The following is a 112,026-nucleotide window of genomic DNA, read 5'->3' on the forward strand; positions in this document are numbered from 1 at the left end:
ATCAGTTCGGCGGCGGCGACGCGCGGCGCGCGGTTGGTGGTGGAGGCGAGGCCGGCGGCGGCGCTGCCCTCCGCGAGGCGACCGGCGGCGATCAGCAGCAGCGCGCGGTGCTCGGCGACCAAGGGTTTAGCGACCGGATCAATCGTCGATCGGTCGAGGATGGCAATGCCGGCGTTGCCGCCCGCCGCCCACGCTTCGATGATCGGGGCGAGGATACGCAAACGATCAGTGGCGAGTGACCGCGTCGCCTGCTTCAGGGCGGCGGCATCGCCGGCGCGGGCGGCGTCGGCGATCGGAAACAGCGCGGCGTCGGCGGGAGCGATGCCGGCGTTGCGCAGGACGGCACCGGTTCTGCGGACCAGCGCCGCGTCGCCGCTGGCGATGCCAGCGCGAAAGGCGCGGATCGCGACGACGGGATCACGTGGCGCGGCGGCGACGGCGGCGGCGTAGGCGGTCGACGCGGCGGGGCCGTCACCGTCCGCTTCCGCCGCGCGCGCGGTCAGATACGCCGTCCGCCCCGAGTCCGCAGCGGCCGGAGTCACGGCGAGCACCGCGAGCGCGATCAGGCTACATATTGGGATAGTTCGGGCCACCGCCGCCTTCCGGGACGACCCAGTTGATGTTCTGGGTCGGGTCCTTGATGTCGCAGGTTTTGCAGTGGACGCAATTCTGCGCGTTGATGACGAACTTTGGATCGCCGCTATCCTGTCCGACGATCTCGTACACGCCGGCCGGGCAGTAACGCTGCGCCGGCTCGTCGTACATCGGCAGGTCGTATTCGACGGGTACGTTCGGGTCGCGCAGCGTCAGGTGGACCGGCTGGTCCTCCTCGTGATTGGTGTTCGACAGGAACACCGACGACAGGCGATCGAAGGTCAGGACGCCGTCGGGCTTGGGATAGACCGGCGGCTTCACGAGGTCCTTGCGCCACAGGCTCTCATGGTCCGGGTGATGCTTCATCGTGAAGGGCATCTTCAGGCCGAAATGCTCCAGCCACATGGTGATGCCCGACAGGCCGGAACCGAGGAAATCGCCGAACTTCTTGACGAGCGGCACGACGTTGCGGACGACCGACAGCTCCTTCTTCAGCCACGACGCCTCGAACGCCTCCGGATAGGCGGTCAGTTCGTCATGCTCGCGGCCCTGCTGGATCGCGGCGAAGGCGGCTTCGGCGGCCATCATCGCCGACTTCTGCGCGCCGTGCGTACCCTTGATGCGGGGGACGTTGAGGAAGCCCGCCGAACAGCCGATCAGCGCGCCGCCGGGGAAGACCAGCTTCGGGATCGACTGCAACCCGCCGTCGTTGATCGCGCGCGCGCCGTAGGACACGCGCTTGCCGCCCGCTAGCAGCTCCGCGACCGCCGGGTGCGTCTTCCACTTCTGCATCTCCTGGAACGGGGAAATGTAGGGGTTGGTGTAGCTTAGCCATGTTACGAAGCCGATCGACACCTGACCGTTGGCCTGATGATAGATCCAGCCGCCGCCGTTCGCGTCGTCGCCGAGCGGGAACCCTTGCGTATGCACGACGCGGCCGGGGTGGTGCTTTTCCGGGGCGATGTCCCAGAGCTCCTTGACGCCGAGGCCGTAAACCTGCGGATCGCTGTTCGCGGCGAGGTCGAAGGTGCGGATGACCTCCTTGGTCAGGTGGCCGCGCACGCCCTCCGCGAAGAAGGTGTATTTGGCGTGGATTTCGAGGCCGGGCGTGTAGTCGCCCTTGTGCGTGCCGTCGCGGGCGACGCCCATGTCGCCGGTCGCGACTCCCTTCACGCGGCCGTCGTCGTCGAACAGGATCTCCGCCGCGGCGAAGCCGGGGAAAATCTCTACGCCCAGCTCCTCGGCGCGGCCCGCGAGCCAGCGGCAGAGATTGCCGAGCGAGCAGGTGTAGGTGCCCTTGTTGTGCAGGAACGGCGGGGTCCACAGATGCGGCAGGTTGAACTTGCCCTTCGTGGTCAGCACCCAGTGGATGTTCTCCGTCACCGCCGTCTCCGCCAGCGGGCAGTCGGTGTCGCGCCATTCGGGGATCAGCTCGTCCATCGCGCGCGGATCGATCACCGCGCCCGACAGGATGTGCGCGCCGACCTCCGACCCCTTTTCGAGGACGCAGACGGCCAGTTCCGCACCCGCTTCGTTCGCCAGCTGTTTCAGACGGATGGCCGCCGACAGCCCGGCAGGGCCGGCACCGACGATCACCACGTCGTAGGGCATCGACTCGCGTTCGCTCATGGCCTCTTCTCTCCAGCGGCCCCGCCGGCGATCCGCCGGGCGTGATGCCGCACCATCCTGTCCAATAAGCCGTTCCGCTACATTGACCGCCACGTCAACCGTGGAGCATGACGCCCGGCGATGGGGGCATACCGGAATATCGACACGGCACAGGCCGAACCCGCCGACCGCGCGATGATCGCGAATGCGATCGCCTGGTGGGCGGACGCGGGTGTCGACGTGCTGGTCGAGGACGCGCCACGCGACTGGCTGGTGGCCCCTGCCCCCGCTCCCGTGGTGGAGGCGGCACCGGCGGCGGACTCGCTGCCCGCGACGCTGGAGGCTTTTCTCGGCTGGCGGACTGGGGCGAGCGCGCCCGAGGCGGCGTGGAGCGGCGTGTCCCTTGCCGCTACGGGTCCCGCCGATGCGAAGGTCATGGTGCTGATCGATTGCCCCGACCGCGACGATGGCAATGCCGGCGCGCTGCTGGCGGGGGAGCCCGGCAAATTGTTCGACCGGATGCTCGCCGCGATCGGCCTGTCGCGCGACACCGTGCACATCGCCGCGGTCTGCGCGCGTCGGCCCGCCGCGGGCCGGATGCCGCGCGATATCGAGGCGAAGCTGGGCGAGATCGCGCGCCACCATATCGAACTGGTCGCGCCGGAACGGTTGCTGCTGCTCGGTGATGCGACGAGCCGTGCCGTGCTGGCGATGGAGCGAATCGATGCGCGCGGTTCTTTGCAGGCGTTTAACCATAAAAGCGGACATACGAAGGTCGTAGCCTCCGCCCATCCGCGGATGCTGATCGAGCGTCCGGCGATGAAGGCCGAAAGCTGGCGCGACCTGCAATTGCTGATGGGGGCAGATCAATGAGCTGCAACATGCGTTTGAGAGCAGCGATGACGGTGGCGTTGGCCACCCTACCCCTCCCCGCAATGGCGGCGGAATCGGGCGGCGACCCGTCCGGCGAGGCTCGCTCGGCGCAGGCGGCGCGCATCCCGACGCAGCTGGATGACGCGCAGCGGGCGGCATACGCGCAGGTGTTCGCCGCGATCCGCGCGCAACGCTGGCAGGATGCGCAGCTCGGGCTGGACGCGATGAAGCCGGGGCCGCTGCATGCGATCGCGCGCGCCGAACTCTACACCGCCAAGGGATCGCCGCGCGTCGAGCTGGAGCCGCTGGTCACGCTGCTGAACGAAGCGCCCGAACTTCCGCAGGCCGAGGCGCTGCGGCGGCTGGCATCGTCGCGGGGCGCAACCGACCTGCCGCCGCTGCCGGTGGCGCAGCGGCTGATCTGGCAGGACGGCGCACCTCGCCGCGTCCGCGCGAAGGCGACGAAGAGCGACATGGTCGCGGCCGATCTCGCGCAGAGGATGCAGCCTTATGTGAAGGTTGACGACGGCGCGTCGGCGGAAGCGCTGTTGACGCAGACCGTCGGCCTGAGCCCGGAGGCGACGACCGAGTGGCAGGCCAAGGTCGCGTGGATGTATTTCCTGCGCGGCGAGGACGCGAAGGTGCGCGAACTCGGCGCGCTGGCGGCGGCGGGCAGCGGTGACTGGGCGGTGCAGGGTCGCTGGATGACGGCGCTGGCGGCGTGGCGACAGGGTGACTGCGCGGCGGCGGAGACGGGGTTCGAGGGCGTGGCGGCGCGCGCCGGCGATGTCGATCTGCGCGCGGCCGGGCTGTACTGGGCGTCGCGCGCGGACATGGTGTGCGCGCGGCCAGACCGGATCGAAGGCCGGCTGAAGGCGGCGGCGCAGTTCGGCGAAAGCTTCTACGGGCAACTCGCGCGACAGGCGCTGGGGATGCGTGGCGGCATCGGCGCGAAGGGCGGGATGCGCGACGCCGACTGGACGCTGCTCGACAAGCGCCCGAACGTGCGCGTCGCGGCGGCGCTGATCGAGGTCGGCGAGGCCGATCTGGCGGACGACGTGATCCGTCAGCAGGCGAAGATCGGCAATCCGGCGGAGTTCGGCAGCCTCGTCAAGCTGGCCGAGACGCTCGATTTGCCGGCGACGACGATCTGGCTGGCGCATAATTGTCCGCAGGGCGTGACGCCGACCGCGGACGCGCGCTATCCGACGCCGAACTGGCAGCCGGACAGCGGCTGGCGCGTCGACAAGGCGCTGGTCTACGCCCACACGCTGGAGGAATCGCGCTTCCGGCCGAAGGTGACGAGCCAGGCGGGCGCATACGGCCTGATGCAGATCATGCCCGCCGCCGCGACGGATTTCGCGCGCGAGCGGGGAACGACGATCGACAAGGTCGCGCTCGGCAAGCCTTCGGTGAACATGGACATCGGCCAGCGGCATCTGGAGCGGCTGCGCGACATGGGTTTGACCGGCGGGCTGCTGCCGAAGGTGATCGCCGCGTACAACGCCGGACCGAAGCCGGTCGGCGAGTGGAACACGCTGGTTCACGACGGCGGCGACCCGCTGATGTATATCGAGAGCATCCCCTATTGGGAGACGCGCGGGTACGTCACGACGGTGCTGCGCAACTACTGGATGTACGAGACGCAGGGCGGCAAGTCGGCGTCGACCAGCCGCGCCGCGCTGGCGCAAGGGATGTGGCCTCGCTTTCCGGGGATGAGCGGTGCGCTGGCGGTGCGGATGCCGACGCGCGGCAATAGCGGGGTGGCGTATGCCGCAACGGCTCCGGTGCGCGCGGTGGTGCAGGCGGCGCGTCCGCGGATCGTGCGGTCGCCGGTGGCGGCGGCCCCGGCCCCCGTCGCAGTGGCGCAAGTGATCGCGCCGTTACGGGCGCCCGTAACGCTGCCGAACGCGGTGTCGCCGATCCGGACCGCGACGCTGGCGATGCAGCCGGCGCCGGTGCCGTCGGCCCCCGCCAACAGCTTCGCCGAGAACATCGTGTCGGTCGTTAAGGCGATCCCCGGCACCGTCGCGGCGGCGGCGAGCGCGATGACCGACGGCGACCTGCTGCGGCGCGCGGCGGCGGCGATGGCGATGCAGCCGAACATCGTGAAATCGGTCACGGCGACGATCGGTTCCAGCGTACAGGGCGACTGATGCCGATCGACGAAAGCCGCACTTTCCTGCCGGTGCGGATCGCGGTGCTGACGGTGTCCGACACGCGCGGGCTGGCGGAGGATCGTTCGGGCGACACGCTGGTCGAGCGGCTGACGACGGCTGGGCATGTGCTGGCGGACCGTGCGATCGAGCGGGATGACGTGGATACGATCGTCGCGCGGTTGCGGGCGTGGATCGCCGACCCGAACATCGATGTCGTCGTCACCACCGGCGGTACCGGCGTCACCGGGCGCGATGTGACACCGGAGGCGGTGGAGCAGGTGGCGGAGAAGATGATCCCCGGATTCGGCGAACTGTTCCGCTGGTTGAGCTATGCCAAGATCGGCACGTCCACGGTGCAGTCACGCGCCTGCGCCTGCGTATCCGGCGGCACGTACGTCTTTGCGCTGCCGGGATCGACCGGAGCGGTGAAAGACGGGTGGGACGGCATCCTGCGCGAGCAGCTGGATAGCCGGCACCGGCCCTGCAACTTCGTCGAGCTGATGCCGCGCTTGCTGGAGCGGTAGGTCACCGAGGATCGGTACTCGCCGATCAGCGACAATGTTCTTGATACGTTCTTATCGGCATCGTATCATCGAGGCATGGCGAACACCCGGCCCGTGCGCGGTGCGACTCACAATGCGGAGAGCCGGCGCTTCAACCTGCCGCAGGTGGAGGCGGACGGAGATTGGCTCGACGAGCGCGAGGGCATCGACGGCGCGCTGACGCCGCTGAAGACGACCGTAACGGTCGAGCGACCGCGGACGATCATCAGCCGCAACGCCTCCCCCGACGTGCCGTTCGACCGCTCGATCAACCCGTATCGCGGGTGCGAGCATGGCTGCATCTATTGCTTCGCGCGGCCGAGCCATGCGTTCCACGACCTGTCGCCGGGGCTGGATTTCGAGAGCCGGCTGTTCGTGAAACCCGACGCGGCGATGCTGTTGCGCGCGGAATTGCAGAAGCCGAGCTATGTCGTCCGGCCGATGGCGCTGGGCACCAATACCGATCCGTACCAGCCGATCGAGCGCGAGTGGCGGGTGACGCGGTCGATCCTGGAGGTGCTGGCGGAGACGGACCATCCGGTGACAATCACGACGAAATCCGACCGCGTCGTGCGCGATCTGGACATCCTCGCGCCGATGGCGGCCAAGGGCCTGGCGGCGGTGTGCATGTCGGTGACCTCGCTCGATCCCAAGGTGGCGGGCACGGTGGAGCCGCGTGCGCCACATCCCGAACGGCGGCTGAAAGCGGTAGCGACGCTGTCGGCGGCGGGGGTGCCGACGTACGTCTCGATCTCGCCCGTCATCCCCGCGATCACCGATCATGAGATCGAGCATCTGATCGAGCGCGCCGCGGAGGCCGGTGCGCGCTACGCCTTCTTCCTGCCGGTGCGGCTGCCGCACGAGGTCGCGCCGCTGTTCCGCGCGTGGCTCGACGAGCATTTCCCCGATCGTGCGGGCAAGGTCATGAGCGTGATCCAGTCGCTGCGCGGCGGGCGCGACAACGACCCGGAGTTCTTCACGCGGATGAAAGGCGCGGGACCCTGGGCGGAGTTGCTGGGCACGCGGTTTCGCATCGCGTGCCGCAAGCACGGGCTGAACAAGGATCGCATCGCGCTGCGCACCGACCTGTTCCGTGCGCCGGCCGGGCCGCAGGGGGAATTGTTCTGAGGCACTCCGGCCCCGGTCGCGCGTTGGAGCGGCAGAAAGGATGCCGATATGACCGATCAGGATCGCGCGAAGACCGAGACGCCGGAGCAGCCCGTCGAGCAGGAGGAATCCGGAGCGGGGTACGGGAACAACGCTGGCGAGCAGGGCGGGGAGACGACGAAGGACGACTGAGGGATGCCGTTGGCGGGGCGGCGGTTTGCAACGCCCTGCCGCTGCTTGTTGCCTCGCGTCTATAGCCCCCGATCGGGAGCATCATGACGTGATAGCCTTCTATGCATGCCGTTCGAGCTGAACCTGCCGAAGTGCATGAGCCTCATCTGTGCTTCGACAGGCTCAGCACGAACGGTTCGACCCTGCATGACCCGGTTCAGCCTGCCTCCTCCCGGTCCAGCGTGCGTCATGCCGAGCCAGCCTGCGTTATCCCGCTCCACCCTGCGTCATCCCGGTCCACCCCTTCGTCACCCCAGCGAACGCCGGGGTCTCGTCGGGCATCAGATCGCGACAAACGCGTGAGACTCCAGCTTTCGCCGGGGTGACCGGGTGGCCGAGGACGGGACGGTCTTCGGCTGGCTTTGGTGGAGTTGCCCCGTCAAGCCCCTGTCAGCACGTGGCCGCGGAAGCGTTCGCGCAGAGCAGTCTTCAGCAGCTTGCCCGTGGCGGTGTGCGGGAGTTCGTCGACGAAGACGATTTCGTCCGGCAGCCACCATTTCGCGACCTGCCCGGCCAGATGCTGCTGGATATCCGCGGCCGCAACGTTGCTGCCCGGCTTGCGGACGACGACGAGAAGCGGGCGCTCGTCCCATTTGGGGTGCGGGATCGCGATGGCAGCGGCCTCGGCGACGCCGGGGCAGCCGATCGCGGCATTTTCCAGATCGACGGAGCTGATCCATTCGCCACCGGATTTGATCACGTCCTTCGACCGGTCGGTAATCTGCATCGTCCCGTCGGGGTGGAGGACGGACACGTCGCCGGTGTCGAACCAGCCGTCCGCATCGACGGCGTCCTCCGTCGCGCCGTAATAGCGCTGGATGACCCAGGGACCGCGGACCTGAAGCTGGCCGGACGAGGTGCCGTCGCGGGGCAGGACGTTGCCGGCGTCGTCGACGACGCGCAACTCGATGCCGAACGGAATCTGCCCCTGCTTCGAGACGAGGTCGAGCTGGGCATCACGCGACATCTCGTCCCACTCGGGGGGGCGCTGGCCTGCGGTGCCGACGGGAGAGGTTTCGGTCATGCCCCAGAGATGCGCGACCTCCATGCCCATCCCCATCAGCCGCTCGATCATCGCGCGCGGGGCGGCCGAGCCGCCGACACTGGCGAACTTCAGGTGCGCCGGGGGCGGGTTGCCGGCATCGATATGGCCGAACACGCCAAGCCACACGGTGGGGACGCCCGCCGAATGCGTGACCTTGTAGCGGGTCATCAAATCGCACAGCACGGCGGGATCGTTGATCGCGGAGAAGACATAGCTGGCGCCCGCGATCGGCACGGCGAGCGGCAGGCCCCATCCGGCGGCGTGGAACATCGGCACCACCGGCTGCACGATCGAACGCGACGACAGGTTGAAGACGGCGGGCGTGATGACAGTCAGCGCGTGGATGACGGAGGAGCGGTGGGTGTAGAGCACGCCCTTCGGGTCGCCGGTCGTGCCGCTGGTATAGGCGAGCATACACGGATCGCGCTCCGGACCCTCGACCCACGCGTAATCGCCGTCCTCCGCGGCGAGGAGCTCGGCGAGCGTGCCCGGCCCCTCCCCGTCCATCACCACATAGTGTTCGATGCTGGTCCAGCGGCTTTTCAGCCGGTCGACGATCGGCTGGAACATGCGATCGTAGAGTAGGACGCGGTCGCCGGCATGGTTGCCGATATAGACGAGTTGATCGTCGAACAGCCGCGGGTTGATCGTGTGGATCACGCCGCCCATGCCCATCGCGCCGTACCATGCGACGAGATGATTGGCGTGGTTCATCGCCAGCGTCGCGATGCGGTCGCCGGGTTGCAAGCCGAGGCGTTCGAGCGCCTGCGCCAATCGCTTGGCGTCGTCAGCGATACCAGCCCAGGTCGTGCGGCTCTCGCTGCCGTCCGCCCAGCGCGTGACGATCGAGCGACCGGCATGTTCGCGCGCGGCGTGATCGATGATGCGCGACACGCGCAACTCCATATCCTGCATCGATCCCAGCACGCGGTCACTCTCCCGATCCGCCGACCGGCAGGAATGCGCGGCCGGGTCAGCCGACCAGCTTCAGCCTCGTCTCGGAGGTCTTGAGCCGGGCGGCGGCGACACCGTGCAACGCCTCGATATGTCCCGCAAGCTCCGCATCGAGCAGGAAGTCGCGGCCGAGCAGCAGCCGGGCCGGTCCGCGATCCGTGGTCAGCGTCGCGAAGACTTCGCCGCGCGCGCCGCGATGATCGGACAGCAACGCAGCGAGTGCGGGAAATGCTGCCGCATCAGTGACTTCGACCTCGATAACGAAGCGTGCCGCGGCGGCCAGCGTTTCGAAGGGCTGGATCCGCTTGACCGAGACGCGCGGCGTTTCCTCGCCGGGACGACGGTCGAGTTCGACGGTGATGAGCGCGCAACCGCCCATCCGCGCCGCCTCCTCAAGGTCCTTGGCGACGAGATCGTCGAAACAGGTGGCGACGAACTGGCCGCTCGAATCGGAAAGCTGCGCCATCATGTAGCGTTTGCCGCGCGCGGAGGTGCGCCAGCGCGCGTCTTCCACCAGCACCGCCATCGTCGCGCCTGCGCGGGTGCCGTCGTCGGGAATCGTCAACTCGCCGAGCGATGCGAAGCTGCGCGCACCGTGCATGTGCGCGAGGTGCGAGTGGCGGTCGACCGGATGCGCGGAGAAGTAGAAGCCGAACGCCTCCTTCTCCTGCTCCATGCGCTCCGACAGCGACCAGCGGACGGAGGTGGGTAGCTTGATCGCGTCGCCAGCGTGCGACGTGTCGCCGAACAAGCCACCCTGCCCGCTGGTCTTCTGTTCGTGCGTGCGCGCGGCGACGGCGAGCAGCGTTTCCGCGACCGCGTGGACGCCGGCGCGATTGTCGTCGATGCCGTCGAACGCGCCCGCTGCGGCCAGCGTTTCGAGCTGACGCTTGTTCAGCAGGCGCGGGTCGACACGGGTCGCGAGGTCGTCGAGGCTGGCGAAGGGGCCATTGGCGCGTTCCACGACGAGGCGTTCCATCGCGCCCTCGCCGACGGATTTCAGCGCGCCGAGGGCGTAACGGACGGCCAACTCTTCGCCCCTCCCCTTCAGGGGAGGGGTTGGGGGTGGGGCGGTGCCGCTGGCCGTGTCGCTGGTGGAGAGACCCCACCCCAACCCCTCCCCTGAAGGGGAGGGGCTTAGAATCTCCACATCGAAATCAGGTCGGCTGCCGTTGATGCAGGGGGGCAGCATCGTCACGCCGGCGCGGCGGGCATCCTCGACGAAGATGCCGAGCTTGTCCGTCAGCGCCATATCGTAGCACATCGACGCGGCGTAGAATTCGTGCGGGTGGTGCGCCTTCAGCCATGCGGTCTGATAGGCGAGCAGCGCATAGGCGGCGGCGTGCGACTTGTTGAAGCCATAGCCCGCGAACTTGTCGATCAGGTCGAACAACTCGTTGGCCTTGGCCTTGGGGATATTGTTGGCCTTTTCGCAGCCCTCGACGAAGGTCGAACGCTGGGCGTCCATCTCCGCCTTCACCTTCTTGCCCATCGCGCGACGCAGCAGGTCGGCGCCGCCGAGCGAGTAACCGGCCAGCACCTGCGCGGCCTGCATCACCTGTTCCTGATAGACGAAGATGCCGTAGGTTTCGGACAATATGCCTTCGAGCAGCTTGTGCGGGTAGACGATCGGCTCCGTCCCCTGCTTGCGGCGGCCGAAGCTGGGGATGTTGTCCATCGGGCCGGGCCGGTAGAGCGAGACGAGCGCGATGATGTCGCCGAAATTGGTCGGCCGGACGGCGGACAGCGTGCGGCGCATGCCCTCCGATTCCAGCTGGAACACGCCGACCGTGTCGCCGCGCTGGAGCAACTGGTAGACGAGAGGGTCGTCCCATTCGAGCGCGTCGAGCTGGATCGACACGCCGCGCTTGTTCAGAAGCTGCACCGCCTTCTGGAGCACGGACAGCGTCTTGAGACCTAGAAAGTCGAACTTCACCAGTCCTGCGCCCTCGACATATTTCATGTCGAACTGCGTGACGGGCATGTCGGACCGCGGATCGCGGTAAAGCGGCACCAGCTTCGCCAGCGGCCGGTCGCCGATCACGACGCCGGCGGCGTGGGTCGAGGAGTGGCGCGGCAACCCTTCCAGCTTGGTCGCGAGGTCCCACAGCCGCCGGACCTGATTGTCGTTCGAATATTCCTTCGCGAGTTCCGGCACGCCGTTCAGTGCGCGCTTCAGGTCCCACGGGTCGGTCGGGTGGTTCGGCACCAGCTTGGCAAGGCGATCGACCTGACCGTAGCTCATCTGAAGCACACGACCGGTGTCCTTGAGCACGGCGCGCGCCTTCAGCTTACCGAAGGTGATGATCTGCGCGACCTGATCGCGGCCGTATTTCTCCTGCACGTAGCGGATGACCTCGCCGCGCCGGGTTTCGCAGAAGTCGATGTCGAAATCGGGCATCGACACGCGTTCCGGGTTCAGGAAACGTTCGAACAGCAAACCCAACTGCAACGGATCGAGATCGGTGATCGTCAGAGCCCATGCGACGACGGAGCCCGCGCCGGAACCGCGACCCGGACCGACCGGAATGTCGTGGTCCTTCGCCCATTTGATGAAGTCCGCGACGATCAGGAAATAGCCGGGAAAGCCCATCTGGACAATGACGTCGACCTCGAACGCGAGCCGGTCGCGGTACACGTCGCGCCAACCCGGCTCGCCCTCGGGCTCGCCTTTCAGCGCACGGAGTTCGGCAATGCGGTCGAGCCGCGCCTCCAGCCCGGCGGCGGCATCGTCGCGCAGCATCTGCGCCTCGCCCGACAGATCGCCCGCGAGCGTCGGCAGGATGGGCTTGCGATACGGTGCCATCACCGCGCAGCGCTGCGCCACGATCAGCGTGTTGGCGATCGCCTCCGGCAAATCGTCGAACAGCGCCTTCATCGTGTCCGCCGGTTTCAGCCACGCATCGGGGCAACTGCGCGGGCGATCCTCCGTTTCGACATAGGTCGAATTGGCGATGCAGAGCATGGCGTCATGCGCGTCCCCGAACGCGCTTTCGGCGAAACAGCAGGGGTTGGTCGCGACCAGCGGCAGGTTGCGATCATAGGCCAAGTCGATCAGCGCCGGCTCTGCCGCGATTTCCAACGGGTCGCTGCGGCGGCTGAGCTCGATGTACAGGCGGTCGCCGAACAGCGACTGGAGCCGATCCATATAGGAACGGGCCCGGTCAGGCTGGTCCTCCGCGAACAGGCGCGCGACCGCGCCCTCCCCGCCCGCGGTCAGCGCGATCAGGCCGTCGGTGTGGCGCGACAGCATCTCGAACGACACGTGCGCGGCAAGCTCGATCGGGCGGTCCAGATGCGCCGCCGACACCAGCGCGCAAAGATTGTCGTAGCCGGTCGTGTCCTGCGCATAGAGCGCGATCCAGTCGATCGGGGCAGCCACGCCCTCCGGCATGTCGGGGCGGGCGATGCCCAGCATCGTGCCGATGATCGGCTGCACCCCGCCCTTCTTGGCAGCATCCGAAAATGCCATCGCCGCATACAGCCCGTTGCGGTCGGTCAGCGCGGCGGCGGGAAAGCCCAGCGCTTTCGCCTGCGCGGCGATCGCCTTCGGCTCGATCGCGCCGTCGAGCATGGTGTATGATGAAAAGACGCGGAGCGGCACGAACCCGGAATGCATGAACGGGAGGTAGGCGCTGGCGACCGATTCGACCAGCGCCGGAACCGGGCCTGCGACGGGCCGTTCGTCGCGCTGATCGATGGGAGCGTCGTTCATGACCGACACACCGCGTGGCATGGAAAGCCTGCGTATCCAGGGGATCGGCGCCGGCTGGGGCTGGATACTGGCCTATGGCATACTGTCGGTCGTGCTCGGCATTCTCGCCTTCGCCGCGCCGTTTGCCGCGACGCTGGCGGCGACCTTGGTGATCGGCATCTTCTTCATGGCAGCGGGTGCGACCTCCATCGCCGCGGGGGTCTTCGGGAAAGGGCATGACGGGCGCGCCTACGCGATTGTGTTCGGCACGCTGTCGCTGTTCGTGGGTGGCGTCATGGCGTTCGAGCCCGCGACGGGCGCGCTGTCCCTGACGATGCTGGTGGCGGTATGGCTCGGCGTGCGCGGGGTGATGGAGCTGGTGTTCGGCGTCCGCATGCGGCGGGGCAAGGCGATGATGATCGTGCTGGGGATCGTGAACCTGGTGCTCGCGGCTATCGTGCTGGCGACGCTGCCCTGGTCGGCGCTGACGCTGCCGGGCTATGTGCTGGGGATCAGCTTCCTGCTGGGCGGGGCGACGTCGATCGGCGCGGCGCTGGCGCATCGCAAGGGCGAGCCGGCCTTCGCGGTTTAGGCGGTTTTGCCTGAGTCTGCCCTCCGTAACGCCTGCGTGCGCGGCACCTCCCTCTGTTGGGAGGATCAAAGGAGCGCTTCGATGTCCTTCGTCAGCTCTTCCGGCTTGGTCGTGGGCGCGTAGCGGGTGACGCGGGTGCCGTCGCGTGAGACGAGGAACTTGGTGAAGTTCCACTTGATCGCCTTCGATCCGAGCAGGCCGGGCGCGGCGGCCTTCAGATCCTCGAACAGCGGATCGGCCTGGGCGCCATTGACGTCGATCTTGGCCATGACGGGAAAGTCGACCGCATAGGTCAGTGAACAGAAGTTCGCGATCTCCGCCGCGTCGCCCGGCTCCTGCGCGCCGAACTGGTTGCAGGGGAAGGCCAGCACCGCCAGTCCACGGTCGGCATAGGCGCGGTGCAGCTCTTCCAGTCCCTCATACTGCGGCGTGAACCCGCATTTGGAGGCGGTGTTGACGATCAGCAGCACCTTGCCCGCATAATCCGACAGCGGCACCGATGCGCCATCCGCGGCGTGAACGACATGGTCGTGGATCATGGGATGGCTCCATCAGGACGGGCATCGTGCCGCGCGAGCAGGTAACGCAAATTGGCCTTCACGCCCGGCCACTCGCGGTCGAGGATCGAATAGACGACCGTGTCGCGCAGCCGCCCGTCCGCCATGACCTGATGCCCGCGCAGCACGCCGTCGCGGTGCGCGCCGAGCCGCTCGATCGCGACCTGGCTGCGGGTATTGAGCTGGTCGGTCCGGATCTGCACGCACTGGCAGTCCATCGCTTCGAACGCGTGGGTCAGCAGCATGAGCTTCGCCTCGGTGTTGATGCCGGTGCGCTGCGAAGACTTCGCGTAGAAGGTGCCGCCGATTTCCAGCCGCCGGTGCTTTTCCGCGAGCCGCATCAGGCGCGTCGAGCCGACGACGGTGCCGCCGGCGTCTTCCACCGCGAACACCAGCGCGCGGCCGTAATCCTGTTCCGTGAGTGCGGCGGCGAACCAGCGGTCCGGGGTCTTCATCATCGACACGTTGGCGTAGAAGATGTCCCACAATCCGCCCTCGCAAGCGGCGGCGACGAGCGCACCCTCATCCTCTCGGACCAGCGGACGAAGCGTGACATGGCGGCCGGCGAGCGTCGGCACCTGCCGCCAGAGGCTCACCGCAGCCGGCCTTCGTTGAGGCGGACGACCCGGTCCATCTTCAGCGCCAGCCGCTCGTTGTGGGTTGCGACCAGCGCCGCCGACCCCTCGCCGCGGACCAGCCGCAGGAATTCGGCAAGCACGATGTCGGCGGTATGTTCGTCGAGGTTGCCGGTCGGCTCGTCCGCCAGCACCAGCGCCGGCCGATTGGCGAGCGCGCGGGCGACGGCCACGCGCTGCTGCTCGCCGCCGGATAGCTGGCTCGGGCGGTGTGTCAGCCGGTGGCCGAGGCCGAGCACGGTGAGCAGGTCGCGGGCTCGTGTCAGCGCGGCATCGCGGGTGGCGCCGTGGATCAGTTGCGGCAGGACGACATTCTCGGTCGCGTCGAAATCCGGCAGCAAATGGTGGAACTGGTAGACGAAGCCGAGCCGGTCGCGGCGCACGACGGTGCGGCCGGCGGCATCGAGCGTCGCGGCTTCCTCGCCCGCGATGCGGATCGAACCTTCGAACCCGCCTTCCAACAGGCCGACTGCCTGTAGCAGGGTGGACTTGCCCGAACCGGACGCGCCGAGCAGCGCGACGATCTCGCCGGGCTGCACCGCGAGGTCGACGCCGCGCAGGACGTGGATCGTCTCCCCACCCTGCGTGAAGCTGCGCGCGAGACCGGAGGTCTGGAGGACCGCATCATTCATAGCGCAGCACCTCGACCGGGTCTGTGTTCGCCGCCTTGAACGACGGATAGAGCGTGGCGAGGAAGGTCAGAATCAGCGCCATGACGACGATCAACGTGATCTCCACCGGATCGGATTTCGACGGCAAATCGGTCAGGTAGCGGATCGATGGGTCCCACAGGTTCTGGCCGGTCACCAACTGCACGAAGTTGATGACGCCCTGACGGAAGAACAGGAAGATCGCGCCTAGGATCAGCCCCGCCAGCGTCCCCAGCACACCGATCGTGGTGCCCACCGAGATGAAGATGCGCAGCATCGCGCCCCGCGTCGCGCCCATCGTGCGCAGGATGGCGATATCGCGCGTCTTGGATCGCACCAGCATGATGAGCGAGGAAGCGATGTTGAACGCGGCGACGAGGATGATGATGCACAGCACGACGAACATTGCGACGCGCTCGACCGCCAGCGCCTCGAACAACTGCGCGTTGAGCGTGCGCCAGTCGGCGATGACGGCACCGCCGCGCAACTTGTCCTTCAACGGTGCGAGGATTTCGCCGACCTTGTCTGCATTGGTCGTAGTGAGCTCGACCATTCCAACGGTGTCACCGAGCATCAGAAAGGTCTGGGCGTCCTCGATCGGCATCACGACATACGCCTTGTCGTAGTCATAGACGCCGATCTCGAAGATCGCGGCGACACGGTAGCTGACGCTGCGCGGCACGGTCCCAAAGGGGGTGGTCTGACCCTGCGGCGAGATGATCGAGATGTCCGAGCCGACCGTCGCACCCAGCGATTCCGCCAGTCGCGAGCCGATGGCGACGTTCCCCGATCCGGGTGTCAGCGCCGCGAACGATCCCGCGACGAGGCCGCGCCGGAAACCCGCATTGCTGCGGATGTCCTGCACACGCATCCCGCGGAACAGAATGAATTCGGCTCGTCCGTTCGAACTGGCGAACAGCGGCTGCTCGATCAGCGGAATGGCGGAGACGACGCCGGGTGTCGCTTTCGCCTGTGCGGCGATCTGACGCCAGTCGGCGAGGCGGTTGCCGTAGCCCTGCACCACCGCGTGGCCGTTCAGCCCGACGATCTTGTCGAAGAGTTCGGCGCGAAAGCCGTTCATCACGCTCATGACGATGACGAGGGCGGCGACGCCGAGCATCACCGCGCCGAGGCTGAAACCGGCGACGAGCACGATGAACCGCTCGCCTCGTCCCGGCAGCAGATAGCGGCGGGCGATCATCCGTTCGTAGCTGGATAGGATCATGTCGCCGGAGGCTGTAGCACGCCGCCGCCGCCAAGCAACCTGAACGGGTCTGTTGCGTCGAATCCACACGTAGCGATCAATCGTGTCGCGGGAGTCGCAAGGCAGGTGACAAAGTAAGGGAGGCCACCTAGCACTGACCTCGCTGAGACACAGGCAACGGCCGTGGTTCGGGGAATGCTCTTACGCCGCCAACAGGCTGGGCGAGAGCGGGAAAATGGGGGCTGACGAGCGATCGTCACGCAGGCGCCCGGGTCGGCAACGATCCGGGCGTTTGCCGTTCTCCCCCATCTTCCCGCCCCACCGGCGATACCCGTACCGGCGCGACACCGACCAGGATGCGGGAGCTTCCAGACTGCGGCACCCCGTCGGTATGATCCATGTGTATTCGGGCGAAGCTGAACGGTGGGTTACGGACGCGTGGGGGATTCAGTTCACCTGTTTCGTCATGCCGGCCCGCCCCGGGATTCGCCTATCAGCGAGCCAACCGAAAGACGCGCATGCGGCACCGTGGATGCCGGGACTGGCCCGGCACGACACTGAAACCTGACCTGCGTGAATCTCGCCAAGCTACATCCGCTCAGAAACTCCGCGATACGGTCAAGCCGTAAGTCCGCGGATCGCCGGGCTGGCCGACGACGAGGCCGGTGCTGCCGGATTGCAGCGCGAGCACCTCGTAATAGTTGCGATCGAAGGCGTTGCGCAGCCACCCGAACACGTTCCAGCTGTCCTTCGCCTTGAAGCCCAATCGGAAGTTGCTGAGCGCATAGCCGTTGATGTCGGTGTACAGCGACCGTGACGGATTGGACGAGAAGCGCGAGCGGTAGCTGCCGTCATATCCCAGATAGAACTGACCATCGAGGCCCGCGAAGCGCGCCGGCAAGTCGTATTCCGCGCCGTAGGAGAACGCCCATTTCGATACGCCGGGCAGACGCTGCCCGGAGATGTCGCAGGCGGCGGGGCTGACCGTGCCCGTGCCGGCCGGGGTTGCCGGGTTGCTTGCCGTAGCCGTCGTGCCGCCGGATAGTTCGGGCGGGCACGGCGCGTCGACGAACTTCACGTATTTGGCGTCGGTCCACGCGCCGTTGACGTAGACGTTGAAGCGCGAGGTGGGGCGGAAGGCGCTGTCGAACTCGATGCCGCGCGTCCGGACCTTGCCAGCATTCGCCAGATAGCCGCGCAGCACGCCGAGCTGTCCGTTCGTCACCGTCGCCTGATAATCGTCGATCTCGGTCCAGAACGCCGCAAGGTTCACCGTCGCGCGGCGATCGGCGAACTGCGTCTTCAGGCCCAATTCGAAATGGTTGACCTTTTCCGGCTCGACGGTGGCCGCGGCGAGGATCGGGTTGTTGTTCCCGTCCAGCGGCAGGCCGGACAGATTGATGCCACCCGATTTGTAGCTGCGCGCATAGGTCGCGTAGGCGTGGATATCGGGTGTGACGGTGTAGGCGGCGGTGATGTCGCCCGACACATTCCAATTGTCGAACGAGGGCTCATAGGTTTGCGGCGCGAGCACACCGCGCTGGTCGTTGGTCAGCGTCGTGCTGCCCGCGCCGTTCGTGACGACCGAGACGTAGGACCCGTCCTTCTTGTCGTAATTGACGCGCAGGCCCGGGGAAATCGAGAACGCCTCGCCGGCATGCCAGGTCAGCTTCCCGAACAACGCCGCCGAGGTGTTGGTGAAGCCGATCGTGTTGCGCGAGGTCAGCCCGTTGAGGGTCGCGGGATCGCGGCCGCCGGCGCTGGTGGGGTTGAGCAGGAAGGCGCTGGCCGCCGGGCCTTGCACCTGCAGCCCCTGCGTATCGATCGTCTGGTAGAAATAGAACGCGCCGAGCGTGTAATCGACCGCGTTGGTGCCGTTGGAGCCGATCCGCAGCTCCTGGCTGAACTGGCTCTGTTGCGACGGATTGGCGGAGACCGTGGTGATCGGCAGGCCGATGAAATCGCGGTCGTTCGAAGGGTCCCAGTGCCAGAACCGCCATGCCGTCACCGAGGTCAGCGTCGAGGCGCCAAGGTCCCAGTTGGCGACCAGCGACAGGCCGCCGAGTTCCTGCTTCGCGCGCAGGTCGGTGTCGACGTCCGTGACGCGGTCGAACGCGTTGGTCGAGGGCACGACATAGCCCTGCGCTGCCGCGAGCGCGGCATACTGGCGGATCGTCGGTCGCTGCGTCGCGCCGGTGCGGGCGTAATATTGGACGCAGCAATTCGGGTTCTGGCGGTTGTAGTCGGCGTAGAGCGTCAGATCGAGGTCGGGCGTTGCGCGAAACAGCATCTGACCGCGCAGGCCAATATTGTCCTGGCTATTCAGATACTCGTCGGTGCGGACGTTGTAGATCGTCCCGCGGCGGGTGGTGACCGAGGCGGACAGGCGCGCGGCGATGCGATCCGCGACCAACGGCCCGCTGATCGACGCCTTGCCCTGGAAGAAATCGAGATTGCCGCCGGTGACTTCCGCGCGCGCCTCCGGCGTGAAGCTGGGCGGACGCGTGGTGATGTTGATCGCACCGGCGGTGGTGTTCTTGCCGTACAACGTCCCCTGCGGCCCGCGCAGGATCTCGATCCGCTCGGTATCGGTAAAGTCGAACGTCGCCGAGGCGATGCGGCTGTAATAGACCTGATCGACATAGATGCCGACGCCCTGTTCGATGCCGTCGTTGGTCAATCCGAACGGCGCGCCGAGGCCGCGGATGTTGGCGGCGGAGTTGCGCGGGTTCGTAGAATAGAATTGCAGCGTCGGCTGAAGCTGCGTGATGCGGCTGACATTGTACGCGCCCGTCTCGGCGATCGCGGTGCCGCCGATGACGGAAATGGCGATCGGCACGCTCTGCACCGTCTCGGCACGGCGGCGTGCCGTCACGACGATGTCGCCGCCGGGGCTGGCGACGGCGGGGCCGGTGCGGCCGACTTCGCCTTCGGCCGGTGTATCGTCAGGCGCGGTCGCCTGAACGCCGGGGCTGACAGGCGCAGGCTCCTGCCCGGCGGGCGGCGCAGCAATCTGGCCGGCGAGCAGCAGGGCAAGCGTCAACGACATCGGTATCTCCCATGAACCTGACCGCAAACTCCACCAATTTACTGGATGTTCAACGAAGCTTCGCCTTGGCCCCGGCGAAGTTCAGCTTCGTGGGCACGAAAAATCAGGTTCGACAGGCTCTTGAAGGGGGCTTTCAACACACCAAATCCTGTTCCGTGCGGTGCCGCTGACGGGCCGTACCGGGCATCGCGCCACGGCGGATGCCTCGACTTCAACTCGCTCATCGGAGGATTTGATATGCGACTCGACCTGACCCCCTATCGCCGTTCGACCATCGGCTTCGACCGGCTGTTCGACCTTCTCGAAACCAACGCGCGCGGCGCGGCGGCCGAGAACTACCCGCCCTTCAACCTCGAACGGATCGCCGACGACCGTTACCGCATCACGCTGGCGGTGGCTGGCTTCGGTCGCGACGAGATCGAGATCACCGCACAGCAGAACATGCTGCTCGTCGCGGGGAAGAAGGACGACAAACCGAACGCCAACTTCGTCCATGTCGGTATCGCGACCCGCTCGTTCGAGCGCCGCTTCGAACTCGCGGACTTCGTGTTCGTGGAGGATGCGCGGCTGAACGACGGCCTGCTTGTCATCGACCTCGTCCGCGAGGTTCCGGAGGCGATGAAGCCGAAGAGCATCGCGATCAAGACGGGCGCACCGCTGGCCGCCGTCGAGGCGAGCGACACCGCCGCTCACGACGAGGCACAGGCCGCGTAACAAGCTCGGCGCCTGTTTCTCCCTTTTCCAGGCGTCGCGGGGCGTCCGGGCCGAAAGGTCCGGGCGCCTTCGTTTTAGGATCAGACCAGCCGGCTCTGCTTTACCGCGGCTTCGATGAAGCTGGCGAACAGGGGATGCGGGTCGAAGGGTTTGGATTTGAGTTCCGGGTGGAACTGGACGCCGACGAACCACGGATGATCCGGCCGCTCGACGATCTCCGGCAATGTTCCATCGGGCGACATGCCGCTGAACACCAGTCCGCCTTCTTCCAGCGCGTCCCGATAGTGGGTGTTCACTTCGTAGCGATGGCGGTGGCGTTCCTGGATGGCAGTGCCGCCATAGATCGACGCGACGACGCTGTTGCCCGCGAGCGTGGCGTCGTACGAGCCCAGCCGCATCGTGCCGCCGAGGTCGCCCTGCTCCTCGCGCTTTTCGAGACCGGCGCGGCCCATCCATTCGGTGATGAGGCCGACGACCGGCTCGTCCGTGGGCCCGAACTCGGTAGACGAGGCGTCTGCGATGCCGGCGAGGTCGCGCGCACCCTCAATACAGGCCATCTGCATCCCGAAGCAGATTCCGAAATAGGGCACGTTGCGTTCACGCGCGAAGCGGACGCTGGCGATCTTGCCCTCCGCGCCGCGCTCCCCGAATGCGCCCGGTACCAGGATGGCGTGGCAGGGTTCCAGATGCGCGGCGATGTCGCCGTCGGGGCCCTCGAACAGCTCCGCGTCGATCCAGCGGACGTTGACCTTCACCTTGTTGGCGATGCCGCCGTGGACCAACGCCTCGTTGAGCGACTTGTAGGCGTCCTGAAGGCCGACATATTTGCCGACGACGCCGACCGTCACCTCGCCCTCTGGGTTGGTCAGGCGATCGACGATCTCGGTCCAGCGGGACAATTCGGGCGGCGCACCGGGTTCGATGCCGAACGCCTTCAGCACCTCCGAATCGAGCCCTTCGGCGTGGTATTGGAGCGGCACCGCGTAGATGCTCTTGGCGTCGAGTGCGGGGATGACCGCACTCGCGGGCACGTTGCAGAACAGCGCGATTTTGGCGCGGTCCGACTCGGGCAGCGGGTGTTCGCAGCGGCAGACGAGCACGTCCGGCGCGACGCCCAGCGCGGCGATCTCGCGCACCGAATGCTGCGTCGGCTTGGTCTTCAGTTCGCCCGCGGCGGCGATGTACGGCACCAGGGTGACGTGAACGCTGATCGAGCGACCACGACCCAGTTCGTTCTTGAGCTGGCGGATCGCCTCGATGAAGGGCAGCGACTCGATGTCGCCGACCGTGCCGCCGATCTCGCACAGCACGAAGTCGAGGCCCTCGACGTCAGCCTGCGCAAACGCCTTGATCGCGTCGGTGACGTGCGGGACCACCTGCACGGTGGCGCCGAGATAATCGCCGCGCCGCTCGCGCGCGATGATCTGCTGATAGATGCGACCCGACGTGACATTGTCCGACTGGTGCGCGGCGACGCCGGTGAACCGCTCGTAATGGCCGAGATCGAGGTCGGTCTCCGCGCCATCGTCGGTGACGTATACTTCGCCGTGCTGATACGGGCTCATCGTGCCCGGATCGACGTTCAGATACGGGTCGAACTTCCGGATCCGGACATTGTAGCCGCGCGCCTGAAGCAACGCCGCGAGGGAGGCCGCCATGAGGCCCTTGCCGAGCGACGAGACCACGCCGCCGGTGATGAAGATGTACCGCGTCATGGGACAGAACGCCTAGCTTGGATGGGGCACGCGCGACAAGCGCCCGCGAACGTGCGCGGGCACCGGTCCGACGATTTGCGATGAAGTGTTAGTTGGCGAGCGGGACCGAGGCGTTGTCCGCCGGGCTGCCCGGACCGACCGCGACGGGCGCGCCGGCACCGGTCGTCACCTGACCCTTGGCCGGGGTGTTCGGCACCGCATTGTTCTGCGGTGCCGGCGCAGTTGGACGACGGGCCAGCGAGGTATCGATCGTCGTCACCCGGCGCGTCGCGGAATAGCCGGCGAGCACGATCGAGAACACGACGAACACCGTGGCCAGCACGGAGGTCGCCCGCGTCAGGAAATCGGCCGCACCGCGCGCGGACATCAGGCCCGACGGGCTGCCGCCCATACCGAGGCCGCCACCCTCCGACCGCTGCATCAGAATCACCGTGACGAGCGCCGCAGCGATGATGGCGTGGATGACGAGGAGGAAGACGAACATGGAGAACCCGGACAGCCAGTGAAGGGCGGCACATAGGCGACCCTTCCCCGTCTATCAACATAAACGCCCCGAATCCCTGCCTCACCCCCGAATCCCGCGGCAAGCGAGGAAACCTGCCGGTTACCGCGGCGTTATGACAACGAAACGAAGCCCGATCGGTGCGCCGTCGACCGGGTGGATTAGCGGAAGACCCCTGTGCCAGCATCCGATCCCCACGCTTTGGCTACCTGGATGACCGCCCTGGTCGATTATGTCCGTTCGGGTGAACCCGATCTGACCAATCGGCAGATGGCGCTGCTGCTGCTCGTGTACCTAAAACCGGGGCCGCATACGGTGCGCGGACTGGCGCGGGCGCTGAACGTCTCGAAGCCGGTCGTGACGCGCGCCTTGAACAGGCTGGGTACGCTCGGCTATCTCCGCCGCCAACGCGACGACAGCGACAAGCGCAATATCTTCGTCGCGCGTACTTCCGAGGGGGCAGAGTTTCTTGAAGAGTTCGGGCAATTCATCGGCGAAGGACAGCCCCCCGCCCCCCGCTCCGGCGCATCCAAGCGGCTCGTCGGGGCCGTCGCGTAACATTTTCGCGTTGGCCGGGAGGTCGGTCGTGCTCGATCCACGAACGCATGCGGTGCGGCCCGATCTTGCCGACGTCCGATTGGCAGATCGCGTATTCGCGCCGCATTATGCAGCGCCCGTCGAGCGGCGGCTGTCGACGGTGTCGCTCCTGCGCCTCGACCGCAAAGGTGATTCGGAAGTTCTGGCCGAGTTGGGTGCAGGCGATGCGTTCGAATTGCTCGACGTGATCGGCGATACGGCGTGGGGCGTTGCCCCCGGTCGCGGCCTGGTCGGCTATCTGCCCGTCGCGGCGCTCGCGTGACGAGCGTCTTCATCGACGGCGCGGCGGGCACGACGGGGCTCGATATCCGCGATCGACTGGCGGGACGGACCGACCTGTCGGTGGTCACGCTGGACGAGGCGCGGCGCAAGGACCCGTCGGCGCGCGCCGAGGCGTTGAACGATGCCGATTTCGTGATCCTGTGCCTGCCGGACGAGGCGGCCAAGGAAGCGGTGGCGCTGATCGCGAGCGATCGCCCCCGCGTGATCGACGCATCCTCCGCTCACCGGGTCGCGCCCGGCTGGACCTATGGTTTTCCCGAGCTTGAGCCCGACGGTGCGGATCACATTGCTGCCGCCAGGCGGGTGTCCAATCCGGGCTGCTATCCGACCGGCTTCCTTGCGCTGGTGCGGCCGCTGGTCCGTACCGGGTTATTGCCGGCGGACTGGCCGGTGACGGTCAACGCGGTGTCCGGCTATTCCGGCGGCGGCAAGGCGATGATCGCCGAATATGAGGATCAGGTGAGCCCGCCGTCGTTCCGCGCCTATGCACTCGATCTGGCGCACAAGCATGTGCCGGAGATGACGGTACATTCCGGGCTTTCACATGCACCGCTGTTCGCGCCTGCCGTCGCGGCGCTGCGTCAGGGGATGGTGGTGGAGGTGCCGCTCAACCTCGCCGCCATGCCGAACCGCCCGACCGTCGCTGCTGTGCGCGACGTGCTGGCGCGCGCCTATGCCGGACAACCGCTGGTCCGCGTCGCCGATGACGGGCTGAGCGGCATCGCGATCGAGGAGCATGCCGGCACCGACCGGTTGACCCTGCGCGTGCGCGGCAACGACGCCACCGGACAGGTGCGCCTGATCGCGACGCTCGACAACCTGGGCAAAGGTGCCGGCGGTGCCGCGGTCCAGAACCTCAATATCATGGCGGGGCTCGACCCCCTCGCCGGCCTCGTCTCCTGAAAGGTACGCCATGACGCGCAACCCCGTCGCCAAGCTGCTGCTGTTCGGTGCCACCGGCGATCTGGCGCAGCGCATGCTGCTGCCGTCGCTCTACGGGCTGCACGCGGACGGTCTGTTGCCGGACGGGCTGACGATCACCGGGTCGGCGCGGTCGGCCTATACCGACGAGGCGTACCGCGACTTCGCGAAGAAGGCGCTGGACGAGTTCCTGCCCGAGGATCGCAAGGACGAGGCCGCGGTCGGCGGCTTCCTCGAACGCCTGTTCTATCAGGCGATCGACCTGTCGGATCATTCCAGCTTCGGTCCGCTGGCGGAGAAGGTCGGCGACGTGTCGGGTGGCCTCGCCATCTACCTCTCGACCGCGCCTTCGTTGTTCGAGGCGGCGATCACCGGGCTGGAATCGGTCGGGCTTGCGGGTGAGACGGTGCGGATCGGGCTGGAAAAGCCGCTCGGTTACGACCTCGCGTCGAGCCGCGAGATCAACGATGCGGTCGCGGTCGGCTTTCCGGAAGAGCGCACGTTCCGTATCGACCATTATTTGGGCAAGGAGACGGTGCAGAACATCCTCGCGCTGCGTTTCGGCAATTCGTTCTTCGAGCCGGTGTGGAATGCGCAGGGCATCGACAACGTGCAGATTACGATCGCCGAGACGGTGGGGCTGGAGGAACGTGCCGGCTACTACGAAACCGCGGGCGCGCTGCGCGACATGGTGCAGAACCATATCCTGCAACTCGTCGCGCTGATCGCGATGGAGCCCCCTGCCCGGTTCGACGGCACCGCCATTCGCGACGAAAAGGCGAAGGTGTTCCGCAGCCTGCGCCTGATGACGCCGGAGGAGGCACCGAACTGCACCGTCACCGGCCAATATGGCGAGGGCGCGGTGAAGGGCGAGATCGTCCACAGCTACACCGACGAACTCGGCAAGCCGTCGACGACGGAGACGTTCGTCGCGATCAAGGCGCATGTCGACAACTGGCGGTGGCAGGGCGTGCCCTTCTACCTGCGCACCGGCAAGCGCATGGCCGCGCGCCGGTCGGAGATCGCGATCCAGTTCAAGCCGGTGCCGCACTCGATGTTCGGCAATCGCGGCGGGCTGTTGCAGCCCAATATGCTCATCATCCGGCTCCAGCCCGAAGAGTATGTGCAGTTGCTCGTGATGGCGAAGGAGCCCGGCCTCGATCGCGAGGGTATCCGCCTGCGCGAGGTGCCGCTGAATCTGTCGCTGGATTCCGAGTTCGCGGGTACGCGCCGCCGGATCGCCTACGAACGCCTGCTGCTCGACCTGATCGAGGGTGACCAGACGCTGTTCGTGCGCCGCGACGAGGTGGAGGCACAATGGACCTGGGTCGATGCGATCCGCGCCGGGTGGACCGCCAATGGTATGAAGCCGAAGGCGTATGCGTCGGGCAGCTGGGGGCCGAGCGCGGCCATCGCACTGACCGAACGCGATGGCGTGACCTGGCAGGACGACTGAGCCGATCGGTCGGCGGAACCGATCGCATCGCTACCGCTGGTGAACACTTGTTTCGCGTCGCAACGCTGCTAGCCTCCCGTGCTTGGAGAGTAGCAGGCGCATGTCATTCATCGTTCGGATCGTATCTCTGTCCGTGCTGGGGATTGCCGGCAGCTTGGCGAGCGCCGTCGCTGGTCAGCAGGCCCAGCAGCAGCCGGACGAGATTATCGTCGAGGCGCCCAAGGACGTCCGCCGGATGCAGGGGGGCGAATGGCAACTCGATCTTTCGCGATCCTATTATTTCGGCGCCATCGACACGAATTTGGACAAGATGCAGGCCACCGGGTCGAACCGGACGTGGCGCTTCTGCCTGCCCGACACCGATGTCGAGCCGCTATTGCGATTGCTCATCGGTCAGGGACGGATGGAATCGTCGGGAACGATGAATTGCCGTCCTCTCACGATCCGGCTCGGCAACGCCAAACTGAAGGCCGATCAGACCTGCACCGGCGGCACCATGACGGCATCGCAGCCCTCCGGCTTCCCTACCGTCACACCCGCTCGCGACGTCCTCACAGTGACAGGGCGATACGGTGCCACGCTTCTGAAGATGGACTTCGCCTCCCGCCGCGAACCCATAACGCCCGACCCAGCCTCCAGCGGAAGACCGGAAGGGCGGCGCTGGTCGATCAAGGGCAATCGCATCGGCGACTGCCGGCAGCAGCCGGTCGGCAGGCTCGACAGGTAGCGTCGCCGCGCCACGGCACCATCCATACGTATGCGGGTTCCCCCTTTCGCCCCATCCGTCTAACGGTCGCTCGACTGGCGCCGCAGGGCGCGACGGAGAGCCTGATGACCGAGATCGAGTGGTGGGATTACGAGGACGCGAGCGAGTTGGCCGATGCCATCGCCGGCGACGTGCAGTTCGTGATCGAGAGTGCGCTGGACGCCCGCGGGTCCGCGGTGATCGCGCTGGCGGGCGGTAAGACGCCCTTCCCGGCCTATGAAAAGCTGGCGCAGGCCAAGCTGGACTGGAAGAAGGTCACGATCATCCCGACCGACGAGCGGGTGGTGAAGCTGGGCGATCCGCTGTCGAACGTCACCGCGCTCGCCAAGATCTTCCTGCCGAAGGGTGCGCGGGTGATGCCGATCGTGCCCGAGGCGATGAAGGATTATAAGGCGGCGGGCCGCTCCGCCGACGCGCTGATGCAGGATTTGCACTGGCCGCTCGACTTCTGCATGCTGGGCATGGGGGGCGACGGCCACACCGCGTCGATCTTCCCCGGCGGCGATTTCGACGAGGCGATGAATGGGCCCAAGGAGCGCCGCGCGCTGGGTGTCATGCCCGACCCGCTGCCGCCCGAAGCCCCCGTCGCGCGCGTCACGCTGTCCAAGTCGGCGATCGCGTCGTCCAAGGCGCTGATGATCGCGATCACCGGCGACGCCAAGCGCAAGGTGCTGGAACAGGCGATCGAGCAGGGTCCGTCATCCCCCTACCCGATCGGCCGCGTGCTCGCCGATGTCGAACTCCCGATCGACGTCCACTGGAGCAAGTGAATTGGCACTGGAGCAAGTAGGATGATCCACGCCGCGGTCGCCGCCGTCACGCAGCGGATCGTCGAGCGGTCGCAGCCGGGGCGGCGCACCTATCTCGACCTGATCGATCGCGAACGCGAGAACGCGGTACGCCGGCCCAATCTGGGCTGCGCGAACCTGGCGCATGCCTATGCGGGGACCGACGAAGACCGCGAGGCGATGAAGGCCGATCGCGGCATGAACATCGGCCTCGTCACCGCGTACAACGACATGCTGTCGGCACATGCGGTCTATTATCGCTACCCCGAACAGATGAAGGTCTGGGCGCGCGAGGTCGGCGCGACGGCGCAGGTCGCGGGCGCGACGCCGGCGATGTGCGACGGCGTGACGCAGGGCTATGCCGGCATGGAACTGTCGCTGTTCAGCCGCGACACGATCGCGCTGTCGACGGCGGTGGCGCTGAGCCACGGCACGTTCGAGGGTGCGGCGCTGCTTGGTATCTGCGACAAGATCGTGCCCGGCCTGTTGATGGGCGCCCTGCGCTTCGGGCATCTGCCGACGATCCTGATCCCCGGCGGGCCGATGCCTACCGGCCTGCCGAACAAGGCCAAGGCGGCGGTGCGCGAGCGCTTCGCGGTCGGGGACGCCAGCCGCGAGGAACTGCTGGACGCGGAGATCCAGGCCTATCACGGCAAGGGTACCTGCACCTTCTACGGCACCGCCAACACCAACCAGATGATGATGGAAGTGATGGGCCTGCACATGCCGGGTGCCGCGTTCGTCAATCCCGGCACCAAGCTGCGCCAGGAACTGACGCGCGCGGCGGTCCACCGGCTGGCGGCTATCGGCCAGCGCGGCGACGAGTATCGCCCGCTCGGCTGGTGCGTCGACGAGCGATCGATCGTCAACGCCGCGGTTGGTTTGCTGGCGACCGGCGGCTCGACGAACCACCTGATGCACATCCCCGCCATCGCTCGCGCGGCGGGGATCGTGATCGACTGGGAGGATTTCGACCGGCTGTCGGCGGCGGTGCCGCTGATCGCGCGCGTCTATCCCAATGGCTCCGCCGACGTGAATGCCTTCGAGGCGGCGGGCGGGATGCCCTTCGTGATCCGCGAGCTGATCGGCGCTGGATATCTGCACGACGACATCATGACGGTGTCGGGTGAAAGCCTGTCCGCTTACGGTGCGAAGCCGGGTATGGATGGCGATGCGCTGACATGGACCGATCCCGGTGCGAGCGGCGACGAGACGATCCTGCGACCGGTCGCGCAACCCTTCTCCGCCGATGGCGGCATGCGCATTCTCGCGGGGAATATCGGCCGTGCCTGCATCAAGGTGTCGGCGGTCGACCGCGAGCGCTGGGTGATCGAGGCACCCGCCCGCGTGTTCGACGACCAGCTGGACGTGATCGCGGCGTTCCAGCGTGGCGAGCTGGAACAGGATGTCGTGGTCGTCGTTCGTTTTCAGGGTCCGCGCGCGAACGGGATGCCCGAACTGCACAAGCTGACGCCGCCCCTCGGCGTGCTCCAGAACCGCGGCTTCAAGGTCGCGCTGGTGACCGATGGCCGCATGTCGGGGGCGAGCGGCAAGGTGCCGTGCGCGATCCATTGTTCGCCCGAAGCGCTGGGCGGTGGCGCGATCGGCCGCATCCGCAACGGCGACATGATCCGGGTCGATGCGGTGTCGGGCATGCTGACGGCGCTGGTCGACGCGGCCGAGTGGGAGGCGCGGACGCTCGACGCCGCACCACCGCCCGCGACGGGCTTCGGCCGCGAGCTGTTCGGGATGTTCCGCGCGCAGGCAGACGAGGCGGAAAAGGGTGCGTCGGCGGTTCTGGCCGGCGCGGGGCTCTGAGCGGCCGAACGGCCTGAAGACAATAAGCCGTAATAACAGGAGAGTGACGGCATGGAGATGGTGGCAGTCGACCTCGGCGGTACGCACGCGCGGTTCGCGATCGCGGAGGTCGAGGACGGCCGCGTCGTCAGCCTGGGGGATGTGGTGACGCAGAAGACGGCGGAACACGCGTCGCTGCAAACCGCGTGGCAGGCGTATGAGGCGCAGCACGGCAAACCCCTGCCCCGCTTTGCCGGCATCTCCATCGCGGGGCCGATCACCGGCGACGTCATTCGCCTGACCAACAATCCCTGGGTGATCCGACCGTCGTTGATTCACGAGCGGCTGAACGTCGACAAATGGACCGTGGTCAACGACTTCGCGGCGGTCGGCCATGCCGTAGCGCAGCTGTCGGACGATGATTTCGTCCACCTGTGCGGCCCGGACATATCCTTGCCGAAAAAGGGCGTGACCACCGTGTGTGGACCAGGCACCGGGCTCGGCGTCGCGCAGGTGCTGAAGACCGACAGCCGTTATCACGTCCTGCCGACCGAGGGCGGACACATCGACTACGCGCCGCTCGACACGATCGAGGATGCCATCACGAAGCGGCTGCGCAGGACCTTCACACGCGTCTCGTGCGAGCGAATCGTCGCAGGGCCGGGCATCGTGGCGATCTACGAGACGCTGGCCGAACTCGAAGGACGCGCGGTGCCGAGCCGGGACGACAAGACGATCTGGGCGGAGGCGCTGGACGGGACCGACTCGATCGCCCTCGCCGCGCTCGACCGGTTCTGCCTCGCGCTCGGCGCGGTCGCGGGCGACCTGGCGCTGGCGCAGGGTGCGAATTCGGTGGTCATCGCGGGCGGGCTCGGCCTGCGGATCAAGGACAAGCTGCTACGGTCCGGCTTCGACCAGCGCTTCGTCGCCAAGGGTCGGTTCCAGTCGATGATGGCCGGAATGCCCGTCAAGCTCATCACCCATCCCCAGCCCGGCCTGTTCGGTGCCGCGGCCGCCTTCGCGCAGGAGCATAGCCAGTGACCATTCTCGACATCATGCGCACCAGCGCCGTCATCCCTGTACTGGTGATCGACGATGCCGCGATCGCCCGCCCGCTGGCGGAAGCGCTGGTCGCCGGCGGCCTGCGCGTGCTGGAAGTGACGATGCGTACCCCCGCCGCGATCGATGCGATCGTGGAGATGAAGAAGGTGGAGGGCGCGATCGTCGGGGCGGGGACCGTCGTCAACACCGACCAGTTCGAACAGGTGATGGGGGTCGGTGCGGAGTTCATCGTGTCGCCCGGTTTGTCCGAGCGGCTCGGCGACGTGATCGTCCGCTCCGGCGTGCCGTTCCTGCCCGGCATCGCGACGGCGGGCGACATCATGCGCGGGTTGGACATGGGCCTGACCGAGTTCAAGTTCTTTCCCGCGGAGACGAGCGGCGGCCTGAAGGCGCTGAAGGCGCTTGCCGCGCCGTTCAACCAGTGCCGGTTCTGCCCAACCGGTGGCGTGACCGAGGCGAGCGCGCGCGACTGGCTGGCGTTCGGGCCAGTCGAGTGCGTGGGGGGGAGCTGGGTGACCGGCGGCACGATGGCCGAGGTCGAGGCGAAGGCGCGTTCGGCGGCGGCGTTGCGGGGATAACTCCTTCTCGCTCCCCTCCCGCTCGCGGGCGGGGAGGGTTTCTCCACCAGCTACGCGCGTGCAGCGAAAACCTCTCCCGGCATCTCCCGAAATGGAAGCGAGCTAGCGTTCGCCTTACATCTCCCCGCGCGACCGCCTGATCGCGTACCATTTCTGCACGTTGGCATTATGCTGCGGCAGCGTGTCGGCGAAGACATGCCCCCCGGTGCCGTCCGCGACGAAGTACAGCGCCCGGCTCGGTGCGGGATCGAGGACTGCGTCGATCGAGGCACGACCCGGATTGGCGATCGGGCCGGCCGGCAGGCCGGCGCTGGCATAGGTGTTGTAGCCGTTCTTCGCCCGCAGTTCCGACACGCGGATGCGCCGGCCGAGCGGGCGCCCCTTGGTGATCGGGTAGATCACGGTCGGATCGGCCTGAAGCGGCATGCCGATGCGCAGGCGGTTGCCGTAAACCGCCGCGACGGTGCGGCGTTCGGCGGGCTTGCCGGTTTCCTTCTCGACGATCGAGGCAAGGATGATCGCCTGTTCGGGCGTCGTGACGGCGATGCCGGGCTTGCGCTTCGCCCATGCCGTGGCGAGGTAATCGCGCATCGCCTTCTGCATGCGCGCCACCACCGCCGCGCGCGTATCGCCGCGTTGATAGGCGTAGCTGTCGGGCAGCACCGAACCCTCGCGTGGCACGGCGACGTCCCCGGTGAGCCCGTCGGCACGGGCGACGGCGTCATGCACCAGCACCGACGGATATCCCTCCGGCACCGCGACGAGGCGCTGGCGGACCTTGCCCTCCTCCAGCAGCGTCAGGATGTCCGACTGGCTCGCACCTGCCGGGATCGCATACTCGCCCGCCTTGATCGACCCCCCGCCGCCGAATACCCGCGCGAACAGCCGGAACCGCGAGGCGGAGCGGATTGCGCCGGCCTTCTCCAGTTCGGTCGCGGCGCGGGCGAGGCTCGCCCCCTCCGGCACCACGACCGCGAGCGGCTTGTCGGACGGCCCCGCCCCCGCCCACATATTCGTCGCGACAAGGGCGCCGACGACAATGGCTGCGATCAGCAGGACGAGGCAGCCGAGTTTGCGCATCGGATCAGATCGCGCGCATCACCAGCGACGCGTTGGTGCCGCCGAAGCCGAACGAGTTGTTCAACACCGCCTTCACCGAGCGCTTCTTGGCGACATGCGGCACGAGATCGACGCCGACGCAGCTGTCGCTGGGATTGTCGAGGTTGAGCGTCGGCGGCACGATCTGATCGCGCATCGCGAGGATGCAGAAGATCGACTCGACCGCGCCAGCGCCGCCGAGCAGATGCCCGATCGCCGACTTGGTCGACGACATCGATACCGTCTGCATGGCATCGCCGAACAGCCGCCGCACCGCGCCCAGTTCCAGCTCGTCGCCCATCGGCGTCGAGGTGCCGTGCGCGTTGATATAATCGATGTCCTTGGGCTCCAGACCGGCCTTCTTCAGCGCCATCTGCATCGACCGGAACGCGCCGTCGCCCTCCGGATGCGGCGCGGTGACATGATAGGCGTCGCCCGACAGGCCGTAACCGATCACCTCGGCATAGATCTTCGCACCGCGCGCCTTGGCGTGCTCATACTCTTCGAGGCAGACGATGCCGGCGCCCTCGCCCATCACGAAGCCGTCGCGGTCCTTATCGTAGGGACGCGACGCCTTTTCGGGCTGGTCGTTGAACGCCGTCGACAGTGCGCGAGCCTGTGCGAACCCGGCGATGCCGAGCGGGCAGACCGTGCTCTCCGCACCGCCCGCCAGCATCACGTCGGCATCGTCCATCGCGATCATTCGCGCGGCGTCGCCGATCGCGTGCGCGCCGGTCGAGCAGGCCGTGACGACCGCGTGGTTCGGCCCGCGCAGGCCGTATTTGATCGAAACCTGCCCGGAGATGAGGTTGATAAGGCGGCCGTGAACGAAGTGCGGCGATACGCGGCGCGGGCCCTTCTCGTGCAGTACCAGCGACTCGCTCTCGATCCCTGGCAGCCCGCCGATGCCCGACCCGATCGAACAGCCCGCGCGCCAGCTTTCCTCGACCGTCATCTCGGTCAGGCCGGCATCCTCCAGGGCCTGTCCGGCGGCGTCGATTCCGTAGACGATGAAGGGATCGACCTGGCGCTGGACCTTGTGGTCGACGCGCTTGCCGGGATCGAAGCCATATTCGTGGTCCGGGCGCTTCACTTCGCAGGCGATGCGACACACCTGGTCGGACGCGTCGAAGCGCGTGATCGGGCCGGCGCCCGACTTGCCCGCCAATATGTTCGCCCAGGCCGTCTCGACGTCCGCGCCGAGCGGCGTCACGAGGCCCAATCCGGTCACGACGACACGCCGCATGCTCTTACTCCATTCCGTTCATACCAAAACGGCCTCCCGCCCTCTACGCGGGGACGGGAAGCCGTTCGGAACCCCTGCCCTATGGGCCGGGTCTGTCAGTATCTTACGACTTGTGCTCGTCGATGTACGTGATCGCGTCCTTGACGGTCGTGATCTTCTCGGCGGCGTCGTCGGGGATCTCGACCCCGAACTCTTCCTCGAAGGCCATCACCAGCTCGACGATGTCGAGGCTGTCTGCGCCCAGATCGTCGATGAAGCTCGCGTCCTCGGTCACCTTGTCGGCCTCGACGCCGAGATGCTCGACGACGATCTTCTTCACGCGGTCGGCGGTCTCGCTCATGGTAGTCCCTCTTCGTTTCGTAGAGTGTTGTAGTTTCCTGAACGCACGTAGAACGCAGGGGATGCGCTGGCAAGAGCATGTCTGGCGCGCATCCGGCACGTCCTGTGGTGCTGAGCGCTTCAGATCATCGCCATGCCGCCGTTGACGTGGATGGTCTGACCGGTGACGTAGCCGGCCTCGCGGCTGGCGAGATAGACGACGGCGGCGGCGATGTCCTCACCGGTGCCCAGATCGCCCGCCGGAATGCGCTGCGTCAGCGCGGCCTTCTGCGCCTCGGGCAAGCCGTCGGTCATCGCCGAGCGGATGAAGCCGGGGGCGACGCAGTTGACGGTGATGTTGCGGCTGGCCAGCTCCTGCGCCAGCGCCTTGGACATGCCGACAAGGCCGGCCTTGGACGCGGCATAGTTCGCCTGCCCCGGATTGCCGGTCTGGCCGACGACGGACGTGATCGACACGACGCGCCCGAACCGCGCCTTCATCATCGGCTTGGCCGCCGCACGGATCAGGCGGAACGCGGCCTCCAGATTGACGCGGATGACGGTATCCCACTCCTCGTCCTTCATCCGCATCGCGAGATTGTCGCGGGTGACGCCGGCGTTGTTGACGAGGATGTCGAGCCGCCCGAGCTTCGCCACCGCCTGCGGCACCAGCGCATCGACCTGCGCGGCATCGGACAGGTCGCACGCCAGCGCGACGTGATCGCCGCCCAGCGTCTCCAGAAACGCCTCCAGCTTGGCGACGTTGGACCCCGAGACGGCAAGGCGCGCGCCCTGCGCCGCCAACCCCCGCGCGATCGCGGAGCCGATCCCGCCGGATGCCCCGGTAACGAGGGCGGTCATACCTGTGAGATCGAACATGTGCTTCTCCAGCTTAGCTTGCAGTCCGACGAGTGATCACAGCTTCTTCAGCAATTGCTCGACATCGTCCATCGTCACGACGCTGATCGCGTCGACGTCGGGGGCGATGCGCTTGACCATCGGGGTCAGGACCTTGCCACCGAACTCGACGAACTGCGTCACGCCCGCCTCGGCCATCGCCAGCACCGATTCGCGCCAGCGGACCACGCCCGTCACCTGCTGGACGAGCGCAACGCGGATCGCGCCGGGGTCGGCGATCGCGACCGCATCGACGTTGGCGAAGACAGGGACCAACGGCGCGGAGATCTTCGCCTCCGCCAGCGCGGCGTCCATCGCGTCGGCGGCGGGCTGCATCAGCGGGCAATGGAACGGGGCGGATACGGGCAGCAGCACCGCGCGCTTCGCGCCCAGTTCCTTCGCCAGCGCCACCGCGCGCTCGACGGCGGTACGATGCCCGGAGATCACCACCTGCGACGGATCGTTGTCGTTCGCGACGGTGCAGACCAGCTCCTCACCGCCCTCCGCCAGGATCGCATCGACCGCCGCGCCGGCGATCGTGCGTGCCTTGTCGAGGTCGGCGCCGAGCAGGGCCGCCATCGCCCCCTCGCCCACCGGCACCGCCGCCTGCATCGCGCGGCCGCGCAGCTTCAGCAGGCGTGCCGTCGTCGGCAGGTCGAACGCCTTCGCCGCCGCCAGTGCGCTGTATTCTCCGAGGGAATGGCCCGCGACATAGTCCGCCTTGTCGGACAGGCTGACGCCCGCCTCCCGCTCCAGCACCGCCAGAGTCGCCAAGGCATTCGCCATGATCGCGGGCTGGGCGTTCTCCGTCAGCGTCAGGTCGTCGGCAGGACCGTCGCTCATCAGCCGGAACAGATGCTGGCCCAGCGCCTCGTCGACCTCCTGAAACACCGCGCGGGCCGCGGGGCTGGCGTCGTTCAGCGCCTTGCCCATGCCGACCGCCTGGCTGCCCTGTCCGGGAAAGATGAACGCGCGCATCGGCCTCTCCTGATGTCCGTGAAGCGCGCGCCATTACGGCCCGGCGCGGGGGGAGGCAACCTGAACGATGCCGACGCACCTGCGACAGATCGCGACCATTTCGCGCCTCCGCGTCGCTAGGTCTGCGACAATCGGGGCCCATTTCACTTTGGACGCCGAGAGACACGGCGCCGCATTCATCGGGAGACAGATCATGAAGACATTCCTCCTCGCCGCCCTCGCCGCGACGATCGCCACCGGCCCCGTGATGGCCAGTGCCGCCGAAGCGGCTCCGGCCCAGCAGCGTCGCGAGACGGTGGTCGTCAGCGAGCGCGACAATGGCCGCCGCACCGTGACGAAGCGTACCGTCGTCCGCGAGCAATATGGTCGGGACTATGGTCAGCAGCGTGGGCTGCGGGCGAACCAGTATCGCAACTGGCGCAAGGGCGAGCGGTTCGACCGCCGCTATGCCCGCAACTATCGCCAGATCGATTACCGCCAGTATCGCGGCCTGCGCGCCCCGCCCCGCGGCTATCGTTACTATCAGTCGGGCAACGATGCGGTGCTGGTCGCCGTCGCCAGCGGCGTCATCGCCGCGGTGATCGCCGGTGCGGTGCGGTAAGGCTTGCCTTTCGACCGCGTTGGTATAAGGACGCGAACAGATCGGGTGGGGAGCGTGGCTTCCCACCCTTTCCGTATGAAGACAGCCGGAGGGGCGACCGCACGGGGCGGCGTCAGCGATCGGCCAACATGAAGGTAAGACATGGCTCTATACGAGCACGTGTTCCTTGCGCGCCAGGATCTGGCACAGGCGCAGGTGGACGCGCTGGCGGAAGCCGCCACCAAGATCGTGCAGGACAATCAGGGCAAGGTCGTGAAGACCGAGACCTGGGGTCTCCGTTCGCTGGCGTACAAGATCGCCAAGAACCGCAAGGCGCATTACGTCATGCTCGAGATCGACGCGCCCGCGGGCGTGGTCGCCGAGCTGGAGCGTCAGACCCAGATCAACGAAGACGTGATCCGATTCATGACCGTCCGCGTGGACGAGCTGGAGGAAGGCCCGTCGGCGATGATGCGCAAGCAGGAGCGCGACCGTGAGCGTCGTGGCGACCGTGAGGGTGGCCGTGACGGCGGCCCGCGCGGCGATCGCCCGGACCGTGGTGGCGATCGTGGTGATCGTGCGCCCCGTCGTGACCGTGAAGAGGAGGCCGCATAATGGCTCGCCCGTTTTTCCGTCGTCGCAAGAGCTGCCCCTTCTCCGCCAAGGACGCACCGCGGATCGACTATAAGGACGTCCGTCTGCTGCAGGGCTTCGTGTCCGAGCGTGGCAAGATCGTGCCGTCGCGCATCACCTCGGTGAGCGCCAAGAAGCAGCGCGAGCTCGCCCAGGCGATCAAGCGTGCGCGTCATCTGGGCCTCCTGCCCTACGTCGTGAAGTAAGGAGTCCGGGATATGGACGTTATTCTGCTTGAGCGCGTCGAGAAGCTCGGCGCCATCGGCGACGTGGTGAAGGTGAAGGACGGGTTCGCCCGCAACTTCCTGCTGCCGCGCAAGAAGGCGCTGCGCGCCAACGAGTCGAACAAGAAGGTTTTCGAGGCCAACCGCGCGCGCATCGAGGCCGACAACGCTTCGCGTCGTTCGGACGCCGAGAAGGACGCCGGTTCGTTCAAGGACGCATCGGTCACCCTGATCCGTCAGGCATCGAACACCGGTCAGCTGTACGGCTCGGTCGCGGTTCGCGATCTGATCGAGGCTCTGGAAGCCGACGGCCACAAGGTCGCCAAGAACCAGATCGTCCTCGACAAGCCGATCAAGTCGATCGGCGTGTACGAGGTCAAGGTCGCGCTGCACCCGGAAGTGTCGGTGGCCGTCAAGGTCAACGTCGCGCGCTCGCCCGAAGAGGCCGAGATGCAGGCGCAGGGCGTCGATGTCATGGCATCGATGTTCGAGCGTGACGAGGCCGGCTTCACCGAGGATTACGATCCGAACGCCGAGCCGGGCGCGACCGCCGAGGTCCAGTCCGACGACGCACGTGCGGACGGGGAGCAGGCGCAGGGCTGATCGCCCGACGCCCTTCTAGCCTAGGAACAGGCCGCCCGGAGCAATCCGGGCGGCCTTTTTCGTGCCGGCGTGGCACGGGAAGACCAAGGCGCGGGCTTGATCGACGATCCTTGCCCGCGGCATGGTCCGCACCGGGGGGCGACGATGAAGACGATCTCGGTGGGGGAGCCGCCTCAACAGGGCTGGGGACAAACGATCGCGCTCGATCCGCGTCACGGACCGATGATCGCGCGGCTCGAGCAGTTCGCGGCGCGCGACGGCGACGGCTATCGACGGCGTGTCGTGGCGGCGGGTCTTGTCGCCTATGTGGTCTTGACCACCCTGCTCGCGCTTCTGGTCGGACTGACGGTGTTGATGGTCATCCTGATCGTGACCACCGGCAAGGGTGCCGCCGTCGCATTGAAATTCGCCTTCGTCTTCGGAGCGCTGGCCTTCGGGTTGGTTCGCGCCTTGTGGGTTCCGCGTGTGGCGCCGGACGGCATCGCGCTCTCCGCAAGCGAGTCCCCGGACCTGTTCGCGATGGTCGATCGGGTCAGGTGTGCAACCGGCGGACCGCCGATCCACGCGATCCGGCTGACCGATCAGATGAACGCCGCGATCACGCAGGAAGCGCGGTTCGTCATCGTCGGCGCGCGAAACACCCTCTATCTTGGTCTTCCCTTATTGCAGGCATTGACCTCTGATGAGGTCGCCGGGGTCATTGCGCACGAGTTCGGCCATTTCGTCGGGAAGCATGGTCACTCGTCGGGCTTCGTCTATCGCATCCGCCGGCGCTGGGCGCAGATCGCGGAACGGATGCCCGACGGAATCGTATCGGGTCTGCTCCGCCGGTTCTTCAGGTGGTATGGGCCGTGGTTCGCATCCTACAGCTTCGTGCTGGCGCGGCAGCAGGAGTATGAGGCCGACGCGGTCGCGGCGCGAGCGACGAGCGCGGAGACCATTGCCAACGCGCTTATCAGGATCACCGTTCAGTCCGTCCGCTATGGCAGCGCGTGGTCCGCGATCTGGAGCCAATCGGTCGAACGGGACGATCCTCTCGCGTCTCCCCACGACACAGCGGCCAGCGTATTCCAGATGGAGGATGATGCCGATCGGGACGTGCTGGACCGCGAGTTGCGGGCCGAGGCCGATCTCGACGACACGCACCCGACGCTGGCGCAACGCCTTCACGCACTGGGTCGCAGCGCAACCTTGCCGCCCCCTCTCGCCACGCCGGCCGTGACGCTGCTGGGGCCGGCGCTGCCTCTCGCGACGACGCAGTTCGATGCGGAGTGGCATGATTGGGCGGACGATGTGTGGAAGCACGACTATCGCGAACGGCAGGAGGAACGCGCAGAACAGGCGGCGCTGGCGGAGCGGATCACGGTGGGTGAGACCGAGCGGGAGGCGCTGTATCGGCATGCCTGGCTGACCGAGCGGCTGGACGGCGCGGAACCGGCGGCGCGCGCCTATGCGATCGTGCTCCGCCACCACCCGGACGCGCAGGATGCGCGGTTCCGCTACGGCGACATGCTGCTTGATCTCGATGACGAGGCGGGCACAGCAATTTTACTGGAGGCGGGACACGCCGAGCCGGAGCTGTTACCCCACGCCTATCGCCGGATCATCGACTTCCGCCGCGCTCAAGGGCGGGACGCGGAAGCCTATCTGCCGTTACTGGCACAGGCCGAGGCGGCCGAAGCGCTGGCGACCGCCGAGGCCAATGCCATCGACGAAACCGCCCGCCTGCGCGCGGCGGACGAAGCCCTTCGCGAGCGGGTTTCGGCACTGGTCGCAGACGTGGAGGGAGTGGCCGCGCTTCACGTCGCCGTGCGTGACCTGACTCACACCTCCAAGCCGCAGACCGTCTTCGTTTTTACAGCCGCCCACGGTTACACGGGAGTCGGGGTGCTCGACAGACTCGTGGATGCCATGCTGCCTGCCGGCGACTTGATCGGCATCGAGATGAGTCGCAGCCGACGCTGGCTGACGAAGCGGATCAAGGCACTGCCGAACAGCAGGATCATCGATCGCAAACAGTCGCGCTTTCCCTGGATGTAGAAAGGGGCGCCGGTCACCCGACGCCCCCCAACCCACTCCATCGGCTGACGCTTACGCCGCCGCGCCGTCCTTCTGCTTCTTCTCGGCGTAGACGCGGATGGGTTCCTTGCGGCCCTCCACCACGTCCTTGTCGATCATCACCTCGTCGACACCGTCCATACCGGGCAGGTCGAACATCGTGTCGAGCAGGATCGCCTCCAGGATTGACCGCAGGCCGCGGGCGCCCGTCTTGCGCTCGATGCCCTTCTTGGCGACCGACACCAACGCGTCGTCGGTGAAGCCGAGATCGACCTGCTCCATCTCGAACAGCTTCTGGTACTGCTTGACCAGTGCGTTCTTCGGCTCCTTCAGGATCTTCACCAGCGCGCTGACATCGAGATCCTCGAGCGTGGCGATCACCGGCAGACGACCGACGAACTCGGGGATCAGACCGAACTTCAGCAGATCCTCCGGCTCGGTCGAGCGCAGCACATCGCCGGTGCGGCGCTCCTCCGGGCTGGCGACATAGGCGCCGAAGCCGATCGACTTGCCCTGAAGACGATCGCCGATGATCTTCTCCAGCCCGCTGAACGCGCCGCCGCAGATGAACAGGATGTTCGTCGTGTCGACCTGCAGGAATTCCTGCTGCGGATGCTTGCGGCCACCCTGCGGCGGGACGCTGGCGGTGGTACCCTCCATCAGCTTCAGCAGGGCCTGCTGAACGCCCTCGCCCGACACGTCGCGGGTGATCGACGGGTTCTCGGCCTTGCGGCTGATCTTGTCGATCTCGTCGATGTAGACGATGCCGCGCTGCGCCCGCTCGACGTTGTAGTCGCTCGCCTGCAACAGCTTCAGGATGATGTTCTCGACATCCTCACCGACATAGCCGGCCTCGGTCAGCGTCGTGGCGTCGGCCATCGTGAACGGCACGTCGAGGATGCGGGCCAATGTCTGCGCCAGCAGCGTCTTGCCGCAACCGGTCGGCCCGACGAGCAGGATGTTCGACTTGGCGAGTTCGACGTCCGCACCCTTCGCGCCGTGGTTCAGGCGCTTATAGTGGTTATGAACCGCCACGGAGAGCACGCGCTTGGCCTGCTTCTGGCCGATCACATAATCGTCCAGGACGTTGCAGATCTCCTGCGGGGTCGGCACGCCGCCGTCCTTCTTGGACACCAGCGCCGACTTCGTCTCCTCGCGGATGATGTCGTTGCAAAGCTCCACGCACTCGTCGCAGATGAAGACGGTGGGACCCGCGATCAGCTTGCGCACCTCGTGCTGCGACTTGCCGCAGAACGAGCAGTAGAGGGTGCTCTTGGAGTCGCCACCGCTCAGCTTCGTCATTCAAACCTTCCTTGGGACGAGTTTCCCCGTCCTATATGGGCCGGACATCGTAGCCCGGCCAGTGCGCAAACCACAACGGCCAAAACACGGTAGCGGCGGGTCGTTAACATCGTCCCGCCGCTGCGCGGGGTCAGGCCGCCGCGGCCATGTCCTCCGAAGGCATCGGCCGCTTGTCGAAGACCTCGTCGATCAGGCCGAACGCCTTGGCTTCCTCGGTCGACATGAACTTGTCACGATCCATCGCCCGCTCGATCTCCTCCAGCGGCTTGCCGGTGTACTTGGCGTACAGCGTATTGAGGTCATGACGCATACGAAGAATCTCGCGCGCCTGGATCTCGATGTCCGCGGCCATGCCCTGCGCACCGCCCGACGGCTGGTGGATCATGATGCGGGCATTGGTCAGTGCCACGCGCATACCCGGCTCACCGGCCGCCAGCAGGAAGCTGCCCATCGACGCCGCCTGGCCGACGCAGACCGTGCCGACCCGCGGCCGGATATACTGCATCGTGTCGTGGATCGCCATGCCCGCCGTGACGACGCCGCCCGGCGAGTTGATGTACATGAAGATGTCCTTCTTCGGGTTCTCGGACTCGAGGAAGAGCAGCTGTGCGGTGATGAGGCTGGCCATGCCGTCCTCGACACCACCCGTCACGAAGATGATCCGCTCGCGCAGCAGACGCGAGAAGATGTCGAAGGAACGCTCGCCGCGGTTCGACTGTTCGATCACGATGGGGACCAGACCCGCCTGGGTCTGATGCAGGCCGAGGCCGGCGCTCATCAGCGGGCTCGCGAAATCGCCGGTCTCGAACGGATTATGCATGGGATACTCTCTGATGCCCTGAAGAACACGCTATGTCGCGCGCCCTGTCGGCGAGTTCAAGCCCCGCCGGGCGGTGCCGGCTGCGCGAGATAGAACAGTCGCCGGACTTCGCGCCGCCCACGCACCACCGTATCGAGGATCAGGCCGGCGAACAGGCACAAGGCGGCGACGATCCCCAGCCCGGTGACGAGGATCGCCGTCGGGAAGCGCGGCACCAGCCCGGTCGCGGCATAGGTCAGCGCGAGCGGCACCGCCAAAGCGAATGCGATCAGCGCCAGAAGGCCGCCGAGCGTGCCGAAATAGAGCACCGGCCGTTCGATCCTATACAGCGTCAGGATCGTCGACAGGATGCGCCAGCCATCACCGTAGGTGCTGAGCTTCGACGCCGAACCTTCGGGACGCGCATAATAAGGCGTCTCGACCTCGGCGCAGGGCATCCGCAGTTCCAGCGCGTGGACGCTGATTTCCGTCTCGATCTCGAACCCCGCCGACAGCGCCGGGAAGCTCTTCACGAACCGGCGCGAGAAGACGCGGTAGCCGGACAGGATGTCGGTGAAGCTGCGCCCGAACAGCCGTGCGAGCATGCCGGTCAGCAGCGCGTTGCCGAAGCGGTGGCCGCGCCGGTAGGATTCCTGCACCTGGCTGACACGGCTGCCGACGATCATGTCGAGCTGTTCGGCGAGCAGGCGATCGACCAGCGCCGGGGCGGAGGCGGCGTCGTAGGTCGCATCGCCATCCGCCATCACATACACATCGGCGTCGACATCGGCGAACATCCGCCGGACGACCGCGCCCTTGCCCTGGATACGCTCCCGCCGGACGACGGCGCCGGCCCCGCGCGCAAGTTCGACGGTCCGGTCGGTGCTATTGTTGTCGTAGACGTAGATCGCCGCGCCGGGGAGTGCGGCGCGGAAGCCTGCGATCGTCTGGACGATCGCCGCTTCCTCGTTGAAGCAGGGGAGCAGGACGGCGACGCGCACGCCCGGAGTGATGGGCGCGGTCATCCGCCCTGCCCTCTGCTTCGGCCGATCACTCGGCGGTTTCGGCCTTCGGCTTCTTCGCGCGCGGCTTCTTCGCCGGGGCCGCATCGGCTGCCTCGGTGCCTTCGGCGTTCTCGGCCGCTTCCGGTGCCGACTCGGTCACGGCCGTCTCGGCCTCGACCGGAGCAGCCGCCTTCTTCTTCGCCGCAGCCTTCTTCGCAGGCTTGGGAGCCTCCTCGGACGCCTCGGCGGCCGGAGCCTCCTCCGTCGCGGCCTCGGGTTCCGCCTTCTTCTTGGCGGCCTTCTTCTTCGGCTTGTGGTCATGATCGTGATCGTGGTCATGATCATGCACGTGCGTGCCCGTCGCGAAGCCGTCTTCGCTCTCGATCGCCGCTTCCAGTTCCTCGCGCGTCGACTCTCGGTCGGTCACGTCCGCCTTCTCGAACAGGAAGTCGACGACCTTGTCCTCGTACAGCGGCGCGCGCAGCTGGGCGGCCGCCATCGGCTCCTGCTGGACGTACTGGATGAACTTCTGGCGCTCCTCCGGGCCGTACTGCTGCGCCGCCTGCATGATCAGGCGCTGCATTTCCTGCTGCGTCACCTCGATGCCGTTCGCCTGACCGATTTCCGACAGCAACAGCCCCAGGCGCACGCGACGCTCGGCGATCTTGCGGTAATCGTCGCGATCATTCTCCATCTCGGCCATCGCCGCGGCGGGATCGGCCTCGTGAGTCGCCTCATGCTCCAGCTGCTGCCAGATCTGCGCGAACTCGGCCTCGACCATCGACGGCGGCACCGGGAAGTCGTGACCCTCGGCCAGCTGGTCGAGCAACTTGCGCTTCATGTGCGTGCGCGTCAGGCCATTATGCTCCTGCTCGATCTGCCCCTTCAGCAGGCCGCGCAGTTGCTCCAGGCTCTCGAGCCCGAGCGAGGTCGCCATCTCGTCGTCGATCTTGCTCTCGGCGGCGGTCTTCACCGACTTGACGACGATGTCGAACGTCGCGGGCTTGCCAGCGAGTTCCTTGGCGCCGTAATCCTCCGGGAAGGTCACGGCCAGCTGGCGCTCCTCGCCCGTCTTCGCGCCGACGAGCTGGTCCTCGAAGCCCGGGATCAGGCGACCCGCGCCGATCTCGACGCCCATGTCGGTGCCGGTGCCACCCTCGAACGCGACGCCGTCCTCGGTCTTGCCGACGAAATCGACCGTGACGAGATCGCCATGCTCCGCCGCCTTGTCACCGGCATCGTCCCAGCGCTTCTGCTGGTCGGCGAACTTCTTCAACTGCTCGTCGACCGCTTCGTCGGCGACAGGGATCGTCAGCCGTTCCAGCTTCAGACCGTCGATGGCGGGAGCGGGCACGTCCGGCAGGACCTCCAGCTCGACCTTCAACTCGACATCCTTGCCGGGCGCGTAATCGTCGCCGAGCGCGACGGTCGGCTGCATGGCCGGACGCAGCGCCTTTTCGGCGAGGAGGCTCTGCACGCCTTCCTGTACGGCGGCGTTCAGCGCGTCCTGCGTCAGCGCCTCACCGTGCATCTTGCGCACTAGGTTGACGGGCACCTTGCCGGGACGGAAGCCGGGCATACGGACCTGCGGCGCGACGCGCTTGACCTCGGCATCGACCTTCGCGTCGATATCCTTGGCGGTGATGGTCAGCGTGTAGGCGCGCTTCAGGCCCTCGTTCAACGTCTCGACAGTCTGCATCTTCGGCCTTTGATCTTGAGGATCGAATGAATTTCGTAGGCTTCCCGCCCCTGCGCGCAGGGCGGGACTGGTGCGGGCGAAGGGACTCGAACCCCCACATCTTGCGATGGCAGGACCTAAACCTGCTGCGTCTACCAGTTCCGCCACGCCCGCAATCTTGGACCCGCCGTTGGGTATCCCCTGCGCAGTGCTACTTCGCAGCGTTCCCCTTGGGCGCGCGTCTATACCAGTGCGGCGCTTGGGAGCAAGCGGCACACGCAACCCACGGCGATCCCGAGACGTTAATTCGGTCCAAGGAGAGCAGAATGGCGACCCAGCCCCCACAAGAAGCCCCCGTCCCCTCGCCGCAGCCGGTGCAGCCGGATGGCCCACCGCCGGAGATCACGACACCCGGACCCGATATCGACCAGCCGTCGCCCGGCACGCCCGCGGGCGATCCCGGCACCGCCCAGCCGGCGGAGATCTGAGATGACCGACGCACGTGGCGAAGGCCGCCCCGAAGATCACCCGGGCACCGACCCGAACACCCCGCCGGAGCGCCGCGACGACGATGCACGCAGCGATATCGAGCAGGCGGTCGAGTCCCGATCGGATGCCGTGGAACGCGGCGAAGGTGGCCCGGAGCCGGAAACCCTCACCTCCGCCGGCGAGTTTTCCGGCGTGAGCGGTGACGGCGGTGTCGTCAAGAATCAGGACCTCACCCAGCAATAAATGTTCGGCGGAGGGCGCTCACCGGGTGCCCTCCGCCAGCCACGCGGTCGCCACCAGCCGCCTGAACGCAGCGAGATCGCGGTCGAAATAGAAGATCGCTGGCGCTTCGTACGACATCATGAACAACTTTCGGCCGATGATCGCCGCCACTGCCTCGCCGCGTCGTTCGACGTCCTCGCCCGGCCTTGTACAGGTATAGGTGAACCGCACCGCCTTGCTGCCCGCCAGCAGCGTCGGCTGGACCGTGTCGATCGTCATCAAAGACGTGCCGAGCGCGATGCGATAGCTGTTCTCCAACAGCATCGGGATGTCGGTCAGCAACATGCGCGACGAGTAGCGCGGCAAAGGCCGGTGCTTGCGATCGACCTTGCGAAACAGCGTTTTGCCCGTCTCGATCGCACCATAGAAGGTCAGGTCGTTGAGGGTTGCGCCATCCAGCGTCCAGGTTTCCGACCGCCGCCCCGGTCGCGCGCCCATCCGGTTCCATTCGCGATCGGGCATTACGGTCAGCGCAGACCGGGCCACCGACGCCGCCACACCCTGCTTGACCAAAGTATTGCCGGCGATCGCCGGGGCGACCGCGAGCAGGATGGCGGTCGTGGCGGATGCGATCACACGCCCGGCCATGTTCACGAGAGCAACGCCGCCATCATTGCCGCGTCCGTCGCCGCTGGCTTCAGCGTCAGATAGCGGCGAAGTTCCGCCCTGCCTGTCTCCGCGTCCACCTCTCGCCCGCGGCGGAGCAGAGTCAGTCCCAGCCCGCGATGCGCCTCGGCATGATCGGGTGCGAGGATGATCGCCTCCCGGTAGAAATCGGCAGCGGCGATCAGGTCGCGCGGATTACCACGCATGCGGTAGAGTTCGCCGCGGGCGAACAGCAAATCCTGCGTCCAGCCGTCGCGCCCCAGTTGCGCGAGCAGATACTCCGTCCCGCCGAAGTCGTTGAGCTTCAGCTGATCCTCCAGCCACGCTTCACGCCAGCGCGCGAGGGCGGCGGTCCATGCGGCATGCTCATCGTCGCCGCCACCCGGCGCGCTGGCGGCTGCGGCGTGGAACGTGCGGGCACGCTCCAGCGTGGCCGGATGCGTGTCGAAGTACGATACCCGATCGAAGCGCGTACTGCGCCGGTGCCTGCCGAGCGCGGTCGCGTCGGCCTCGTCCATCAGCCGCTCCCAGAACGCGCCGACGGAATGGCCGTCGTAATGGCTGGCCTGCATGTAGCGGGATGACAGCATGTCGGACTCGGTTTCCTGCTCGCGCCCGAAGGCATAGATCGAGGTTTGCGCCGAGAAAGCGACGGTTGGCCCGTAACGTCCGCCTGCGAGGCCCGCCCATGCGGCGATGTCGGTGGCGGTTCGCGCCTTGCGAAAATGATTGAGTTGATGCCGCCGTTCGAAATGGGCGAATTCATGGCCCAGCACGCCCGCCAGTTCGGCCTCGTTCTGCATGCGCAGGAGGATACCGCTCCAGATCTGGAGCGTGCCGTTCGCCATCATCGACGCGTTCACATCCGCCACGCGGAGGATGTAGATGCGGATGCCGCGACACCGATCCTCCCCTACCGTGCGGCACAGCACGCGCTGCAGATAGGCGTTGAGCGCGGGGTCGCCGATCAGCGCGGGCGAGTCGCGCAACGATCGCTCCGCTTCATCCGCCATCATCCACGCGCCGCGCTCGTCCACGGTTTGCGGCTGATAGGCACCGGCATAGGGCGGCAGCGGCACCGCTGCGGGCGTTTCGCCCGCCGCGCTCGACAGGCCGAACAGGACGACGAGCGTCGTGGCGAGCGCGAGGCGCGTGGCGACCCGCATATCAGCGCGTCGCCACGCGGGATTCGGCGTTGGCAGCGGCGTCGAGGGACCGTCCCGGAAAGTCCTCCAGCAGCTGCATCATGCGCTTGCTGGCGCCGGCGGGATCGCGCACGTCGCCACCCATCCGCATGTCCGCGTTCAACCATACGAGATCGCCGGTCCTCAGATCGACGAGCCCGGCCTGCCCCTTGTGCGATCCGGACACGATCGGCACCCGCGCCACCGCGGCAACGAACTGGAAGATCTTGCGGCCGGTCGAGCCATACTGGTCCTCCGTGCCGATGAAGAGCGCGTAGTCGCAGCCCGTATCCTTCGCGAGATCGGCCACCCCCGGCCCCAGCGTCCAGTCGAACTGCCCGGCGCGTTTCTTCGTCGGCAGGCGGTTACCGGCGAAGAACTGATATTCGACCACGGCGTCCGCCACGGTGGCGAACAGCGCCTGATAGGCCGCCAGTCGCGCGGCTGCCTTGCCGATCGCCTCGGGCGCAACCACCACGGTATTGCCCAGCGTCGTCTGAGCCGCCGCCAACGCCTTGCCGAGGTTTTCGCGCGCTTGCTCCGTCCAATCGGCGTTGGGCTCGAACATGGCACCGGTCGATTGCGCGCCGACGAGGATCCTCGGTCGAAACAACAGGATACGCGCGCTGCCGGGTTTCAGGACGAAACCCGGGCGAACGGCGGACTTCTCTTGCGCGGCCACCGGGCCGGCGAGGGTGAACAGCCCTGCGCAAGCGAAGAACACCGCAACGATCCGACCGAACATGCCGCTTGAGCCCCCTCAAGGCCCGCCTCCACGACGGGATGAGATCAGGCTACAGATCGCTCCGCTATATGCAAGCGAGTTTCACCCTTGATCGAGCATTGCTTTCAGGCGCTCGTTGACGACGCCCGGATTGGCTTTGCCCGCCATCGCCTTCATCGTCTGCCCGACGAAGAATCCGAACAGCTTGTCCTTGCCACCACGGTAATCGGCGACCTTGTCCGCATTGGCCGCTATGATCGCGGTGATCGCCGCATCGATTGCCCCCGTGTCGCTGGTCTGTTTCAGGCCACGATCCTCGACAACCTTGATGGCACCGTCACCGGTTTCGAGCATGATCTCGAACACCTGCTTGGCGAGGCTGTTCGACAGTGTACCGTCCGCGACCAGCGCCAGCAGTTCCGCCGCCTGTACCGGCGTGACCGGGCTGTCGGCGAAGCCGCGGCCGGTGCGGTTGAGCGCGCCGAACAGCTCGGACGTGGTCCAGTTCGCTGCCTGCGGAGCCGCCGCCCCCGCCTCCAGCAGCGCATCGAACCAGCGTGCGCTCTCGACCTCGGCCGTCAACACGGTGGCGTTGTACGGGGTGATCCCCGCCGCCTCGTACCGGCGGCGCTTGGCATCCGGCAGTTCCGGCAGCGATGCCCGGCACGCCTCGAGAAACGCGTCGTCCAGAACCAGCGGCAGCAGGTCGGGGTCGGGGAAGTAGCGGTAATCGTGCGCGTCTTCCTTCGAGCGCATCGACCGCGTCACGCCCTTGTCGGGGTCGAACAGTCGCGTTTCCTGTACGATGCGACCCCCGGATTCGAGCACATCGACCTGACGGTTCGCCTCGTGCTCGATCGCGGCCATGACGAAGCGGACGGAATTGACGTTCTTCGTTTCGGTGCGGGTGCCCAGCGGCTCGCCCGCCTTGCGAACGCTGACGTTCACGTCGGCGCGCATCGATCCTTCTTCCATATTGCCGTCGCACGATCCGACATAGCGCAGGATCGACCGTAACTTCCGCAGGTAAGCCCCCGCTTCGGCAGGCGAAGCCATGTCGGGACGGCTGACGATCTCCATCAGTGCGACGCCCGATCGGTTGAGGTCGACATAGGAGCGCGTGGGATGCTGGTCGTGCATCAGCTTGCCCGCATCCTGCTCGACATGGATGCGCTCCACCCCGATCCGCTTGCCGCTGGCATCCGGGTTCTTCTCGTCCAGCGATATGTCGATCGCGCCTTCACCAACCAACGGGTGGTAGAGTTGGCTGATCTGATAGCCCTGCGGCAGATCGGCGTAGAAATAGTTCTTCCGGTCGAACCGCGACCATGTGTTGATCTGCGCGTCGATCGCCATGCCGGTGCGGACCGCCTGACGGATGCACTCGGCGTTCGGCACCGGCAGCATGCCCGGCATCGCGGCATCGACCAGCGACACCTGCGTGTTCGGCTCGGCGCCGAAAGTGGTGGACGAGCCCGAGAACAACTTGGCGTTGGAGGTGACCTGCGCGTGCACCTCGAGGCCGATCACGACCTCCCACTCGCCCGTCGCGCCCTGGATACGATAGTCGCTCATGTCCGGTTCCGATGATGAATATAGTTGATGGCGGTGAGCACCGCATTGCTGCCGAGCAGCGCGACGATCCAGCAGCCGCTGAGGATACGCAGGATCGCCGGTTGAAAGCCGAGCTCATAGGCTTCGTGGTGGGCGATCACCGCCGCCCCCGCCGCGAAGCCCAGAAACAGGACGCCGAGCCGATACTCGCCGCGCAGGATGACGCTGTTGCCGACGCATAGCCCCAGAATGAAGACCGCCAGCGCCAGGAAGAACCGCGCGAGGACATGCTGGTCGAACGGATGGTTGTCGATCTCGGACAACGACACGCCGACATATGCGCTCAGGATCGCACCGAAGGCGACGTTCAGCGCGTTCTGCGCTTCCCGCAGCACCTCGACATTGTGCGCGACGAAGGCTCGCGAAGTTACCACCAAGCCTCCGGACGTGCCAAAAACCCCGCCCGCTCCTCAATCGCCAAACCGGCGTTCAGGACGCCCTGCTCGTCGAGCGGCTTGCCGATGATCTGGAGCCCGAGCGGCAGCCCGTCCTTGTCGAGGCCACCCGGCACGCTCATCGCCGGCAGCCCCGCCAGCGACGACGGGACGGTGAACACGTCGTTCAAGTACATCGCGATCGGGTCCGACGACTTCTCGCCCAGCGCGAACGCCGCGGAGGGCGCGGTCGGGGTGAGCAGGACGTCGCACACCTCCCACGCCTTTTCGAAGTCGCGAGCGATGAGCGCGCGGACCTTCTGCGCCTGCGTGTAATAGGCGTCGTAGAAGCCGGCCGACAGCACATAGGTGCCGATCAGGATGCGCCGCTTCACCTCGTCCCCGAAACCGTCCGCGCGCGTAGCGGCGTACATGTCCTGAAGGTTGGCACCGTCCGGCAGATCGCGCAGGCCGTAGCGGACGCCATCATAGCGGGCGAGGTTCGACGACGCCTCCGCGGGGGCGATGATGTAATAAGCGGGCAGCGCGTACTTGGTATGCGGCAGCGAGACCTCGACGATCTCCGCACCGGCATCGCGCAGCCAGTCGATGCCCTGCTGCCACAGTGCTTCGATTTCCGACGGCATGCCGTCGACCCGGTAGTCCTTCGGCACGCCGACGCGCTTGCCCTTCAGGTCGGGCGAGAGGTGCGCCTCCCAGCGGGGAACCTCAAGTTGCAGCGACGTCGCGTCCTTCGCATCAAAACCCGACATCGCCTCCAGCATGATCGCGCAGTCGGTAACGTCGCGTGCCATCGGCCCCGCCTGATCGAGCGACGATGCGAAGGCGATCGTGCCCCAGCGCGAGCAGCGCCCATAGGTGGGCTTGATGCCGCTGATGCCGACGAACGCCGCCGGCTGACGGATCGAGCCACCCGTGTCGGTGCCGGTCGCACCCGGACACAGCCGCGCCGCGACCGCCGAGGACGAGCCGCCCGACGATCCGCCGGGTGCGAGGGGAGCGTTGCCCCCGTCCTTGCGCCGCCAAGGGGAAATGACGTTCCCGAAATAGCTCGTCTCGTTCGACGAACCCATCGCGAACTGGTCCATGTTGAGCTTGCCGAGCATCCCCGCGCCCGCATCCCATAGGTTCTGCGACACGGTCGATTCGTAGGGCGGGACGAATCCTTCGAGGATGTGGCTGGCCGCGGTCGTCTGGACGCCGGCGGTGCAGAACAGGTCCTTCATGCCGATCGGCACGCCGGCGAGGGGCTTCGGTGCATCGCCGGCAGCCCGCGCGGCGTCGGCGGCGCGGGCGGCGGTCAGCGCATGATCGGGCGTCTCGACGAGGAATGCGTTCAGCGCCTTCGCGCCGACGACACGGGCGTTGAACGCCTCCGCAACCTCGACCGCAGCGAAGCTGCCGTCGCGGACTCCGTCGCGCAGGTCGGCAATGCCCAGATCCGTCAAGTCGGCCATTATTCGATCACCTTCGGAACCGCGAAGAAGCCGTGTTCGGCCTGCGGTGCGTTCTTCATCAGGTCGTCGCGGATACCACCCGCGGTCACGACATCGTCGCGCAGCCTGAGCGTGTTCGGGATGACGGCCGTCATCGGCTCGACGCCCGACGTATCAACCTCTCCCAATTGTTCGATCCAGTGGAGGATGTTGTCCAGTTCCGGGGCGACGCGGGCGGCGTCCTCCTCGGTGATCGCGATGCGGGCGAGGCTCGCGATCTTTCTTACGGTGGCGGTATCGACTGACATGGCCGTGCGGCTAGCATCGCGCGTCGCCGCCGCGCAATGCAATTTGCACTGCCGCGCCCGCTGGGGCACGGGCGGGCACGAAGAGTGGAGTAGTCGGTGGCGCGCAAGTTCCTGTACGTGATGGTGGTGTTGATCGTGCTCGTGATCGCGGGGGCGTTCGCCTATCGCTTTTACGGCAACGACCTGATCCGCTGGACGCTGGTGCCGGGCGAGGCGTTCCGCGCACAGCCGAGCGTCGCAAGCCGCGCCTATGACGACAAGGCGATGTGGCTCGCCCGGCCCGACTTGCCGGGCAACCCGGCACTGTGGATGCCGGCCGGGTATAGCCCGCGCGCCAAGGCCGGCGGTGCGGCGGTGTTCTTCATCCACCCGACCTCCTATGTCAGCCGGGATCATTGGAACGCGCCGGTCACCGATCCGGAGACCAACGACCGCGCCGCGCTGTTCATCCGCGGGCAGGCGAGCGCCTTCAACGAGGTCGGCGAAGTGTGGGCTCCCCGCTATCGGCAGGCCACTTTCGGCGCGTTCCTGACCAGCGCCGCGGATGCCGAGCGCGCTTTGCGACTGGCGTATGGCGATGTCGATGCCGCGTTCGACAGCTTCCTGCGACAGATCGCGCCCGATCGGCCGATCATCCTTGCCGGCCATAGTCAGGGCGCACTGCACCTGACGCATCTACTGCGCGACAGGGTGGCGAAGGATGCAAGTCTGCGCCGGCGGATCGTTGCTGCGTACGTCGTCGGCTGGCCGGTGTCGCGCGCGACCGACCTGCCGGCGATGGGCCTGCCCGAATGTCGGACGCCGGATCAGCCGGGCTGCACTCTGTCGTGGCTGACCTTCGCGGAGCCCGCCGACCCGTCGCTGATTACCGACACCTACGATCGCACGCGCGGTTTCGACGGGCAGAGCCGACAAAACACGCAAATGGTCTGCACCAATCCGCTGGTCGGACGGCCCGACATCCCGGCCCCTGCCAGCGCCAATCTAGGTACGCTCTATCCCGCCAAGGATCTTGCGACCGCCGAAATCGTAGCGGGCAAGGTGCCGGCGCGGTGCCAGGGTCGCGGGTTCCTGCTGATCGGCGAAGGGCCGGACGTAGGACCGTACGTGCTGCCGGGTAACAATTATCACGTTTACGACTACAGTTTGTTCTGGGCGAACGTCCGCGCCGATGCAGCCCGCCGGATGGCGGCATTCATACGATGATTACGACGCAACCCGCCGCATTTCTGGAGGTGCTGCCGACCGGCGGCCGGTTGATGGGGCTCGATGTCGGCATGAAGACGATCGGCACCGCGCTGTGCGACGCCGGCTGGACCTTTGCCAGCCCTGCGACGCTCGTACGCCGGACGAAGTTCACCAAGGACAAGGTGCAATTGCTGGAGCTGGCCAAGGCGCAGGGTGTGCGCGGCCTCGTCATCGGGTTGCCGCTCAACCTCGACGGCACAGAAAGCCCGCGCAGCCAGTCGTCTCGTTCGTTCGCCCGTCTGGTCGAGGACATGGGGCCGGTGCTGCTCTGGGACGAACGTTGGTCCACGGTCGCGGTGGAGCGTGCGATGATCGAACAGGATATGAGCCGCGCCAAGCGGGCCGAGCGGATCGACAACCTTGCTGCCGCCTACATACTGCAAGGTGCGATAGACGCCCTGACAATTAATCAAACCTAAAGCGAAACTGATCGTTTCGGATATGAAAGCAAGCTTCGTTAACGATATGGGTTAGCCTCCAGAGGCGGGCTCGTGTCCGCTCACCAGGAGAAGACCATGAAACCCGTTTTCGCGATCTTGTCGGCCGCCATCGCGCTGGGCTCCGCCCCCGCATCCGCCACCACCGTCGTCGATGCCACCAACGACTTCCTCGCCAGCTACACCGGACCGCGCCTTGCGGATCTGGACGTCACGAGCTTTTCCGTCAGCTACGACGCCGGTAGCGCCCAGTTCCTGCTGGGGGCGACGATGGCCGGAACGATCGTCGCCGGATCTCCGGGTATCTACGTCATCGGCGTGAACACGGGCACCGGCACGATCCGCCCGTTCGCGTCGATCGGCCAGCGCAACGTCATCTTCAATCAGGCGATCGTCATCAACAAGGATGGCACGGGACGGCTCGGCGCCGCAACACTGGATTCCGCCGACATTTCGATCGTGGGCAATAGCTTCACGGCGCGCATCGACGCTGCGTTGCTGCCGTCGACCGGATTTGCGTTCGATCGCTACGGTTTCAATCTGTGGCCGCGCGTCGGCTTTGCCGGGAATAGCGACATCAGCGATTTCGCGCCGGACAATGCCCTACTTTCCGCTGTGCCGGAGCCGGCGAGCTGGGCGCTGATGATCGGCGGGATCGGCGTGACCGGTGCCGGCTTGCGTCGCCGTCGGCAGATCGCCACTATCGCCTGACCCTCGCACGCCGGGAGCGGCGGCTTGCCCGTCGCTCCCGGCTTCGCTACCCGCGGGCGTCGATGGAACGTTCAGACCACCGCCCCGCCACGATGATCCAGGGGGGCGCAGTCTTTCCGCATCGCCACCTGACTGGGATCGACGGCCTCCAGCCGCATGAGATCGCCTTCCTGCTCGACGAGGCGGAAAACTGGGTCGAGGCTAACCGGACCCACGCGAAAAGCGCGGCGCCGCTCGCCGGCCTGACGCAGATCAACGCCTTCTTCGAGAACAGCACGCGCACGCTGCTGAGTTTCGAGATCGCCGGGAAGCGACTGGGTGCGGACGTCGTGAACATGCACGCTGCGCAGTCCAGCGTGAAGAAGGGCGAGACGTTGATCGACACAGCGCAGACGCTGAACGCGATGCGTGCCGACGTGATCGTCATCCGCCACATGAGTTCGGGCGCGGTGAAGATGATCGCCGACAAGGTGGACTGCGCGGTCCTGAACGCCGGTGACGGCCGGCACGAGCATCCGACCCAGGCGCTGCTCGACGCACTGACGATCCGGCGGCGGCGCGGCACGATCGCCAACCAGCGCGTGGTGATCTGCGGCGACGTGCTGCACAGCCGCGTCGCGCGTTCGAACATCCTGAGCCTGACTGCTCTCGCCGCGGAGGTCCGCGTCTGCGCGCCCTCGACACTGATGCCGAAGGCGATCGAGCGGATGGGGGTGACTGCCTTCACCGATTTCGATGCGGCGCTGGAGGGGGCGGACGTGGTGATGATGCTGCGATTGCAGAACGAGCGGATGGACGGGGCGCTGGTCCCCTCCCCCCGCGAATACCGACTGCGCTATGGGTTGACCGAGCAACGGCTGGCGCGGGCGGTGCCGGGGGCAATGGTGATGCATCCAGGACCGATGAACCGCGGCGTCGAGATCGACTCGGCGGTCGCGGACGGGCCGCAGTCGGCAATCACCGAACAAGTGGCGATGGGCGTCGCGGTGCGCATGGCGTGCCTCGACGTGCTGACGCGTCGGGCGCGCGGGGTGGAGGCCTGGTGATGCTGGCATTGACGAATGCACGGCTGGTCCTGCCGGACGGCGTCACGACGGGTGGGCTGCTGGTCCGTGACGGCATGATCGCGGCGGTTGGCGTCGTGGAGGTACCGGAGGGCGCGGAGGTCGTCGACTGCGGCGGTGCGCTGCTCGCGCCGGGTATCGTCGATCTCGGCGTGTTCAAGGTCGACCGGGAGGCGTGCCGGCGCGGCGGGATCGTGCGGGTCGGGCTGATGCCGGATCAATCGCCGGTGCTGGACGATCCCGGCATCGTGCAGCGCGCGGCCTTGGTGGGGAAGCCCGACCTTTGGATCCACCCGATCGTTGCCGCGACACGCGAATTGAAGGGGCGCGATCTCGCTGAGATGGCGATCTGTGCCGAAGCAGGGGCGAAGGCGGTGGGGACCGGTCGCGGCTGGATTGCCGACTCGGCGGTCATGGCGCGGGTGCTGGCTTATGCCGCAGGGCTGGACATGGCGGTGGTGACGCATGCGGAGGACGGTGCGCTGACCCAGCATGCGGTTGCGACCGAGGGCGAGACGGCGACCCGGTTGGGGCTGGCGGCCGCACCGGCAGTCGCCGAAGCGCTGGCCGTGGCACGCGACCTGATGCTGGCGGAGGAGGCGGGGGCGCGGCTGCATATCCGCCAGGTGACGACGGCGGCGGCGCTCGATCTGGTGCGGGCGGCCAAGCGGCGTGGCGTTGCGGTGACTTGCGGCATCACGCCCGCACATCTGCACCTGTCGGCGATGGCGGTCAGTGATTTCAGGACCTTCGCGCATCTTTCGCCGCCTTTACGGGAGGAGGCTGATCGGCAGGCATGCCTTGCCGCGGTGGCGGACGGGACGATCGACGTGCTGTCGTCCGGCCACGACCCGCATGGGCCGGAAGCGAAGCGCCTGCCCTTTGCCGACTCGGCGGCGGGCATGGCCGGGGCGGAGACGCTGCTGCCGCTCGCGTTGATGCTGGTGCGGGACGGGCTGGTATCGATGGAGCGGCTGTTCGCGATGCTGGCGACAAACCCGGCGAGCGTGCTGGGGGTCGACAGCGGGACGTTGGCGGTCGGTCAACCGGCCGACCTGCTGCTGCTCGATCCACGAACCGCTTGGAGGATCGATGGCGAAGCCTTTGCTTCGGCTGGAAATACTCCGTTCCACGGACTTCCGGTCGAGGGGCGCGCAGTAACCCTGTGGAAGGGCGGGCGCGAGGTCATCGCGCGGTAGCTACTCCGCCGGTTGAGCGACCGGCGGCGCCTCCGCGGGCAACAACCGACCGCGCCTCCACGGACCGTAGATATAGTAGAGCATCGCGCCGATCAGCGTGACGGTCGATCCGATGGGGAAGCTCCACCAGAGGGCGTCCGCCCCCAGGGCCGGCCGTGCGAGCAGCGCGATGCCGAGCCGCACGGGGAACATCGCGACGAACAGGATGATCAGCGGCCCCCAGACCGCCCCATTCGCGCGGACGGTGCCGAACAGGACCATCGTCGCGCCGAACAGGATGAAGCTCCAGCTTGCGATCTGCGCGATGTGCTGGCCGATCGGGATCGACGGGCTGTCGGCGGCGAGGAACAGGCCAAGCGTCGTGCGGTCGAACCACATGACTGCGCCGACCAGCACACCCGTCATCGCCAGATTGCAGATCAGGCCGGCGCGCGTGATCTGCGACACCCGGTCCCATCGGTTCGCGCCGATGTTCTGCGCCGCCATCGCGCTGACCGCCGCGCCGATCGCGAGCGCGGGCATCTGCACGTAACCCCAGAGTTGCAGCGTGATGCCATAGGCGGCGGTGGTCGCCACGCCCTCCCGGTTGACGAGGCCCACCATCGCCAGCCCGGCGACGGAGATTACCAACATCTGCGCACCGATCGGCAGGCCCTTGGCCAAGATCAGGCGGACCAGAGCGGGATCGGGCTTGATGAATGCGCGGTCTGCGCCGGAGAGGCGGATCGGCAGCTTGCGCCAGCTCATATAGCCGACCAGTCCGGCGATCGCGATGCCGTTGGCGATCAGCGTCGCCGTGGCGGAGCCGGCGATGCCCATCCGCGGGAACGAACCGACCCCGAGGATCAGCAGCGGGTTGAGGCCCGCGTCAAAGATCACCGCGAGGATCATGAACCACAAGGGCGTCATCGAGTCGCCCGTGCCGCGCAGGCCCATCATCGCCAGCACCAGCATCATCGAAGCCGGCAGCCCTAGGAAGATCACGCGCAGATAGGATTCGGCCAGCGGCAGCGCCGGCCCGGGCGTGGCGAGCGCGACGAGGATCGGGTGGGCGAAGGCGAAACCCAGCGCCGCCACCACGATCGACGATGCCAGCACCAGTCCGATGGCGGACCCGAAGGCACGCCGCGCCTCCATGACGTCACCCCGCCCCCACGCCTGCCCGACGAGGATCGTCGCGGCCATGCCGAACCCAAACACCGCACCGAACATCAGGAACATGATGATGTTGGCGTTGGACGTCGCGGCGAGCGCGTCCTCCCCCAAAAAGCGGCCCACCCAGATCGCGTTGATCGACCCGTTCAGCGACTGGAGGATGTTCGATCCCAGCGTTGGTAAAGCGAACGCGATCAACGTCGTAGCGATCGGGCCGGTCGTGAGGTCGTTCCGTGCCATAGATCGGTGTGCTCGCGGAAGGTTAGGCTAAGGTTAGTCCTATGCGGCTCGTTTGCGCAGGTCGCATCGGTCTCGGTGCTCAGGGTGCGAGCGACCCGGACGATGGCAGATGCGGAGGGTGTAGGACAGGGATTCTCGCAGCCAATGTCTCGATGAGGTCCGAACTATCCCGGCAAAGGACGGGGTCCAATGTCGGCGACTGCGGTGAGTTTCACTTTCCGGGCGGCACCTGGACGCCGGCCTTCGCCGGGGTGGGTTACTGGGCGAGCAGCTACCATAAAGCAGGCGGGAGACCAGTGGCCGCGAGCACGCCCGTTTTTTTCAAACTGGGCTCCCGGCTTCGCGGGAGCACTGAACCTGGCGTTTTAGCCCAACCGTCCCAACGCCGCCTGCAAGCGCGTGGCTTCGGCCTGCTTGTCGGCATGATCGGCTCGCGCTTTTTCTACGGCCTCGGGCTTGGCGCGTTCGATGAAGCTGGCGTTCGACAGCCGGCCGTTCAGCGCATCGCGCTCCTTCTCCGCGGCGGCGATCGCCTTCGTCAGGCGGGTGCGTTCAGCGTCGAGGTCGATGACACCTTCCAGCGGCAGGATGAAGGTCGCTTCCTCGACCACAACCTGTGCCGCACCACCCCCGCCCTGCCCTTCGGCGAGATCGACTCTGGCCATGCGCGCGAGCACTGGACGCTGGCGTTCCAGCCTGGTCAGAGTTTGTTCCGACGCATCGCGAACGTGCAGCGGTAGGCGTGCGCCCGGTGGCACATTGAGTTCGGTGCGGGCGGCGCGGATGTCGCCGACGAGGTGGATCAGCCAGTCGATCTCCTGCTCCGCCTCCGGATGCAGCGCGCGCGCGTCCGGCATCGGCCAGCGCCCGACGATCAGGTCGTGATCGCGTGGTGCCAGGCCATGCCATAGCTCTTCGGTGATGAAGGGCATGAACGGGTGGAGAAGGACCAGGATTTGGTCGAGAACCCAACCGGCTACGGCCTTGGTCTCATCATCGATGTTCGTTTTGATGAGTTCCAGATACCAGTCGCAGAAGCGGCTCCAGACGAACTGGTAGATCGCATTGGCCGCGGCATCGAAGCGCAATTCGGCAAGGGCGAGGTCGACCGCCTGCACCGTGGCGACGCATTCCGCGACGATCCACTGGTTGACGGCGTGGGTGGCGGTGGGAGGTTCGAGCGTGGTCGATCCGCCGATGCCGTTCGCCTGCGCGAACCGGCACGCGTTCCAGAGCTTGGTCGCGAAGTTGCGGTAACCCTCGACCCGCTTCTCATCCATCTTAATGTCGCGGCCCTGGCTTTCCATCGCCGCCATGAAGAAGCGCAGCGCGTCCGCGCCATAGGTGTCGATCAGGCCGAGCGGATCGACGGTGTTACCTTTGGACTTCGACATCTTCGCGCCGTCGGCCGCGCGGACGAGGCCGTGCAAATACAGGGTCTTGAAGGGAACATCTCCCATGAAGTGAATGCCCTGCATCATCATCCTGGCATCCCAGAAGAACAGGATGTCGAATCCGGAGATGAGCACGTCATTAGGGTAGCGGCCATTCAAACTCTCGCCGGGCGCCGTCGACGCACCCCCACCCGATGTGCCGCTCTGGGCCTGTCCTTCGACTTCGCTCAGGACGAACGGCGGGTGGCCATTGGATTGTTCGGGCCAACCCAGTGTCGCAAACGGCCAGAGTGCGGACGAGAACCACGTATCCAACACGTCGGGATCGCGGACCAGGGGCACGCCCTCGCCCGCCTCGGCCTGCGCTTCGGCCTCCGTCTCAGCGACGAAGATGCGGCCGTCCTCCGCAAACCACGCCGGGATGCGGTGGCCCCACCAGAGCTGCCGCGAGACGCACCACGGCTGGATGTTCTCCATCCAGTTGAAGAAGGTCTTCTCCCACGTCTTCGGCACCAGCTTGATCGCGCCGGTCCGGACCGCCTCGATCGCGGGCTGCGCCAGCGTCTTGGCGTCGACATACCATTGGTCGGTCAGCCAAGGCTCGATCACGACGCCGGAGCGGTCGCCATACGGGGTCTGGATGACGCGATCCTCGACCCGCTCCAGCGCGCCGGCCTGCTCCAGCATCTCGACCACGCGTTTGCGGGCGTCGAAGCGATCGAGGCCGATCAACTCGTCGGGAACGCCGCCACACTGGACAATACGGGCCTGCGCATCGAGCATGTTGAGCATGTCGCGCGCCTCGATCCCGGCGCGACGTCCGACCTCGAAGTCATTGAAATCATGGCCTGGCGTGATCTTGACCGCGCCCGAACCCAATTCGGGATCGGCGTGCTCGTCGGCGACGACCGGGATCAGGCGGCCGGTGATCGGCAGGCGCACCTGACGGCCGATCAGCACAGTATACCGTTCGTCGGACGGGTTCACCGCGACCGCCATATCGGCGAGCATCGTTTCCGGGCGCGTCGTCGCGACGGAGATCGTGCCGCTGCCGTCCGCGAGCGGATAGGTCAGATGCCAGAACTTGCCCTGGATCTCGCGCGTCTCGACCTCGAGATCGCTGATCGCGGTGCCGAGGCCCGCGTCCCAGTTCACCAGCCGCTTGTCGCGATACAGCAGCCCCTGTTTGTGAAGATCGACGAACACCTTCAGAACGGCGGCGGAGAAGCCCTCGTCCATCGTGAACCGCTCGTTCGCCCAGTCCATCGAGCAGCCGAGACGGCGCAACTGCTGCGTGATCTGGCCGCCGGACTCCGCCTTCCAGTCCCACACGCGTGCGACGAACGCCTCGCGCGTCAGGTCGGTGCGCTTCTCGCCTTTGGCGGCCATCTGGCGTTCGACCACCATTTGCGTCGCGATGCCGGCATGGTCGGTGCCGACCACCCACAGCGCATCCTTGCCCTTCAGACGGGCATGGCGCGTCAGGATGTCCTGCAGCGTATTGTCGAGGGCGTGGCCGATATGGAGGCTGCCCGTGACGTTCGGCGGCGGGTTGACGATCGTCCACGGCTCCGCGCCCGGACGATCGGGGCGGAACAGGCCGTTCGCTTCCCAATGGGCGTACCAGCGCTGTTCGATGGCGGCGGGGTCGAAGATCTTGGGAAGTTCGGTCATGCAGGACCCTTAGCGGGGCTGCGCGCGGTTCGTCACCCCCCAGCCCGCCAGCATCATTTCGGACCGGTCCACTTCCCCATCCAGCCCAGCACCTCCCGATACCATTGACGCGAATTCTTCGGTTTCAGCACCCAGTGATTCTCGTTTGGGAAGACGAGCAGGCGTGAGGGAATGTCGCGCCGCTGGAGCGCAGTGAAGGCGGCCAGCCCCTGCGTGTAGGGGATGCGGAAATCCTTCTCGCTGGTAATAACGAGCTGCGGCGTCTTCCACGCGGCGACGTGGTTGACGGGGTTCCACTTTTCGAACGCGGCGGGGTCCTCGTAATAGGTCTTGCCGCCATGCTCCCACTCGTCGAACCAGAGCTCCTCGGTTTCGTAGGCCATCGCGCGGGCGTCGAAGACGCCGTCGTGCTGGACGATGCACTTGAAGCGATCGGGCCACTGGCCCTCGATCCAGTTCATCATGTAGCCGCCATAGGACGCCCCCAGCGCACAGGCATTGTCGTCGTCGAGCCAGCCGAACTTGGCGGTCGCGGCGGCGAGGCCCTTCTGAAGGTCCTCGAGCGGCCAGCCACCCCAATTGCCGCGGATCGCATCGGTGAAGGCTTGCCCGTATCCGGTGGAGCCGTGGAAATCGACTGCGACCAGGCCATAGCCGGCGCCCGCGAACACGGCGGGGTTCCAGCGGTACGACCAGCTATTGTTGCTCGATCCCTGCGGTCCGCCATGGACCATGTAGGCGACCGGTACCTTCCCCGTCGCGCCGACCGGTTTGACGGCATAGCCGTACACGGTGTCGTTGTTCGCGCCGGTGAAGCTGAAGCGGCTCACGGTCGGCATGTCGATGCCGGCGAGCTTATCGACGTTCACGCCCGTCAAGCGCTGCGCCTGCTTCGGCTTTGAGATCATGTAATAATCGTCGGGTGCGACGAGGCTGTTCATCGCCACCACCGCACCCTTCGGTACGACGGCCACAGCAGAGACATGGCCTTCGCCGGTCAGCCGCTGGACCTTGCCCGTCTTTGCATCGACGCGGAACAGGGGCGTCTCCTGCACGTCGTCGGCGGTGACGTAGAGCGACCGGCTGTCGGGCGCCCATGCGATCGACGCCACGGAACGGTCCCACGCCTCCGTCACCGCCCGCACCTGACCGGAGGCGAGGTCGCGGATCATCAGCACCTGACGGTCGGCTTCGTAGGTGGGGCGCTTCATCGCGAAATAGGCCAGGCTGCGGCTATCGGGCGATACGGTCGGCAGATTGTCCATGCCGTCATTGTCGGCGGTGAGGTTCGTCGGCGCGGCGGAGCCATCGGCGGGGGCGGAGAAGATGTCGAGATTGGTCGAGGTCGACTCGATCCGGCCCGCTTCGCGCAGGGCGAAGTATACGGTGCGACTGTCGGGGCTCCACGCCAATTCCTCCCCGCCGCCATAGGGCTTCGACGGCGTGTCGCCGACCAGCGCGCCCTCGATCACGACGCCGTCTCCGGTCGCGCCGTTGGCGGTCAGCGGCAGGACGAAGAGCTGCGAGCGGGTGCCGTCCGCCCAGGTGTCCCAGTGGCGGACGAACAGCTGGTCGTACGTGCGGCCGGAGCCGGCATCCGCGGCCTTCTTGACCATCGCCGGGGTCAGGCTGGGCGCGCCGGGCAGGCGATCGGCCCAGATGAGCAGCTTCGATGCATCGGGTGACACCTTGAAGCCGCTGAAGCTGCCCTGAAATGCGGTGAGCTTGCGCGCCTCGCCACCCGTCACCGGCATCGACCAGACTGCGCCGTCGCCGCCATCCTTGTCGGAGGTGAAGTAGACGGTGTCGCCGACGATCTGCGGGTCGTTCTCGTTGACGGCCGGTTCCGCCGCCAGCTTTTCGGGCTTCGCGCCGCGCTTCGTCAGGTTGAGCCGCCAGAGGTCGTAGGTGCCGCGATCGTTGGCGAGGTCGGTTTCGCGTTGCGCCCAGACGAGCCAATGGCCGTCTTTCGACGCGGTGGGCGTACCGATGCGGCTGAGCATCGTCACGTCGTCGATCGTCAACTGGCGAGCGGCTGCGGGCGAGATAACGGCGGGAGATACGGTGACGGCGAGCGCGACGCTCGCGAGGAGGAAGTGCTTCATGGCGGCAAGATAAAGCAGAAGCCTTAACCTGCGACAACAAGCCTCAGGTTCGCGCGCCGGGTTTGTCGAGCACCTGACGGATGCGTTCGTTCAGTTCGGTGCGGCGATAGGGTTTCCGGATCAGTTCGTAGCTGCGCGCACCCTCGTCGATCGCCTCGTCCGCGAAACCGGTGGTCAGCAGCACCGCGGTGCGCGGATAGTCGCGCTTCACGGCGTTGGCGAGACCGACGCCGTTCATGCCGCCGGGCATGAGGATGTCGGTGAACAGCAGCTTGAAGTCCGAGTCGCCGGCCAGCACGTCGAGCGCGGCGCGCGCGCTGTTCACGAGCGTGACGTCATAGCCGAGGTCCCGCAGCATCTCCTGCCCGAGTTCGCCGACCTCGATCTGGTCCTCGACCATCAGCACGCGTTCGACGCCACCGCGCGACTGTGGCTGGACGACCGGCGAGCGGCGTTCGGTAGAGGAACCGCTGGCGCGTGGGAAGTAGAGGGTGAAGAGCGCGCCACCGCCCTCCTGATTTTCGGCCGTGGCGAGCCCGCCGGACTGGCGCATGAAACCATAGACCATCGCGAGGCCGAGGCCAGTACCCTTGCCCATTTCCTTGGTCGTGAAGAACGGGTCGAAGATCTTGTCGACGATCGTCGGATCGATGCCCGGACCATCGTCGCCGATCGTGATCGCGGCATATTCGCCGGGCTGTAGCTTCAGCGAAGCGCCGGCACCGTCGTCGGGCAACACGGCGTTGCGCGTGGAGATCGTGATCGTGCCCGATCCGCCCAGCGCGTCGCGGCCGTTGCCGATGATGTTGAGCAGCGCCATTTCCGCCTGCACCGGATCGATGCGGCAGTTCCACAAATGGTCGTCGAGCTGGCGACGCAGAGTCACTCCCTCCCCTGCGGTGCGATCGAGGATCGGGCGGAAGTCGGCGATCAGCTGGTTGAAATTGAGCAGGCGGTCACGCAACTCCTGCTTGCGCGCGAACGCGAGCAGTTGCTGGGTCAGCGTCGCGCCGCGATTGGCCGACATCGCGATCGCATCGACCGCCCGGCGCGCGCCGCGGTCGGACGCGTCGATCTTCGCTTCGAGGATATCGACATATCCCAGAATGACTTGCAGAAGATTATTGAAGTCGTGCGCGATACCGCCGGTCAGCTTGCCGACGGCCTCCATCTTCTGCGCTTCGTGCAGCGCCTCTTCCGCCTCGCGACGGCGGGAGATGTCGAGCTGGGAGCCGAAGAAATACAGGAGCTCGCCGCTTTCGTCAAAGACGGGCGACACAAACAACGCGTTCCAGAAGGTCGAGCCATTCTTGCGGTAATTCAGGACCTCGACCGCAATCTCCTCACGCTTGGCGATCGCGGCGCGAAGCTGGTCGATGATGTCGCGATCGGTTTCCGGTCCCTGCAGGAAGCGGCAATTGGAGCCGACGATCTCGTGCTCCTCATACCCCGTCATGAAGGTGAAGGCTTCGTTGCAGAAGATGATCGGGTTGTCGGGACGCTTTGGGTCGGTGACGATCATCGGCATCCGGGTCGTCTTCACCGCGGCGAAGAAGATGTCGTGCGGCGCATCGTGCGGCGCAGCCCGGTGATCGATTACGGGCGGCGGGACATGGCCATGTTCGAAATCGTCCGTACCCGCCAGGTCATGTGTTCCCATGCCGAGCGAACCGTTCGGCCGATCTTCAGTTCCGTTCGTCACGCGTCCGCTATCTCGGCTGACCGGTAATGCGCGCAATCTCGTCCGCGACCATCGTCTCGACCATCGCCGGCAGATTGCGGTCGAGCCAATCGCGCAGCATCGGCCGCAGCATGTCGCGGACCATCCCTTCCAGCGTGCCGTCGCTGGCGGGATCGGGCTTCACGAGGAGACGCGACAGGTTCTCGAGCGATCCCCGGCTCGCTTCGGCGGCGGAGGCGGAGATGATCGGTTCGGGCTCGGCCGCGGACGGCTTTGCGGGTGCAACGGGTTCCGGACGCGGCGGTTCGATGCGAGCGGCTTCGGCACGGCTGGCTTCGATCCGGGGAGCAGGCTCCGGCTCGGAATAGGATTGCGGTTCCGGACGGATCGGCTCGACACGCGCCGCTTCGGCGCGAGCCGTCTCCACGCGGGCGGGCTCAACATGAGCGGGTTCGGGCCGGCGATCGACGCCGGGCTCGGCGTGCGAGAATTGCGGCCGACCGGGCTCCGGCATGGGATCGCTGAGTTCCAGCACCTCATGATCGTCGTCGCGTGGCGCGGGCGCGGGACGGGACATCCGACGCCCACGCGTCGGCCCGTCGCCTTCTTCCGCGATGATCCGTTTGATGGAAGACAGGATTTCTTCCATCGACGGCTCCACGCTCATGTCCCCCATCAGCGGCACTTCCCGATCGAAACGCCCCTACTGGCGGTTCGGCGACGACTTTCCTGTGGTTAATGCCGGGCTTCTGTCAACGTTCGAATCGAGCGCGGGGTCGAGCGGCCGGTTGACGATCGCGGTTTGGGCCGGTGTCGAACGGGTCGTTCCCGCGATCGGCGTCGGCTCTCCGTCGCCGCCAAAATCGCCGATCCGACCGCGCACGCGCTGGTAATTGATCGTGGGATCGTAGAGCGATCCGCCGTCCAGCCCCAGGTCGCGGGCCTCTGCGTTGCCCATCGCGGCGATCAGCGCGAAGCCTGCGACATAGGCATCGCGGCGCGCGGTGACGAGCGTCACCTGGCTGTTCAAAAGTTCCTGTTCGGCGTTGAGAATGTCGAGGATCGTCCGGGTGCCGACGCTGTTTTCGGCGCGCACACCCTCCAGGCTGAGCTTGTTGGCGTTCACCGCCGCTTCGGATGAGGCGATCACCTGCTGCGAGGATTGCCAGATCGCGTAAGCCGAGCGGGTCTGGGAGACGACGGCGCGTTCGGTCGCGGTGAGCACCTCGAGTGCCTGACCGCGGCCGGCCTCCGCCTGACGCACGCGGGCGGCGGGTTGCCCCCCCTGGAACAGCGGCAGCGACAGCTGGAAACCGGTGGTCAGGGCGGTGCCGCTGCCCGGAATGCGCTGGCCATTGGCGACGCTGGGCACCGAGCCGAGGTAATTGAAATAGGTGCCGGACGTGACCGCGGCGACGCGTGGCAGACGGGTCGCGCGAGCGACGCCGATATCGTAGCGCGTCGCATCGGCCGACTTCCGCGCAGCTAGCAACTGCGGGTTGCGATCGAGCGCCACGTCCACCGCCTGCGATGGCGACGACGGCAGATTGGGGATCACCGGCGGCTGGTCGAGCATGCCGGGCGGCGTGCCGACGACGGCGATGTAATTCTCGCGGCTGGAGATCAGCTGCGCCTCCACCGACTGAAGCTGCGCGCGGGCGAGCGCGAGTCGCGCCTCCGACTGGGCGACGTCGGTGCGGGTGAGGTCGCCGACCTGAAACCGGTCACGACTGGCGCGCAGATTGACGTCGAGGACGCGAACGTTCTGCTGGTTCAGGCCGACGATCGCCTCGTCGCGCAAAACGTTCATGTACGCGGCGACAACGTTGGTGAAGGTCGTGGCCTCCGTGTTACGGAGCGTTGCGCGGCCGGCCTCGACGCGCGTTTCCGCCGCCTTGACGGCATTCCTGACCGAGCCGCCCTGGTAGATCGGCACCGAAAACTGAAGCTGACCGTTCGCCAGCCGTTCCGGGTTCAGGAAGTTGTTGTTCGCCTGAACGACGTTTTCGGTCGCCTGACTGTTCGCGGACAGCGACGGCAGACCGCCCGAGCGGGCGATCGGAACCGTCTCGTCGGTGGCGCGCTGGGCGGCGCGCTGGCCGGTGATCGTCGGGTTGCTCGCATAGGCCTTTTGCAGCGCGTCGCGCAGCGTTTCGGCCGGGGCGGCGGTGCCCGTGAAGCAGACGAGCGGGATCGTTGCGGCGACCGACAGGCCGACGCGAGCAGTGCGAATGGTCATGAGGTCAGAACCTAAAGGCGGCGGGCTTGGTGAAGCCGGGGAGGATGACGCACTCGGCGTCGAGAAAGGGTTGCACGGCGTGGCCGCCAGCGGTGCGGGCACCGACCGCAAGGCGGGTGACGCCGTTCTGGACAAGACCGGTCGCGATCCGGGCCCCGTCGCGAAGCTGGGCGAGCAGCGCGTCCGGCAGTTCCTCGACCGCGCCGTCGACGAACAGCACGTCGTAGGGTGCACCGGGGGCATGGCCTTCGGTCAGCGGCGCTTCCACGACGGTCGCGGTGTCCCCGAGCGCGGTACGGGCGACGGCGACGAGTTCGGTATCGCTTTCGACCGCCGTCACGACCGCGCCGAGCTCGACCAGCAGCGCCGCGGTGTAGCCGCCGGTCGCGCCGATCAGCAGCACCCGGTCTGCAGGCACGATCTCGACGGCGTTGACGAGCCGCGCGGTGGCGAGCGGCGAATTCTGGTAGCGGGCGCGGCCGAGCGGGATCGCGGTGTCGCGATACGCGAGCGACGCCGCGGTCGAAGGCAGATACGCCTCGCGCGGGATCGTCGCCATCGCCGTGACGACGCGCTGGTCGTCGACCGCGTTCGGCCGTAGCTGGCTGGCGACCATCGCTTGCCGAAGCCGGGCGATGTCCACGGATGCGTGAGTCGTCGTCGTCGTCATACCACCCCCGTCGCACAACCGTATTAGTTGTGCAATACACTTGATTAACCTTGTCGTATCCCGCCCGGGCCGGGCAGCGCAAGCGGGATGGACATCGTGGCTCTTCGGTTCGCCCTTCTTAATCGGGGGATCGCGAAATTTTGGTTAACGCACGCTAACCGCGGCACACGGGTGAACTCAGCGGTTGACGCCCGGCCGTTTCCACCGCATTGCGCCGCCTCCCCGCGTCGAGGCCCGATGGCGGAGTGGTGACGCAGAGGACTGCAAATCCTTGCACCCGGGTTCGATTCCCGGTCGGGCCTCCAGACGGTTGAGACGCCGCCGCATGGCGCGTCGGGTCCACGTTCTTACGGTGCCGGGGCGTATGTCGTTCATGGTCCATCACGTCGGAAGTCAGTGTACTCCCACGCGTTTCACTCCGGCGAAGACGCCGAGGTCACATCAGCCAGCACCATATATGGCGGATTATCAGTCTCCTGATCGCAGCTTCTAGCCCGAATGGAATATGGCCTCCGGTTCAACCCGAGATGTACCCTCGTCGGTGGCATCGTTTCTACCGAGTCGATGTCGGGGGAGAACAACTATGAAAATGTTCAGTGCGATTTCCCTAGCAGCGATCGCGGCTGTTTCTGCGGCGTCGCCGGCGGCATCCACCACCATCGACTTCACAGGGTTTTCCACCGGCGCGACCGCCAGTCCCATCGTGTATCCAGAAGCGACCTTCACCTCTTCGACCCGGCGGTTTTTCGTCGGCGCTGCGGGACTGGCGACTGAAATCTGCCCGTATACAGTCGGCGGCGACTGTTCGGCGTCGATGAGCGTCCTGTTTTCGGCCGCGGTCGACGGCCTGACGTTCGAAACGTCGGGCTATGACGGGGCGTCGAACCTGTTCGTCTCCGGAACCGGTGCGGGTGGCGCGTTCGCTATTTCGTTCAACAACGGCGGCGGTTTCGATACGCTCTTTATCGACCTCACTGCTTTCAGCGGCATCACCAGCCTGTCGCTGAGCACCGACGACCCTGCGGGCGTTGCGTATGACGCGTTCACGTTCCAGGCGAGCGGCGCCGTTCCGGAGCCTGCCTCCTGGGCACTGATGATCGCGGGAGCCGGGGTTGCAGGCGGCGCTCTCCGCCGTCGCCGTTCGGTCAAGACGAGCATTTCATTCGCCTGAATTGCTCGGTTGCGGACTATCTTGCGAGGGCCGTCGATCGTCGGATCGGCGGCCCCTTTTCATTGCCCATTTTGCACCGGAAGCGCCCGCGATAGCGACAGGGCTGCCAGCAGCGGTATGTCGGCGGGCGGCATGGACAACGAGGCAAGGTCGGCCGGCAATCCCCATCGCAGGGCGCTCGCCTCGATCGCACGCGGTTCTCCCGTCCAGCCGCTCACGGCGTAGAGCAGCAACAGCAGATGGCGCCCGCCGTCCGCCGGCACGCTGGCGAACGTCACCGGAGTCGGCGCGGCGACATCGACGGAGATCCCCAATTCCTCTCGCAGCTCCCGGACGAGCGCGGCTTCGGGCGATTCGTCGGGCTCGATCTTGCCGCCGGGAAATTCCCACAGGCCGCCATGCGCCTTTTCGACCGGGCGTTGCTGCATCAGCACTCGACCCGCCGGATCGATCAGCGCAGCAGCGACGACGGGCAGGAGGATGGTGCCTGTCATCTCATGATTCCTTAAAGCCTGTGCCGTAATCGGCCGATCATGCGGACGCTGTTCCAGACCCTATTCGATTCCCGTGTCCGTCGCGACAAGCGCGGTGCCACGTCCGTCGAATATGGCATGATCCTCGCCTTCGTCGTGCTGGTGATGCTGGCGACGCTGAGCCAGGTCGCGGACGTGACCACGCATCTTTGGAACAACGTGTCCGACAAGGTCCAGAAAGCATCCTGAAAACAACCGGTCCGGGCTTAAGACGTTTTTAATGCCCGCCGCCTAGACACCGTGGTGCTGACCCGGTGAACCGCCGGTAGGCCGGGTGACTGAAGCTTCAGATACGGAGACCGGAAATGCAGATGATCCGCAAGATTTTCAAGAACAAGAAGGGCGCCACCGCCATCGAGTATGGCCTGATCGCCGCTCTGATCGCCGTCGCCGCCATTGCCGCGATGCAGGGCCTGGGTGGCCAGCTCAAGAAGACCTTCGAGAACGTTTCGTCGAACATGAAGGCTGGCTGATAGCCACCTTCGACGACGACGAACGAAGTTCGGGCGGCGGGGCAGATGTTCCGCCGCCCGAATTGTTTCTACCGGGAGAATAACGTGATCAAGCTATTTCGAAAGGTGTTCGCAGAGCGCCGCGCCGCGACTGCGATCGAGTACGGCCTGATCGCAGCACTGATCGCCGTCGCCGCGATCGCCGCAATGCAGGGACTGGGCGGCAAGGTCAAAAAGACGTTCGAAAACGTCTCGTCCAACATGAAGGTGTCGTAGGGCCTCTACAGGTGGGTCGTCAGAGCCGGCCCATCTTCAGGAACTTGGCACGACGGGCCTGACGGAGGTCGGCCGACGACAGCGAGGACAGATCCTTCAGCGCCTTTTCCAGCGCGTCGCCGAGCGACGCGATCGCCACCTGAGGCGCACGGTGCGCCCCGCCCAGCGGTTCGGCGACAATCGTGTCGATCACGCCGAGCGCCTTCAGGTCCTGCGCGGTGACCTTCATCGCCTCCGCTGCGTCGGGCGCGCGATCGGATGTGCGCCACAGGATCGAGGCGCAGCCTTCCGGACTGATGACGGAATAGACCGCGTGTTCGAACATGATGACGCGGTTGCCGGCGGCCAGCGCCACCGCGCCGCCCGAGCCGCCTTCCCCGACGATCGCCGCGATCACCGGAACGCCCGCGTTGAGGCACGCCTCCGTCGAGCGGGCGATCGCCTCCGCCTGGCCACGTTCCTCCGCCTGGATGCCGGGGAACGCGCCGGACGTATCGACCAGCGTTACGACCGGCAGGCCGAATCGGTCGGCGAGTTCGACGAGGCGGATCGCCTTGCGATATCCCTCCGGCTTGCCCATGCCGAAATTGTGGCGGAGGCGCGTGGCGGTATCCTCGCCCTTCTCGTGCCCGATCGCGACGACCTTGCGGCCGCGGAAGGTCGCGAAACCGCCGATGATCGCCTGATCGTCCGCGAAGGCGCGGTCGCCGGCGAGCGGCAGGAATTCGTCGAACAGCCCGGCGACATAGTTCTTGAAGTGCGGCCGCTCCGGATGACGCGCGACCTGCGTCTTCTGCCACGGGGTCAGCCGGGCGAAAGTGTCGCGCAGCAGCTTGTCCGATTTGGCCTGCAACCGGCCAACATCGGTCGCGATGTCGACATTGCCGCCGGCCGCGGTGTCGCGCAGTTCGTCGATACGGCTTTGCAGCTCGGCGATCGGCTTCTCGAAGTCCAGAAAACTTGGCATCGGGCCGGCGGTTACGGCCGGCGGAGGTCGAGGTCAACGAGCGGGTGATCGCGGTTGACGAGTTCGACCAGCCGGCTGGCATCGACATGCGTGTAGATTTCGGTCGTCGCGATGTCCGCATGGCCCAGCATCGTCTGGAGCGCGCGCAGGTCTGCGCCCCCCGCCAGCAGGTGAGTCGCGAAGGCGTGACGCAGGACATGCGGGCTGACGCGATCGGGCGGCACGCCGGCCTCCGCCGCCAGCGCCTTGACCAGCTGGTACAGCCGGACGCGCGTCAGATGCTTCGCACCGGAGGGGAAGAGATACGCCTTTTCCGCCGGCACATGATCACGCCAGAGCGCGACAGCGGCGCGCGCGCGATCGGACAGCGGCACCAGCCGCTCCTTGTCGCCCTTGCCGCGGACGATCATGTACGGCCGGTCGGGCCGGATCGCGTTGCGCGGCAGCGACACCAGTTCGGTCGCGCGCAGCCCCGATCCGTAGAGAAGCTCGATCAGTGCCGAGAGTCGCAGATCGTTGGCCGACGGGTGAGCGACCGACAGCCGCTCGGTCAAGGCAGCGAACAGCCGGTCGATGTCGGCATGGCTCAGCGCCTTCGGAAGCGGGCGTGCGGAACCCGGACGGGGCAGCGCCGCACCCGGATCGTCGCGGCGATGGCCCTCGTCCTGAAGGAATGCGTAGAAGCGCCTGAGCGCCGCCGCCTTGCGCGCGACGGTGGCGCGGGCGAGCGACGACCAGCCGCCGGCCAGACGCTGCAACGTCGCCTCGTCTGCGGACGCGAGCCCGCCGCCGGTCGCCTCCGACGCCAGCGCCAGATCGCTGCGATAGGCGGCCAGCGTGTTCGCCGCCGCGCCCGCCTCCGCCGCCAGCATTTCCAGGAAGCGATCGATCAGCGGCCGATCGCTCAGGGGCGTCATGGCCGTGCGATCGCCTCTGCGGCGATCATCCGCGCCTCGCCGTCGAGACCGACCGCTCGCAGTGCCGTGACGATGCGGTACAGTGACTCGGGCGGCACCCCGCGCCACGATCCCGCCTGCATGCCGATCGCCGACAAGAGCAGCACCGTGCCCGCCTGGCCGTCGGCGGCGGCACGGTCGAGCGCGCGCGTCCAGCTGTTCGCGGCACCGATCCGCACGTCGAGCGCCTCGGCCGCGCGTTCGATATCCTCCGCCGAGAGCCGACCCAGACCCGCGAGCCCGGCGAACAACAGCCGCCGCTTCACTTCGCTGCCGCCGTCATAGCCCTGAAGCTGCGCGTAGGTAACGTTCCCGCGATCGGGATCGGCCAGCGCGAGCATCGCCCAGCCGTCGCTGCCCGCCGCCACCGCGCCCGCCCAGCGGCTCGCCGTACGATCGAGCCCCGCCGACAGCAACGACGCCACGATGCGGTTCGCGTCGGCATTGTCGGCGCGCGCAGGCTGACGCACCGCGGCGCGCGCCGTAAGGACGAGCCGGCCATAGGACGGCGTCGCGCCCCAGAGTTGTCGCAGCGCCGCCATCCGCGTCGCCGAATCGACACCGGCATAGGCGGTGCGCAGGTCGGTGGCGGTGGCGGTCGGGCCGGACGGCGCATCGTCGTCCGCCGCGACCGCGCCGTACAGATTCACGAGTGCCGCGTTGGAGAACACCCCCTGCCCCGCCGCGGCCTCCGCCGCATCGACGCGCTGCGCCAGCGGGATACCGGGAGCCAGCGCGCGCCAAGAGGTGGCTTGCGAGCCAACGCCCGTGAACAGCGCATCGGGGATCGTCGCGCCGGTCGCCGCGGCGAGCCCGAAACGCCACGTCGTCAGCCGGTCGACGCCGTCCCACTCGATCGTCACCGCCTGCCGGCCCTGACTGCCCGCCCCGATGACCTTTTCCGCCAGCAACAGGTCGACGCCCGTTGCCAGGCGACGACGGCGCAGGGCGGTGAACTGCGCGCGCGCCTTCGCCCCGTCCCCCGCGAGCGCCGCGCACATCGGCTGCGCGAACGCCCAGCCCCGCTCACCCGTCGCCGCACGACCGGCATCGGCCAGCGGGCAAAGCCCGGCGGGATCGCCCGTCGCCAGCATCGCGTTCATCGCGACCTGATACAGCTTGGGCGTGAAATCGGCGTTGTCGACGCCCTGCACGACCGCGCGCGCCGCGACCGCTTCGCCCATGCGCAGCAGCAGCCACGCGCGCTCGGCGGCGAAATCCGCACCGTTGATGCCGTTCGGCGGCTGCACGCGCGACACCAGTGCGCGACGCAAAGCGATCGACAGCCAGCGGGACGGCAGCGGCGCGGCGGTTCGGCGCATCAGCGCCTCGACGAACCCTCCGTCCGCGCCGGCGAACGCGTCACGTCCGACCTCGGTCGCGAAGCCCACCGAGTTCAGCGAGCGACGCGCGAAGGCCGGCATCTCGTACCGCGCCAGAGTGGCCGGATCGATCGGCGACGGCGTGGCGCTGGGCGTCGCGGTCGGCGTCGCGCTGGGCGTGTCGGAGGGCAGCGGCTGGATGAAGCCCGTGGCAGCGGGCGACGGCGTCGTGCCCGGTGCCGGCTGGGGCACGCGGCCGGGCGCGGCCGGACGGGCCGTGGGCGCGGGGGTCGGAGCAGCGTCGCCGAAGCCGGGCGGCAGGATCGATTCGGGCCGCTCCTGCGCCAGCGCCGCGGCAGCCGCGGCGGCGATTACGGCCGCGGCAAGACCCGCCTTACTGGAGGTTCGCAAGCGAAACCTGCTTCTCGACCTGGGTCATCGGGCGCTCACCATCCCGACCCGCCAGCAGGAACAATCCGCCGATCACCACGACCAGGATGACGACGACGGTGATGACCAGGCGGGACATGGCGAACCTTATACGCTGCGGGCACGAGACGAAATTTACGAACGGGACGAGCGCTTTTGCGCGATCGCCCGTGCGCTGTATAGCGACGACCGCGATGTTGCAAAGCCACTCTCCCTGGGACGGCCGGCCGATCGTGCTCGTCGGGCTGATGGGGGTGGGGAAATCCACCGTCGGCCGGCGGCTCGCCGGGCGGTTGCGTCTTCCCTTCGTCGACGCCGATCATGCGATCGAGGAAGCGGCGGGGATGACCGTGGCCGAAATCTTCGAACAGTTCGGCGAGCCCTATTTCCGCGACGGCGAGCGGCGAGTGATCGCTCGCCTGATGGACGGCAAGGCCAAGGTCATCGCGACCGGCGGTGGCGCCTTCGTCAACGAGGAGACACGCGCGCTGATCCTCGATCAGGCGACCGCGATCTGGCTGACCGCGCATCCCGACGTGCTGGCGGAAAGGGTCGGGCGGCGCGACACGCGTCCGCTGCTGCGTGGCAAGAACCCGCGTCAGGTGCTCGCCGATCTCGCCCGCGTGCGCGACCCGATCTATGCGCAGGCGCATATCCACATCGTCAGCCAGCGCGGTCCGCACGAAGCCACGGTGACGGCGATCCTGCGCGCGATCGGACAGGCGCCGCAACCTGCCCCACCGCAAAACCCACCGGGAGCCGAACAGTGAAGACCGTGACCGTCGAACTCGGCGCGCGCCGCTATCCGATCCTGATCGAGGCGGGGCTGTTGGCGCATGCGGCCGAACACATCGGGCCGCTGGTCCGTGGCCGCACCGTGGCGATCGTCACCGACGAGAATGTCCGCGCGCACCTTGCGACGGTGCAGGCGTCGCTGGCCGGCGCGGGTATTCCGAGCGAGGCGCTGGTGCTGCCGCCCGGAGAGGCGACGAAAAGCTGGGCGACGCTCCAGCAGGTCTGCGACTGGCTGTTGCGGCTGGGCGTCGAGCGCGGCGATCATGTCGTGGCGCTGGGGGGTGGTGTGATCGGCGACCTCGTCGGCTTTGCCTGCGCCATCCTGAAGCGCGGGTGCGGATTCATCCAGGTGCCGACGACGTTGCTGGCGCAGGTCGATTCGTCGGTGGGCGGCAAGACCGCGATCAACACCGCTGCGGGCAAGAACCTGATCGGCGCGTTCCACCAGCCGGCGCTGGTCCTGATCGACCCCGACGTGCTCGACACGCTGGCGCCGCGCGAAGTCCGCGCCGGCTATGCGGAGGTCGTGAAATACGGCCTGATCGACGATGCGGATTTCTTCGACTGGTGCGAGGCGAACGGTCACGCGCTGTTGGCGGGCGACGCGGCGGCGCGGGTCGAGGCGATATCGCACGCGGTGGCGGCAAAAGCGCGGATCGTCGCGGCGGACGAGCACGAGACGAACGGCATCCGCGCGCTCCTGAACCTCGGCCACACCTTCGGCCACGCGCTCGAGGCGGAGGCGGGTTTTGACGGCACCCTGATCCACGGAGAGGGCGTGGCCGCCGGCATTGCGCTCGCCTTCCGCTATTCGGTGGCGCGCGGACTGTGTCCGCCGGCGGATGTGGAGCGGGTGGCGGCGCATTTCCGTGTCGCCGGGCTGCCCGATGGGCTGGCGGCGGCGGGTATCGCCGCATCGGGCGCGCGGCTGGTCGAGCATATGCGCCACGACAAGAAGATGGCGGCGGGCACCCTGCCCTTCCTGCTCGCGCGTGGCATCGGCCAGACCTATCTCGACCGATCGGTGGACCTCGCCGATGTCGAGCGCTTCCTCGACCGCGAACCGCGCTGATGCCGAACGGCGTCGCCAAGCGCGATCTCCCCACCAAGACCTGCCCGGCGTGCGAGCGACCGTTCACGTGGCGCAAGAAATGGGCGCGAGACTGGGATTCGGTCGTGTATTGCTCGGACGCGTGCCGGAAGAAGCGTTTGTAAACAACGAATTGATTGATTGACGACCAGCGATTCTTAACGGATCATTTACAAACTGCCGGGGGACCGTCCGAGTCGAACAGGGAGAATTACGATGAAGACCATCACATTCGCCGCACTTGCCGCTGCCATGACGATCACCGCACCCGCCGCCGCCGCGACCTATGTCGCGACGGGTACCACGGTTGGTGGACCGACTTTCAACCGTCCGCTTGCCGGATCGCCGCCGACGGGACTGTCCGGTGTCGGTACCGCCGTCAGCTACGACGTGTTCGGATTCACGGTCGGAACGTCGGGAAGTTACACGTTGTCCACGGAGACGGGGTTCGACAGCTTCCTCGTGCTGTACTCGGGCATGTTCGACCCGTCGTCGCCCCTGATGAACGCGCTGGGGGCCGACGACGATTCGGCCGCTTCCTTCGGTGACGCGATCCTGACGAGCAGCCTGCTCGCGGGTACGTCCTACTTCGCGGTGGTCACTGCCTTCAGCAACGGCGTCGAAGGAGCCTACACGCTGACGATCGACGGACCGGGGACGATCGCACCGATCGGCGGCGCGGTGCCGGAGCCCGCGACATGGGCAATGATGCTGGCCGGCGTCGGCATGATCGGTGGCGGCATGCGCTATCGCCGCCGTCGAACGACGCTCGCCTATAGCTGAACCGTAGCGGTAGCATGATGGAGGGCTGTCGATCGGGGGATCGGCGGCCCTTTCTGCGTCAGGGCCGCAATGTCCACGCCAGCCACAGCCAGCCGCCGATCATCAGCGCGCCGCCGATCGGGGTGATCGCGCCGAACCAGCGGGGTGCCCCTAGCGCCATTGCGTAGAGGGTGAGCGCGAATACCGCCCCGCCCGCGACGAACAGCCAGCCCGGTCCGCGCGCCTCCAGCCGCAGCGCGACCAGTGCGGCGACGGCGTGCACGAGTTGATACTGGCCGCCGGTGCGCAGCCATTCCTGCGCCTCGCCATGGGCACCATGGGCGCCGAACGCGCCCGCGATGACGGCCAGTGCGCCCGACAGCGCCGCGATCGTTCCCAGCATCAGTCCCTCGCCGGTTGCGTGATGATGCCGCCGATCCCGGCGCGCAGGTCGCCCGCCTCGACCTGCTTGCGCAGCCGTTCACGATCGTTGGCTCGGTAGCCCTGCTCAGCGCGGTCAATCGCGGTGTCGTCGACGCCGATCGCCCCCAGCGCGCGGCGACCCATCGAGATCGCCGATTCCAGCACCTCGCGCACCACATATTCCGCCTTGCTGTGACTAAGCTTGATCAGCGCGCGGCGGTCGTAGGCGCGCACGAAGATCGTCGCATTCGGGAAGGCGGCATGAACCCCTTCGAGAATGTCGGCGTCGATCTGGTCGCCATCGATGCAGAACAACAGCAGTTCCGCCTCCGAAGCGCCCGCCTGACGCAACAGGTCGAGGCGGGTGCCGTCGCCGTAATAGACCTTCGCCCCGAATTCGCTGGCGACGTCGATCATCTCGATATCGGTGTCGACCAGCGTCACCGGCACGCCCTCCGCGATCAGCATCTGCGCGACGGTCTGACCGAAGCGCCCGTACCCGACGATGATCGCGTTCGCGCCGTCGGTCTTCGGACCGTCGCGTTCCTGATCCTTGACGATCGGCTGCTGTCGGAAGCGCTTGGTCGCGCTCATCAGGAACGGGGTGGACGCCATCGAGATCGTTACGATCGCGCCGAACAGGCTCGCCGCCTCGGGCGCGATCAGCAGGCCGTTCTGCGCCTGCGCGAACAGCACGAAGCCGAACTCGCCACCCTGGCTGAGCAGCAGCCCGAGCGCCAGCGCACCGCGCCACGGCATCCGGAACGCCAGGCCGATCAGGAAGATGACGAGCGTCTTCGTCGCGATCAACGCCGCCGCCATCGCGAGCACGAACAGCGGGCGCTCGGCGATCGCGGTGAGGTCCAGCATCATGCCGACCGCGAGGAAGAACAGGCCAAGCAGGATCGAGCGAAACGGCTCCACATCCGCCTCCAGCTCGTGCCGGTAGGGGCTGTCGGCCAGCATCACCCCCGCGATGAACGCACCCAGCGCGGTCGAAAGTCCGAGCACTTCCATGATCGCCGCCGAGCAGATCACCGTAAACAGCGCCGCGAATACGAACATCTCGCGCTCGCCGAGATTGCCGATCAGGCGGAAGAACGGGCGCAGGACGAAGCGGCCCGCCAGCACGAGGCCGACGACCGCGAGTACGGTGTAGACGCCCAGCAGCCAGCCCGGCGGTGCATTGGCATCCGCGGGATTGCGGCTCATCGCAGCGAGGATGGTGATGAGCGGGACGATCGACAGGTCCTGGAACAGCAGGATCGAAAAGGCGCGCTCCCCGAACGGCGTCCGCATCCGGCCCGACGATTGCAGCATCGGCAACACCTGCGCGGTCGACGACAGCGCCAGCGGCAGGCCGAGCGCGAGCGCGGCGGGACCGGAGAAATGCGCGATCCAGACGATGCCGGTGATCGCCAGCCCGCAGGCGACGACCTGAAGCAGGCCGACGCCGAAGATCTCCTGCTTCATCCGCCACAACCGCGTCGGGTTCAGCTCCAGCCCGACGATGAACAGCAGCAGGGTGATGCCGAGCTCGGCGATGCCCATCTTCGACTCGGCATCGCCGACGAGGCCCAGCACATGCGGCCCCACCGCCGCGCCCGCGACGAGATAACCGAGCGTCGCGCCGAGGCCGAGGCGGCGGAACAGCAGCACGCAGAACAATCCCGCACCCAGCAGGATCGCGCCGTCGCGCAGTAACGAAATCTGTTCATGCTCCATCAGGCGTTTTGCCCCGTCGTCATCCGTTCCGCCGCCTGTTCGGCGGCCTCGGCCGCGGCTTCGAACGCGAGCCGGATCGAGGGATGACGCGCGGTATAGCTCAGCGCGGGAGCGAAGACGGCGAGCCCCGGCCATGCCGGTGCGTCACCCTGTCCCGCCGCCAGCCAAGCCGTCAGCGTGTCGCGCGCGTCGGCCAGTTCCTGCGGAGTCTTGCCGAGGATGTGTTCCGCCAGCAGCGACGACGACGCCTGCCCCAGCGCGCAGGCGCGGACGAGCAGCCCGACTTTCGCGACGCGGCCGTCGGGGCCGAGATCGAGATCGACGGTGACGCGGCTGCCGCAGATCGCCGACCGCCTCTCGCTGGTGCCGGCGGGATCGGCCAGTCGCTCGTGATGCGCGATCGAAGAGGCGAGGCGCAGGATTTCGGTGTTGTACAGGTTGGCGGTCATTCGGCGGCTCCCGCACTGTTCTCCGACGAGGAGGACGGCGGCGTGCGCGCGCCGAAGACCGGCTGACCGCGGCGGCGGCGATCCACGAAGTCGGCGATGCCGGCGCTCGTTGCGTTCAGCAACGGATAGGTGCGGCTCTTGGTCATCCATTCCGGTCGGCGCGTCGGTCCGCCGCCGATCGTGTCGAGCACCAAAGCCGCCAGCAGGAAGACGAGGCTGGCGAGGATCAGCCCCTTGAGTGCGCCGAACCCGAACCCCAGCGCCCGGTCGAGCGGCCCAAGGACCGATGTGCGCGTCCGCGATCCGATCGCATTGGCGACGAGCTTGCCGCCGAAATAGGTGACGGCGACGATCAGCACGAACGCCAGCACTGCCGCGCCCGACACGGTGCCGACCACGCCCGTCAGCGCCTGCGCCAGCGTGATGTGGAACAGCTTCAAGGCCGCGACCATTGCCACCCACGCGAACAACGCGAGCACCTCCGCAACGAAGCCGCGCTTCAGGCCGAGCAAGGCGGACCCGACGACCGCAACGAGGACGACGATATCGAGGGAGGTCATGCGGCAGACTCAAAGCGTTCGTATCGCGCGAAGTCGAGACACGATTTGCTGGGCGTGCGCAAGGCCACCTCTGGCGGCGGTGTGCGTGCGACATCGCTCGGCGACGTAATCTGCACCTCGCTTTGGGGTTAGGGACGGAAGCCGTTGACCGTCGATCCAACGCCACAGTGCCCAGTGCGGATTGACGCTCCGGTCGGGAGCACAAGCGAAGTCGGGCAGGCCGTTGTCCCTGCGCGAAGAGCACACCTTATCGAGCTATTCCGGGGTCCGTCCACCGTCGAGCCGATCGGCAAGAGGCGCAAGTCACAGGGGTTTTCAGAGCGTCGCCCCCAAACACGTTCGGCGCGACGCGGAAAGACCGCAATGCCGACGCCGATCGTGAGGGTCGATCGTACTCTACCCACGCCCCAGCATGTGATCCACGAACTGCGCCAGCGTGCGGAAGCCGGACAGACGCAGCGGCCCGTCGTCCTTCGCCATCACCGAGGGCACCAGCGCCCGCTCGAACCCGAGCTTCGCGGCCTCCTTCAGGCGCAAGGGGCCGTGCGCGACGGGCCTGATCTCTCCGGACAACGCGACTTCGCCGAACGCCACTGCGTCGGCGGGCACCGGCCGTTCGCTCATCGCGGAAACGAGCGCGGCGGCGACCGCCATGTCGGCGGCGGGATCCTGCACGCGGTAGCCGCCGGCGATGTTCAGATACACTTCCGCCGACGAGAAGCTGAGCCCGCACCGCGCCTCCAGCACCGCGAGGATCATCGCCAGCCGTCCCGAATCCCAGCCGACCACCGCCCGCCGCGGCGTCGCGCCGCTGGCGAGGCGAACCGTCAGCGCCTGGATCTCGACCAGCACCGGCCGCGTTCCCTCCAGCGCTGGGAACACCGTCGCGCCCGTCATCCCCTCCTCGCGCTGGGTCAGGAACAGCGCGGACGGATTTGCGACCTCCGCAAGTCCCTCGGTCTGCATAGAGAATACGCCGATCTCGTCGGTGCCGCCGAAGCGGTTTTTAATCGCGCGCAGGATACGATACTGGTGCGACCGCTCCCCCTCGAAGGCGAGCACCGTGTCGACCATATGCTCCAGAACGCGCGGGCCGGCGATGCTGCCGTCCTTGGTTACGTGTCCGACCAGTACCAAAGCCGTGCCGCGCTCCTTGGCGAAGCGGATCAGTTCCTGCGCCGAAGCACGTACCTGACTGACGGTGCCGGGCGCGCCCTCGATCAGGTCGCTGTGCATCGTCTGGATCGAGTCGATCACCAGCAGGGTCGGCGGCGCCCCCTGCGACAGCGTCGTCAGGATGTCGCGCGTCGAGGTCGCGGCGGCGAGTTGCACCGGTGCGGAGCCGAGACCCAATCGGCGCGCGCGCAGCCGGACCTGATCCGCGGCTTCCTCGCCCGAAACATAGGCGACGCTATGTCCGGCGAGTGCCATCTTTGCCGCCGCCTGAAGCAACAGCGTCGATTTGCCGATGCCGGGATCGCCGCCGATCAACGTCGCCGATCCCTCGACGAAGCCGCCACCCAGCGCCCGGTCGAACTCGGCTACGCCGCTGGGCAGGCGCGCCGGAAGCGCGACATTGGCGTCGAGCGCGGTCAGCACGATTGACCGCCCGCCACCCTGAAGATTGTGCTTGGCGTGGAACGGCGTGACGACCGCCGGGGCTTCCTCGACCAGCGTGTTCCACTCGGCGCAGTCGGCGCACTGCCCCTGCCACCGGGACGCGACCGAGCCGCAGGCCTGACACACATAGCGTTTCTGGAGCTTCGCCATGCATCGTACATAGCGGAACGGGACGGGAACACAATCGCTCGCCGCCGACATCGACAGGGGCTGCGGATGGTCAATCGCCGCAACCCCCGCTATGGCCCCGCCACCATGCAGCCGAAGGACCTTCGCGTCGCGCTCTTCAGCGGCAATTACAATTACGTGCGCGATGGGGCTAACCAGGCGCTGAACCTGCTGGTGGGACATCTGCTGGCGCAGGGTGTCACGGTGCGCGTCTATTCGCCGACCGTACCGCAGCCCGCTTTTCCCGCCACCGGCGATCTGGTCGACGTGCCGGCGGTGCCGATCCCCGGCGGACGCGGCGAATACCGGATCGCGCGCGGTTTGCCTGCGAAGGTCCGCCGCGATCTGGAAGCGTTCGCCCCCAATGTCGTGCACGTCTCCGCCCCTGACATCCTCGGTCACCGCGCGATCAGTTGGGCGCGCGCCCACGGCATCACCACCGTCGCCTCGCTGCACACCCGATTCGAGACGTATCTGCGCTACTACCATTTATCGGCGCTGGAGCGGCCGTTGGAGCGGCTGCTCGCGCGTTTCTATGGGCGGGTCGATACCGTGCTGGTGCCCGGCGACAGCATGGCGCAGGTGCTGCGCGGCTGGGGCGTGACGACGCCGATCGGCATCTGGTCGCGCGGCGTCAATCACGACCGCTTTTCGCCAGCGCGCCGGGACATGGCGTGGCGTAGGTCGCTCGGCGTGGCCGACGACGAGCTCGCGGTGGGCTTCGTGGGGCGACTGGTGAAGGAAAAGGGGCTCGACGTCTTCGCCGACATCGCGCGCGCGTTGACCGAGCGCAACGTGCGCCACCGCGTGGTGGTGATCGGCGACGGCCCCGCGCGCGACTGGTTCGCAAAGGAAGTGCCGGACGCCGCCTTCGCCGGTTTCCAGCGCGGCGACGCGCTCGGCCGCGCGGTCGCCTCGCTCGATACCTTCTTCAACCCGTCCGTGACGGAGACGTTCGGCAACGTCACGCTGGAGGCGATGGCCGCGGCCGTGCCCGTGGTTGCGGCGCGCGCGACCGGAACGACCGATCTGGTCGAGGAAGGCATTACCGGCTTCCTCGTCTCGCCGCGCGATCCCGCCGCCTATGCCGACGCGATCGCCCGCATCGCCGGCGATCCCGCCCTTCGCCGATCGATGGGCGAAGCGGGGCATGCCAGGGCGGCGGGGTATCGCTGGGAGGCGATCAATCAGGCGGTGCTGGATACGTATCTGGAGCTGAAGGGGTAGCTTGAACGTCTGACCCATGTTCCCGCAGAAGCGGGAACCCGGTGGCCAAGCAGGACAACAGCCGGCTCCGCACCAATGGGCTCCCGCCTGCGCGGGAGCACGATGGCCGCTACTCCCCCGCCCGCCAATCGAAGGTCAGCGGCGCTTCGCGGAAGGCAAAGCGGTCCAGGTGGCTTGCGACCACCTCGCGCATGCGGGCGGTGTCCTCGCCCTCCGGCACGGTCAACAGGATGTCGAGCGTCTCCGGGTCGGCCCGCATCTCCAGCTTCGATCCGTTGGGGAAGTCGATCGTGCCCTCCTCCTCGGTGAAGGAGACGGTCATCTTGTGGCTCCAGTGCTTGGCAAGCTGCTGGAGATAGCGGCTGGCAGATGGCGTCGGCACGCGGGCGACCCAGATCGTCGGTGCGCCGCTCATTTCAGGCGCTCGATCTTCTGGGCGAGTTCGTCGATCAGACCGACCACCTCATGCAACGTCTCTTCCGACACGTCGCCGCGCTTCAACCGGCCGCGCACCGCCTGCCCCAGATTCCACATCGCACGACGGGCCTGTTCGCGATCGGTCCGCTCGCTCTGCTCCCCCATCGCAGTCAGACGCTGCATCAGCGCCGCAACCTCCTCCTCGCGTTCCGCCAGATGTACGCGCCCGTCGTCGGTGGCGGCGAAGCGCTTCTTGGTGCCCTCTGCCTGCTGCTCCCCGATCTGGCCCATCTCGTCCAGCAGCGTCAGCGTCGGATAGACCACGCCCGGGCTGGGAGCATAGGCACCGCCGGTCAGCGCCTCGATCCGGCGAATCAGGTCGTAACCGTGGCTCGGTTCGTCCGCGATCAGCTTCAACAGGATCAGGCGAAGCTCGCTGCCGTCGAACATGCGACGACCGCGTCCCGGTCGTCCTTCTTCCCGGTGCCCCGGCGTCCATTCGAACGAGAAGCTGCCACGAGGGCCGCGACCGCCGTGCATGGCGTGGTGCATCGCGCGCCGCATTCCGTCGCGCATCTCTCGATCGGGGCCGCAGCCCCGCTTGTTCATTCCAAACATCGTTGTTCCTTTTAACTCTACGATGCAGCCAAGATATATCTTCGATGCTCGATCACAAGATGCCTCAAGATATATTTTCAGCGCGTAGCGATCAGCCGATGGATGACGCCGCGATACGAAGCGCCTACATCGGCGGAATGGACCTGTTCGCCGGGATCGAGCCCCCCGCCCCCACCGATGCACCTGCCGCCGATGCCCCGCTCGCGGACCGGCTGCGGCCGCGCGCGCTGGACGAGGTCGTGGGTCAGGAGCATCTGACCGGCCCCGACGGCGCGATCGGGCGGATGGTCGCGGCGGGCAGGCTGTCGTCGATGATCCTTTGGGGTCCACCCGGTACCGGCAAGACGACGATCGCGCGGCTGCTCGCCGACGCGGTGGGGCTGCGGTTCGCCAGCATTTCCGCCGTGTTCTCGGGCGTCGCCGACCTCAAGCGCGTCTTCGCGGAGGCGAAGGATCATGCCCGCGCCGGCAAGCGCACCCTGTTGTTCGTGGACGAGATCCACCGGTTCAACCGCGCGCAGCAGGACGGCTTCCTGCCGTTCGTGGAGGACGGCACCGTCACGCTGGTCGGCGCGACGACGGAGAACCCGTCGTTCGAGCTCAACGCCGCGCTGCTCAGCCGTGCGCAGGTGCTGATCCTGCACCGGCTCGACCGCGTCGCGCTCGGCCAATTGCTGTCGCGGGGCGAGGAACTGGAGGGGCGCTCGCTGCCGCTCGACGATGCTGCGCGCGAGGCGTTGATCGCCAGTGCGGATGGCGACGGTCGCTTCCTGCTCAATCAGGCGGAGACGCTGTTCGCGATCGACTTGCCCGCGCCGCTCGACCCCGCCGGCCTGTCGGCGCTGCTGCAACGCCGGGTCGCGGTGTACGACAAGGATCGCGAGGGACATTACGGGCTGATCTCCGCGCTCCACAAATCCATCCGCGGCTCCGATCCGCAGGCGGCGCTCTACTATCTGGCGCGGATGCTCGTCGCGGGAGAGGAACCGCTGTACGTCCTGCGCCGTCTGACGCGGGCGGCGGTGGAGGATATCGGCCTCGCCGATCCGCAGGCGCTGGTGCAGTGCATCGCCGCCAAGGACACCTACGACTTCCTCGGCTCGCCCGAGGGTGAACTCGCGATCGTGCAGGCGTGCCTCTATCTCGCCACCGCGCCGAAATCGAACGCCGCCTATCTGGCGCAGAAGTCGGCGTGGAAGACGGCGAAGGAAAGCGGGTCGATCAGCCCGCCCAAGTCCATTCTCGGTGCGCCGACGCGGCTGATGCGCGATCTCGGCTACGGCAAGGGTTACGAATACGACCACGACGCCGACGACGCATTCTCGGGCGCGGATTACTGGCCGGAGGAACTCGGGCGGCAACGGTTCTACGAACCGACCGAGCGTGGTTTCGAGAAGCGCATCGCCGAGCGCATGGCGTGGTGGGACGAACGCCGCGCGGATCGGTCCTGATGCGTGCATGGGCCGAGGTGGTCGCGTTCGCGCTGACGCTGCCCGACACCTATCTCGAATCCTTCTACAATGACCTCTGCCCCAAAGTGAATCGCAAGGCCTTCGTCTCGCCGGGCCGCGAGCCGGACAGTTTCCACGTTCCCGCTCCGCATGAGGAGAAAGCGATACTGATGGAAACCGACCCGGACACCTTCTGGCAGACGGCGCACTACGCGTACTGGCCGGGACTGCTGGTCCGCTACGGCAGCACCGATCCGGAACGGGTGAAGCGGGTCATCACCCGCGCGTGGTGGGACCGTGCGTCGCGGACGCAGCGAAAGGCGTTCGGCGATCGTCCCTAAGCATTTCACCCACTTCGCCGCGATCGATTGGTCCGGGGCGAAGGCTCGCCTTCACAAGGGCATCGCCTTGGCGACGTGCGACTCCGGCGATGCCGCGCCCATGTTGGTGCCACCGCCGGAGCGGGCCTGGTCGCGGCAGGCGATCCTCGACTGGCTGCTCGCGCAGGCCGAAGCACCGATGCTGGTCGGCTTCGACTTCAGCTTCTCCGCTCCGTTCGTGGCCCGCGGTGCACACCTGCCGGGGGAGACGACGACCACCGACGCTCGCGCGCTCTGGGCCTACGTCGATGCGGCCAGCAACGACGAGGATCTCGGCGCGGCGTCGTTTCTGGAGGCACGGCGCGGCAGGCATTTCTACCTCGGTGCGGCGGACGGCGCGAAGGCGGATTTCCTGCACTGGCGCACCTGCGAAGTCGCGACGGAGGGCGGTCGGAAGCCATCCACCGTGTACGACGCGATCGGCGCGGCGCAGGTGGCGAAAGCGAGTTTCGCAGGCATGCGCTTGCTGCACGCCCTGGCGGGGCGGGTGCCGGTGTGGCCGTTCGATCCGCTGCCCGACCGTGGCATGGCAGTGGTGGAAATCTACACCGCGATCGCCGCGCGCGCTGCGGGCATGCGCAAGGGCATCAGCAAGTTGCGCGACGCCGTCGCGCTCGACACAGCCCTCGCCGCGGTGGGTAGCCGCCCGCATGCACCGCTCTCCGCGTACGACGATCACTCCACCGACGCGATCCTAGCCGCCGCGTGGCTCCGCGCCTCCGTCGGGCGAGCCGATCTATGGCAACCTGCGGCGATGACGAATGACGTAGCCGCGACTGAGGGCTGGACGTTCGGCGTCCCCTGACGCTAGGGGAGCGATCGGAACGCCGGTTTAGCTCAGCTGGTAGAGCAGCGGTTTTGTAAACCGAAGGTCGCGGGTTCGATTCCTGCAACCGGCACCAGCCGTCCTGTCATTTTCCGCGGTATGGCAGCACGGTTCCAAGGTTCGATGAACCCTCGCCGCGACAACGAATGTTCCGTTTTTCCACCGGCCGGCTCGCCCGGTCAGCGATGGTGTTGTCCCTTCAGCATCAAGGCTGCCGTGCGGCAACGTGCTCGCTTGTCCTGAAAAGAGATTTAATTGGTTAATCATGAGTGAAAATTCATGTTGAGATCACATGAACCTCAGATAAACGATCGCTCAGCACCCGCCCCTTGGCTCGGTGTCATGGGGAAACAATCATGAAGACGATCAAGATGCTGGCGCTTGCCGCTGCCGCGACGATGGCGATCACGGCGCCTGCGATGGCCGCCACGATCACCTACACCTTCACCGGCACCTTCTCGGGTGTGAACGGCGGACCGTTCGCCAACGTCGACGCGACGTTCACCGGCACGGCCGACACCGCCGATGTTCAGGCGTTCGGTCCGGGCACCTTCGTCACTCCGCTCGCATCGCTTCAGGCGGTATCGCCGACCGCCGGCACCTTCAACGTGACCAGCCCGGCGTTCTTCTTCAAGAACAACTTCGGCTACGTCGGCATCCAGTTCAACGCCCTGGACAACTCGTCGTACTTCTCGGGGGATAACGCCCTCCTGATCAACTATGACGGGGCGTCCAACGTCGCCACGACGCCGATCAGCTATTTCAGCGGTATCGACGCCACGTTCGACACCGATCGCGGTTCGGTGACGATCACCAGCGCGGTCAACGGCACGTTCGCCGCATCGGTGGCCGGTGCGGTTCCTGAGCCTGCGACCTGGGCCATGATGATCGGCGGCTTCGGCATGGTCGGTGGTGCGGTGCGCCGTCGTCGTGTCAGCACGAAGATTTCGTTCGCCTGATCCTCTAAGCCTTTCCGATCAGGTCCGAGGAGGCCGCCGACCGCGTATGCAGGTCGGCGGCTTCTTTGCATTTGGGCGAGTCGGTACGCTCGCTGCTGACGTGCGGACATCGCGTGATCCGCAGGCACGGGTTTGGCTTCGCGCAGGTTCATAACCTTGACGATCCGGGGCGTCCGGCCCGGACGTCACCCGCCCGACGAGGCCGGCACCCACCACGTGGGTCGGCAAGATCGCCCTACCTCAAGGTACGTCGGTAGAATTGCAGCGTGAGTGCCATCGCCTGAAGGAACAGCGCCGGATCGTAACGCGGCCCCTCGTCCCGCAGGAATGCGTGCTGCGCATTCATCTCATGCCACTCATAGGCTGCGCCGACCTCCTCCAGCCGGGTGCGGATCGCCTCCCGCCCCGCAAAGGGGACATGCGGGTCCTGCCGTCCCCACACGAACATCGCCTCCGCTTTCAGGTTGGCCATACGTGCGAGGCTGTCGTCGGATCGGCCCTCGCCCAATGTCCCCGAATGAATGTCCGTCGGGTAGAAGCAAGCGGCGGCAGCCACGCGCGGATCGAGCGCGGCCCGGTAGGCGAGATGGCCGCCGAGACACACGCCGAACGTTCCCAAGCGGCCGTTGCAGGCGGCATGCGCGAGCATGGCGGTCGTGGCGGCCTCCGCGTCGGCATCGAACGCAGAAACAGGCTTTGCGAATTTGAGCGCGTTACCCCGGTCCGTGCCGGCCTGATCATACTCCAGAATCGTACCCGCCGGCTCGTACTCGTGGTAGACTTCGGGTACGGCGACGACATACCCGTTCCCCGCGATCATCGCCGCCAACCGGCGGATCGGGGCCGTGACCTGATAGATTTCCGAGAACAGGAGCACGCCCGGAAAGCGGCCCGCGATGGCAGGCCGGAACAGATGCATCCGCATCGGACCGCTGCCTGGCACGTCGACATCCAGTGTCTCGTCGCTGCGCAAGATCATGCGAATATCCTCAAGCCGACCTGATGAAGGGCACTGCCGTCATAGCACCCGCGCTCGCAGCGGTAAGTCACTCTGCGCCGCAGCTCGTCTTCTGGCGTATCGAGAACCTATCGCCTCGCCGAACGTCTAGCCTTGAACTGACACCTGATGCCGAACGGAGTGATGATGGAAATACCGGGGTTGATGGTCGGAATGGCTGGTGTCGTACTGGCGTTTGCCCCGGTCAATTCAGCTTCGGCTGTTCCTCAGGTTTCGTTGGGCACGATTTCGGTCGGCGCCGGACGCGACGCTTCGAACGCTGAGGACGCATCGCCCGATGTGGATGCCGCCGCCGCCGCCGCGCTCGGTGAGAAGGGCTTTACGATCCTCAACGACCCCGGCCACGCTGCCTATGTCGCCGAAGTCGTCGTGACGAGGACAGATGTCGGTGCCGCGTCGGTTCGCGTGCGCAGCGGAAAAGCCGCCGTTGTCGGCGCAGGGCTCAGCGTTCCCATCGGCAGTGGCGGATCACGGATCGTCCCGCTGCAGCGGACGGAATTGACGATCACCATCCGCAAGCGAGGCGGTGCAGCGATCCTCTGGCACGGTGCGGCGATGACCGTTCGTTCGGAGGGGGCGCTGAACGCAAGCGCCGATGGCGTCGCGTCTGCGCTGAGCGAAGCGGCGCTACGCCGCTATCCTGCTGTCTCGAACGAGGTCACCAGCGTACCCTGACCGCTCGCCCCGAAAGCTGATGCAGAACGGGCTTGGGACAGCTATTGATCGATGCAGCCATCAGGAGAGGTCTATGTCGGTCAAGGTCATCGCGTTCGTCAGCGTCAAGCCCGGGCACGAGGATGGGCTCGTGGCCGCGGCGCGCCCCTGCATCACCGCGTCGCGCGCGGAGCCGGGCGTGCTGTACTACGACCTCTGGCGGGAGGTCGACGGCGAGCGGCGCTTCGTCTTCGACGAATTGTACGTCGACGATGCGGCGGTGCAGGCCCACATGGCATCCGACCATTTCAAGGCGTTCGGCATCGCAGCGCGCGACCTCGCCTCGGCGCGGCCGATCATCACCGTGACGCACGCCGTCGAGGTGGCCGACTGACAAGATGCCGCGTGTGCCGGCGCCGACACGACCATGACGACCGAAATTGTGAGGATTGGATGACCTTTTCGATCGACCGACGATCGCTGCTCGCGGGTGCTGCCGTCGGGAGTGTGGCTCTTGGTGCCACCGGTTCCCGCGCGCAGCCGGGCGCAATCCCGGAGATCTACGAGCTTCGGACCTATCGACTGGTCCACGGCCCGATGCGGGAGCGGCTCGACGCTTATCTGAAGAACGCCTTCATCCCGGCCGCGCGCCGCGCCGGCTGTGGACCGGTGGGCGTCTTCACGGTGGCGATCGGTGCCGAAAGCCCGACCGTCCAGGTTCTCATCCCGCATCCGTCGATCGCAGACTTCGTGGCGCTCCCCGATCGGCTGAGTGCCGATCGAGGCTACGCAACGCTTGCCGAGCCGTTCTTCAGCGCGACGCCGGAACGTCCGCCCTATGCCTCGCTGGAGGTGAAGCTGATGCGCGCCTTCCCGCACTTTACCCGCGTCGAGCGGTCTGCCGCCTCACGCGACAACACGTCGCGCCTATTCGAATTGAGAACGTACTTCAGTCATAACGATAGGGCAGGAGCTACGAAGATCGGGATGTTCGACACCGGCGGCGAGATCGAGATATTCCGGCGCAACGGACTCACGCCGGTTTTCTTCGCTCAGGACCTCACCGGGCCTCGTCTGCCGAGCCTCACCTATATGCTGATGTTCCCCGACCTAGCGACGCGGGAGCGAAACTGGCGCGCGTTCGGGTCCGATCCCGCATGGCGCCGGCTCATCGCGACACCGGGGCTCACCGATCCTGACATCACCACGGGCATCGGCAACCAGATCCTCAACCCAGCGCCCTATTCGCAGATCTGACGGGAATACCGGTCAAGCGACAGACGTGCCCGGCCTACGTCGGCAACATCCGGCCTGTGGTCCGATCGAGCCCGCGTGCGGTGTAGATGTCCAGCGCGGTCGCGCCCAGTACGAACAGGATCGCTCCCCAGACGGCCCTATTGCGGGGGTGGGCCTTCGCCGCCGCCCCCAGCGCCGTGAGATCCAGCGCATCACCGGCGACGCGGCCCCAGACGTTGGTAGACAGCGCTGGCGCCGCAAGCAGGCCGGCGCCGGCCACCAGCTCGCGGGCACCAAAGGCGCGGATCAACGGCTCCGAACCCTCCGCCTCCAGCGTCTGGGCGATCCGCTTCGCACCGAACATTTCCGCCACCCCCAGGGCGACGGAGAAGATCCCTAATCCAAGTCCTAACGCTTTGAAGTTCATGACTTAACTCCACATCGTTCCTGTTGGATCAACGGCATTCGGGCGCAGGCGTTCCGACGTCAGGCCTCGGTTCCACTCCCGTTTGCGGAGTCGGAGTCATAGTCCTCGCCATCCTGTCCGCCCCCTGCGCCGGAACCGCTGCCGTGCACTTCGCCCGTCGCTCGATCGACATAGGCCCGATGGCCGTCTTCCGGCGGGATGCCTGCGCGGGCATTGCGCGCGATGGAATTCGCTGCCGTCCCGCCATCATCCGCGCCGACCGCGATTCGATCCGGCAGGTTCTCGCGATAGGTACCGGCTTCCTGGCCAGAATAATGGCCCTCGTCGCCCGCACGATTGTCACGGATTTCGATCGTGTCGTCGGTGGCGGGGCGAGCGATGTCATCCTTGGCGGGAGAGCGATCGGCGGCGTGGTCGTGGCGGTCGGGCATGCTATCCTCCAGGATCTGTACCGCGCTTCAACGCATGGCCGCGCCGAGGGCTGCAACCGTCCGCCATGCTGCTGCGTTGCGGCTGCGGAATGATCCTGAAAGTCGCCAGCTACAACATGCACAAGGGGGTGGGGACCGATCGGCGGCTCAGCCCCGAACGCATTCTCGACGTGTTGCGCGAGATCGATGCGGACGTGATCGCGTTGCAGGAAGCCGACCGACGCTTCGGCACGCGCGACGGCGTCATTCCGCTGCACTTGCTGGCCGAGCATAGCGACTGGCAACCGGTCGCGGTCGGCAAGCGTGCCGCGAGCTTGGGCTGGCATGGCAATGCGCTGCTGGTACGGAAATCGGCGACGATCGTGGGGTGCGACGCGATCCACCTGCCGGCGCTGGAACCACGCGGCGCGGTGTCGGCGGAGGTCGATGTCGAAGGCGGCTCGGTGTGCGTCGTCGGCATGCATCTCGACCTGTCCGGGCTGTGGCGGCGCAAGCAGGCGGCGGCGATCCTGGCGCATGTCGCGCATCGGCCGGAACGTCGCCCGACGGTGATGATGGGCGACCTGAACGACTGGTCGGCAGCGTCAGGGTGCCTGCGCGACTTCGGCCGCGACTTCGCGATGGCGGAAACCGGCCCGTCCTTTCACGCCCGGGCGCCGATCGCCCGGCTCGATCGCATCATGGTGTCGCGAGACCTGACCATCCAAGACTGCGGCGTCCACGCCAGCGCGGCGGCGCGCAAGGCGTCCGATCACCTGCCGATCTGGGCGGTGATCGAGCGCAGCTGATGCGGGAAAAGGAACTCCGCCTCGCGCTCGTCTGCTACGGCGGGATCAGCCTGGCGGTGTATATGCACGGCATCACCAAGGAGGTGTGGCGGCTCGCCCGAGCCAGCCGCGCCTGGCATGACGGCATGCCGCCGGCCCAAGGCACCGACGCGGTGTATCACGCGCTGCTGGAAGAGATCGAGACGCGCGGCGGCATAAGGCTGCGGGTGCTGGCGGACATCGTCGCGGGAGCGAGTGCGGGCGGGATCAACGGCATCTTCCTGGGTCAGGCGATCGCCACCGGCCAGTCGCTCGATCCGCTGACCGACCTTTGGCTGACCTCCGCCGATGTCGAGGCGCTGATCGACCCCGCCGCCGCGCCCGCGCATCGCCTGTCGAAACTGTGGGCGCTGCCGCTCGCGTGGATGGCGGCCGGGCGCAGCGCGGAGGCGCTGGAGGAGCATGCCGATGCGGCGACCCGCGACGAGGTACGCGCGAAGCTGTCGCACTTCGTCCGTTCGCGCTGGTTCGAGCCGCCGTTCGGGGGCGAGACGTTCACCGGATTGCTGCTCGACGCGTTCGACGCCATGGCGGCATCGGAACGCGGGCCGCGATTGTTGCCCGACGGTCAGCCGCTCGACCTGTTCGTCACCGTCACCGATTTCGCCGGCCACCCCGAGCGGTTGCGCCTGAACTCCCCGCCGGAGGTGGTGGAAACCGAGCACCGTCTGGTCGTATCGTTTTCCGACGAGGGCCACGCGACCGACACGTTGGCGGCGATCCCCGAGCTGGCCTTTGCCGCGCGTGCCACGTCCAGCTTCCCCGGCGCGTTTCCGCCGTTTCAGGTCGGCGAACTAGACCGTGTGCTGAAGGCGCGGTCGGCGGCTTGGCCGGGCCGCCGCGCCTTCCTGCGCCGCGTGTTGCCGCGACAGGCCGCCGCCAACGCCGCGGACAAGGCGGTGCTGATCGACGGCTCGGTGCTCGCCAATGCGCCGTTCCAGCCGGCGATCGCCGCCCTTCGACAACGTCCGGCGCGACGGCAGGTCGACCGCCGCTTCGTCTATATCGACCCTTCGCCCGGACCCAAATTCCGGCTCGGAGGACGCGACGGCACGCCCGGCTTCTTCCAGACGATCATCGGCGCGTCGAGCGAACTGCCGCGCCAGCAGCCGATCCGCGACAATCTCGAAGCGCTGGCGGAAAGGTCAGCGCGCATCGAACAGATGCTCGGCCTCGTCGCGGCGATCCGACCGCGCGTGGAGGCGGAGGTGGAGGCGCTGTTCGGGCGCACCCTGTTCCTCAACCGGCCGAGCGCGCGACGATTGGCGGCATGGCGCGCGCGGTCACAGGCGGCGGCGGCAGCGCAGGCGGGCTTCGCCTATGCCGCCTACGGCCACGCCAAACAGGCGGCGGTGATCGACGCGCTGGCGGTGCTGACCCACAGCATCGCGGGCGAACAGGCGCCCGAGCGCCGCCGCCGCATTCGCCAGACGATCGCGGGGGAGGCAGCGTTGCGTGCCGGCGGCGATCCGTCGGACCCACAGGCGATCACCTTCCTGAGAGTATTCGACACCGGCTTCCGCATTCGCCGCCTGCGCCTCCTCGCCCGGCGACTGGGTGAGCTGGAGGAGCGCGACGTCGAGCATCTCGGCGACCTCCGCAAAGCCATTTACCTGTCGCTATCGGCCTATCTCGACCGGCAACGCGCCGACGCCTTCGCCGGCTTGCGCGGTATGGCGCGCGGGTTGCGCGGCGACGCCGGGCCGCTGCTCGATGCGCTCGCCACCACGCTCGATCTGCCCGCGCTGGACGCGGACACCGACGCGCGGCTCGCCGAGGCGCTGACGCCGCTCGACCGCGATGCGCGCCGGACCATGCTGCTCGCCTATCTCGGCTTCCCCTTCTACGACACCGCCACGCTGCCGCTGTTGCAGGGCGAGGGTCTCGACGAGTTCGATACGATCCGCGTCGACCGCATCGCGCCGGAGGATGCGCCGTCGATCCGCACCGGCGGCGCGGAGGCGACGTTGAAGGGTATTCAGTTCAACAGCTTCGGCGCATTCTTCAGCCGCGCATACCGCGAGAACGATTACCTGTGGGGCCGTTTGCATGGCGCGGAACGGATGATCGACATCGTCGTCTCCACCCTCCCCCGCTCCGTCCGCCTCCGCGCCGGCCGCATCGCCGCGATCAAGCGCGCCGCATTCGTGGCGATCCTCGACGAGGAAGAGCCACGCTTGTTGGCGGTGAGCGCGCTGATCGCCTCGTTGCGGCGAGAAGTGGGGTAAGTCTTGTCCGTTCGTCCTGAGCATGGTCGTGGTCGGGCCGCCGGGCATGGCCTTCGACTGCGCTCAGGCTGAACGAGGTAGGAAGGACCCAATCCCCAAACTCCGTTTGTGTTGAGCGAAGTCGAAGTACGGGCCACTCCCATAGTTCAACAAGGACAGGCGGCAGCCCGGTCCCCGCCACCATACTGCGACGAACCGGCACGAAGGCTGGTCAAGCCGTGCCTTCGCCTGTAGCCTTGCGACCCGCATGGGCGAACGGAGACGAGAATGCAGTTCCTGAAGATCCTCTTCTGGTGCCTCCTCGCCTTTCTGGCTGCGCTGTTCACGATCGGGAACTGGACGTCGGTTCCGATCCATCTGCCCGGCGACCTCGTCGCGGAGGTGAACCTGCCGTTCCTGCTGCTCGTCACCTTCCTGATCGGCCTGCTGCCGACGTTCGGGTGGCAGGCGGCGCGACGCTGGCGCTTGAAGCAGCGGCTGACCACGTGCGAGCGGTTGCTTGCCGAAACGCGCGCCGCCCAGATTCCCGCGCAGATGTCCGTGCCGGTGGCCCCGACGATGGCAGTCCAGCCACTCGTTCCCGACGCCAGCTATGCGCCGATCGCACCGGAGCCGAACCTGAAGTGAGCAACCGCATCTACGTCGCGATCGATACGCCCGACCTCGCCCGCGCCAAAGCCATCGCCACCAAGGTCCGCAACCATGTCGGCGGCCTGAAGCTGGGCCTCGAATTCTTCGCCGCCCACGGCCAGCCTGGCGTGCGCGAGATGGCGACGATCGGGCTGCCGATCTTCCTGGACCTGAAGCTCCACGACATCCCCAATACCGTCGCCAAGGCGGTGCAGGCGCTGTCCCCGCTCGAACCGGCGATCCTCACCGTCCACGCCAGCGGCGGTCGCGCGATGCTGGAGGATGCGAAAGCCGCCGCGCCGCTCGGTACGAAGGTCGTCGCGGTGACGATGCTGACCAGCCTCGATGCCAGCGACCTTGCGGCGACCGGCGTCTCCGGCAGCGCCCACGATCAGGTCGTCCGCCTCGCCGCGCTGGCCGCCGAGGCCGGGGTCGACGGTATCGTCTGCTCCGGCGCGGAGGTCGCGGCGGCGAAGGCGGCATGGCCGAAGGGCTATTTCGTCGTTCCGGGCGTCCGTCTCGCGGACGGACCCGTCGGCGACCAGAAGCGCGTCGTCACGCCGCGCGCCGCCGTCGACGGCGGCGCGTCGATCATCGTCGTCGGTCGCCCGATCACGCAGGCCGAGGACCCCGACGCCGCCGCACGGGCCATCGCCGGCACCTTGTGACGCGACCGGTGTGGCTCCGCCGGTGGCCGCGCCGATCCGTGCTGCTCAGCGTGGTGTGGCTGTTCGTCGCCGGCTTTCTGGTGTTTCCGCCGGGTCGATCGGCCGAGAGCCCGTCGTTCCTGCTCACGGATGGCTGGTCGGCGGCAAGTCCCACCCTGTCCGACTGTCTGCCGTTCACGCGGACCAGCGCCGTTGTCATCGACCACCTGCAGCGCGACGGCTTCGTTCGGTCGCTCGCAACCGGTGATCTGGAACTCACTGTCCGCCCGTTCCCGCTGGTCCATTACAAGCGCGTCGATCGCTGCTATACGAGCGCCGACGCCGCCCTGTTCCTGAGTTCGCTCATCGCCCTGACGGCAGCGCTCGCCGCGCTGCTTTGGGGTGGTCGCAGCATCGTCCGGGCGTGGCGCGCGAACCGGATCGGAGACACGACGCCATGCCCGCCAAGATCTGCGGCCTGACCACGGCCGCGACGCTCGATGCCGCGCTCGGCGGCGGCGCGAGCCATGTCGGCTTCGTGTTCTTCGCCCCCTCACCCCGCAATCTCGACTTCGACGCCGCACCCGCACTGACGGCGCGCGTGCCGGATCACGTCGCGAAGGTCGGCGTCTTCGTCGACCCCGATGACGGACTGCTGGAACAGGCGGTCGCCGTCGCGGCGCTGACCGTCCTGCAACTGCACAAGGTCGCCCCCGCCCGCGCCGCTGCGATCCGCGCGCGCTTCGGGCTGGAAACCTGGACCGCGGTGGCGGTGAAGGCGCGCGGCGACCTCGATGTCGCACGGACCTTCACGGGTGCCGCCGACCGGATCCTTTACGACGCCAAGACGCCGCCCGGCGCGGCGTTGCCGGGCGGGATGGGTCTCCGCTTCGACTGGAGCCTGCTCGACGGATTCGCCCACCCTTTACCGTGGGCGCTGTCCGGCGGGCTCGACGCGGGCAATGTCGCGGAGGCGATCGCCCGCACCGGTGCGCCGCTGGTCGACGTCTCATCAGGCGTGGAAACCGCGCCAGGGGTCAAGGATGTGGACAAGATCGCCGCCTTCCTTAAAGCGGCGCGATCATGAACGTCCCCAATTCCTTCCGCACCCAGCCCGACGAGCGCGGCCATTTCGGTCAGTTCGGCGGCCGGTTCGTTGCCGAAACGCTGATGCCGCTCATCCTCGACCTTGACCGCGAGTACCGGGCGGCCAAGGCCGATCCGGCGTTCAAGGCCGAGTTCGAGGATTTGCTCGAACATTATGTTGGCCGGCCCAGTCCGCTCTATCACGCCGAACGCCTGTCGGCGGCGCTGCGCGAGGGCGCGGAGCCCGGCATGGGCGCGCAGGTATGGTTCAAGCGGGACGAGCTGAATCACACCGGCGCGCACAAGATCAACAACTGCATCGGCCAGATCCTGCTGGCGATCCGCATGGGCAAGACGCGGATCATCGCGGAGACGGGTGCGGGCCAGCACGGCGTCGCCACCGCCGCGGTCTGCGCGCGCTTCGGCCTGCCCTGCGTCATCTACATGGGCGCGCGGGATATCGAGCGGCAGCAGCCCAATGTGTTCCGCATGAAGCTGCTCGGTGCGGAGGTCCGCCCGGTCGAAAGCGGCGCGAAAACGCTGTCGGACGCGATGAACGAGGGCCTGCGCGATTGGGTCGCGAACGTCCACGACACGTTCTACATCATCGGCACCGCCGCCGGCCCGCATCCCTATCCGGAAATGGTCCGTGACTTCCAAAGCGTGATCGGTCGCGAGGCGCGCGCGCAGATGCTGGCCCGTACCGGTCGCCTGCCCGACATGCTCGTCGCAGCGATCGGCGGCGGATCGAACGCGATTGGCCTGTTCCACCCGTTCCTCGACGATGCCGAGGTCGCGATGCTCGGCGTGGAGGCGGCGGGCCACGGTCTCGACCGCGAGCATGCCGCTTCGCTCGCGGGCGGTTTCCCCGGCGTGCTACACGGCAACAAGACCTATCTGTTGCAGGACGAGGACGGCCAGATCGCGGAGGGACATTCGATCTCCGCGGGCCTCGACTATCCCGGCATCGGGCCGGAACATGCGTGGCTGCGCGACATCGGCCGCGTCGAGTATGACAGCGCGACCGACCAGGACGCGCTCGATGCGTTCCAGCTGTTGTGCCGGACGGAGGGGATCATCCCCGCACTGGAGCCGGCCCACGCCATCGCCGCGGTCACCCGCCGCGCCAAGACGATGCGCGACGATCAGGTGATCCTCGCCAATCTGTGCGGGCGCGGCGACAAGGACATTTTCACCGTCGCATCGGCGCTGGGTGTGGCGATATGACCACCCGCCTCGCCGCCGCCTTCGCGCAGGATCACGCCGCGCTCGTCTGCTTCGTCACCGCCGGCGACCCGACGCCCGCCGCGACGCCGGCGATCCTCGACGCACTGGTCGCGGGTGGGGCGGACGTGATCGAACTGGGCATGCCCTTCACCGATCCGATGGCGGACGGCCCGGCGATCCAGAACGCCAATATCCGCAGCCTCGCAGCCGGCACGCGCACGACCGACATCCTGTCGATCGCGGCCGGCTTTCGCTCGCGTCACCCGAACGTACCGCTCGTCCTGATGGGTTACGCCAACCCGATGCTCCGCCACGGCAGCGCCGCCTTCGCGCGTGCCGCCGCGGATTCGGGGGTAGACGGCGTGATCTGCGTCGACATTCCGCCCGAGGAGGACGACGCGCTCGGACCGGCATTGCGCGCGGCCGGGATCGCCCCGATCCGACTCGCGACGCCGACCACCGACGCCGCACGCCTGCCCGCCGTCCTCGATGGCGCGGGCGGGTTCCTCTATTACGTGTCCGTCGCCGGCATCACCGGGCTTCAGCAGGCGCAGCAATCCTCGATCGAGGACGCCGTCGCGCGGCTGATGGACGCCACCGACCTGCCCGTGGCGGTCGGCTTCGGCGTCCGCACCCCCGATCAGGCCGCCGCCATCGCCCGCGTGGCGGACGGCGTCGTCGTCGGCTCCGCCATAGTCGAGATCGTCGCCGCCCACGGGGCCGATGCGCCCGGCCCCGTCACCACCTATGTCCGTTCGCTCGCCGATGCCGTCGCGTCGGCCCGCAAGGTAGTCGCAGCATGAGTTGGCTCAACAGCGTCCGCAACGCCCTCGCCTTCGGTCCCCGCAAGGAGCAGGCCGAGGAGAATCTCTGGCACAAGTGCAAGGGGTGCGGCCAGATGGTCTTCACCAAGGAGCTGGAGGAGAACCTCTACGTCTGCCCGCGATGCGAGCATCATGAGCGGATCGGCCCGAAGATCCGCTTCGAGCATATCCTGGACGAGGGCAGCTACGCCGAACTGCCCGCGCCGAAGGTGCCTGAGGACCCGCTGAAGTTTCGCGATTCGAAGAAGTACACCGATCGCATCCGCGCCGCCCGCACCGCCACGGCGGAGCCGGACGCGCTGTTGAATGCGCGCGGCACGATCCTCGGCCACCGCGTCGTCATGGGCGTGCAGAATTTCGCGTTCATGGGCGGGTCGATGGGCCTCGCCGTGGGTGAGGCGTTCGTACGCGGCGTCGAGGCCGCGATCGCCGACAAGTCGCCCTATCTGATCTTTACCGCCGCGGGCGGCGCACGGATGCAGGAGGGCATCCTGTCGCTGATGCAGATGCCGCGCAGCACCGTTGCGATCCAGATGCTGCACGATGCCGGCCTGCCGTATATCGTGGTGCTGACCGACCCGACGACGGGCGGCGTCACCGCCAGCTACGCCATGCTGGGCGACATCCAGATCGCCGAACCCAATGCCCTGATCGGCTTCGCCGGCCAGCGCGTGATCGAGAGCACGATCCGCGAAAAGCTGCCCGAGGGGTTCCAGCGCGCGGAATATCTGCTGGATCACGGCATGCTGGACATGGTCGTCCACCGCAAGGACCTGCGCGAGCGGCTGGCGCAGGTGATCGGCTACCTCTGCGGCCACCGCGCGGCGGCGGCTTAAGGCACAACACGTCCACCCCGGCAAAGGCCGGGGCCCAGTTGCCGAGATCGTCGTGATGACGCCATGCCGCGCATCATCGCTCGATCGCTACAGAACCCCGGCGTTCGCCGGGCTGGATGCTGAAGGCTGAAATCATGCCCGATCACGCAACGTCCACCCACGCCGCCGTTCAGGCGCAACTCGACCGCCTCGCGACGCTCTCGCCGGGTGCCGACATCCTGGGTTTGGAGCGTATTGCGGCGCTGCTGTCACGGCTCGGCGATCCCCACCTGTCGCTACCGCCGGTGTTCCACGTTGCCGGCACCAACGGCAAGGGTTCGACCTGCGCCTTTCTGCGCGCCGCGATCGAGGCGGCCGGGCATTCGGTTCACGTCTTCAGCAGCCCGCACCTCGTGCGCTTCAACGAACGTATCCGCATCGCCGGGCACCTGATCGCGGACGATCACCTTGCGGCATTACTGGCGGAAGTGCTGGACGTCGCGGACGGCATCCGCCCGAGCTTCTTCGAGGTCACGACCGCCGCCGCGTTCCTCGCCTTCGCCCGCACGCCCGCGGCCGCGACGATCGTCGAGGTCGGGTTGGGCGGCCGGCTGGATGCGACCAACGTCGTCGCCGCACCCGCGGTCACCGGCATCGCCGCGCTCGGGATGGATCATGAGGCGTTCCTCGGCACCTCCGCCACCGGTATCGCGGCCGAAAAAGCCGGCATCGCCAAGCCCGGCGTGCCACTCGTGACGATGGATTACGCCCGCCCCCTGCGCGACCGCATCGCGGCGGTAGCGGCGCAGACCGGCGCGCCCGTGATTGCACGCGGACGTGAGTGGAACAGCGACACCGCCCGCTCGACGATGCGGTACAGCGACGACGGCTTCTCCGTCGTCACCAACCGGCCGCAGCTGGTCGGTGCCCACCAGTCGCGCAACCTTGCACTGGCGATCGCCATGCTGCGGCACCAAGGCGCGCTGCACATCCCGGAAGCCGCCTATCGCGCCGCGGCGGACTGGGCGCAGTGGCCGGCACGCATGCAGCGCCTGTCGCCGGGGCCGCTCACCGATCGCCTGCCCCCCGCATCGGAATTGTGGATCGACGGCGCCCACAACCCCTCTGCCGCCGCGCCGGTCGCCCGCGCGCTGCGAACGATCGCGCAGGGTCGGCCGGTGACGCTGGTGCTGGGCATGCTCGCGAACAAGGATGCTGCGGGCGTGCTGCGCCTCCTGTCGTCCTCTATTGCGCGCGTCATTGCGGTGCCGGTTTCCGGCCACGCGCATCACGCCCCCCAATCATTGGCTGATATCGCCGGGCAGTTCGGCCCCGCCGCCACGACTGCGCACTCGCTGGAGCAAGCGCTGGACCTTGTCCGCGACCCCGCCCCCGTCCTGATCGCGGGCTCGCTCTACCTTGCCGGAGAGGCGCTCGCCGCCAACGATGAACCACCCGCCTAGTTGCTATTGACTTGCAATAACGGATCGAAGACGTTGCCGGTATAGCTGCGGAGCAACGCCATGACCGACACCCTCGCCCTCCTGCCCCACACCCTGCCACACTGCCAGAATGCGCGGCTCGCGCTGTTCGCGATCCGCAGGATGGGGGCACACGGCCTGCACGATGCGTGCGCGGCGCACGGCATCTTCACGTCCTTCGGGCAGGATTTCCGTCGTCCGTTGATGCTCTTGCGGGCGCTGATGGCGGACCTCGCTGCTCATGCCGGCGGCACGATCGCCATCGCCCCCTGCTGTTGCGCGCGCATGACCTCCGCAGAGGCGGCGTTGCTGTCGATCCTGCACCGGATCGAGGTGGAGCCGATGCAGGCGCAGTTCCTGATGAGCGACCTGCTCGGCATCCGCCGGGTCGAGGGTCCGCTGATGGCGGCCGCCGCGGTCACCGCCGCCTTCGCCGATGCCGGCCGCCCGATCGCGGCCTGACCCGTCAATCCGCCCGCGCGTCACCCTCTCCGGCGACGCCTGCGCTGCCGATCGACCGATCGACCAGACCGTTGCGGCTCATCCACCAGAACAGCGCGACCCCCGGCAGCGCGAGCGCCGTCGTCAGCAGATAGAAATCGACATAGCCGAACCGCTCGATCAGCGCGCCGGCGGTCGTGCCTGTCACGATCCGGCCGACGATGCTTGCCGCCGCCGAGATCAGCGCGAACTGCGCGGCGGTGAAGCGCAGGTCGCACAGTGCGGAGAAGTACGCGATCACGACGACTCCGCCGAACCCGCTCGCCGCGTTCTCGAACCCGATCGCGCCCGCCATGCCCCAGTTGCTGTGACCTGCCGCCGCCAGCGCCGCGAACGACAGGTTGGACACTGCCATCAGCACGAGCGCGAGCAGCACCGAGCGCTTCATGCCCATCTTCGCATATAGCACGCCGCCGACGAATATCCCGACCAGATAGGCGATGAACCCGACGCCCACGTCGTAGAACGCGATCTCGTCGCCGGTGAAGCCAAGCTCGTCGAACAGCAGCCGCAGCGTCAGGTTCGCCAGCGTGTCGCCCACCTTGTGGATCAGGATGAAGAGCAGCACGAGCACCGCCCCCTCGCGCGCGAAGAACTGCACGAACGGGCCCCAGATCGCCTTCAGCCCCTCGGCGAAGCCGCGCCGCTCGACCGGCTCGCGCCGCCGCGGCGGCTCACCGAGCAGCAGCCCCGCCAGCATCGCCGGCAAGGCGAAGATGGCGCAGGCGAGGTACCCCGCGCTCCACCCGGCCCGCTCCGCCACGACCAGCGCCAGCGCACCTGCACCCGCCGATCCAATCCGCCAGCCATATTGGCTCATGCCCGATCCGACGCCGAGCTGGCGCGGCTCCAGCACTTCGATCCGGTACGCGTCGATGACGATGTCGAATGTCGCGCCGGCCGCGCCCACCAGAATGGCCGCGGTCGCCGCTGCGCCGATGCTGGCCGCCGGATCGACCAGCGCCAGATTGACGACCGCCGCGATCACCAGCACGCCCGCCAGGATCAGCCACGACACGCGTTGACCCAATCGGCCCAATACCGGCAGCCGGACGCCGTCGACCACCCACGCCCATAGCCATTTGAGATTGTAGACGAGGAAGGCGAGGCTGAACGCGGTAACGGTCTTCTTGTCGATCCCGTCCTGCGCCAGCCGCGTGGTCAGCGTCGCGCCGATCATCGCGTACGGAAAGCCCGACGAGATCCCGAGCGCCAGCGCTGCCAGCGGCTGCCGCTCCAGATACGGCGCCACCCCGTCCCGCCAGCCCGTCCGTTCCGTCATTCCCGCCCCTTCGCTCATTCGGGCAACAGCATAGCCGCGGCCCGCGCGAGCGTCACGCCGCTTCCGGCGATCCCGTTGCGAACAGCGTGAAGCCGGGCGGCAGGCGCTTCGGCGGCTTGCCCGCCATCCCCGCCTCGATTGCGCCGATCGCCGCGATCAGATCGCGTTGCCCATAGGGTTTGGACAGACACCCGGCGGCCAGTTCGACCGCCTCGGGCGGGCAAGCACCAGTGACGAACATCACCGCCACGCCGCGCGCACGCGCGGCACGCGCGACCTCTACGCCGGAGCCGTCGGCCAGATTGACGTCGACCAACACCAGATCGATAGCGTCGCCGCCGGACAGCACCGCAACGGCATCCGCGACGCGGTCCACCGTCGCAACAATCTCGAAATCGGCATCGGTCAGCACATGCTCGGCGTCGAACGCGACGAGGGGCTCATCCTCCACGACGAGGAGCCGGACGATCCGCCGTTTTTTCTTGCCGAACAACACGCCCGTCCGCCCGATCGTTACGCCCATGACGCATAACGCACTTCATTCGCAACGGACGCAAAGATTTTTCGCCTAGACGCGCAATCCGCAGTATTCGCCGCCGGATGACCACCGACAAGACCCAAGACGCTGCTCCCGAGAGCGATCGTCCCGAAGGCGACCGGATCGCCAAGCTGCTCGCCCGCGCCGGCATCGCTTCGCGCCGGGAGGTGGAACGGATGATCGAGGAGGGTCGCGTCGCGGTGGACGGCGAGGTGCTCGACACACCCGCCACCGTGCTGACCGATCTGGCCGGCGTCACGGTCGACGGCAAGCCGGTCGCAGCGCCGGAGCCGGCGCGGCTGTTCCTGTATCACAAGCCACCGGGGCTGCTCGTCACCGAGTGGGATCCCGCCGGCCGCCTGACGATCTACGACCGATTGCCCGCCGACCTGCCACGGCTGGTGCCCGTCGGCCGGCTCGATCTGGCGACGGAGGGGCTGTTGCTGCTGACCACGGACGGTGGGCTGAAGCGCACGCTGGAGCTACCCGCGACGGGCGTCGAGCGCACTTATCGCGCCCGCGCTTACGGAGAGATCACGCAGGCGCGGCTGGAGGAGTTGATCGACGGGATCGAGATCGAGGGTATGCGCTACGGCTCGATCGACGCCAATCTGGAGCGGCGAACGGGCGCGAACGTCTGGATCGAACTGACGCTGACCGAGGGCAAGAACCGCGAGGTCCGTCGCGTGCTGGAGTATCTCGGGCTTCAGGTTTCGCGCCTGATCCGCACCCGCTACGGCCCGTTCGTGCTCGGCGAGTTGCAGCCGAACGAGATCGGTGAGGCGCGCGGGGCCGATATCGCCACCTTCCGCCGCTCGCTGGAGGGTTCGAAGCGCGGCAAGGGTCAGGATCAGGCGATCGTCGAGGTCGCTGCACGCGTCGTTGCGCCACCGTCCGCTCCCCCCACGCCTGCGACCAGCCGCTCGGTCGAAACCGAGCGTCCGCGGCCGGAGCCGGTGCGCGTCGACCGCGGCGCGAAGCCGGCTGCCGGGTGGGGCAGCCGCACGCGCCCCAGCCGCCCTGCCGTCGAACCCGATGCCCCACGCACCCGCGGCCGCCCGCCGCTGCGTGACGGCGTCGAGGTGCGCGCGCCGCGTCCTGCTTCGGACGGCGAGCGCAGTGGCCGCTTCGTGCGCGACCGCGGCGACGCCGCGGCGCCACGTACCGGCGGCGGCTACCGCGGCGACGAAGCACGCCCGCCCCGCTCGCGCGCCGAGAGCGATCCGCGCGCCGGCCGTGATCGATCCGACGACAGGCCACGCAACGCGACGGGCAGCCGTCCGTTTGCCTCCCGTTCGGACGCCGCACAACGCCCGACACGATCGCGATCGGACAGCGATCCCCGCGCCGACAAGGAGCGGTCCGGCGACCGGTCGCGCGGCGGCAGCGGCAATCGTCCGTTCGGCTCGCGCGGCGACGGTGACCAGCGGCCGACGCGCTCCCGCACCGACAGCGATCCCCGTGCCTCTCGCGACCGGTCGGACGATCGGCCGCGTGCAGCATCGGGAAGCCGGCCTTTCGCCACCCGTTCCGACGATCAATCGCGCGCTCGCGGGCCTGCGCCCGGCAACCGCTCGTTCGGTGCTCGGACGGACGACCAGTCGCGGTCCCGCGGTCCCTCGAAAGGCCCGGCCGGTGGCCGCGGTCATCCGCCCCGCGCGAGTCAGGACGGCGAAGCGCGCGGCCGCCCGGACAGCGGTAAGCCGCCGGCGCGCAGTGGCGGCGGAGGCAAGGGTCCGGCGGGCGGTCGCGGACATCCGCCCCGAGGTCCGAAGGGGGGCGCCCCCAAGGGCTGCGCACCACGCGGAGGGAAGCGCTGATGCGGGTGATTTCCGGACAATGGCGTGGGCGTCCGCTCGTCGCGCCCAAGGGTGACGCGACCCGCCCGACCGCCGATCGCACGCGGGAGGCGCTGTTCTCGATGCTCACCAGCCGGCTCGGCAGCTTCGAAGGGCTGGCGGTGGCGGACCTGTTCGCCGGCTCCGGCGCGCTCGGAATCGAGGCGCTGTCGCGCGGCGCGGGGTCGTGCCTGTTCGTGGAGCAGGACCGGCCGGCGATCGACGCGCTCAAGGCCAATCTGGAGAAGCTCGGGGTGCGCGCCGACGTGCGGGCGACCTCCGCCCTCGCGCTCGGACCCGCGCCCGCCCCGCTCGATCTCGTGATGATGGACCCACCGTATGGCACCGGGGCGGCGCAGGTGGCACTCGACAAGCTCGGCCGCCTCGGCTGGTTCGGCCCCGCGACATGGATCAGCGTCGAAACCGCCAAGCAGGACGAACTGGACGTACCCGGCTTCACCGTCGACGCTTCCCGCGTTCACGGCAAGGCGAGGGTTACGCTGCTGCGCCGCGACGGGTGACCTAGCTTCTTGCTAGCTCTCCTCGGGAGGGGCTGGGGGAGGGTCTTTCCACCAGCGACACGCCCAAGGCTCCACCCCAGCCCTCCCTGTCAGGGGAGGGAGCAGGGACGCCCCTACCCCTCCACCGCATCCTCGCGCACGCGCAGCATCGACACCGCCGCCAGCGCCATCACCGCGGCGGCGAAGGCCATCGTCCAGATCGGCTCGGTCGGGAAGAAGTGCTTCATGATCGTGCCCATGATCGTCGCGACCAGCAATTGCGGCACGACCACGAATACATTGAACAACCCCATATAGATGCCCAGCTTACGCTGCGGCAGACTGGACGCCAAGATCGCGTAGGGCATAGCCAGGATCGACGCCCACGCGATGCCGATCCCCAACTCCGCCAGCAGCAACATCGCCGGCGTGCGGATCACGAAGAACGACAGGAACGACGCCGCACCGATCGCCAGCGCAGCGGCATGCGTCCGAACCTTGCCGAACCGCCGTGCGACCGGCTGCAACAGGAACGCCGCCACGATCGCCGCCACGAAATTGTACGCGGCGAACATGATCCCGACCCAGTTGCCGCCCTGATTATACGCCTCGCTGGCGGGATCGGCCGACCCATAGACATACTGGGCAACAACGGGCGTCGTATAGATCCACATGATGAACAACGCCGACCAGGTGAAGAACTGCGTCAGCGCCAGCCGCTTCATGATCGGTGGCATGCCGGAGAAATCGCCGACGATGTTGGTCAACAAATTGTCGCGGCTGCCCCTCGCATAGAGCGCCCCCGCTGCGAGCCGCGCGATCCCGTAGAACGCGACCAGTCCGCCGAGCAGGTACAACTCCTTCTCCAGCCGCAGCACCGCGACGATTGACGCCAGCACCAGCCCGGCGGCGATCCAGACCACGCCGCCGATCGTGGAGGCAGGCGGTACCGGCGGCACGTCATGCGCGCCGAGTTCATGCCCCTCGAACGCCGCGAGTTCGGCGGGACTGTATTCGCGCGTGGTCAGCACGGTCCACAACACCGACGCCAGCAGCGCCGCACCACCTAGGTAGAACGACCACAATACCGTTTCCGGAATACCGCCGCCCGGCTGAAAATTGCGCACCCCGAACCGGTCGAGGATATACGGCGTCGCCGACCCGACCACCGCGCCCGCGCCAATGAACGCGGTCTGGAGCGCGTAGCCGGCGGTATGCTGATCCTTGCGCAGCATGTCGCCGACGAAGGCACGGAACGGTTCCATCGCGATGTTGAGCGACGCGTCGAGCATCCACAGCAGCATCGCCGCCGCCAGCAGGCCCGGTGCGTTCGGCATCCCGATCAGCGCCAGCGCCGCCAGCACCGCACCCGCGAAGAAATAGGGTCGCCGGCGCCCGAACCGCCCCCACGTCCGGTCGGAATAATGGCCGATGATCGGCTGCACCAGCAGCCCGGTCAGCGGCGCGGCGATCCACAGCACCGCGAGATTGTCCAGGCTCTCGCCCAGCGACTGGAAGATGCGGCTCATATTCGCGTTCTGGAGCGCGAAGCCGATCTGGATGCCGAAGAAGCCGAACGAGATGTTCCACAGTCCCGCGAATCCCTGCCGCGGCTTTTCGGTCGTCATGCACGATCCTTGCGGGTCACGGAGGAACCTCGGACGACGAGCCGCGTCGGCAGGATCATGCTCGCCGCCGCTTCCCCACGGATACGCGCGAGCAGCAGTTCGACCAGTCGCCGGCCCGCCGCGGCGGCATCCTGCACGACGGTCGTCAGTGGCGGATTGGCGAAACTGGCCGCCGGAATGTCGTCGAAGCCGACGACGGCGATGTCGTGCGGCACCGCCAACCCCGCCTCCGCCAGCACGCGCATCGCGGCGAGCGCGATCAGGTCGCTCGCCGCGACGATGCCGTCGAACGGCAAGCCCCGCGCCAGCAGTTCCCGCGCCGCCCGCGTCCCATCGTCCTCGGTGGAGATCGACGCGATCTGAAGCCGCGGATCAGGGCTCAGGCCCGCCTCCGCCAACGCCTGCGCATAACCCGCATGCCGGTCGTGGAATTCCGGATAATGGTCGGTCGCGTCGCCCAGAAAGGCGATCCGGCGCCGCCCCTGTTCCAGCAGGTGCCGCGACGCCGCCAGCCCGCCCGCGATATTGTCGCACCCCAGCGTCAGCCCCGGCTGTCCCGGCTGCACCGATCCCCAGCGCACGAAGTGCGTCCCGTGGCCGACCAGCGTCACCAAGCGCTGATGATATTGCGCATAGTCACCGTACCCCAGCAGGATCAGTCCGTCGGCGCGGTGGCTGTCCTCGTAATCGGTGTGCCAGTCGCTCGACAGTTGCTGGAACGACACGAGCAAATCATAGCCATGCTCCGCGCATGCGCTCATGATCGACCCCAGCATCGCGAGGAAGAACGGATTTATGAGCGTATCGTCCGGCGACGGATCGCGGAACAGCAGCAGCGCGATCGTCCGTGTCGTGCCGGAGCGCAGGTTCGATGCCGCGCGGTCCACGGTGTAGTTCAGTTGCTTGGCGATCGCCTCGATCCGCTGGCGGGTCGAGGAACTGACGGTCGGACTGCCCCGCAGCGCGCGCGAAACGGTCGGCTGCGACACCCCGGCCAAGTGCGCGATATCAAACGAAGTGGCTTTGCGTTGACCGGACAAACTCAGGGCACCCTCTCCCCACGTCCGCTCTCTCGACGGCGACCGCGCGCGGAAAAGAACAGCGCAGAATGGCCCGGAGGTCAACGTCCTCGACCGGTGCGCACCTCAATTATCACATAATTGATCGTAGCATGACGTGGGTTGTGGCCGCACCGCAACAACGGGTTGCATAAAAGTTGAATACGTATGCCGCAGCCTTTCGCAAATCCGACGCGCAATCCATTGCGGCGCCATGCATTCGCCCACGGCGCGAGAGACGCCACGGGTACCAAGGGGGAGGATTTCGACGATGGCTTCTACACGCTCGTTCTCGTTCGGCGCGACGCTGAACCTGACCGCCAGTGCCGGCGCACTCGGTGCCGCACTGTTGCTGATCGGCACCGGCAGCGCCCAGGCGCAGCAGACCACGGCGGTGCCGGACCCGGCATCCAGTTCCAGCACCGCCGCCAATCCGAACGAAGCCGCCAGCGCGCCCGATCAGCAGGCCGCCAACGCCGCCGTTACCGGTGACGTAACGCCGGCCCAGAACGAAGCCGTCGCACAGGCCGCGGCGCAGACGGTGCAGGATGCGGGTGGGACTCAGGAGGACGCGGAGATCGTCGTCACCGGCTTCCGCCGCAGCCTCGAGAATGCCGTCGCCGAGAAGAAGACGCGCGATCAGGTGATCGAGTCGGTGTCGGCCGAAGACATCGGCAAGCTGCCCGACGCTTCGATCGCCGAGTCGATCGCCCGCCTGCCCGGCGTCACGTCGCAGCGGATCGCCGGCCGTTCGAACTCCATCTCGATCCGCGGCTTCGCCCCCGATTTCTCCACCACGCTGCTCAACGGCCGCGAGCAGACCTCGACGGGTGACAATCGCGCGGTCGAGTATGACCAATATCCCGCCGAAGTCGTCAATCAGGTACTGATCTACAAGACGGCCAATGCCGGCCTGATCGGTCAGGGCCTGTCGGGCACCGTCGATCTGCGCACGATCCGGCCGCTGGAATATGGTCGCCGGGTGTTCTCGGTCGGCGCGCGCGGCACCTATGCCGATGCCGGCAAGCTCAACGCGGGCTCCAAGGATCTTGGCTACCGCGCGACGGCAACGTACGTCGACCAGTTCGCGAACGACACGGTCGGGGTCGCGCTGTCGGCATCGTATCTCGACGAGCCGTACCAAATCCAGGAATTCAACGCCTGGGGCTATGCCACCGGTACACGCGTCGGCGACACGGCGCAGACGTCGGTGATCGGCGGGTCCAAGTCCTACGTCACCTCCACCACGTTGAAGCGTCTCGGCATCTCGGGCACGTTGCAGTGGAAGCCGATTCCGGAACTGGTCACCACGTTCGACGGCTTCTTCTCCGACTTCAAGGACGACCAGATCAAGCGCGGCATCGAGCTGCCGCTGGCGTTCGGCGGCGGATCGGGCACGATCTTCAACCCGACACAGACCAACTCGACCGTGTCGAACGGCCTCATCACCTCGGGCACGTTCGAGAACGTGCAGGGCGTGGTCCGTAACGATGCGTTCGAGCGCAAGGCGAAGCTGTACTCGTTCGGCTACAACGCCAAATACACCGGCGACGATGGCTGGAACGCGCAGATCGACGTCAGCTATTCGCGGACCAACCGCCGCGAGCTGAGCTTCGAAAGCTATAGCGGCACCGGCTATGGTCAGGCACTCGGCGCAACCGACAATATCGGCTTCACCAGTGGCAATTCGGGCACGTTCTTCGATCCCACGCTCGACTATTCCGACCCCAACCTGATCCTCCTGACCGACCCCCTCGGCTGGGGCGGCGCGAACGCGCAGGCGGCGTATCTCAACGATCGTGAGGTCACCGACTCGATCCGCCAGTACCGGACCGAGATCGAGAAGGAGATAGACTCGCCGATTAGCGCGATGCGCTTCGGCCTGAACTACACGCGCCACTCGAAGTCGCTGGTCCCGAACGAGTTCATCCTGCGCCTCGCCAACGGTGCGTTGCAGCAGCGGATTCCGGACAAATACATCAAAGAGTCGACCGACCAGTCGTATCTGGGTCTTGGGCCGATGCTGTCCTACGATCCGCGCGAGTTGCTGGCGGACGGCATCTTCGGCGCCACGCCCAACTTCAATCAGGATGTCGCGACCAAAGCGTTCCGCGTCCGTGAGGACCTGATGACCGCCTATGTCCAGTCGGACCTGCGCGTGCCCGTCGGCACTGCGGAACTGACCGGCAATGCCGGTGTGCAGGTCGTGCATACCGAGCAGAAGTCGTCGGGCCTCGTCTCGAACGGCGTCGGCTTCAACAACGTGACGCGGGGCGACGACTATTTCGACGTGCTGCCCAGCATCAACCTGTCGCTGCGCCTTGCCAACGACATCGTCATCCGCGCAGCGGCGGCCCGCCAGATGCAGCGGCCGAGGATGGACGACATGCGCGTGGCGCTCGGTTATGGCTTCGACGCCAACCAGCAGATCCTGAACGGCAGCGGCGGCAATCCGTACCTCCGCCCGATCCGCTCCAACTCGTACGACGTGACGATCGAGAAGTATTTCGGCAACCGCGGCTATCTGGCGGCGCAGGGTTTCTACAAGGACCTGAAAAGCTTCGTCTACAATCAGGAAACCGCGTTCAACTACAGCGGCTACACCTTGCCGACGACGGCACCTGCCAACACCCCGCTGATCGGTCTCGCCACGATCCCGATCAACGGAGAGGGCGGCAGCATCTACGGCGCGGAGCTGGCCGGCACCTTGCCACTGGGCGAGATCGTCAAGTTCCTCGACGGCTTCGGCGTGACGGGCGGCGGGTCCTACACCAAGACCAAGATCGTCCCGACGCCGGGCGGCAATGCGGAAGATATCCCGGGCTATTCGCGTTGGGTCGCCAATGGCACCGCCTATTTCGAGAAGTGGGGCCTGAACATGCGCGGCAGCGTGCGGTACCGCTCGACCTTCGTCGGCGAACTGTCGGGCTTCGCCGCCAACCGCGTGCGCCGTCGCGCGCTGGACGAGCTGATCGTCGACGCCCAGATCGGCTACGACTTCAGCGGCGGCATGTTCAACGGGCTATCCGTCTATGTTCAGGGCCAGAATTTGACCGACGAGCCGTTCGTCACGCTCAATGGCGGCGTTCGTAATCAAGTCATCGATTATCAAAAGTACGGTCGCCGCTATCTTGCGGGCTTCAGTTACAAGTTCTGAGCCACTATAGCTCCGCGGATCGGGTCCAACCCCCGATGCACCTCCGGACCCGGCGAGCGGCGCAACCGCGCGCCGGGTCTTTTTTGGTTAAGGTCTTTCCATGAAGGCTCTCGCACTTCTCGCCGCCACGCTGCTGGCCACCCCCGTCGCCGCCCAGGACTATCGCCAGCGCCTGCCGCAGGACGAGGTCATCTATTTCGTGCTGCCCGACCGGTTCGAGAATGCCGATCCCGCCAACGATCGCGGCGGCCTGACCGGCGACCGGCTCAAGACCGGGTTCGATCCGGCGGCCAAGGGCTTCTACCACGGCGGCGATCTGAAGGGGCTGACGAAGCGGCTCGGCTACATCCAGTCGCTGGGTGCGACGGCGCTCTGGGTTGGCCCGATCTTCAAGAACAAGCCGGTGCAGGGTCCCAAGGGGCAGGAATCCGCCGGCTACCACGGCTATTGGATCACCGACTTCACACAGGTCGATCCGCACCTCGGCACCAACGCCGACTTCAAGACGCTGGCCGATGCCGCCCACGCTCGCGGGATGAAGGTCTATATGGACATCATCGCCAACCACACCGCCGACGTGATCCAGTATCGCGAATGCGGCGAGGGCAGCGAATGCCCCTATCGCGACCGCGCCACCTATCCCTATCAGCGGCGCGGCGGCGTCGGCGGACCTGCCATCAACGCCGGCTTCGCCGGTGACGCGGTACAGACGCCGGAGAACTTCGCCCGGCTCACCGATCCCACCTACGCCTACACCCCCTATGTTCCCGCCGCCGAGCGGACGGTGAAGGTGCCGGCGTGGCTGAACGACGTCACCCTTTATCACAACCGCGGCAACACGCTGTTCCGCAACGAGAGTTCGGACACGGGCGACTTCTCGGGCCTCGACGACCTGATGACCGAGAACCCGAAGGTGATCGCCGGTATGATCGACATCTTCGGCGGCTGGATCGACCGGTTCGGCGTCGACGGTTTCCGTATCGACACCGCCAAGCACGTGAACGCCGCCTTCTGGCAGAGCTTCGTCCCCGCAATGCAGGCGCGCGCAAGGGCGAACGGCATCCCCAACTTCCACATCTTCGGCGAAGTCACCGCCGGGATGGAGCCGGGCTATCTCGCGCGCTGGACGAAGATCGCCGACTATCCGGCCGTCCTCGACTTCGCGTTCCAGAATGCGGTGATGCAGACGGTGGCGGAGAACAAGCCGACCAGCGTGCTCGCAGCCCTGTTCGAGGGCGACGTGCTGTACGCGAAGGAACAGGCGACTGCGCACATCCTGCCGACCTTCCTCGGCAACCACGATCAGGGGCGGTTCGGTCGCTGGGTCCGGCTCGGCAATCCGCAGGCATCCGACGACGAGGTGCTGAAGCGCACGATGCTGGGCAATGCGATGCTGCTGACGCTGCGCGGAGTGCCGACGATCTATTATGGCGACGAACAGGGGTTCGCCGGCGACGGCAATGATCAGGACG

General features: G+C 67.1%; 112 protein-coding genes and 3 tRNA genes (2 of these 115 only partly in view). 61 read left to right on the forward strand and 54 right to left on the reverse strand.

What is annotated here, in order from left to right:
- Together ILT43_RS19755 and ILT43_RS01090 are read right to left on the reverse strand one after the other, a co-directional pair.
- Window positions 1–593 carry the 5' end (the start) of a tetratricopeptide repeat protein gene (locus tag ILT43_RS19755; protein ID WP_204193352.1) on the reverse strand. It extends 973 nt beyond the left edge of the window, so the window shows 593 of its 1,566 coding nt (coding positions 1–593); its start codon is at window positions 591–593; its stop codon lies off the left edge, out of view.
- A complete protein-coding gene (locus ILT43_RS01090) occupies window positions 568–2,223 on the reverse strand; it encodes an electron transfer flavoprotein-ubiquinone oxidoreductase (RefSeq protein ID WP_204193353.1) in 1,656 nt (551 codons plus the stop codon). The genes ILT43_RS19755 and ILT43_RS01090 overlap by 26 nt, the downstream gene beginning before the upstream one ends.
- Window positions 2,224–2,343: 120 nt before the next feature.
- Between ILT43_RS01090 and ILT43_RS01095 the strand changes: the two genes are divergently transcribed.
- From ILT43_RS01095 to ILT43_RS19635, 5 genes are all read left to right on the forward strand, one after another.
- Window positions 2,344–3,075, forward strand: coding sequence for a uracil-DNA glycosylase (locus ILT43_RS01095; protein WP_204193355.1), 732 nt, complete (start codon window positions 2,344–2,346; stop codon window positions 3,073–3,075).
- An 8-nt stretch (window positions 3,076–3,083) separates the two neighbouring features.
- A complete protein-coding gene (locus ILT43_RS01100) occupies window positions 3,084–5,231 on the forward strand; it encodes a transglycosylase SLT domain-containing protein (RefSeq protein WP_204193356.1) in 2,148 nt (715 codons plus the stop codon).
- Entirely contained in the window at window positions 5,231–5,758 is a 528-nt protein-coding gene (moaB, locus tag ILT43_RS01105; protein WP_204193363.1) for a molybdenum cofactor biosynthesis protein B, read from the forward strand. The genes ILT43_RS01100 and moaB overlap by 1 nt, the downstream gene beginning before the upstream one ends.
- A gap of 75 nt (window positions 5,759–5,833) precedes the next feature.
- The gene (locus ILT43_RS01110; RefSeq protein WP_204193365.1) at window positions 5,834–6,904 is read left to right on the forward strand and encodes a PA0069 family radical SAM protein; all 1,071 of its coding nucleotides are present in this window, start codon (window positions 5,834–5,836) and stop codon (window positions 6,902–6,904) included.
- 48 nt (window positions 6,905–6,952) lie between these two features.
- On the forward strand, window positions 6,953–7,075 hold the full coding sequence (locus ILT43_RS19635) for a hypothetical protein (RefSeq protein ID WP_275431400.1): 123 nt from the start codon (window positions 6,953–6,955) through the stop codon (window positions 7,073–7,075).
- Window positions 7,076–7,493: 418 nt separating this feature from the next.
- Here ILT43_RS19635 and ILT43_RS01115 read toward each other — a convergent pair whose 3' ends face one another.
- Entirely contained in the window at window positions 7,494–9,074 is a 1,581-nt protein-coding gene (locus ILT43_RS01115) for a long-chain fatty acid--CoA ligase (RefSeq protein ID WP_239473935.1), read from the reverse strand.
- Window positions 9,075–9,132: 58 nt separating this feature from the next.
- Entirely contained in the window at window positions 9,133–12,732 is a 3,600-nt protein-coding gene (gene dnaE, locus ILT43_RS01120) for a DNA polymerase III subunit alpha (RefSeq protein WP_211534371.1), read from the reverse strand.
- A 94-nt stretch (window positions 12,733–12,826) separates the two neighbouring features.
- Between dnaE and ILT43_RS01125 the strand changes: the two genes are divergently transcribed.
- Entirely contained in the window at window positions 12,827–13,399 is a 573-nt protein-coding gene (locus ILT43_RS01125; RefSeq protein WP_204193370.1) for an HdeD family acid-resistance protein, read from the forward strand.
- A gap of 65 nt (window positions 13,400–13,464) precedes the next feature.
- On the opposite strand, the gene ILT43_RS01130 is transcribed toward ILT43_RS01125, so the two are convergent.
- The 5 genes from ILT43_RS01130 to ILT43_RS01150 all read right to left on the reverse strand — a co-directional run bounded on the left by ILT43_RS01130 (window position 13,465) and on the right by ILT43_RS01150 (window position 19,494).
- Window positions 13,465–13,938, reverse strand: a complete 474-nt coding sequence (locus ILT43_RS01130; RefSeq protein ID WP_204193372.1) for a glutathione peroxidase — start codon at window positions 13,936–13,938, stop codon at window positions 13,465–13,467.
- Window positions 13,935–14,552 (reverse strand): GNAT family N-acetyltransferase, encoded by a 618-nt coding sequence (locus ILT43_RS01135; protein WP_204193374.1) that lies wholly within the window; start codon window positions 14,550–14,552, stop codon window positions 13,935–13,937. The genes ILT43_RS01130 and ILT43_RS01135 overlap by 4 nt, the downstream gene beginning before the upstream one ends.
- Complete coding sequence (locus ILT43_RS01140; protein WP_204193376.1) at window positions 14,549–15,223, reverse strand: ABC transporter ATP-binding protein; 675 nt, start codon at window positions 15,221–15,223, stop codon at window positions 14,549–14,551. The genes ILT43_RS01135 and ILT43_RS01140 overlap by 4 nt, the downstream gene beginning before the upstream one ends.
- The gene (locus ILT43_RS01145) at window positions 15,216–16,466 is read right to left on the reverse strand and encodes a lipoprotein-releasing ABC transporter permease subunit (protein WP_204193378.1); all 1,251 of its coding nucleotides are present in this window, start codon (window positions 16,464–16,466) and stop codon (window positions 15,216–15,218) included. Before ILT43_RS01145 ends, ILT43_RS01140 begins: the two co-directional genes overlap by 8 nt.
- Before the next feature lie 577 nt (window positions 16,467–17,043).
- Entirely contained in the window at window positions 17,044–19,494 is a 2,451-nt protein-coding gene (locus ILT43_RS01150) for a TonB-dependent receptor (protein WP_204193380.1), read from the reverse strand.
- 237 nt (window positions 19,495–19,731) lie between these two features.
- On the opposite strand from ILT43_RS01150, the gene ILT43_RS01155 reads away from it, so the two are divergent.
- Window positions 19,732–20,208 carry an Hsp20 family protein gene (locus ILT43_RS01155; RefSeq protein ID WP_204193382.1) on the forward strand — a complete coding sequence of 159 codons (477 nt, stop codon included), beginning with the start codon at window positions 19,732–19,734 and terminating at the stop codon, window positions 20,206–20,208.
- Between the two features lie 80 nt (window positions 20,209–20,288).
- Here the strand turns inward: ILT43_RS01155 and pyrG are convergent, their stop codons facing one another.
- A complete protein-coding gene (gene pyrG, locus ILT43_RS01160) occupies window positions 20,289–21,923 on the reverse strand; it encodes a CTP synthase (protein ID WP_204193384.1) in 1,635 nt (544 codons plus the stop codon).
- Between the two features lie 88 nt (window positions 21,924–22,011).
- Window positions 22,012–22,407, reverse strand: coding sequence for a preprotein translocase subunit SecG (secG, locus tag ILT43_RS01165; RefSeq protein WP_204193390.1), 396 nt, complete (start codon window positions 22,405–22,407; stop codon window positions 22,012–22,014).
- Between the two features lie 231 nt (window positions 22,408–22,638).
- Here secG and ILT43_RS01170 point away from each other — a divergent pair, with 231 nt between their 5' ends.
- From ILT43_RS01170 to eda, 9 genes are all read left to right on the forward strand, one after another.
- Window positions 22,639–22,983 carry a MarR family transcriptional regulator gene (locus tag ILT43_RS01170; RefSeq protein WP_204193392.1) on the forward strand — a complete coding sequence of 115 codons (345 nt, stop codon included), beginning with the start codon at window positions 22,639–22,641 and terminating at the stop codon, window positions 22,981–22,983.
- A 28-nt stretch (window positions 22,984–23,011) separates the two neighbouring features.
- Window positions 23,012–23,284, forward strand: a complete 273-nt coding sequence (locus ILT43_RS01175; RefSeq protein WP_204193394.1) for a hypothetical protein — start codon at window positions 23,012–23,014, stop codon at window positions 23,282–23,284.
- Window positions 23,281–24,207, forward strand: coding sequence for an N-acetyl-gamma-glutamyl-phosphate reductase (argC, locus tag ILT43_RS01180; RefSeq protein WP_204193395.1), 927 nt, complete (start codon window positions 23,281–23,283; stop codon window positions 24,205–24,207). The genes ILT43_RS01175 and argC overlap by 4 nt, the downstream gene beginning before the upstream one ends.
- 10 nt (window positions 24,208–24,217) lie before the next feature.
- A complete protein-coding gene (gene zwf / locus ILT43_RS01185) occupies window positions 24,218–25,681 on the forward strand; it encodes a glucose-6-phosphate dehydrogenase (RefSeq protein WP_204193397.1) in 1,464 nt (487 codons plus the stop codon).
- Window positions 25,682–25,814: 133 nt separating this feature from the next.
- Window positions 25,815–26,408, forward strand: a complete 594-nt coding sequence (locus ILT43_RS01190; protein WP_204193399.1) for a hypothetical protein — start codon at window positions 25,815–25,817, stop codon at window positions 26,406–26,408.
- A 104-nt stretch (window positions 26,409–26,512) separates the two neighbouring features.
- Window positions 26,513–27,217 carry a 6-phosphogluconolactonase gene (gene pgl / locus ILT43_RS01195; protein WP_204193401.1) on the forward strand — a complete coding sequence of 235 codons (705 nt, stop codon included), beginning with the start codon at window positions 26,513–26,515 and terminating at the stop codon, window positions 27,215–27,217.
- A gap of 21 nt (window positions 27,218–27,238) precedes the next feature.
- On the forward strand, window positions 27,239–29,053 hold the full coding sequence (gene edd, locus ILT43_RS01200) for a phosphogluconate dehydratase (protein ID WP_204193403.1): 1,815 nt from the start codon (window positions 27,239–27,241) through the stop codon (window positions 29,051–29,053).
- Window positions 29,054–29,104: 51 nt separating this feature from the next.
- Window positions 29,105–30,073 carry a glucokinase gene (gene glk, locus ILT43_RS01205; protein ID WP_204193404.1) on the forward strand — a complete coding sequence of 323 codons (969 nt, stop codon included), beginning with the start codon at window positions 29,105–29,107 and terminating at the stop codon, window positions 30,071–30,073.
- Window positions 30,074–30,087: 14 nt separating this feature from the next.
- On the forward strand, window positions 30,088–30,672 hold the full coding sequence (gene eda / locus ILT43_RS01210; protein ID WP_211534372.1) for a bifunctional 4-hydroxy-2-oxoglutarate aldolase/2-dehydro-3-deoxy-phosphogluconate aldolase: 585 nt from the start codon (window positions 30,088–30,090) through the stop codon (window positions 30,670–30,672).
- A 114-nt stretch (window positions 30,673–30,786) separates the two neighbouring features.
- Here the strand turns inward: eda and mltG are convergent, their stop codons facing one another.
- The 5 genes from mltG to fabD all read right to left on the reverse strand — a co-directional run bounded on the left by mltG (window position 30,787) and on the right by fabD (window position 35,209).
- Window positions 30,787–31,752, reverse strand: coding sequence for an endolytic transglycosylase MltG (mltG, locus tag ILT43_RS01215; RefSeq protein ID WP_204193407.1), 966 nt, complete (start codon window positions 31,750–31,752; stop codon window positions 30,787–30,789).
- Window positions 31,753–31,756: 4 nt separating this feature from the next.
- Window positions 31,757–33,016 (reverse strand): beta-ketoacyl-ACP synthase II, encoded by a 1,260-nt coding sequence (fabF, locus tag ILT43_RS01220; protein ID WP_204193408.1) that lies wholly within the window; start codon window positions 33,014–33,016, stop codon window positions 31,757–31,759.
- Between the two features lie 103 nt (window positions 33,017–33,119).
- Window positions 33,120–33,356 carry an acyl carrier protein gene (locus ILT43_RS01225; RefSeq protein WP_055843503.1) on the reverse strand — a complete coding sequence of 79 codons (237 nt, stop codon included), beginning with the start codon at window positions 33,354–33,356 and terminating at the stop codon, window positions 33,120–33,122.
- Window positions 33,357–33,475: 119 nt separating this feature from the next.
- A complete protein-coding gene (gene fabG, locus ILT43_RS01230; RefSeq protein ID WP_204193410.1) occupies window positions 33,476–34,213 on the reverse strand; it encodes a 3-oxoacyl-[acyl-carrier-protein] reductase in 738 nt (245 codons plus the stop codon).
- A 36-nt stretch (window positions 34,214–34,249) separates the two neighbouring features.
- Window positions 34,250–35,209, reverse strand: coding sequence for an ACP S-malonyltransferase (fabD, locus tag ILT43_RS01235; protein WP_204193416.1), 960 nt, complete (start codon window positions 35,207–35,209; stop codon window positions 34,250–34,252).
- A gap of 190 nt (window positions 35,210–35,399) precedes the next feature.
- On the opposite strand from fabD, the gene ILT43_RS01240 reads away from it, so the two are divergent.
- From ILT43_RS01240 to ILT43_RS01260, 5 genes are all read left to right on the forward strand, one after another.
- Window positions 35,400–35,810, forward strand: coding sequence for an RcnB family protein (locus ILT43_RS01240; protein WP_425530285.1), 411 nt, complete (start codon window positions 35,400–35,402; stop codon window positions 35,808–35,810).
- Window positions 35,811–35,951: 141 nt separating this feature from the next.
- The gene (rpsF, locus tag ILT43_RS01245; protein ID WP_204193418.1) at window positions 35,952–36,404 is read left to right on the forward strand and encodes a 30S ribosomal protein S6; all 453 of its coding nucleotides are present in this window, start codon (window positions 35,952–35,954) and stop codon (window positions 36,402–36,404) included.
- On the forward strand, window positions 36,404–36,628 hold the full coding sequence (gene rpsR / locus ILT43_RS01250; protein WP_007403456.1) for a 30S ribosomal protein S18: 225 nt from the start codon (window positions 36,404–36,406) through the stop codon (window positions 36,626–36,628). The genes rpsF and rpsR overlap by 1 nt, the downstream gene beginning before the upstream one ends.
- 12 nt (window positions 36,629–36,640) lie before the next feature.
- Window positions 36,641–37,249, forward strand: a complete 609-nt coding sequence (gene rplI, locus ILT43_RS01255) for a 50S ribosomal protein L9 (protein WP_204193420.1) — start codon at window positions 36,641–36,643, stop codon at window positions 37,247–37,249.
- 144 nt (window positions 37,250–37,393) lie between these two features.
- On the forward strand, window positions 37,394–39,289 hold the full coding sequence (locus ILT43_RS01260) for a M48 family metallopeptidase (protein ID WP_204193426.1): 1,896 nt from the start codon (window positions 37,394–37,396) through the stop codon (window positions 39,287–39,289).
- A gap of 51 nt (window positions 39,290–39,340) precedes the next feature.
- Here ILT43_RS01260 and clpX read toward each other — a convergent pair whose 3' ends face one another.
- The 5 genes from clpX to ILT43_RS01285 form a co-directional block, all read right to left on the reverse strand.
- On the reverse strand, window positions 39,341–40,609 hold the full coding sequence (clpX, locus tag ILT43_RS01265) for an ATP-dependent Clp protease ATP-binding subunit ClpX (protein ID WP_055843518.1): 1,269 nt from the start codon (window positions 40,607–40,609) through the stop codon (window positions 39,341–39,343).
- 130 nt (window positions 40,610–40,739) lie between these two features.
- On the reverse strand, window positions 40,740–41,429 hold the full coding sequence (locus ILT43_RS01270) for an ATP-dependent Clp protease proteolytic subunit (protein WP_055843520.1): 690 nt from the start codon (window positions 41,427–41,429) through the stop codon (window positions 40,740–40,742).
- 56 nt (window positions 41,430–41,485) lie between these two features.
- The gene (locus ILT43_RS01275) at window positions 41,486–42,433 is read right to left on the reverse strand and encodes a glycosyltransferase family 2 protein (protein WP_204193427.1); all 948 of its coding nucleotides are present in this window, start codon (window positions 42,431–42,433) and stop codon (window positions 41,486–41,488) included.
- A gap of 25 nt (window positions 42,434–42,458) precedes the next feature.
- Window positions 42,459–44,111, reverse strand: coding sequence for a trigger factor (gene tig / locus ILT43_RS01280; protein WP_204193429.1), 1,653 nt, complete (start codon window positions 44,109–44,111; stop codon window positions 42,459–42,461).
- A 68-nt stretch (window positions 44,112–44,179) separates the two neighbouring features.
- Window positions 44,180–44,264 (reverse strand) — tRNA-Leu (locus tag ILT43_RS01285).
- 152 nt (window positions 44,265–44,416) lie between these two features.
- Here ILT43_RS01285 and ILT43_RS01290 point away from each other — a divergent pair.
- A complete protein-coding gene (locus ILT43_RS01290) occupies window positions 44,417–44,578 on the forward strand; it encodes a hypothetical protein (RefSeq protein ID WP_204193430.1) in 162 nt (53 codons plus the stop codon).
- A 1-nt stretch (window position 44,579) separates the two neighbouring features.
- Window positions 44,580–44,822, forward strand: coding sequence for a hypothetical protein (locus tag ILT43_RS01295; RefSeq protein WP_204193431.1), 243 nt, complete (start codon window positions 44,580–44,582; stop codon window positions 44,820–44,822).
- 18 nt (window positions 44,823–44,840) lie between these two features.
- Here ILT43_RS01295 and ILT43_RS01300 read toward each other — a convergent pair whose 3' ends face one another.
- The 7 genes from ILT43_RS01300 to gatC form a co-directional block, all read right to left on the reverse strand.
- The gene (locus ILT43_RS01300) at window positions 44,841–45,437 is read right to left on the reverse strand and encodes a hypothetical protein (RefSeq protein ID WP_204193433.1); all 597 of its coding nucleotides are present in this window, start codon (window positions 45,435–45,437) and stop codon (window positions 44,841–44,843) included.
- Between the two features lie 14 nt (window positions 45,438–45,451).
- A complete protein-coding gene (locus tag ILT43_RS01305) occupies window positions 45,452–46,633 on the reverse strand; it encodes a M48 family metallopeptidase (protein ID WP_204193439.1) in 1,182 nt (393 codons plus the stop codon).
- 1 nt (window position 46,634) lies between these two features.
- On the reverse strand, window positions 46,635–47,396 hold the full coding sequence (locus ILT43_RS01310) for a hypothetical protein (protein WP_204193440.1): 762 nt from the start codon (window positions 47,394–47,396) through the stop codon (window positions 46,635–46,637).
- 81 nt (window positions 47,397–47,477) lie between these two features.
- The gene (gene gatB, locus ILT43_RS01315) at window positions 47,478–48,950 is read right to left on the reverse strand and encodes an Asp-tRNA(Asn)/Glu-tRNA(Gln) amidotransferase subunit GatB (RefSeq protein ID WP_204193442.1); all 1,473 of its coding nucleotides are present in this window, start codon (window positions 48,948–48,950) and stop codon (window positions 47,478–47,480) included.
- A complete protein-coding gene (locus ILT43_RS01320; RefSeq protein WP_204193444.1) occupies window positions 48,947–49,363 on the reverse strand; it encodes a hypothetical protein in 417 nt (138 codons plus the stop codon). Before ILT43_RS01320 ends, gatB begins: the two co-directional genes overlap by 4 nt.
- Window positions 49,357–50,841: an Asp-tRNA(Asn)/Glu-tRNA(Gln) amidotransferase subunit GatA gene (gatA, locus tag ILT43_RS01325; protein WP_204193445.1), complete on the reverse strand. Its 1,485-nt coding sequence runs from the start codon at window positions 50,839–50,841 to the stop codon at window positions 49,357–49,359. The genes ILT43_RS01320 and gatA overlap by 7 nt, the downstream gene beginning before the upstream one ends.
- On the reverse strand, window positions 50,841–51,128 hold the full coding sequence (gene gatC, locus ILT43_RS01330; RefSeq protein ID WP_120581787.1) for an Asp-tRNA(Asn)/Glu-tRNA(Gln) amidotransferase subunit GatC: 288 nt from the start codon (window positions 51,126–51,128) through the stop codon (window positions 50,841–50,843). Before gatC ends, gatA begins: the two co-directional genes overlap by 1 nt.
- A 96-nt stretch (window positions 51,129–51,224) precedes the next feature.
- Between gatC and ILT43_RS01335 the strand changes: the two genes are divergently transcribed.
- The 5 genes from ILT43_RS01335 (at window position 51,225) to ILT43_RS01355 (ending at window position 55,787) form a co-directional block, all read left to right on the forward strand.
- On the forward strand, window positions 51,225–52,334 hold the full coding sequence (locus ILT43_RS01335) for a DUF3089 domain-containing protein (protein ID WP_204193447.1): 1,110 nt from the start codon (window positions 51,225–51,227) through the stop codon (window positions 52,332–52,334).
- Window positions 52,331–52,795 carry a Holliday junction resolvase RuvX gene (gene ruvX / locus ILT43_RS01340; RefSeq protein ID WP_204193448.1) on the forward strand — a complete coding sequence of 155 codons (465 nt, stop codon included), beginning with the start codon at window positions 52,331–52,333 and terminating at the stop codon, window positions 52,793–52,795. Before ILT43_RS01335 ends, ruvX begins: the two co-directional genes overlap by 4 nt.
- Before the next feature lie 96 nt (window positions 52,796–52,891).
- Window positions 52,892–53,524 carry a PEPxxWA-CTERM sorting domain-containing protein gene (locus tag ILT43_RS01345; protein ID WP_204193450.1) on the forward strand — a complete coding sequence of 211 codons (633 nt, stop codon included), beginning with the start codon at window positions 52,892–52,894 and terminating at the stop codon, window positions 53,522–53,524.
- Window positions 53,525–53,586: 62 nt separating this feature from the next.
- Complete coding sequence (locus tag ILT43_RS01350; protein ID WP_204193452.1) at window positions 53,587–54,570, forward strand: aspartate carbamoyltransferase catalytic subunit; 984 nt, start codon at window positions 53,587–53,589, stop codon at window positions 54,568–54,570.
- Complete coding sequence (locus ILT43_RS01355; RefSeq protein ID WP_204193458.1) at window positions 54,570–55,787, forward strand: dihydroorotase; 1,218 nt, start codon at window positions 54,570–54,572, stop codon at window positions 55,785–55,787. Before ILT43_RS01350 ends, ILT43_RS01355 begins: the two co-directional genes overlap by 1 nt.
- Here ILT43_RS01355 and ILT43_RS01360 read toward each other — a convergent pair whose 3' ends face one another.
- The 7 genes from ILT43_RS01360 to ILT43_RS01390 all read right to left on the reverse strand — a co-directional run bounded on the left by ILT43_RS01360 (window position 55,788) and on the right by ILT43_RS01390 (window position 66,945).
- A complete protein-coding gene (locus ILT43_RS01360; RefSeq protein WP_204193460.1) occupies window positions 55,788–57,182 on the reverse strand; it encodes an MATE family efflux transporter in 1,395 nt (464 codons plus the stop codon).
- Window positions 57,183–57,547: 365 nt separating this feature from the next.
- Window positions 57,548–60,250 carry a valine--tRNA ligase gene (locus tag ILT43_RS01365; RefSeq protein ID WP_204193466.1) on the reverse strand — a complete coding sequence of 901 codons (2,703 nt, stop codon included), beginning with the start codon at window positions 60,248–60,250 and terminating at the stop codon, window positions 57,548–57,550.
- Between the two features lie 53 nt (window positions 60,251–60,303).
- On the reverse strand, window positions 60,304–62,355 hold the full coding sequence (locus ILT43_RS01370) for a S9 family peptidase (RefSeq protein ID WP_204193467.1): 2,052 nt from the start codon (window positions 62,353–62,355) through the stop codon (window positions 60,304–60,306).
- 43 nt (window positions 62,356–62,398) lie between these two features.
- Window positions 62,399–64,015: a histidine kinase famiy protein gene (locus ILT43_RS01375; protein ID WP_204193469.1), complete on the reverse strand. Its 1,617-nt coding sequence runs from the start codon at window positions 64,013–64,015 to the stop codon at window positions 62,399–62,401.
- Between the two features lie 49 nt (window positions 64,016–64,064).
- A complete protein-coding gene (locus ILT43_RS01380; RefSeq protein ID WP_204193470.1) occupies window positions 64,065–64,712 on the reverse strand; it encodes a DUF2497 domain-containing protein in 648 nt (215 codons plus the stop codon).
- A 27-nt stretch (window positions 64,713–64,739) separates the two neighbouring features.
- Window positions 64,740–66,275: a TolC family outer membrane protein gene (locus tag ILT43_RS01385; RefSeq protein WP_204193472.1), complete on the reverse strand. Its 1,536-nt coding sequence runs from the start codon at window positions 66,273–66,275 to the stop codon at window positions 64,740–64,742.
- 4 nt (window positions 66,276–66,279) lie between these two features.
- Complete coding sequence (locus ILT43_RS01390; protein WP_204193473.1) at window positions 66,280–66,945, reverse strand: protein-L-isoaspartate O-methyltransferase family protein; 666 nt, start codon at window positions 66,943–66,945, stop codon at window positions 66,280–66,282.
- A 231-nt stretch (window positions 66,946–67,176) separates the two neighbouring features.
- On the opposite strand from ILT43_RS01390, the gene ILT43_RS01395 reads away from it, so the two are divergent.
- Window positions 67,177–67,250: transfer RNA gene (locus tag ILT43_RS01395), tRNA-Cys, on the forward strand.
- Between the two features lie 200 nt (window positions 67,251–67,450).
- Window positions 67,451–68,116 carry a PEPxxWA-CTERM sorting domain-containing protein gene (locus tag ILT43_RS01400; protein ID WP_204193475.1) on the forward strand — a complete coding sequence of 222 codons (666 nt, stop codon included), beginning with the start codon at window positions 67,451–67,453 and terminating at the stop codon, window positions 68,114–68,116.
- A 59-nt stretch (window positions 68,117–68,175) separates the two neighbouring features.
- Here the strand turns inward: ILT43_RS01400 and ILT43_RS01405 are convergent, their stop codons facing one another.
- Window positions 68,176–68,610 (reverse strand): (deoxy)nucleoside triphosphate pyrophosphohydrolase, encoded by a 435-nt coding sequence (locus ILT43_RS01405; protein ID WP_204193477.1) that lies wholly within the window; start codon window positions 68,608–68,610, stop codon window positions 68,176–68,178.
- A gap of 39 nt (window positions 68,611–68,649) precedes the next feature.
- On the opposite strand from ILT43_RS01405, the gene ILT43_RS01410 reads away from it, so the two are divergent.
- From ILT43_RS01410 to ILT43_RS19390, 3 genes are all read left to right on the forward strand, one after another.
- On the forward strand, window positions 68,650–68,838 hold the full coding sequence (locus ILT43_RS01410) for a Flp family type IVb pilin (protein ID WP_204193479.1): 189 nt from the start codon (window positions 68,650–68,652) through the stop codon (window positions 68,836–68,838).
- Between the two features lie 116 nt (window positions 68,839–68,954).
- A complete protein-coding gene (locus ILT43_RS01415; protein WP_204193481.1) occupies window positions 68,955–69,122 on the forward strand; it encodes a Flp family type IVb pilin in 168 nt (55 codons plus the stop codon).
- An 87-nt stretch (window positions 69,123–69,209) separates the two neighbouring features.
- Window positions 69,210–69,377: a Flp family type IVb pilin gene (locus ILT43_RS19390; protein ID WP_318293465.1), complete on the forward strand. Its 168-nt coding sequence runs from the start codon at window positions 69,210–69,212 to the stop codon at window positions 69,375–69,377.
- A 19-nt stretch (window positions 69,378–69,396) separates the two neighbouring features.
- Here ILT43_RS19390 and ILT43_RS01425 read toward each other — a convergent pair whose 3' ends face one another.
- Genes ILT43_RS01425 through ILT43_RS19640 form a run of 4 tightly spaced genes read right to left on the reverse strand, consistent with a single transcriptional unit; the run spans window position 69,397 to window position 73,151 of the window.
- Window positions 69,397–70,344, reverse strand: a complete 948-nt coding sequence (locus ILT43_RS01425) for an acetyl-CoA carboxylase carboxyltransferase subunit alpha (RefSeq protein WP_204193485.1) — start codon at window positions 70,342–70,344, stop codon at window positions 69,397–69,399.
- Between the two features lie 11 nt (window positions 70,345–70,355).
- A complete protein-coding gene (locus tag ILT43_RS01430) occupies window positions 70,356–71,261 on the reverse strand; it encodes a tyrosine-type recombinase/integrase (protein WP_204193486.1) in 906 nt (301 codons plus the stop codon).
- Window positions 71,258–73,033: a hypothetical protein gene (locus ILT43_RS01435; protein WP_204193488.1), complete on the reverse strand. Its 1,776-nt coding sequence runs from the start codon at window positions 73,031–73,033 to the stop codon at window positions 71,258–71,260. The genes ILT43_RS01430 and ILT43_RS01435 overlap by 4 nt, the downstream gene beginning before the upstream one ends.
- The gene (locus ILT43_RS19640; protein WP_275431401.1) at window positions 73,017–73,151 is read right to left on the reverse strand and encodes a hypothetical protein; all 135 of its coding nucleotides are present in this window, start codon (window positions 73,149–73,151) and stop codon (window positions 73,017–73,019) included. The genes ILT43_RS01435 and ILT43_RS19640 overlap by 17 nt, the downstream gene beginning before the upstream one ends.
- A 94-nt stretch (window positions 73,152–73,245) precedes the next feature.
- Here ILT43_RS19640 and ILT43_RS01440 point away from each other — a divergent pair, with 94 nt between their 5' ends.
- The 4 genes from ILT43_RS01440 (at window position 73,246) to ILT43_RS01455 (ending at window position 75,719) form a co-directional block, all read left to right on the forward strand.
- The gene (locus tag ILT43_RS01440; RefSeq protein WP_204193490.1) at window positions 73,246–73,821 is read left to right on the forward strand and encodes a shikimate kinase; all 576 of its coding nucleotides are present in this window, start codon (window positions 73,246–73,248) and stop codon (window positions 73,819–73,821) included.
- Window positions 73,818–74,918 carry a 3-dehydroquinate synthase gene (aroB, locus tag ILT43_RS01445; RefSeq protein WP_204193491.1) on the forward strand — a complete coding sequence of 367 codons (1,101 nt, stop codon included), beginning with the start codon at window positions 73,818–73,820 and terminating at the stop codon, window positions 74,916–74,918. Before ILT43_RS01440 ends, aroB begins: the two co-directional genes overlap by 4 nt.
- Window positions 74,918–75,061, forward strand: a complete 144-nt coding sequence (locus tag ILT43_RS01450) for a DUF2256 domain-containing protein (protein ID WP_204193493.1) — start codon at window positions 74,918–74,920, stop codon at window positions 75,059–75,061. The genes aroB and ILT43_RS01450 overlap by 1 nt, the downstream gene beginning before the upstream one ends.
- A 91-nt stretch (window positions 75,062–75,152) precedes the next feature.
- Entirely contained in the window at window positions 75,153–75,719 is a 567-nt protein-coding gene (locus tag ILT43_RS01455) for a PEPxxWA-CTERM sorting domain-containing protein (RefSeq protein WP_204193495.1), read from the forward strand.
- A 58-nt stretch (window positions 75,720–75,777) separates the two neighbouring features.
- Here the strand turns inward: ILT43_RS01455 and ILT43_RS01460 are convergent, their stop codons facing one another.
- From ILT43_RS01460 to radA, 5 genes are all read right to left on the reverse strand, one after another.
- Window positions 75,778–76,101 carry a DUF423 domain-containing protein gene (locus ILT43_RS01460; RefSeq protein WP_204193497.1) on the reverse strand — a complete coding sequence of 108 codons (324 nt, stop codon included), beginning with the start codon at window positions 76,099–76,101 and terminating at the stop codon, window positions 75,778–75,780.
- Window positions 76,101–77,846: a cation:proton antiporter domain-containing protein gene (locus tag ILT43_RS01465; RefSeq protein ID WP_204193499.1), complete on the reverse strand. Its 1,746-nt coding sequence runs from the start codon at window positions 77,844–77,846 to the stop codon at window positions 76,101–76,103. The genes ILT43_RS01460 and ILT43_RS01465 overlap by 1 nt, the downstream gene beginning before the upstream one ends.
- Window positions 77,846–78,295, reverse strand: a complete 450-nt coding sequence (locus ILT43_RS01470; protein ID WP_204193501.1) for an iron-sulfur cluster assembly scaffold protein — start codon at window positions 78,293–78,295, stop codon at window positions 77,846–77,848. The genes ILT43_RS01465 and ILT43_RS01470 overlap by 1 nt, the downstream gene beginning before the upstream one ends.
- Window positions 78,292–78,855, reverse strand: a complete 564-nt coding sequence (locus ILT43_RS01475) for a CvpA family protein (protein WP_204193503.1) — start codon at window positions 78,853–78,855, stop codon at window positions 78,292–78,294. The genes ILT43_RS01470 and ILT43_RS01475 overlap by 4 nt, the downstream gene beginning before the upstream one ends.
- Window positions 78,856–79,251: 396 nt before the next feature.
- Entirely contained in the window at window positions 79,252–80,625 is a 1,374-nt protein-coding gene (gene radA / locus ILT43_RS01480) for a DNA repair protein RadA (RefSeq protein ID WP_204193505.1), read from the reverse strand.
- A gap of 105 nt (window positions 80,626–80,730) precedes the next feature.
- On the opposite strand from radA, the gene ILT43_RS01485 reads away from it, so the two are divergent.
- The gene (locus ILT43_RS01485; RefSeq protein ID WP_239473947.1) at window positions 80,731–81,870 is read left to right on the forward strand and encodes a glycosyltransferase family 4 protein; all 1,140 of its coding nucleotides are present in this window, start codon (window positions 80,731–80,733) and stop codon (window positions 81,868–81,870) included.
- Window positions 81,871–81,979: 109 nt separating this feature from the next.
- Here the strand turns inward: ILT43_RS01485 and ILT43_RS01490 are convergent, their stop codons facing one another.
- Window positions 81,980–82,285 carry a DUF2218 domain-containing protein gene (locus ILT43_RS01490; protein ID WP_204193508.1) on the reverse strand — a complete coding sequence of 102 codons (306 nt, stop codon included), beginning with the start codon at window positions 82,283–82,285 and terminating at the stop codon, window positions 81,980–81,982.
- Entirely contained in the window at window positions 82,282–82,905 is a 624-nt protein-coding gene (locus ILT43_RS01495) for a PadR family transcriptional regulator (protein ID WP_204193510.1), read from the reverse strand. Before ILT43_RS01495 ends, ILT43_RS01490 begins: the two co-directional genes overlap by 4 nt.
- A 137-nt stretch (window positions 82,906–83,042) precedes the next feature.
- Between ILT43_RS01495 and ILT43_RS01500 the strand changes: the two genes are divergently transcribed.
- The 5 genes from ILT43_RS01500 to ILT43_RS01520 all read left to right on the forward strand — a co-directional run bounded on the left by ILT43_RS01500 (window position 83,043) and on the right by ILT43_RS01520 (window position 86,521).
- The gene (locus tag ILT43_RS01500) at window positions 83,043–84,356 is read left to right on the forward strand and encodes a replication-associated recombination protein A (RefSeq protein ID WP_204193511.1); all 1,314 of its coding nucleotides are present in this window, start codon (window positions 83,043–83,045) and stop codon (window positions 84,354–84,356) included.
- A complete protein-coding gene (locus tag ILT43_RS01505) occupies window positions 84,356–84,697 on the forward strand; it encodes an MmcQ/YjbR family DNA-binding protein (protein WP_204193514.1) in 342 nt (113 codons plus the stop codon). Before ILT43_RS01500 ends, ILT43_RS01505 begins: the two co-directional genes overlap by 1 nt.
- Complete coding sequence (locus ILT43_RS01510; RefSeq protein ID WP_343283950.1) at window positions 84,687–85,541, forward strand: hypothetical protein; 855 nt, start codon at window positions 84,687–84,689, stop codon at window positions 85,539–85,541. Before ILT43_RS01505 ends, ILT43_RS01510 begins: the two co-directional genes overlap by 11 nt.
- Before the next feature lie 21 nt (window positions 85,542–85,562).
- Window positions 85,563–85,638, forward strand: a tRNA-Thr gene (locus tag ILT43_RS01515).
- A gap of 280 nt (window positions 85,639–85,918) precedes the next feature.
- On the forward strand, window positions 85,919–86,521 hold the full coding sequence (locus ILT43_RS01520; RefSeq protein ID WP_204193518.1) for a PEPxxWA-CTERM sorting domain-containing protein: 603 nt from the start codon (window positions 85,919–85,921) through the stop codon (window positions 86,519–86,521).
- Between the two features lie 235 nt (window positions 86,522–86,756).
- Here ILT43_RS01520 and ILT43_RS01525 read toward each other — a convergent pair whose 3' ends face one another.
- A complete protein-coding gene (locus ILT43_RS01525; protein ID WP_204193519.1) occupies window positions 86,757–87,500 on the reverse strand; it encodes a dienelactone hydrolase family protein in 744 nt (247 codons plus the stop codon).
- Between the two features lie 147 nt (window positions 87,501–87,647).
- Here ILT43_RS01525 and ILT43_RS01530 point away from each other — a divergent pair, with 147 nt between their 5' ends.
- The 3 genes from ILT43_RS01530 (at window position 87,648) to ILT43_RS01540 (ending at window position 89,450) form a co-directional block, all read left to right on the forward strand.
- Complete coding sequence (locus ILT43_RS01530) at window positions 87,648–88,214, forward strand: hypothetical protein (RefSeq protein ID WP_204193521.1); 567 nt, start codon at window positions 87,648–87,650, stop codon at window positions 88,212–88,214.
- A 73-nt stretch (window positions 88,215–88,287) separates the two neighbouring features.
- Window positions 88,288–88,587 (forward strand): putative quinol monooxygenase, encoded by a 300-nt coding sequence (locus ILT43_RS01535; protein WP_204193522.1) that lies wholly within the window; start codon window positions 88,288–88,290, stop codon window positions 88,585–88,587.
- 59 nt (window positions 88,588–88,646) lie between these two features.
- Window positions 88,647–89,450, forward strand: coding sequence for an NIPSNAP family protein (locus ILT43_RS01540; protein ID WP_204193524.1), 804 nt, complete (start codon window positions 88,647–88,649; stop codon window positions 89,448–89,450).
- A 34-nt stretch (window positions 89,451–89,484) separates the two neighbouring features.
- Here ILT43_RS01540 and ILT43_RS01545 read toward each other — a convergent pair whose 3' ends face one another.
- On the reverse strand, window positions 89,485–89,856 hold the full coding sequence (locus ILT43_RS01545) for a hypothetical protein (protein ID WP_204193526.1): 372 nt from the start codon (window positions 89,854–89,856) through the stop codon (window positions 89,485–89,487).
- Between the two features lie 59 nt (window positions 89,857–89,915).
- Window positions 89,916–90,287, reverse strand: coding sequence for a hypothetical protein (locus ILT43_RS01550; protein WP_204193528.1), 372 nt, complete (start codon window positions 90,285–90,287; stop codon window positions 89,916–89,918).
- A gap of 89 nt (window positions 90,288–90,376) precedes the next feature.
- On the opposite strand from ILT43_RS01550, the gene ILT43_RS01555 reads away from it, so the two are divergent.
- The 11 genes from ILT43_RS01555 to ILT43_RS01605 all read left to right on the forward strand — a co-directional run bounded on the left by ILT43_RS01555 (window position 90,377) and on the right by ILT43_RS01605 (window position 100,514).
- Window positions 90,377–91,075, forward strand: a complete 699-nt coding sequence (locus ILT43_RS01555) for an endonuclease/exonuclease/phosphatase family protein (protein WP_204193530.1) — start codon at window positions 90,377–90,379, stop codon at window positions 91,073–91,075.
- Window positions 91,075–93,342: a patatin-like protein gene (locus ILT43_RS01560; RefSeq protein WP_204193532.1), complete on the forward strand. Its 2,268-nt coding sequence runs from the start codon at window positions 91,075–91,077 to the stop codon at window positions 93,340–93,342. Before ILT43_RS01555 ends, ILT43_RS01560 begins: the two co-directional genes overlap by 1 nt.
- Window positions 93,343–93,609: 267 nt before the next feature.
- Window positions 93,610–93,969, forward strand: a complete 360-nt coding sequence (locus ILT43_RS01565) for a hypothetical protein (RefSeq protein WP_204193533.1) — start codon at window positions 93,610–93,612, stop codon at window positions 93,967–93,969.
- Entirely contained in the window at window positions 93,966–94,640 is a 675-nt protein-coding gene (gene pyrF / locus ILT43_RS01570; protein ID WP_204193535.1) for an orotidine-5'-phosphate decarboxylase, read from the forward strand. Before ILT43_RS01565 ends, pyrF begins: the two co-directional genes overlap by 4 nt.
- Window positions 94,637–95,101, forward strand: coding sequence for a hypothetical protein (locus tag ILT43_RS01575; protein ID WP_204193537.1), 465 nt, complete (start codon window positions 94,637–94,639; stop codon window positions 95,099–95,101). Before pyrF ends, ILT43_RS01575 begins: the two co-directional genes overlap by 4 nt.
- Window positions 95,077–95,706: a phosphoribosylanthranilate isomerase gene (locus tag ILT43_RS01580; protein ID WP_204193539.1), complete on the forward strand. Its 630-nt coding sequence runs from the start codon at window positions 95,077–95,079 to the stop codon at window positions 95,704–95,706. Before ILT43_RS01575 ends, ILT43_RS01580 begins: the two co-directional genes overlap by 25 nt.
- Window positions 95,703–96,932 (forward strand): tryptophan synthase subunit beta, encoded by a 1,230-nt coding sequence (trpB, locus tag ILT43_RS01585; protein WP_204193541.1) that lies wholly within the window; start codon window positions 95,703–95,705, stop codon window positions 96,930–96,932. Before ILT43_RS01580 ends, trpB begins: the two co-directional genes overlap by 4 nt.
- Window positions 96,929–97,735 (forward strand): tryptophan synthase subunit alpha, encoded by an 807-nt coding sequence (gene trpA / locus ILT43_RS01590; protein WP_204193543.1) that lies wholly within the window; start codon window positions 96,929–96,931, stop codon window positions 97,733–97,735. Before trpB ends, trpA begins: the two co-directional genes overlap by 4 nt.
- On the forward strand, window positions 97,732–98,592 hold the full coding sequence (gene accD, locus ILT43_RS01595) for an acetyl-CoA carboxylase, carboxyltransferase subunit beta (protein ID WP_204193545.1): 861 nt from the start codon (window positions 97,732–97,734) through the stop codon (window positions 98,590–98,592). The genes trpA and accD overlap by 4 nt, the downstream gene beginning before the upstream one ends.
- Window positions 98,593–98,726: 134 nt before the next feature.
- The gene (locus ILT43_RS01600) at window positions 98,727–100,034 is read left to right on the forward strand and encodes a bifunctional folylpolyglutamate synthase/dihydrofolate synthase (protein WP_204193546.1); all 1,308 of its coding nucleotides are present in this window, start codon (window positions 98,727–98,729) and stop codon (window positions 100,032–100,034) included.
- A gap of 60 nt (window positions 100,035–100,094) precedes the next feature.
- Entirely contained in the window at window positions 100,095–100,514 is a 420-nt protein-coding gene (locus tag ILT43_RS01605) for a DUF6628 family protein (RefSeq protein WP_204193548.1), read from the forward strand.
- Window positions 100,515–100,518: 4 nt separating this feature from the next.
- Here the strand turns inward: ILT43_RS01605 and ILT43_RS01610 are convergent, their stop codons facing one another.
- Both ILT43_RS01610 and ILT43_RS01615 read right to left on the reverse strand, forming a co-directional pair.
- On the reverse strand, window positions 100,519–101,853 hold the full coding sequence (locus ILT43_RS01610; RefSeq protein WP_239473845.1) for an AmpG family muropeptide MFS transporter: 1,335 nt from the start codon (window positions 101,851–101,853) through the stop codon (window positions 100,519–100,521).
- Between the two features lie 34 nt (window positions 101,854–101,887).
- Window positions 101,888–102,331: a response regulator gene (locus tag ILT43_RS01615; protein ID WP_343283951.1), complete on the reverse strand. Its 444-nt coding sequence runs from the start codon at window positions 102,329–102,331 to the stop codon at window positions 101,888–101,890.
- A 104-nt stretch (window positions 102,332–102,435) separates the two neighbouring features.
- Here ILT43_RS01615 and ILT43_RS01620 point away from each other — a divergent pair, with 104 nt between their 5' ends.
- Entirely contained in the window at window positions 102,436–104,193 is a 1,758-nt protein-coding gene (locus ILT43_RS01620) for a pseudouridine synthase (protein ID WP_204193553.1), read from the forward strand.
- On the forward strand, window positions 104,193–104,732 hold the full coding sequence (gene rsmD, locus ILT43_RS01625) for a 16S rRNA (guanine(966)-N(2))-methyltransferase RsmD (RefSeq protein ID WP_204193555.1): 540 nt from the start codon (window positions 104,193–104,195) through the stop codon (window positions 104,730–104,732). Before ILT43_RS01620 ends, rsmD begins: the two co-directional genes overlap by 1 nt.
- A 113-nt stretch (window positions 104,733–104,845) precedes the next feature.
- Here the strand turns inward: rsmD and ILT43_RS01630 are convergent, their stop codons facing one another.
- Both ILT43_RS01630 and ILT43_RS01635 read right to left on the reverse strand, forming a co-directional pair.
- Window positions 104,846–106,339 (reverse strand): MFS transporter, encoded by a 1,494-nt coding sequence (locus ILT43_RS01630; protein WP_204193556.1) that lies wholly within the window; start codon window positions 106,337–106,339, stop codon window positions 104,846–104,848.
- Entirely contained in the window at window positions 106,336–107,337 is a 1,002-nt protein-coding gene (locus tag ILT43_RS01635; RefSeq protein WP_204193558.1) for a LacI family DNA-binding transcriptional regulator, read from the reverse strand. Before ILT43_RS01635 ends, ILT43_RS01630 begins: the two co-directional genes overlap by 4 nt.
- A 331-nt stretch (window positions 107,338–107,668) precedes the next feature.
- Here ILT43_RS01635 and ILT43_RS01640 point away from each other — a divergent pair, with 331 nt between their 5' ends.
- Window positions 107,669–110,554 carry a TonB-dependent receptor gene (locus tag ILT43_RS01640; RefSeq protein ID WP_204193560.1) on the forward strand — a complete coding sequence of 962 codons (2,886 nt, stop codon included), beginning with the start codon at window positions 107,669–107,671 and terminating at the stop codon, window positions 110,552–110,554.
- 100 nt (window positions 110,555–110,654) lie between these two features.
- Window positions 110,655–112,026 carry the 5' portion of an alpha-amylase family glycosyl hydrolase gene (locus tag ILT43_RS01645; protein WP_204193561.1) on the forward strand. It continues 425 nt past the right edge of the window, so only the first 1,372 of its 1,797 coding nucleotides appear in the window; the start codon lies at window positions 110,655–110,657; the stop codon falls past the right edge of the window.

This window comes from Sphingomonas longa (genome assembly GCF_016892685.1).
Lineage (GTDB): Bacteria > Pseudomonadota > Alphaproteobacteria > Sphingomonadales > Sphingomonadaceae > Sphingomonas > Sphingomonas longa.

Coding starts and splice junctions, on each gene's coding strand:
- ILT43_RS01090 (WP_204193353.1), bottom strand. CDS start 2,223: ATGAGCGAACGCGAGTCGATGCCCTACGACGTGGTGATCGTCGGTGCC.
- ILT43_RS01095 (WP_204193355.1), top strand. CDS start 2,344: ATGGGGGCATACCGGAATATCGACACGGCACAGGCCGAACCCGCCGAC.
- ILT43_RS01100 (WP_204193356.1), top strand. CDS start 3,084: ATGCGTTTGAGAGCAGCGATGACGGTGGCGTTGGCCACCCTACCCCTC.
- moaB (WP_204193363.1), top strand. CDS start 5,231: ATGCCGATCGACGAAAGCCGCACTTTCCTGCCGGTGCGGATCGCGGTG.
- ILT43_RS01110 (WP_204193365.1), top strand. CDS start 5,834: ATGGCGAACACCCGGCCCGTGCGCGGTGCGACTCACAATGCGGAGAGC.
- ILT43_RS19635 (WP_275431400.1), top strand. CDS start 6,953: ATGACCGATCAGGATCGCGCGAAGACCGAGACGCCGGAGCAGCCCGTC.
- ILT43_RS01115 (WP_239473935.1), bottom strand. CDS start 9,074: ATGCAGGATATGGAGTTGCGCGTGTCGCGCATCATCGATCACGCCGCG.
- dnaE (WP_211534371.1), bottom strand. CDS start 12,732: ATGCATTCCGGGTTCGTGCCGCTCCGCGTCTTTTCATCATACACCATG.
- ILT43_RS01125 (WP_204193370.1), top strand. CDS start 12,827: ATGACCGACACACCGCGTGGCATGGAAAGCCTGCGTATCCAGGGGATC.
- ILT43_RS01130 (WP_204193372.1), bottom strand. CDS start 13,938: ATGATCCACGACCATGTCGTTCACGCCGCGGATGGCGCATCGGTGCCG.
- ILT43_RS01140 (WP_204193376.1), bottom strand. CDS start 15,223: ATGAATGATGCGGTCCTCCAGACCTCCGGTCTCGCGCGCAGCTTCACG.
- ILT43_RS01145 (WP_204193378.1), bottom strand. CDS start 16,466: ATGATCCTATCCAGCTACGAACGGATGATCGCCCGCCGCTATCTGCTG.
- ILT43_RS01150 (WP_204193380.1), bottom strand. CDS start 19,494: ATGTCGTTGACGCTTGCCCTGCTGCTCGCCGGCCAGATTGCTGCGCCG.
- ILT43_RS01155 (WP_204193382.1), top strand. CDS start 19,732: ATGCGACTCGACCTGACCCCCTATCGCCGTTCGACCATCGGCTTCGAC.
- pyrG (WP_204193384.1), bottom strand. CDS start 21,923: ATGACGCGGTACATCTTCATCACCGGCGGCGTGGTCTCGTCGCTCGGC.
- secG (WP_204193390.1), bottom strand. CDS start 22,407: ATGTTCGTCTTCCTCCTCGTCATCCACGCCATCATCGCTGCGGCGCTC.
- ILT43_RS01170 (WP_204193392.1), top strand. CDS start 22,639: ATGACCGCCCTGGTCGATTATGTCCGTTCGGGTGAACCCGATCTGACC.
- zwf (WP_204193397.1), top strand. CDS start 24,218: ATGACGCGCAACCCCGTCGCCAAGCTGCTGCTGTTCGGTGCCACCGGC.
- pgl (WP_204193401.1), top strand. CDS start 26,513: ATGACCGAGATCGAGTGGTGGGATTACGAGGACGCGAGCGAGTTGGCC.
- edd (WP_204193403.1), top strand. CDS start 27,239: ATGATCCACGCCGCGGTCGCCGCCGTCACGCAGCGGATCGTCGAGCGG.
- glk (WP_204193404.1), top strand. CDS start 29,105: ATGGAGATGGTGGCAGTCGACCTCGGCGGTACGCACGCGCGGTTCGCG.
- eda (WP_211534372.1), top strand. CDS start 30,088: ATGCGCACCAGCGCCGTCATCCCTGTACTGGTGATCGACGATGCCGCG.
- mltG (WP_204193407.1), bottom strand. CDS start 31,752: ATGCGCAAACTCGGCTGCCTCGTCCTGCTGATCGCAGCCATTGTCGTC.
- fabF (WP_204193408.1), bottom strand. CDS start 33,016: ATGCGGCGTGTCGTCGTGACCGGATTGGGCCTCGTGACGCCGCTCGGC.
- ILT43_RS01225 (WP_055843503.1), bottom strand. CDS start 33,356: ATGAGCGAGACCGCCGACCGCGTGAAGAAGATCGTCGTCGAGCATCTC.
- fabG (WP_204193410.1), bottom strand. CDS start 34,213: ATGTTCGATCTCACAGGTATGACCGCCCTCGTTACCGGGGCATCCGGC.
- fabD (WP_204193416.1), bottom strand. CDS start 35,209: ATGCGCGCGTTCATCTTTCCCGGACAGGGCAGCCAGGCGGTCGGCATG.
- rpsF (WP_204193418.1), top strand. CDS start 35,952: ATGGCTCTATACGAGCACGTGTTCCTTGCGCGCCAGGATCTGGCACAG.
- rpsR (WP_007403456.1), top strand. CDS start 36,404: ATGGCTCGCCCGTTTTTCCGTCGTCGCAAGAGCTGCCCCTTCTCCGCC.
- rplI (WP_204193420.1), top strand. CDS start 36,641: ATGGACGTTATTCTGCTTGAGCGCGTCGAGAAGCTCGGCGCCATCGGC.
- ILT43_RS01260 (WP_204193426.1), top strand. CDS start 37,394: ATGAAGACGATCTCGGTGGGGGAGCCGCCTCAACAGGGCTGGGGACAA.
- clpX (WP_055843518.1), bottom strand. CDS start 40,609: ATGACGAAGCTGAGCGGTGGCGACTCCAAGAGCACCCTCTACTGCTCG.
- ILT43_RS01270 (WP_055843520.1), bottom strand. CDS start 41,429: ATGCATAATCCGTTCGAGACCGGCGATTTCGCGAGCCCGCTGATGAGC.
- ILT43_RS01275 (WP_204193427.1), bottom strand. CDS start 42,433: ATGACCGCGCCCATCACTCCGGGCGTGCGCGTCGCCGTCCTGCTCCCC.
- tig (WP_204193429.1), bottom strand. CDS start 44,111: ATGCAGACTGTCGAGACGTTGAACGAGGGCCTGAAGCGCGCCTACACG.
- ILT43_RS01290 (WP_204193430.1), top strand. CDS start 44,417: ATGGCGACCCAGCCCCCACAAGAAGCCCCCGTCCCCTCGCCGCAGCCG.
- ILT43_RS01295 (WP_204193431.1), top strand. CDS start 44,580: ATGACCGACGCACGTGGCGAAGGCCGCCCCGAAGATCACCCGGGCACC.
- ILT43_RS01305 (WP_204193439.1), bottom strand. CDS start 46,633: ATGCGGGTCGCCACGCGCCTCGCGCTCGCCACGACGCTCGTCGTCCTG.
- ILT43_RS01310 (WP_204193440.1), bottom strand. CDS start 47,396: ATGTTCGGTCGGATCGTTGCGGTGTTCTTCGCTTGCGCAGGGCTGTTC.
- gatB (WP_204193442.1), bottom strand. CDS start 48,950: ATGAGCGACTATCGTATCCAGGGCGCGACGGGCGAGTGGGAGGTCGTG.
- gatA (WP_204193445.1), bottom strand. CDS start 50,841: ATGGCCGACTTGACGGATCTGGGCATTGCCGACCTGCGCGACGGAGTC.
- gatC (WP_120581787.1), bottom strand. CDS start 51,128: ATGTCAGTCGATACCGCCACCGTAAGAAAGATCGCGAGCCTCGCCCGC.
- ruvX (WP_204193448.1), top strand. CDS start 52,331: ATGATTACGACGCAACCCGCCGCATTTCTGGAGGTGCTGCCGACCGGC.
- ILT43_RS01345 (WP_204193450.1), top strand. CDS start 52,892: ATGAAACCCGTTTTCGCGATCTTGTCGGCCGCCATCGCGCTGGGCTCC.
- ILT43_RS01350 (WP_204193452.1), top strand. CDS start 53,587: ATGGAACGTTCAGACCACCGCCCCGCCACGATGATCCAGGGGGGCGCA.
- ILT43_RS01355 (WP_204193458.1), top strand. CDS start 54,570: ATGCTGGCATTGACGAATGCACGGCTGGTCCTGCCGGACGGCGTCACG.
- ILT43_RS01360 (WP_204193460.1), bottom strand. CDS start 57,182: ATGGCACGGAACGACCTCACGACCGGCCCGATCGCTACGACGTTGATC.
- ILT43_RS01365 (WP_204193466.1), bottom strand. CDS start 60,250: ATGACCGAACTTCCCAAGATCTTCGACCCCGCCGCCATCGAACAGCGC.
- ILT43_RS01370 (WP_204193467.1), bottom strand. CDS start 62,355: ATGAAGCACTTCCTCCTCGCGAGCGTCGCGCTCGCCGTCACCGTATCT.
- ILT43_RS01375 (WP_204193469.1), bottom strand. CDS start 64,015: ATGGGAACACATGACCTGGCGGGTACGGACGATTTCGAACATGGCCAT.
- ILT43_RS01380 (WP_204193470.1), bottom strand. CDS start 64,712: ATGGGGGACATGAGCGTGGAGCCGTCGATGGAAGAAATCCTGTCTTCC.
- ILT43_RS01385 (WP_204193472.1), bottom strand. CDS start 66,275: ATGACCATTCGCACTGCTCGCGTCGGCCTGTCGGTCGCCGCAACGATC.
- ILT43_RS01390 (WP_204193473.1), bottom strand. CDS start 66,945: ATGACGACGACGACGACTCACGCATCCGTGGACATCGCCCGGCTTCGG.
- ILT43_RS01400 (WP_204193475.1), top strand. CDS start 67,451: ATGGCCTCCGGTTCAACCCGAGATGTACCCTCGTCGGTGGCATCGTTT.
- ILT43_RS01405 (WP_204193477.1), bottom strand. CDS start 68,610: ATGACAGGCACCATCCTCCTGCCCGTCGTCGCTGCTGCGCTGATCGAT.
- ILT43_RS01410 (WP_204193479.1), top strand. CDS start 68,650: ATGCGGACGCTGTTCCAGACCCTATTCGATTCCCGTGTCCGTCGCGAC.
- ILT43_RS01415 (WP_204193481.1), top strand. CDS start 68,955: ATGCAGATGATCCGCAAGATTTTCAAGAACAAGAAGGGCGCCACCGCC.
- ILT43_RS01425 (WP_204193485.1), bottom strand. CDS start 70,344: ATGCCAAGTTTTCTGGACTTCGAGAAGCCGATCGCCGAGCTGCAAAGC.
- ILT43_RS01430 (WP_204193486.1), bottom strand. CDS start 71,261: ATGACGCCCCTGAGCGATCGGCCGCTGATCGATCGCTTCCTGGAAATG.
- ILT43_RS19640 (WP_275431401.1), bottom strand. CDS start 73,151: ATGTCCCGCCTGGTCATCACCGTCGTCGTCATCCTGGTCGTGGTGATC.
- ILT43_RS01440 (WP_204193490.1), top strand. CDS start 73,246: ATGTTGCAAAGCCACTCTCCCTGGGACGGCCGGCCGATCGTGCTCGTC.
- ILT43_RS01450 (WP_204193493.1), top strand. CDS start 74,918: ATGCCGAACGGCGTCGCCAAGCGCGATCTCCCCACCAAGACCTGCCCG.
- ILT43_RS01455 (WP_204193495.1), top strand. CDS start 75,153: ATGAAGACCATCACATTCGCCGCACTTGCCGCTGCCATGACGATCACC.
- ILT43_RS01460 (WP_204193497.1), bottom strand. CDS start 76,101: ATGCTGGGAACGATCGCGGCGCTGTCGGGCGCACTGGCCGTCATCGCG.
- ILT43_RS01465 (WP_204193499.1), bottom strand. CDS start 77,846: ATGGAGCATGAACAGATTTCGTTACTGCGCGACGGCGCGATCCTGCTG.
- ILT43_RS01470 (WP_204193501.1), bottom strand. CDS start 78,295: ATGACCGCCAACCTGTACAACACCGAAATCCTGCGCCTCGCCTCTTCG.
- ILT43_RS01475 (WP_204193503.1), bottom strand. CDS start 78,855: ATGACCTCCCTCGATATCGTCGTCCTCGTTGCGGTCGTCGGGTCCGCC.
- radA (WP_204193505.1), bottom strand. CDS start 80,625: ATGGCGAAGCTCCAGAAACGCTATGTGTGTCAGGCCTGCGGCTCGGTC.
- ILT43_RS01485 (WP_239473947.1), top strand. CDS start 80,731: ATGCAGCCGAAGGACCTTCGCGTCGCGCTCTTCAGCGGCAATTACAAT.
- ILT43_RS01490 (WP_204193508.1), bottom strand. CDS start 82,285: ATGAGCGGCGCACCGACGATCTGGGTCGCCCGCGTGCCGACGCCATCT.
- ILT43_RS01495 (WP_204193510.1), bottom strand. CDS start 82,905: ATGTTTGGAATGAACAAGCGGGGCTGCGGCCCCGATCGAGAGATGCGC.
- ILT43_RS01500 (WP_204193511.1), top strand. CDS start 83,043: ATGGACCTGTTCGCCGGGATCGAGCCCCCCGCCCCCACCGATGCACCT.
- ILT43_RS01505 (WP_204193514.1), top strand. CDS start 84,356: ATGCGTGCATGGGCCGAGGTGGTCGCGTTCGCGCTGACGCTGCCCGAC.
- ILT43_RS01520 (WP_204193518.1), top strand. CDS start 85,919: ATGAAGACGATCAAGATGCTGGCGCTTGCCGCTGCCGCGACGATGGCG.
- ILT43_RS01525 (WP_204193519.1), bottom strand. CDS start 87,500: ATGATCTTGCGCAGCGACGAGACACTGGATGTCGACGTGCCAGGCAGC.
- ILT43_RS01530 (WP_204193521.1), top strand. CDS start 87,648: ATGCCGAACGGAGTGATGATGGAAATACCGGGGTTGATGGTCGGAATG.
- ILT43_RS01535 (WP_204193522.1), top strand. CDS start 88,288: ATGTCGGTCAAGGTCATCGCGTTCGTCAGCGTCAAGCCCGGGCACGAG.
- ILT43_RS01540 (WP_204193524.1), top strand. CDS start 88,647: ATGACCTTTTCGATCGACCGACGATCGCTGCTCGCGGGTGCTGCCGTC.
- ILT43_RS01545 (WP_204193526.1), bottom strand. CDS start 89,856: ATGAACTTCAAAGCGTTAGGACTTGGATTAGGGATCTTCTCCGTCGCC.
- ILT43_RS01550 (WP_204193528.1), bottom strand. CDS start 90,287: ATGCCCGACCGCCACGACCACGCCGCCGATCGCTCTCCCGCCAAGGAT.
- ILT43_RS01555 (WP_204193530.1), top strand. CDS start 90,377: ATGATCCTGAAAGTCGCCAGCTACAACATGCACAAGGGGGTGGGGACC.
- ILT43_RS01560 (WP_204193532.1), top strand. CDS start 91,075: ATGCGGGAAAAGGAACTCCGCCTCGCGCTCGTCTGCTACGGCGGGATC.
- ILT43_RS01565 (WP_204193533.1), top strand. CDS start 93,610: ATGCAGTTCCTGAAGATCCTCTTCTGGTGCCTCCTCGCCTTTCTGGCT.
- ILT43_RS01580 (WP_204193539.1), top strand. CDS start 95,077: ATGCCCGCCAAGATCTGCGGCCTGACCACGGCCGCGACGCTCGATGCC.
- trpB (WP_204193541.1), top strand. CDS start 95,703: ATGAACGTCCCCAATTCCTTCCGCACCCAGCCCGACGAGCGCGGCCAT.
- trpA (WP_204193543.1), top strand. CDS start 96,929: ATGACCACCCGCCTCGCCGCCGCCTTCGCGCAGGATCACGCCGCGCTC.
- accD (WP_204193545.1), top strand. CDS start 97,732: ATGAGTTGGCTCAACAGCGTCCGCAACGCCCTCGCCTTCGGTCCCCGC.
- ILT43_RS01600 (WP_204193546.1), top strand. CDS start 98,727: ATGCCCGATCACGCAACGTCCACCCACGCCGCCGTTCAGGCGCAACTC.
- ILT43_RS01605 (WP_204193548.1), top strand. CDS start 100,095: ATGACCGACACCCTCGCCCTCCTGCCCCACACCCTGCCACACTGCCAG.
- ILT43_RS01610 (WP_239473845.1), bottom strand. CDS start 101,853: ATGAGCGAAGGGGCGGGAATGACGGAACGGACGGGCTGGCGGGACGGG.
- ILT43_RS01620 (WP_204193553.1), top strand. CDS start 102,436: ATGACCACCGACAAGACCCAAGACGCTGCTCCCGAGAGCGATCGTCCC.
- rsmD (WP_204193555.1), top strand. CDS start 104,193: ATGCGGGTGATTTCCGGACAATGGCGTGGGCGTCCGCTCGTCGCGCCC.
- ILT43_RS01630 (WP_204193556.1), bottom strand. CDS start 106,339: ATGACGACCGAAAAGCCGCGGCAGGGATTCGCGGGACTGTGGAACATC.
- ILT43_RS01640 (WP_204193560.1), top strand. CDS start 107,669: ATGGCTTCTACACGCTCGTTCTCGTTCGGCGCGACGCTGAACCTGACC.